This is a genomic window from Desulfobotulus mexicanus (genome assembly GCF_006175995.1).
GTDB lineage: Bacteria > Desulfobacterota > Desulfobacteria > Desulfobacterales > ASO4-4 > Desulfobotulus > Desulfobotulus mexicanus.
This window is the reverse complement of record NZ_VDMB01000005.1, coordinates 56854-172196: the sequence shown is the minus strand read 5'-3', so window position 1 is coordinate 172196 and position 115343 is coordinate 56854. Positions and strand designations below refer to the sequence as shown.

Here is a 115343-nt window from a genome sequence, read left to right as displayed (position 1 = left end):
CTCCCGCCCCCGTATATAAGGCTCCGCAATGCCTGTGGGGCCACAGGAGAGGCAAAGCTCACAGGCTTGCCTGATATCCTTTTCATTGTGAACAATACTCATGCCGAGGCTGGAACCGCCATGGGCAGGCTTGATTACCATGGGGAGACCTATTTTACCCATAAGTCCGGCCTCCACTTTTGTACTGTAAGCATCAAAGGTCATCCACGGAGGTGTTGTCAGGCCGCTGCACACAAAGGCCTGTTTGGCCGCAGGCTTGTTGCAGGCCATGGCACTGCCAAGCACACCTGAACCCTGATAGGGGATGCGGAGAAGGTCAAGGAGGCCTTGCAGTCTGCCATCTTCACCGTTCTCACCGTGTACTACAAGGAAGGCAAAATCGATTTTTTCCCTATCCTGAACAATGCGGTCTATATCCGTTGCAGCATCATAACTGCTGATATTGTAAACTGCTGGATCAAGGACGGCTTCCACGGCTGCTGCCCCGGCAAGGGCAACCTCCCTTTCGTTGGAAGAGCCGCCGGTGATAAGGGCAAGATTAAGCTTTTTCATAATACGGATACTTACCTTTCATTTTCCGGCCTTGCAGGGGAAACATCCACAATATCAGAAGAAATCTCCTTATTCCCTGAGCTCATGGATTCAGGCAATACCTTGTGATCCGTATGCCGGAAAATCTCATTTTTAGCAATTTCGTACTCTTCACGGCTGATCAGCTCGTTTTCATACATGCGACCAAGTTCCGTCAGCTCCCGAACTTTTATGCCTTCAGAGGATTCCAGCTGGAGCATGGCATTGGGATTTTTTTTCTTTTCTCCCATGCGCAGGGCAGCAAATCCACCCAAGAGGCTGATTTCCACGTTTCTTCCTGAAAATTCCGGCAGGGCCAGCATTTCCTTCAGGGATCTTTTTTCTGCCTGCATACGCTTAAGAAAATAGTAGCCCGTAGCAAATACCGCAATGATACCTGCAACAAAAATCCAGGTCATATAATGAACAATGCCGCGGAAAAAAAGAACAAGAAGTCCAATTACGGCAACAAGCATCACATTGAGGAGCACAATGCCGTAGGCCATGAAAATACTGCTGGCAATTCCTTCCGTGGGCAGGGGCTCCCGCTTAGGCCTCGGAGGCCTTTTTGATCTGGGAGGCCCCTTTGATTTGTCTTCCTTTTTCTTTCGTCTGAAGATCATATATTCTGTCTGCTTCCTAAATTTAATCTGTTATTTTTCCAGACGATTCACAAGTGCGGGCAGATAATACTCAGGTATTTCTCTGTCCGGACGTGTCGGCTGGCTCATGTTGGCTTTACGGATAAGAACATTGAGGCGGGTGAGAATTTTCTGTTTTTCCGCAAGATCTGGCGTTGCTTCCAGAAGCTCTGCAGTGGAATGAATTTCTTTGCGCATTTCCAGTTCCGGAGGCAGGCAGTCTGCTGTTTTCAGCATACGGTAGGCCATTCGCAGATCTTCGGGAATAACCATATTCTCTTCCGGCAGAGGCCTGCCTGCACCTTCAAGGTTATTGAAGGCCCCCTTTTTCTGAGCTTCTTTAATTTTTTCTTCGGCAATTTTTCCAAAAAGCATGTTGATAAGTCCTGCTGAAAAGATGTTTTCAGGAGGCACCACAGGCCATCCCGGAACAGTTTTCTACCTTATAAAATCAAAGACTCCTTGGCAAGAACTCTTGTGATAAAGGAAGTCGCATATTCAGGGGAGAAGGGCAGAGATGCTCTGTTGAAAATATGGCTGTTTCTCCGGATTGTTGACAGCTCAGCCCCCTTTGATTAGTATGCAAGCCTTTCTAGGAAGGTTTTGATTCTAACTGTATTTATCCTTATGAGGAGGACTCTATGATTAAGGAACACGTGGAAGACGGTATCATTATTGTTACCCTGAGCCATGGAAAAACCAATTCCATTACCCGGGAAACCATGGAAAAAATTTCTGTGCTCCTGGAAAAAGCCAATACCGATGATAACATTAAAGGCATCATTCTCACGGGGGAAGGCAAGTTCTTTTCCAGTGGCTTCCATCTGCCCACCTTCATCAATTTTAAAGACCATGCCGACGCGGTAAACTTCTTTGAATTTGAAGAAGAATTTCTCCTGAATTTCTTTGTCTGCAAAAAACCCGTAATATCCGCCATGAACGGCCACACCGCAGCCATGGGTATGATTATGGCCATGGCATCGGACTACCGCCTTGTAACAAACCATCCCAAGGTAAAGCTGGGTATGAGCGAAATCAAGCTGGGTCTGGCCCTGACCATCGCAGAGCTTGAAGTTATGCGCTTTGGCCTGGACACAGATAAGAAATTCCGGGATGTCATGTATTTCGGCGAGATGATCAGCCCGGAAAAAGCCCTTGAAAAAGGCATTGTGGATGAAGTGCTTGAAGCGGATCAGCTGATTCCCAGAGCAAAGGAGATTATCTGTTCCTGGATTGATAATCCCGGACGTGCCTTCATCACATTAAAGGAAACCCTCAAGTATGACAGCGCCCAGCGTATCCGCACCAAGCTTGATGAGCTTGACTGGCGTGCTTCCCTCCATGGCTTCTTTGATCCCAATGTAAAAGCCACACTGGAGTTTGTTCAGGCTACCATGGAAGGATAATTTTTATTCTTCAGACAGGTATCCGTTACGCCATCGGGTGTTGCGGGTACCTGATACCCATATTGCAGAAAGACTGGTGATGGAACTCAAGGATTGCATTGTATTTCTCCTGGCAAAAAACAGTCAGGCTGGCTATCGCTTCTGGGGGAACTATATAGCAGACCTTGAAGTGACAACGGTACAGGCCATGCTTCTTATCCTTCTCGGTCGAGAAGAAGGGCAGACTTCCCGTCAGCTAGGCGAGCAGACCCAGCTGGACAGTGCTACGGTCTCAGGGATAATAGACAGGCTGGTGGGCATGAAGCTTGTCACACGCAAGCGCAGTCCCGAAGACCGCCGGGCCATCCTTTTGTTTCTGACGGATATTGGCAGAGCAAAGGCTTTAGATCTTGACCGCCGTTTTGAAGAAGCACATCAGTCTTTTCTTGCTGATTTTTCACCCCAGGAGCAGGAAATTTTCAGGGGTTTTTTAAAACGCCTTCAGGATACCCATGGGGGTATCCGCTGAAAATAATCTGAAGATGAGACCTTTCTTTTTGCTATTGCTTTTTCTCCTGCACTTCCCCAAGGGCAGGAGAAAGTTTTTTTTAAACTACTGCAATTCGCTTATCCTCCTTCTCCCTTCCATCTTAAATCCCATCAGAAACATCATGCGAACATAGTCTTTGCAAAGCCCTTTGGATGGTGTATCGTCCATGGCATAATAAGAATGTTCAGATTTTAACAAAATAAAAGGAGAATAATATGCAGGAATGGACATGTACCATTTGCGGTTATAAAGAGAAAGATCAGAATCCACCTGAAAGCTGCCCTGCCTGTGGAGCAGGCAGTAAGCTTTTTGAGGCTGCGGCTTCTGACAAAGCAGAAGAAACATCCGAAGCCGCAAATGAAGCCGGAACTGCAGCGGGGCCATCCCGCTGGCGCTGCGTTGTCTGTGGCTATATTCATGAAGGTGAAGAGCCGCCGGAAACCTGCCCCCTGTGCGGTGCTGACCGCAGCGCCTTTGAGCTGATGGATGGGGACGGTGACAAAGCATCTGATGAACCCGCGGATCAGAAAAATCAAAACCCTTCTTCAGGTGAAGAGAAAAAGAAATTTGCGCCCCAGAGCCATCCAAGGGAATGGGCGGATGAACAGATCCTTGTCCACCATGCCCATCCCATTTCCGTTCATATTCCCAACGGTGTGCTTCCCATTGCCGTATTCTTTGTACTTATTGGAAGCCTTTTCAATGCACAGACCTTTAAGCTTGCGGCCTATCTTAATATGACCATGGTTTTTCTGGCCCTGCCTCTGGTCATGTATACCGGTTTTGTGGAATGGCGGGACCGTTACAAATCTGCCATGACTTCCCTTTTCAGAACAAAAATTCTCTGTGCTGTCATCACGGCCTTCTGTGTTACCGTTCTTGTTATCTGGAGAAGCTTCAGTGCGGATGCGGGGGGCTTTTTCTACATTCTTCTGCACTTGATCGCTCTGGGAGCTGCCGGTCTTGCCGGACATCTGGGCGGCAAGCTGGTTTTTGGCAAAAGGGCTTGATTGCCACACCCACACCTGCCTGACGGGTATGCAGCGAACAGAGGGAATGGTAACTGACAAGCTGCACATATTTTTTCTATAAAAAATCCCTGTCTTCTCCTGAAAAGAAAGAGACAGGGATTTTTTTATGTCATTTGCCCCAAAAAAAGGCCTTATAAAATCAAGTCTGGCTTGAGATCGCCCTCATGCAAAGGCCTTAGCCTGCGTCAGTCGCAACGCCACCCAGAGAGCGAATTGTGCCCTTTTTGAAGGAAGCCTGAGGACGGGCCTATGTTTTTTTGAACACCAGACTGCCCCAGCCCTTTTCCTCTCTGCTGTAAACGAATTTAAGCAGGCGACCATAGGTCTGTCTGAGGAGTGGCATTTCTTCACTTCTCATCCCGGAAAGAACAAGAACACCATTTGAAGAGAGGCTGTTTGACAGTGCTTCTGCAAGTTCCATAAGGGTAGGGGGCCTCAGATTTGCAGCCACAAGATCCCATCGGAGTTCCAAAGGCCATACCTCTTCCACCCGCACGGCATTTTCCAGCCCATTGAGCCGGACATTTTCCTTTGCCTCATGGACAGCCAGAGGATCATTATCCACGGCCAGAGCTTTCCCCATACCATGCCGCACCGCAGCAATTGCAAGAACTCCAGTTCCTGTACCCACGTCCAGCATGGTACCATTCTCTTTTGCAGATGCCTCAATGGCTTCAAGGCAGAGCCTGGTTGTGGGGTGATCTCCTCCGCCAAAACTGGCTCCCGGCAGGAGAATAACAGGTTCCCTTCCGGGAAGGGATGAAACTCCCGGAGCAAGGAGCTGGGTTTTCTTTCCAATGGCAAGGGGCTTTTGCCAGCCCCTTTGTATGCAGGTGCTGCCATGACGGATGAGATAGACAAGATCTCCTGCTGCCACAAGGGAGGCAAGGGCATCCTGAAGCATACGGCGGGACGCTCCGGTTTCCGAAGCCATCTGGCGCAAAAGCTCTACGGGACTCCATGCCTTTTCAGCATCCAGAACCCGTTGCAGCATCTGCTCTGGTAAATTGATATGATTCATACAGAAGCATCCTTTGCCGCCAATGGAGGGTTCTCCCTGTTTTTTATCCGATCTGATTATTCAGCACATTCTTTTATCTGATTACCACTGCCTTTCAGCCATACGATCCTTAATTATGGAAATTATATGACCAGATTTTATGCTTGTATGCGGGCACCCGTAAAGGGTACTCCTACACAAAACAGGCCCGTAAAAAACATTCGTAAGGACAGGCCTTGCGCCTGCCCGTATTAAGGCTAGCACCATGGGCCTGACAACAACCGGACCAGCAGGCTGTGGCTGAGTCAGGGTAGTAATATTGGTTCTAGCAAAAGACAATCGGGCTGTTTGTGAGTGACATTGCAATCGTTTCGGATCAGAGCTTCGCAGACCTGTGCGAAAGAAGCGGCAAACTGTCTGAGCCGCCACTAAGGCAGCGTGCTTAAGACTGCTATGGTAATCAAAAAGTTTATCCTGCCTGTGGCGGGGAGTTTTTGCCGCTTCCGCACAGGGCAAGAAGCTCCCGAATAAGATTGCGCACGAACAAATGGTCCGGTTGTCTATGCACCTGATTAATTGTATTGAACAGTTACTATCCGATCACAAGGAGTCCGGATTTTTCCCCTCGCTAATAAGAAGCTCCCGGTACCAGAGGGAAAACGCATACAGGCCCCGGACACGGTCATCATGGTTTACGATTCCCAGTGCCATTTCATAGGCAGCCTTACCAAAGGAGGTTGAAATACTCTCGTGGGGCTTTGTCTTCAAAAACTCATGGATCAGGTCATGGGTTGTCCTTCGGGTACCTTCGGTGCGGATATCAATGGGTTCTTTGGGCTCTGCAAAGGGATCCCATTCATCATAACCGTCTTTCAAGATTTTCTGCTGGCCCCTTTTGCCCATGGCATCGAAAATGGCTTTTTTTCTTATGGCTATTTCCTCGGGAGAAAACAATGGGGCTTCAGCCTGTGGTTTTGGACCCTGCATCAGGGGGTTTCCTCCTTTGTTTCGGTAGCTTCCGGTGTTATTCCCAGATATTCTTCATTATAATCCGTAAGAAGGGCCATGGAGAGGGGGACCAGCATTTCCGCCATGCGCGTGTAGCGTGTACCCATGGCCTCTACCATTTCTTTGGAAACCTGATACAATTTTTCGTGCAGTGTGTCCATATTCACCGTGGGATAGGGCTTACCCTGTTCGAAACCGGATTTACCACAGCTGTGACTGATGCCATTACTGGAGGTGGGGACACCGTAAAGCCTGCAGGTAATGGGCCTGCAATCATAGAGCTGGCAGGTATCATCATCTCCAAGAAAGGGGCAGCGCACACGCTCCATGGACATGCGGCCCAAAAGCTCAACTTCAGACACACCTTCATTTCTGGCCTTGGCAGCATCCTTTTTGATACGATAAATTTTCCTGTCTGCCCGGTTCGCCCGCTCCATAATGCTGTGTTTTTCTGCTCCTGAAAAACGGGCATCAAACTGCTGCTTGATATAGATGGCTTCAACAAGGCTGATATCAAAAAGAGCGTGGCAGCAGTCTGCACAACGGGTGGTGCAGCGAACAGCTTCAGGGTGCATCTCCCTTACGCGGTGAAAAGCTTTTTCTGCAGAATCAACCAGAACTTCATATTGTTTGAAAAATGGTGAAAAATCCATGGTATCCTTTCCTTAAAAGCAGCCATTTGGGCTGCCGGTCTGTTTTTTAAATGCCGTCTTCCTATAGCACCCAAAACAGAGAGCTTCAACCAAAGATCCCCGATCTTCATGCAGAGTATTTTAAGCCTCGGGGATATTTTAATGGAATCCAGGATGGCGATGACCTAACCCAGCACTCCGCCGGATGTTCCACGTGGAACCCTCACTGTTTTTCCTCCCCCTGATGTTCCACGTGGAACCTTTTTTCGGAATTTTTTATCATATGTTTCACGTGAAACATTCCTTTCAAGATCTCCTTGCACAGATTTATCTGCATCCAGAAAGGCTGATTCCGTATTTTTACCGGTAAAGGAAGCCCTTGTTTTTAGAAAATCCCTTTCATTCCATATTTCCTCATTGTCGGAAAAACCACTTTCTTCACCAAAGTCCCGGGATTCCGAACCTGAATCATCATCAGGATCTTCTCCCTTTCCATCAAGCCTTTGCCAGAAGACATGCTTGTCTCCATATCTCTGGCGCAGCAGGTCTATATAAGATGAATGTTCCGGAAGCCCCCCATGGTAAACCGCCTCCCCTTCCAAATCTTCCAGGGTTCTGCAATATGCCACAGCTTTTCCGTAAGCCCTGAAACGGGCCTCGTCCAGAATTCCTTCAATGAGGGTGCGATAGCACAGGATTTGACCAAGCACAGCTCCTGCGGATTCAAATTTCTCCTGTATGCGTAAAACAGCTGTGTAATCGTAGGCAGTCAGTGCTTCCAGCCGTTCCACCAGCAGGGTTTCTGCATCCCTTACATGGCCTATGGATAAGAGAAGATTCAGGCCTGAATAGAGACTGTTGGTGTGGCGGGCCGTTTCCGCTGCCGAAGCCAGAAATCCTTCCCGTTCATCCGCATCGCAGACATCCAGCAGGGCCAGAAGATAATCCGCCGAAGGCTGAGCTGCATAGCGCTCCCTGCGGATCTGAAAAAGCATTTCACCATCATCCATGGCGGCATAAACCTGATCCAGAAGGTCCAGCCTTTCCAGCTCCCTCTCTCCCCAGTCTCCAGCCAGCCATGAAAGGGCGGCTTCCGGCCCCTCATAGTCCAGATAGGCCTGTACTATATCTCCGATCTGGCGGGGGCTGGGCTCCGTCTGCACCAGAGTTACACTCTGTGCCATCAGTTCCGGATTTCTGAGGGCCTGGGAAAGGTAACGCAAGCCCATGGAAAGACGATACCTCTGCCATTCCCTTCCGGCATCCATGGCTTTTTCTCCGGCATCTTTAATCATCTGGTCGGCAAGACGGGAGAGATGATCAGGTCCGAGCAGCCTGTCTGCGTGACGCATGAGATTGACCCGGACACCAAAACGATCCTTGAGAAAATGGCTCAGAATTTTTTCACCCCAGTCCATGGCAAGCCCGCTTTGGGCAGCAAGACTCAGCCAGAGATCACAGGCTTCGGAAAAAACCGGCTGAAGAGGCCCGCCGCTTTCTTCCAGACCTTCCAGCAGGCTGTCCAGATCAAGGAAGCGATCCACAAGATCCAGAGCCACACCTGCATCCAAGGGAGCCATCAAAATTTTTGTATCAGATAAAAAAGCCCTGAAATCCCGTGCCAGAGGCATAAGATCCCTGAACCCCAGGTTGCCGGAAAGATCATAAAATCCGTCCAGTCGTTTTTTCAGATAATCGGATAAAGCCGATGCATCCGAAGAAAGATAAAGGGCTTCCACCCTTTCTCGTATTCTGCCATCCCTTTCCGCCAGATCCTCGAGAAAAAGGGCCATGGTTTTCAGGTTCAGACCGGACAGGCCTTTTGGCCTCTTTTTTTCGGAACCATCTTGAATATCCTTCATAAAAACCCATTCCTTCCAGTACTGTTAAAAAATGCCACGGAGAGCATTTTATATAGGCCACCAAGAATTCCAGTTTCAGATCATCAGACATGCTGCCATGGGGGAAAAGTACCTCATATTGATCCCATGTCAAAATACATCTTCAGGGGGTATTCTAAGGGAGTTTAAAAATACCGATTACCGTTTGTAACTTCTGAGTAACTTTTGAAGTTACTCAGAAGCTAAGGTTTTTCCTGTTTTGCCTTCACTGAAAAACCCAGGTCATCGATGACTTCCAGCACCAGTTTTTTTACATGGGTATAATAGGTGTCGTATCGTTCGGAGAGGGTAATGAACTGAATGGAATCATCCGTTGCATTGGAAAGCTTAGGGGTGGGGGGGAGGATATTCTCATAGATTTTACACGAAGCCACACCAGCATAATGTACAAGCTCATCTTTATGAAGCTTGTACTGCCGTGTTCTTCTGTCCGCTTTGTTCAGAACAAAACCCAGCAGCTTGAACGGTTTTTTGTTTCCCCGCCAACCCCTGATGTCATTGAGCATTTTGAGGGTCAGGGGAATGGCATTGATATTAATTCTGTTGGGTTCTATGGGGACAAGAAAATAATCCGCCAGAAAGGCACCAATCAGAGAAAAGCCGTTTCTTTTGGACAGGCTCCCCGGCAGGTCTACAAAGATGAAATCGTAGTGCTTCGAAAGGGAGGCTTTTATCCATGAAGCCATCTCCATGACATCTTCCATGGATGCGGATTCTTCAAAGGCCAGAGCCAGCTCGGCCTCGGATACAATGACATCCAGATTACCAAGTCTTGTTTTTTTTGTTTTTGACCGGAGATTTTCTTTTCTTGTGAAAATGTATTCCAGAAGATCAGTCTCGGATTGTCCTTCTCGCCTGCCCTTCAGGGCGTGGGGAAGGGTTTTCCCTGTTTCCCTGAGACCACCAACCTTTTCCGGACCAAGTATGGCATTACAGCAGGAAGCCTGAGGATCAAAATCAATAACCAGCACCCTGGATTTTTTCCCCTTAATGGTGACCGACGACAGAAAATCTGCAAGAAAGAGTGCCAGAGTTGTTTTACCGACTCCCCCTTTGTTATTGTAAATACCAATCATTTTTGCCATTGGATTTATCCTTGTATTCTGCGTCATTCAAAGGGAAGAAGTTCAGCATATAAAAGACCTCTGCCTCCGAGTCTATTCCAGAAGATTCTGCTGACCATTATCTGAACCTTCTCCCAAAGATTCTTCCTGTCGTTCCTTGTACCATGAATAAAACCGTATGAGCCCTGCGGTAGTTCCTGCGGCAACGGCCACTCCTGCAAAAAGGGGAGCAGCCGTAACAATAAAAGGCGCACTGGAAATTTTAAGGGCCACACCCAGAGCAGCCATGCCCGTAGGAGCCGCTGTTGCTGCAGCCACTCCAGCCCCAGCAGATGCCGCAGCAGCCAGACCAGCTATTGCCGTGCTGGTTTTGGCAAGGCGCTTATGCTCCAGTTCTCGTTTGATTTCCCGGGGGATTTTTGTCATTTCGACCTCCATGAAAACCGCTTTTTCAAGCAGATTGATGACTGTAATGTCAGAAATCTTTGTTAAGAAAAAAAATTATTGTCTGCTTTTTACATAAGAAAAAGTTACTTGCCAATACAAAATCCGGAAAAAATCCTGTCCAGCAAATCCGGATCTGCATTTTCCCCCAAAATATTTCCAAACTCCTGAATGGCCGCATTCAGATCCACAGATAAAAGATCCCAGAAATGACCGGCCAGTATGCCCCCATGAACCCTTTCAAGGGCCTCCATGGCCTTTTCAAAGGCTGCCCTGTGTCTCAGGTTGGGCAGGGCCGCATGCTGCACCTCAGAAAAACCAGCAAACTCTGCCAGAGCCTTTCTCAAGGAATCCATTCCTTCCCCGGTACGTGCACAAAGGGAAAGACGGGCAACAGGTCTCCATGAAGATGGAATGGCAATGGCATCACAGTCATCCACAAGATCTGATTTATTCAGTACAAGCAGATAGGGACAGGAACGAATGGTCTCTTCAAGTCCGCAGATTTCTTTATCAGCTCCCCGCAGGGCATCCATAACCAGAAGTACGCAATCCGCATTCCGGATGCTTTCCATGGCCCGCTCCACACCCATTTTTTCTATGGGATCGGAAGAATCCCGAATACCTGCAGTATCCGTCAGAACAAAGGGAAGCCCCGCAAGGTTCAGTGGTTCTTCCACAAGATCCCTTGTGGTGCCTGGAATATCCGTGACAATGGAACGGTCCATGGCCAGCAAACGGTTCATGACAGAAGATTTTCCAGCATTGGGAAGGCCGGCAATCACAATGCGCAAGCCCTCCCTGAGGCGGACTCCGTTTTCACCCATGCGGATGAAACGGCGAAGCTCCGGCAAAAAGTTTTCCTGCAGATCCCGCAGCACCTGTTCCGTATCTACAAGATCCCCCACATCTTCGGGGAAATCTATTTCCGCTGCCATGCGAGTGGCAAGCTCCAGCAGGGCTTCCCTGAGACGGGTAACCTCCATTCCCAGCTCTCCCCGGAGAAGGGCGGAACCCATTTTTCTGGCTGCTGAGGTTCTGGCCTCAATCAAATCCATCATCCCTTCGGCCTGGGTGAGATCCATGCGGCCAGAGAGGAAGGCACGGCGGGTAAATTCTCCGGGGTCAGCCAGACGGGCTCCCTGATCAAGCACCAGAGCAAGTATGCTGCGGAGTAGCCAGGGGCCTCCATGGGCCTGGATTTCAACCACGTCTTCTCCTGTAAAAGACCTGGGGGACCGCATGGCCACCACCAGCACCTCATCCAGAATTTCCCCACCGGTGGGATCGCATATATGTCCAAGGGTCAGACGGTGAGAAATAAGATCATGGGGAGCCGCAGGACCTGCAATACCTTTTCTGTGGAACAGGCTACAGGCAATGGCTATGGATGCAGGTCCGGAAATTCTTATGATGCCTATACCTCCGGTACCCGGTGGGGTAGCGATGGCGGCAATGGTTTCTGTATTGTCCAGAGGCATATCTTTTTTCCTGTCTCCATTTGTACCCGCCAATAAAAAAAGTACCGCTCCATGTGAAGAGGAGCGGTACTTTCTCAAAACTGATTTTGTACCAGCAGTGGATAACCGCTTTTCAGCTTTCTTCGCTCCCGTTTCCATCGGATCTGCGACGTCGGACTTTTTTCGGAAAAATTACCAGCCTTCGGTAGTAGCCCTCCCCCACACTCTGGGTGCGGACAGCCCGGTCATCTTTTAAGGCAAGGTGGATAATCCTGCGGTCATGGGCATTCATCTGGCCTATGGTGGCAGGCTTGCCCGTACGTCTTGCCTTTTCCGCCTGTTTCAGGGCCAGTTGCTGAAGGTGCTCTTTGCGGGTTTCAATATACCCTTCCACATCCATCTGGACACGGACCCGCCCTTCGGCGTCCCGGTTGACAATTTTATCCACCACATACTGTATGGCTTCCAGAGTCTGGCCCCGCTTGCCAATGATGATGGCGGGATTACCCCCATCAAGGTTGAAAAGAATGCGGCCCGGAGACACCTCTTCCCGTATGGTGACATCCTCACTGATATAGGGAAGTATCTTTTCGAGAATTTCACGGCCCCGGGCAATCATTTCCGGCGTCACTTCAACGGGCGCCGGGTTTTCTTCTGCAACTTCAGAAAAGCCATCTTCCTCGGATTCCGGCAGAGTGACAGATAAAGCCTCTTCTTCATCCTTACTTTTTACGGATGTGCCTGAGGATATCGCAGGTTTTCTGCCATTACCACGGCTGTTTTTTGATCTGGCAGACCGGGAGCGTGAACGGGAACTCTTTTCCATCACCGGAGGATCAAGGGGACCGCCGGAGCTTTCCTCTTCCATTGCTGATGAAGATACCATTTTTTCTTCAGGAAGCGTTTCCTGGCTCCTAATGGCCTCGGGCTCTGCCTGTACTTCTTTAACGGTTTCCCTCGAGTCCTGCTTTTTCTTTCCCTGGGGGCGCTGAGATCTGTCACCACCATTATTTTTTTTCTCCTGCGGTGCAGCACCCTTCTGCACGGAGCCAAAGGCTTCATCCACAAGGGAGGATGCACTGACCTTACGATCGGATTCTGCGGAACCGCCATCTTTTCCCTGGGAAAGGTTAACGCGGATTTTTGCTTTTTTTACCCCAACCAGCCCAAAAATACCCGTGGAACCATAGGAAATAACATCGTAGTGAATTTTATCCTTGGAAAGCTTCAGCTTCCTGCTGGCATTTTCCAGGGCGTCTTCCACGCTTTTACCTTCATATTCTACTGTGGTATTCATGCCCTCTCCCCCATTATTTCGAGGTCCTGATAATATAATACTGCTGCGCAATGGACAGGATGTTGTTCACAAGCCAGTAAAGAACAAGGCCTGCGGGGAAATTGATGAAAATTACCGTAAAGATCAACGGCAAAAACATCATAATTTTCGCCTGCAGGGGATCACCTGCAGGAGGAGCCATTTTCTGCTGCAGAAACATGGTGGCGCCCATAATGATGGTCAGGACGGGAATACCATAGGGTTCCTGCATGAAGGGAATGGAAAAACCGAAATCAAAGAGACGATCCGGTGCGGAAAGATCCTGTATCCATCCCATAAATGGCGCATGGCGCAGCTCGATGGCCTCATACAGCATACGGTAAAGGGCAATAAAGATAGGCATCTGTACCAGCAGAGGAAGGCAGCCGCTCATGGGGTTTACCTTGTAAGTCCGGTACAGATTCATGATTTCCTGATTCATCTTCTGCTTGTCATTGCCGTATTTTTCCCTGAGCTCCATCATCAGGGGCTGTAGTTTCTTCATCTCATTCATGGCCCTGTAGCTCTTGTTACCCAGGGGCCAGAATATAATTTTTATAAATACCGTAAGAAGAATAATGGCTATCCCATAATTGGGTATAACATTATAAATCTTATTTAAAAGCCAGAGACAGGGTTGGGCAAGAATGTCGAACCAGCCAAAATCCACAAGGGCCTGAAGACCGTATCCGGCATCCTTGAGCACACTCACACTCTTCGGGCCTGCGTAAAAATAGGCCTTTTTTGTCAGCAGCGCCCCTGGAGTCAGATGAAAGGTGTCCGTGAAGTAGGTAGCCCTGTAAGCCCTGTCTCCCTCAATGAGAATATTCACCGAAGAGGGTTCTTCAACGGCCGGAATAATGGCTGTGGCAAAATAACGGTCCTGAATGGCCATCCAGCGGACATCCCCGTTGTAACGACTCTTTTTGCGTATTTCCTTATTTTTCAGACGCTCCACATCCCTGTCAATAAAGACCGTGGGACCTTCAAATCCGATGGCTCTTCTGTCTGCGGTCGGAGATACCAGGGAAAAACCCATGCGATCGGCAATAATCCGGCTGCCCGTATTCCGGATACGGACGTCACAGGCTATAAGATAACTTTCCGGAGAAAAGGTATAGCGCTTTTCCACCACAAAGCCATCCGGAGAAGTCCAGGAAAATACCAGATTTCCTTCCGCGCCGGACAAAACATGCCTTTGCTGCTCCGGACCCGTAAAAATGGCATTTTCAAGGCCTGGAATGCTGTTGCTTTCCATGGAAAGTATAAAATTGGCCCCAAGGCTGTGATCCAGAATCTGTTTTTCAGGGCTTCCCTTTTCCGAACCCTCCCGGTAATTTTTAAGGGAAAGCCCTTTAAAGGCAGCACCTGTTTCGGAAATAACAGCCGTATAAAGAGGCGTTTCCACCGTGATCAAACGGGCTGCCCGTAAAGGTTCCTCTGCTGAAGACTGCGGGACAGGTGCTGGCGTTGCTGCCATGCCCGGAGCAAAGGACTCATTCTGTACAGAATGAGCGACTTCATGGGGCCTTTCCACCACAGGCGGCGGCTCAGGCATGAAAAAATAATTCCAGACAATAAATACCAGAAAAGACAAGACAATGGCTGCAAGAAAACGAAACTGCTCCATGAGTAACTCCTAATACTCCCAGGGGTGTGCGGGTGCCCGCTACCCAGACGCGGACCGGAAAATGGTTAAACCGGCACAGACCTTTCCTGTCGGTCACCAATACAAAAAGGCGGCAGGAACCTCTCCCGAATCAGGGTACAGGGTCCACACCGCCCGGATGGAACGGATGACATTTCAAAAGACGTTTGATGGCCATACAGCCACCCCGAAAAACACCATATTTCTGCACCGCTTCATAAGCATAGGCCGAACAGGTGGGGTAAAACCGGCATGAGGGACCCAGCAGGGGAGACAGAATCAGCTGATAAATACGGATCAGCAGCAGAATCAGACGTTTAAACACTTAGGTCACCCGATCTCCTCTCAATCTTTTCGAACAGATCCTGAAGGGACGAGAAAATACGGTCTGCAGTCTGGTCCACCACCTCTCGCTTGGCAATGACGTGAATATCGAGACTGCCGGTGATCTGCATTTTCCCCCGGGTCCGAAAATATTCCCGAACAAGCCGCTTGATACGATTCCTTTTCACAGCATTTCCAACTTTTCTGGAAGCCGTAATCCCCACACGGGGACGGAAAAAACCGTTTCCGGAAAACAGCGCAAGGAAATAACGGGAATGCACCTTGTTGCCTGTTTTTGAAAGCTGGACAAACATTCCCCGCTTTCGCAGGCGATCCGCCTTTGTAAAACATCCCTGCAAATCAGCTCTCCTATGACAGCCCTTTTTTACCCGTCGCTGCAAGCCTGTACCTTTCATAAGAGCAGGGTATCCGGGACCGGTTCGGAAACTGGTCTGTTTTACAGGGCCCTTTTATACTAATAAGTTCATTTTCCACTCGATACAGATAAAGACCCTGATCTTCTCAACAGACCTTAAGATCATTAGCTTTGCCGAATGTGTTGATCTATCAGTAACTCTTCAAGTCCTGTCTCCGGGAATATTCTTTAAAAAATCCCGAAGCAACCCGATGCTTTTTTTGAATGGAACAGAAAAAAACTGCGATTCAAGTTTTTTTCCGCGGCTGCCCTGAGGGCAGCGCAGAACCAGATAATACAGAAAAACCAACCTCTTCAGGCAGAAAGACGCTTACGGCCTCTGGCTCTTCTGGCCTTGACGATGCGACGGCCCGCAGTGGTGGACATTCTTTTACGGAATCCATGGTTTCTTGCCCGCTTGATGCGGCTTGGCTGAAATGTTCTTTTCATAATCTTACATCCCTTAGACCATATGGGTCTGCTGTTGTGTTACGGTTTTATAAGCTGCCTGTCCTGAAAAAACACCTTTAACCATGACAGGACCGCATGCTGATCACAAGCTTTCAAGATGGGGCAATGACCTGTATATTATGAAAAAGTACCTTTTTTACACAGGATTTCCATCACACCCCTTGCCGGAACAGGTTTCCCTGCTCTGGACAAATCGCATCAGGGAATCATATTTCCCCGAGACTGTCAACCCGATTCTCCAGAGCCGGCTCTGGTTTTCACCTTAAGATTTTCAACAATATCAAATTCCTCAGGATGGCAGGCCGGATCTGCCGTCACATATACCTGCATACCCGTTTTCTTTTCCACCATATCCACCAGAGACCTTGAACCCCGGAGCATCTCTTCTGCGGTTTCCGGGTGGCAGACAATGGTGAAGCCCTCTCCCTGGGCATCTTCCGCATGACGCAGCAGCTCTCTGTAAATCTGAAAACATAAGGTCACAGGAGAAGCCACATGGCCCCGGCCATCACAGCAGGGGCAATTGCTGCAAAGAATCCTTGAAAGGGATTTTCTTGTTCTTTTACGGGTCATCTGCACAAGCCCCAGTTCGCTCATGGGCAGGATATTGGTTTTCACCCTGTCCGCCTGAACCGCGTCCCTGAATGCCTGATAAACCCTGTCCTGATTGGCCGGACGGGCCATATCAATAAAATCAATAATGATAATACCACAGAGATTCCTAAGGCGGATCTGATGGGCAATTTCCCGGACAGCTTCAAGGTTGGTGAGGAGAATGGTTTCCTCAAAATTCTCCTTGCCCACATAGCGGCCCGTATTCACATCAATGGCCACAAGGGCTTCGGTCTGCTCTATGACAATGTAGCCGCCGGATTTCAGCCAGACCTTTTTCTTCAGCGCCCGCTGTATTTCAGCTTCTATGTTATATGCATCAAAAATCAATGCTTTGCCACTATAATGAAGCACATCCACTTCCAGATCCGGCATGGTTCTGCCAAGGAACTGACGTACCGCATCACATCCTTCCCTGGAATCAATGACCAGACGGCGGGCATCATCGTGGGTGAGCAGATCCCGGAGGGAGCGGAAGGTTACGGAAAGATCCCTGTGAATACGTGTCGATGCCTTCTGATTTTTGTATCGGGCCTGAATCATCTCCCAGAGACGGTCCAGCACATCCATTTCCCTTGAAACGGAAGGGGATTCAACGCCTTCGGCTGCCGTACGGAAAATATAGCCATGCTCAGGATTTCTGTGGGCTTCCACAAGATCCTTCAACCGCTGTCTTTCCTCATCACAGAGTATTTTCCTTGAGACTCCCACATGGGGAACCGTGGGCATAAGCACAAGGAATCTGCCGGGAAGTGATATCTGGGTGGTGATACGGGCACCCTTGGTGCCAACAGGAGCCTTGATCACCTGTACCATGAGCTCCTGACCTTCCTTCAGAAGGGCTTCTATGCGGTGGCGACTTTCCCGGTTATTCTTTCCCAAAGCGCGGGGAGGACCTTCGGTTTCATCTTCCGGATCCAGCACTTCCAGTCCGCAGGGGTCCGGCATCACGTCATCCACATAGAGAAAGGCAGCCTGCTTCAGCCCTATATCCACAAAAGCGGCCTGCATTCCCGGCAGTACCCGCTGCACCCGTCCTTTGTAGATGCTGCCCGTGATGTTCTCTTCTTCCCCCCGCTCCACAAAAAACTCTGAAAGGACACCATTTTCAAGAAGGGCAACCCGGGTTTCCCCCGGTGCCACATTCACAATCAGTTCTTTTTTCAAAACATCCCTTTCCTGAACCTTAACCGGCATATACCTTGATAATTTCAAGATTGCTTACCGCCTCCGGCGTCATATCAAAAACCGCCGTTAATACCTGTGCAGGCCGAAGGGTTCTCTCTTCCCAGGATCTCAGAGAAAGGGACAGAACCCTCTCCTCTGTGATATCCATATGAACAATAAATTTTTTGATATCCAGAAGTCTGACCTTACCCTTTTTACCGGGTTTTTCCAGAATCCATTCTTCTTTAACTGCAAAAGCTTCAAGTTTCTGAGGATCAAAGGGATCGGTGCTGCGCACTTCATAATACAGGACCGGATCTTCTTTTTCCCCTGGCCTTGCCTCTCTGCATGCAGTTATTTTAAGGCCTTGGGGAAGAAAGGGATTCACCCTGTCTTCAAGACCTTCAGCAGATATTTCAGCTCCGGCCGTCAATGTAAAATTTTCACAAAGGCTGGCCATACCAAGGGGCAGGGTATCACCGAAACGGATCTCAGGCTTTGGATTAAATCCGATGGAGAACTTAAAGGTGACACCGGCCATGCGCAGGGCCTTCAGCAGGATCTGAATCATTTCGAGATGGCCAAAAAACCGGGCAGGCCCTGTTTTTTCAAAATTGACCTTCAGACTTCTGAAATGCTGCGGCATGCGGGGCGGCGCTGCCTTTTCTGTCCTTACTTCAGAAAAAAGCTTTGGTTCAATGGTATCAAAATCGCAGATTCCGCATCCTGCACAGCTCCCCTCCCGGCAATCCGGGGTCAGGGTCATTGCAAAGGCTTTTTCCCACTCCGACTTCAGGAAATCCTTTGTTACACGGATATCCATCACATCCCATGGCAGGGGTTCATCCAGGGAGCGCTGGCGGGAAACAAAAAAGTCCACATCCAGCCCTTCCTCTGCAATGGCTTCATCCCAGAGATGCTGCTTAAAGTAGTCGGACCAGCCATCCAGCACGCAGCCCTTTTCCCAGGCCCGTACCAGAAGGGAAGCCATGCGGCGGTCGCCTCTGGAAAAGAGGGCTTCCAGATGGCTGCTGGCCGGATGCTGCCACTTGAACTGAACACCGGGCATTTTCAAGCGGCTTCTCAGAAAGCGGAATTTTTCCATGGCTTCGTCAAGGGAGATCATCCCTGCCCACTGAAAGGGAGCATGGGGCTTGGGAATGAAGGTGCCCACACTGACGGTTACCTGCCCCCATTTGCCCTGTGGGGTGCGGAAGCGGCGCAGTTTATCCGCAAGATCCACAATGGCCTGCAGGTCTTCATCTGTCTCCGTGGGAAGACCAACCATAAAGTAGAGCTTGATCTGATTCCATCCCAGAGAAACCGCATCCCTTACGGTATTGACGATTTCTTCTTCTGTAATATTCTTATTGATCACATCCCGGAGCCTTTGACTTCCCGCTTCCGGGGCAATGGTGAAACCGGTTTTACGGACCTTTTTTATCTGTTCCATCAATTCCGGGGTCAGGCGTCCGGCCCGGATGGAGGGCAGGCTGATGGCCCGCTGTTCTCCGGCATAGCGGTCCATGAGGTGTTCCATGAGATCCGCAAGGCAGCCGTAATCCCCCGTAGAAAGGGACAAAAGGGACATTTCGTCATAACCCGTAGCAGCCAGTGCCACCTCTGTAATTTGCAGAAGCCTTTCCATGGAGCGTTCACGCACCGGTCTGTACAGCATTCCTGCCTGACAGAAACGGCAGCCCCTTGTGCAGCCCCTTGCTATCTCAAGGCGCAGCCTGTCGTGAACCGGATTGGTAAAGGGCAGAACTGGTCTCAGGGGAACGGGAGCTGCTTCCAGGGAAGCCAGTACGGCTTTTTTCACGGAAGGGGGCTGGCCTTCTTCCGGCTCAAGGCGCTGCAGGCCCTTTTCATCCCATGAGGGGGTGTAAAAGGATGGAACATAAACACCGTCCATCAGGGCCAGTTTTTTGAGAAGCTCCCTGCGGGTACCGCCACCGGTCTTTTTAAATTCCTGCACGCTGCGGCAAAGCTGGAGGAGCTGTTCTTCTCCGTCGCCCATGAGCATGGCATCAAAGAAAGGGGCCATGGGTTCAGGATTGCAGACGCAGGGACCACCGGCAATAATGAGGGGATGGGTTTCATTCCTCTCATGGCTGTAAAAGGGCAGCCCCGCAAGGTTCAGGATTTCCAGCACGCCCGTATAGTTCAGCTCATAGAGCAGGCTGATGCCGAGAATATCCAGATCAGCAATGGGGGTGCGGGTTTCAAGGGTCATCAGGGAAAGATTTGCCTCCCTGAGCAGGGCGGCCATGTCCGGAGCAGGCACATAGATACGCTCTGCTGCAATGCTTTCATCCCTGTTTAAAATATCATAGAGAATCTGCAGGCCGAAGTGGGAGGCTCCGATCTCATACATATCGGGAAAGGCAAGGCCCACGCGGAAATAATTCGCGCCTTCCTTGCGGATGCTGTTGACTTCCGTACCCAGATAACGGCTGGGTTTTTCCACCCTGGAAAGGATGGATTCAAATTGATGGCTGGATAAGGACATGATATTACCGGAGGCAGAGGGTCTTGGAAAATAAGGGTCCGGTGGCAAAAAGGGGGGCGGGAAAAGGCTTGTCTGATGCGTCTCTTCCAAAAATGCACTGACCAGAACACCACAAAAAAACGTTCATATACAAAATAAAAAAGGATAGCAGAAGTCATGATCAAGGGCAAATGGATTCTGTTTTGTTTGTGCTTTCTTCTTCTTCCCTTGCAGATTCACGCCGCACTGCCGGACCGGGAAACCCCCGTTGTTATTGCCGTGCGCAATGTGGCCCCGGCAGTGGTCAATATCAGTGCGGCCTACACGGAAACCCGGCACAGAAGGGGCTTTGGAGACCCTTTTTTTGATGATTTCTTCAGGGATTTTTTTGAGGGCAGTCCGGGGATGCGCCAGCAGCGAACCAGCCTTGGCTCCGGTGTCATTATTGACGGAAAAAGAGGCTATGTACTGACCAACGCCCATGTGGTGGCAAGGGGAGAAACCATTACCGTGACCCTTGAAAACGGCAGCGAGCTTCCTGCCCTGCTTGTGGGAGCGGATACGGAAAGCGACCTTGCCGTTCTCCGCATTGAAAGCGATACTGCCCTGCCCCAGGCCCCTATGGGAGTCAGCCACGATCTCATGATAGGTGAAACGGTGATCGCCATTGGCAATCCCTTTGGATTTTCCCATACCGTCACCACAGGGGTGATCAGCGCCACCAACCGGCATGTGCGAAGCAACCGTCAGGTTTTCAAACGTTTCATACAGACCGATGCCTCCATCAACCCCGGCAACTCCGGAGGCCCCCTGCTTAATATCCGTGGAGAAGTCATTGGTATCAACACGGCCATCCATGCCAAAGCCCAGGGCATAGGCTTTGCCATTCCCATTGACAGGGCACGGCGCATTGCAAAGGACCTCATTGAGCACGGCATGGTCATTCCACTCTGGGCCGGACTAAGGATACAGGAAATGGACAGGAGCCTTGCGGACTATCTGGGCAAGGGAGAGGTGCAGGGGCTTCTGGTTCGGGACATTGAAAAGGACTCTCCTGCTTTGCGGGCCGGGATACGGGTCGGAGATGTTCTGACCGCCATGGACGGCCAGCCTGTGGCGAAAATTACGGACTACAGGGAACATCTGGAAATGCTGCTGCCGGAAACTTCTGTCCGTCTGGACCTGATGAGGAAGGGAAAATCCCTTACCCTTTCCATGAGTCCAATATCCTATCCCATGGAAAGGGCGGCAGCCCTGCCGGAAAAACTCATGGGTATTCAGGTTGTCGAACAGCCGGAAACTCCCAATTCCCTTGTCCTGACAGAGATCAGGAAAAACAGCGCACTGTACCGTGCCGGAGCCCGGCCCGGCGACCGCATCCGAAGTCTGGGCGAAAGGGAAATAACAAGTCTTTCCGACCTCCATGCAGCACTGATACGGCATCGTATGGACAGGGAAGTTTCCCTGCGCATACAGAGGGGAAACCGCATATATACCCTAACCCTGCCGCTGGAATCCTGAAAAAACAGGGGCGGGCACCTCTGCCATGATCAGGCAGGGGAGTTCAGTGAGGCCACACATACGGCCCAGCCCCTGTCCAGCTCGCTTTCCAGAGCAGAAAAACCATTGATTCTCAATGCATCCAGTACCATGGGAACTTTTTCTTCAATGATACCGGAGAGGATGACCCTGCCACCGGGCCGCAGAACCCTGCCAATATCGGGAATTAAAATCACCACCACTTCCGCAAGGATATTGGCCACCACCAGATCAAAGGGGCCTTCGGCCTGTTCCGCAAGATTTCCCACAAAAAGATCCCGTTTTTCCGGCCCGAAACCATTGAGGGAAAGATTGGCCGCAGCCACCTCAATGGCAACAGAATCGTTATCTACTCCCACAAGCCTTCCTGCTCCAAGGGTTCCTGCGGCCATGAGAAGAATGCCGGAGCCGGTGCCCACATCCAGCACCGCATCACCGGGACGGATCATGGCCTCAATTTTTTGTATGCAGAGGGAAGTTGTGGGGTGGGTTCCTGTTCCAAAGGCCATGCCGGGATCAATTTCCAGCACAATGTCATCTCCTTTGGGGTCATAACTGCGCCAGGTGGGTTTCACCACAATGCGTTTACCGATTTTTTCCGGCCAGAAAAAAGCCTTCCAGCTTTCGGCCCAGTCTTCCTCGTCAATTTCAACACTCTGACTGCGGAGGCTGAAGTTAAGGGCAAGGGCCAGCTCAGAGGCTTCTTTCACAATGGCTTCCATGCGCTCTCTGGCTTCCTCGTTTTTGGGAATATAGCCGGTTACCGCGGGAAATTCAGGCTTTGGCAGGGCATCTTCCCCCCAGCCTTCTTCGGGTTCCAGATCCGGCTGGTCAATGCTGACGCCGTTTATGCCATGGTTTGCAAAAACCGCTGCCAGAAGATCTTCCATCATGGCCGGGTTTTCACCTTCAAAAATGATTTTAAGGGCTATCCATTTCATTGATCTACTTTCACAAACGATTATCCTGTCAGCCTTTTTCAGTCAAGGCCGACAGGGAAGCAAAGCAGGCAATGCAGGCCGTTCATATGATCGGACACACCCTGCTGACAGAACGTAATTTCAGGTACGGTTTTCTATTTCCAGAGTATCTTCTCCTTGTGGAGAAGGAAAATTATCATCTATCATTCTTCGTTTAACAAAGGTCACTCCCTGCTCCTTTGCCATGGCATAAACCGCCTTGGGTCCGGTCCATAGTGAAGGCAGCAGTACAAGAGAAACTGGAATTGCGGTGATTACAATAAACTGTTGCAGAGCGCTTATCTGTCCTGCGCCCATAAAAAGAAGAAGTCCTGCCATCAGAGCCATGGCAATACCCCAGAAAGCGCGAACAAATTTATTAGGTTGGTCATGGCCTGCTCCTACAACAGAGATGGCATAGCTCATGGAGTCCCCTGTGGTCGCCACAAAGATTGTAGTCAGCACAAGAATGGCGAGGGCCATAAAGGTGCCTCCGGGAAGTGCCTGTGCCACTGTCAGGGTTGCCACATGAAACTGAAAATTGTTTAAGGCTTCCGTCAAATCAATGACACCGATAAGCTGATAATAAATACCTGATCCGCCCAAGAGGGTAAACCATACTGTTGTGGCAATGGGAGCCATTACAGCCACGGCCACAAACATTTCACGGATGGTTCTGCCACGGGAAATGCGTGCCACAAAAATTGCCATAAGGGGACCATATCCAATGAACCAGGCAAAAAAGAAAACCGTCCACCACTGCATCCACCAGGCTGGAGCCGTTTCCGCAGTCATGGTAGCCATGGCAAAAAAGGAACTGATGTATTCACCAAGTCCCTGAGTGAGGGCATTGGTCAGGAAAAGGGTAGGGCCGAAAATGAAAATTGCAGCAGCAATACCTAATGCAAGGAAAACATTAAATCGGCTAAGTATCTGTATCCCTTTATGTACTCCTGTAATGGCGGAGGTGACATAAATGCAGGCCAGAAAAAACAGAATTCCGATCTGTGTTGAAAAGCCGTCGGGAAGTCCGAAAAGTACATGCAGTCCATAGCTTACCTGTGTTGCAAGGAAGCCTATGGGGCCTACGGTTCCGGCGACAACAGCAATGACACAGCAGGCATCCACGACTCCGCCAAACCAGCCTTTCATAATGCGTTCGCCCATGACAGGATACAAAAGAGTTCTCGGCTGTAAGGGCTGGCCTTTATCATAGTGGGCATGGGCAAGTACTACGGAGCTAAGTGTGCCCAATACGGCCCAGGCGAGAAAGCCCCAGTGCATGAATGATTGTGCCAGTGCACCGGATACAGCCTCAGCCGTACCGGCTGCTGTGTCAAAAGCCGGAGGGCTGACAACGAAATGGTATACAGGCTCACCCGCAGCAAAAAAAACACCTCCGCCCGCCAGAAGTGTTGCCATAATCATGGAGAGCCACTTGAATGTACTGATTTCAGGCGTATCCAAATCACCTATTCGGGCACTGGAGGCCGGTGAAATGGCCAGGCCCATGGCAATAAAAAAAGTAAACAGTAAAAGAAGTTGAAAGTAGGAACCCAGCACCCTTGCTGTCCATGCAAAGCCGCTACCGATTATACCGGCAACACCCTCCATATTTATAAAAGAAGCAATAACAAAAAGAACAATAAAACCAGCACTTAAAACTAGAACAACAGGATCACCCAAGCGACGCTCTTCCGTACCATCCGATTCTGAACAAGACAAAATAAAGCCCTTTATAGTTGTTATTATGAGTAAATGCCCTGCTCCAGACAAAGCAAGGCCAAAATAAAACTTTTTAAATTATCATAATGAAGCTTTGTCTTCTACTAAAAATAGCAAGGAATCATTCTTAAAAAATCCGTTGTATGAAAAATACTTCTCAAGTAAACACAGGTATTCGGCCAGAAGCCGGAAAGCTTCATTTTATAAATAAAGGGGATTTATTGATGTTTTATAAAGAAAATCAAAAAAAATCTGGTGTCACAGGCTTGTGTAATACCATTGCTGAAAATTCCCGTTTCAAAAATTTTATCATAGCCATGATCATTCTCAATGCCATTGTCATCGGCGTTGAAACCTATCCATCCCTCTACCTTTCTTTTCAGAATGGCTTTTATCTCATTGAAAAGATATTCATTATTATCTTCACCATAGAAATCATCATCCGTATTGCAGGCTCGCGGCCCTGCTTGGGATTTTTTAAGGATGGCTGGAATCTCTTTGATTTTTTCATTGTGGCCAGCAGCCTTGCCCTTGCCGGAGGCCATTTTGTGTCTGTGCTGCGTATTCTGCGTATTCTAAGGGTACTGCGCACCATATCCATAATTCCCTCCCTTCAGCGCATGATAGGTGCTCTTCTTGCCACCATTCCGGCCATGGGGAACATTGCCTTTCTGCTGGGACTGCTTTTTTATGTGTTTTCCGTAATGGGAACGATTTTTTTTGGCAGCATCAGCCCTGAATACTTCGGCTCCATGCATGTGACCCTGCTTACCCTTTTTCAGGTGGTCACCCTGGAATCCTGGGCCAGCGGCGTGATGCGACCCCTGCTTGGGGAAAGCCCATGGGCATGGCTTTACTTTGTATCCTTTATTCTCATGGGAACCTTCATTGTCATCAATCTTTTTATCGGGGTAATTGTGAATAACATGCAGGAATCCCAGGCAGAAGCGCAGGAATGCGTCCGGCAGCTGGAAGCGGACGCCCTGAAAAAAGAACTTGCAGAAGTAAAGGAGCTGCTTATGGAACTGAACAGAAAAGTTTCTTCTGATTCCGGAAAGTAAGCATCCAGAGTACTATTTGTGCTGCAAATAGCACATACGGGTCTCTGTTAACGAAAAAGCCTTTACGGGTACCCGCAAAAGCAAAACCCTTCCTGCAATTTTTTTTTGATCCGGAGTATGTCTTTCCTGATAATCAGAAATCAAAAAGGTTCCGATGCATAATAAGCCAGCACCGGAACCTTAAGATTTTTTCTAAGTGAGTAAGTGCAAATTAATCTACGATAAGATGCCGCAGGGTACTGTTCAAAGCTATTACAGAAGCACCTAAAAACAGCCCGGCTGCCCTATACAGGAATCAGACATGCTGACCTCTTACTTTTCCGTAACATAGGTTCCGGGAGCGGCTCCCAGATCCCTTCCCTTGGCAGGCGGCCAGGGAAGTTTATTGGTTTCCGGCTGACTGCGTTCCTTCATCCATGCAGCCCAGTCAGGCCACCAGCTGCCTTCGTGCATGTGGGCCGTTGCCAGCCAGTGCTCCGGACCGTGACCGAGAAGACCATCGGTGTGGTAATGCCCCTTGGAACCGGGCGGAACAATAATTCCTGCGATATGACCACTGGATGCAAGCACAAATTTAATGGGTGAACTTACAAAGTGGGGAATTCTGTACACGGATTTCCAGGGTGCGATGTGGTCCTTCAGGGTTCCCACGGAGTAGAGATCCATGTCTATATTTCTCAGGTCAATGCTCCGGCCGTCATCCATGCGGAATTTGCCTTCCGTGAGCTGATCTTCCAGATAAAGCCTCTCAAGGATATCAATATGAAGGCGCATGGGCATGCGGGTGCCGTCATCGTTCCAGAACAGAAAATCCAGATTAAAGGGATCTTTGCCAAGGAAAAATTCATCAATGAGGAAATTCCAGTAAAGATCTCTGGGCCTCAGCAGGCTATAGGTCTGCATCATGTTGGATTTGGCAAGGTAACCTTTCTCTTCCATGAGGTCCTTGAGGAAGGTTATCTGGCTTTCATCTATGAAGCTTCTAAGATCCCCTGCATCGCTGAAATCCAGCTGGGAGGCAAAGCAGGAGAGGGTTTTTACTGAGGTATCTTCCTGGCTCCTCAGGAAGGCTGCCGCAATGGAGCAGAGAATGGCACCCATGCAGTAGCCCGTCAGGTGTACCCCGTCGCTGCCCGTAATCTGACGGATTTCCGCAATGGCTTCCACGAGTCCGTTTTTAACATAGGTGTCAATGCCATCATCCCTGAAACTGCCGTCCACGTTTTTCCAGCTGATGATAAAGACGGTAAAGCCCTGCTCCGTGAGATAACGCACCATACTGTTGTGGGGGCTTAAGTCCAGAATATAATACTTGTTGATCCAGGCAGGAACCAGAAGAATGGGAGTTCCGCAGACCTTGTCCGTTACCGGTGCATACTGAATCAGTTCAATTAAACGATTACGGAAAACCACCTTTCCCGGTGTGGTAGCAAGGGTTTTGCCCACCTCGTGATAATCATCCCGGCTATGGCGGACCACCAGCTCTCCCCCGTGGGTGGTCAGGGTATCAATGAGATTCTGCATGCCCTTGACAATATTCTGCCCTCCCTGCTCCAAAGTGGTACGGATAACTTCCGGGTTGGTGACGGGAAAGTTCAGGGGATTCATCATGGCGGTGATCTGATGGGTCAGAAACTGTATCAACAGGTTTGAATGTTCGGATACGCCCCTGATATCCTTAAAACGGCTTTCCATATGTTTTTCAAAACGTATAAAAAGATCTTTATACATGGAAAAGGGCCAGTCATTCCACTGGGGATCCCGAAAACGACGATCTAAGACAGGTGGAGACATTCCTGATTTTATAGCAAAAAGATCCGTAAAAAATTCCATTCTTTCCAGCATCATGCGAAACTGGGTGCCAGGACTCCATGCCAGGTGGACTATGGCGTCAAAATAGGCCCGGCTGAAAGCCGGAACATCCATGGGACCTGTAAATCGGACCATATCTTTACGGAAATTTCTGTCTATGATATGGGCAGCCTCCAGTATAGAATTTTCTTCAGCACTTTCATTTTCCTGTACGACAGGAATTTCCTTGGCAGGTTCCGTTTTTCGGATAATGGGTTTTTTCTGGGCTTTCATACATCCTCCTTGCTGAGGTAACAAAGGTGGGCGGGCTTTATCAGGATGGAACTGCATAGAAATGTTACTGCTTATAGCATGATTTATGGGTGGGTAGCAATGCAAGGTTTGTGCATTGCACTGATAGGACAGATAAGCCTGTTTTTTTAAGGGAAGACTTTCTCCGGACTTTCTGTTAGAATTTAGTTTATTCTTTTATGGAAGTGATCCGGTTCATTTCTGATGCGGTAACAGCATGCCTACTCCGTTCCCTTATTTAAAATCTGTTTATTCAGGGAATCTTTACAGCGTTATGTGAAAACCCCATCCTTTTTGTTCCATACCCGCCATTTAATCAGGGGGTGCCATGTTTTCCTGCCTTGATGCCATTTCCAGAACCCTGCTTCTGCCCCTTTATTTCCGGGCGGAAGAATGTGATGCCCCATCTCCCATTGTCCATGATCCCATGGCAAAAGAACTTATTAAAAAAATACCCTATGATTTTAACATACTGAAAAAGCATACCCTAATGAAAACGGCAACGCTGATGCGTGTGGCTACCGTGGACGGGATGGTGGAACGTTTTCTGGCAACCCACCCCGATGCCGTTGTTGTCAATGTAGGAGCAGGCCTTGATACCCGTTTCTTCCGCATGGACACAGGCCGTATGGACTGGTATGAACTGGATCTGCCGGAAGTGATGAAAATCCGGCGCTTATTTATTGGGGAAGACGAGAGATATCATATGGTGGAGGCCTCCCTTAAAGATCCGGACTGGCATAAGAACATCCCTTGCGAAAACCGCCCCCTCCTGATCATTGCCGAAGGTGTCCTCATGTACCTTGAAGAACCGTGTATCCGGAATTTCATACAGAACATTATGGAGAATTTTTCTTCTTCCTTTTTAATTTTCGATGCCGTAAGTCCTTATCAGATGATGATGAGCGCCTTTAACCCCACCCTGATGCTTACTGGGGCCCGTTTTCGGTGGGGAATGAACACTCCGGAAGAACTGGAAAGCTGGCGGAATGATATTCGCATGTGCGAAAGCCACTATTATCTTGGAGAAATGATGCCCCAGATGGGCTGGCTGAATTTTTTTACCCTTTATCCTTCCGTACGCTTTGGCTTCTCCGCCCAAAGCTATATGCTGGGGCAACCCTTCAGGACAGAACCGGATGGTGAAGACAATGAAAAAAAACCTTAGGCGGGAAAATTTTCAGGTGGAGTTTTTATGCTGACAGAAAATGAGAAAAAGGTCATCTCTGCCATTCAGGGAGATATTCCCCTGGAAGCGAATCCCTATGAAATTCTGGCCGAAGGCCTTGGCATGGAAGAAGAAACTTTTCTTGGACTTTTGAAAAGTCTGGATGAAAAAAAGCTGATACGCCGCTATGGTGCTACCCTGCGTCATCAGAAATCCGGTTTTTCTGCAAATGCCATGGTGGCATGGAAAGCTCCTGAAGAAAAGATTCAGGAAATAGGTGAAACCATGGCCACTTTTGAGGCGGTTTCCCACTGTTACCGCCGGGATCCCAAGCCCGGCTGGCCCTACAATCTCTACACCATGGTCCATGCCAGAAGTCAGGATTCCTGTAGGGATATTGTAAAACAAATGGCTGAAAAAGCAGGTATAGGGGATTATTCCATGCTTTTCAGTATACGGGAACTGAAAAAGACTTCCATGCGCTACTTTGAAACAGAATAATTTAAAGCCCCGGAGAACTGATTTTCTCTGCTCTCCGGGGCTTTAAATATGTTTTAACTGTTTTCTGGACTGACTGTTGTCAGCTCATTTCCGCATGGAATTCCTGCAGACTCTGTACAGCTTCCTTACCTTTTCTCCGCGCTGCAATACCTTTTGCCGCAGCAATGGCTGCCGCAGGGGTAGTGATATAGGGTACGCCAAAACGTATGGCAGCCTTACGGATATAGGAATCATCCGTAATACTGTGCTTGCCCGAAGGCGTGTTCAGAAGCAGGTTTACCTCATTGTTTTTGACCGCATCTCCGATATTGGGTCGGCCCTCCCTGAGCTTTTTCACATTTTCAGCAGGCACACCATTTTTTTCCAGGAAAGTATGGGTACCGCCCGTGGCAAGGATTCTGAAACCCATTTCATGGAAAAGCCTTGCCGCCACCAGAGCTTCTTCCTTATCCGGATCTGCCACAGTAATCAGAACAGTTCCTTCCAGAGGTAAAAGGGAACCCGTTGCTTCGGCAGCTTTGAAAAAAGCAAGCCCTGGAGAATGGGCCATCCCCAGAACTTCTCCGGTGGAGCGCATTTCCGGTCCCAGCACAGGATCCACCTCAGGAAACATCGGGAAGGGGAAAACCGCTTCCTTCACACCAAAATGAGAGAACTGTGGCCGCTTCAATCCAAGATCCACAAGTTTTTCCCCCAGCATGATGCGCACGGCCATACGGGCCATGGGAATGGCACAGACCTTGGAAACCAGAGGAACGGTGCGGCTGGCTCTGGGATTGGCTTCCAGAATGTACACCTTATCATCTGAAATGGCGTACTGTATGTTCATCAGGCCTTTAACACCCATTTCCACAGCAATTTTGCGGGTATATTCCTCTATGGTTTCAACATGCCGGGGCAAAATGGTGACGGGTGGAATCACGCAGGCTGAATCCCCGGAATGTACCCCTGCCATTTCAATATGTTCCATAACCGCAGGCACAAAGGCATCCTGTCCGTCACAGATGGCATCGGCTTCTGCTTCCGTGGCATTCTGGAGAAAACAGTCGATGAGAATGGGACGGTCCGGCGTAACAATTACTGCCCTTGAAAGGTAGTTTTTCAGACTTTCTTCATCATGCACAACCTCCATGGCCCTGCCACCCAGCACATACGAAGGCCGTACCATAAGGGGATAACCTATGCGGGAAGCAATGGCTATGGCTTCTTCTTCCGTGGCCGCCATACCGGATTCGGGCTGGGGAATGCCAAGGCGTTCCATCATCGCATTGAACAGAGCCCTGTCTTCGGCCATATCTATGGTTGCAGGACTGGTGCCCATGATGGGAACACCTGCAGCCTCAAGCTCCTTTGCGATGTTCAGGGGCGTCTGGCCGCCAAACTGCACCACAACCCCTTCACATTTTTCCTTCTCATATATGGCCAGAACATCTTCCACGGTCAGAGGTTCAAAATAGAGCTTATCCGAGGTGTCATAATCCGTGGAAACGGTTTCAGGATTGCAGTTCACCATAATGGTTTCATAACCAGAATCCTTCAGGGCAAAGGCTGTGTGTACACAGCAGTAGTCAAACTCTATGCCCTGACCAATGCGATTGGGACCACCGCCCAGAACCATTACTTTTTTCCCCGATGAAACAGCCACATCATCTCCGCCATGCCAGGTGGAATAATAATAGGCCGCATTTTCAACTCCACTGACGGGGACGGGCTCCCATCCGGGTTTAAGGTTCATGGATTTTCTTTTTTCACGAATACTCTCTTCACTGATGGAGAGCAGCTTTGCCAGATAGCGGTCTGCAAAACCGTCTTTTTTAGCCTGAATAAGCAGGGCATCCGGAAGCATACCGCCTTTGTGTTTTAAAATTTCTTCCTCAAAATCCACAAGCTCCTTCATCTGCTCAAGGAACCAGGTCTTTACACGGGTAACCCCGTGCAGACTTTCAATATCCGCACCTTTTCTCAAGGCTTCGTAAAGGATAAAGTGCCTTTCGCTGGAAGGCTCCGTCAGAAGACCCATGAGATCCTCAAGGCTTTTTTCATGGAAATCTTTAGCAAAACCAAGGCCGTAGCGTCCTATTTCCAGAGAGCGTATGGCTTTCTGCATAGCTTCTTTATAATTTCTGCCTATGCTCATAACCTCGCCCACGGCCCGCATCTGGGTGCCGAGGCGGTCATTGACACCCTCAAATTTTTCAAAGGCCCATCTGGCGAACTTGACCACCACATAATCCCCTGAGGGAGTGTAACGATCCAGGGTGCCGTCGCGCCAGTAGGGCATTTCACTTAAGGTAAGTCCTGCAGCCAGCCTTGCGGACACAAGGGCAATGGGGAAACCCGTGGCCTTGGATGCAAGGGCGGATGATCGGGAAGTTCTGGGGTTTATTTCAATAACCACAACCCTGCCTGAAGCAGGATCATGGGCAAACTGCACATTGGTTCCGCCTATAACCTCAATGGCATCCACAATGCGGTAGGCATAATCCTGCAGCCTTTCCTGAAGCTCTTTTGAAATGGTGAGCATGGGGGCAGTACAGAAGGAATCTCCCGTATGAACACCCATGGGATCCACGTTTTCAATGAAGCAGATGGTAATCTTGTGGCCTGTACAGTCCCTCACCACTTCCAGTTCCAGCTCTTCCCAGCCCCGCACGGATTCTTCAATGAGCACCTGCCGTACAGGGCTGGCCGCCAGCCCCCTGGCAACGATATCTTCAAATTCTTCCATATTATAGGCAAAGCCGCCGCCCGTCCCACCCATGGTATAGGCAGGCCGTACCACCACAGGAAGGCCCATCTCTTCCACGGCCACCATGGCTTCTTCCATGGTGGTGACAATTTCACTGCGGGCCGTTTCTATGCCGATCTCTGCCATGGTTTTTTTGAAGGTATCCCTGTCTTCCCCGCGCTTGATGGCATCAAGGTTAACGCCTATGACCTTCACTCCGAATTCTTCCAGAATACCGGCTTCCGCCAAAGCCGAAGAGAGATTGAGTGCCGTCTGACCTCCAAGGTTGGGCAGAAGGGCATCCGGCCTTTCCTTTTTAATGATCTCCCTTAAGCTTTCCACATTAAGGGGTTCAATGTAGGTGGCATCCGCCATGCCGGGGTCTGTCATGATGGTGGCGGGGTTGGAATTGACCAGAACAATGCTGTAACCAAGGGCCCGCAGGGCCTTGCATGCCTGGGTGCCGGAATAGTCAAACTCACAGGCCTGGCCGATGATGATGGGGCCGGATCCGATGATGAGCACCTTATGAATATCGTGCCTCTTGGGCATAGCCATGCTCCTTGTTAAAAGGGGAAAAATAAAAAAACTCATTTTTTTCGGCCGCAATATGGCAGACTTTAAAAAAATCCGCAAATGCTTCCCTTGTCCGATTTTTAAAAAACCTCCAAAAAAGGCAGCAAAACGCCGGAGCCCTTTAAAAGGGGTACCGGCGCTTTGTTTACTCACAGATCTCAGGAATTAAAAATCAGTCCTGATCCCGCATCTTATACTGACCTTTCAGGCTGTATACCTGCTCCGTCCAGATCTTGTTGAAACGCTCCGGATTGGCAGCAGGTGCCTTGATCATGGCAAGGGCCATTTCCCTCTGCTTGTCCGTATTGGAAGGCTTGGTGAAAAGGGTGGTGGCATGCCTGCTGAAATCCCTGATCATAAAATCAAAGATTTCCTCAATCAGGTCGTCATCCAGCTCCGGCCAGAATTCACGAGCTTCAAGGATGAGCTGGCCATAGGGAACAAGACAGAAAATCTCTCCCAGAACCAGCAGATAATCAATGTCTCTGGCCTGGCCTTTATCCGGTGTGGCTTCCACAAGGAATTTTTTAAAGCTTTCAATCTGCTCTTTGAAAACATTCACATTGGGCAGATCCACACCTTTGTAAGCCAGATTGTAATCATGGAACTGTACCTTGCTCAGCCCTGCCGTGGGGCCCTGATCAAAGAGGAAATCATCATTGCTCACATCATCGCGCTTGGGTATTACAGGGAATTCCGCAGGATTGAAAAGGAAGTTGTTCATGAACTTGACAATCAGTGCCATGTTGACATGAACCGTACCTTCAAGCTTGGGCAGCATGCGGATTTCGTGGGCCGCAATCTCAAAGAAGGGTTCCGCCTCAAAGCCCTTGGCCGCAATGATATCCCAGAGCATGTTAATCACCTCTTCACCCTGGGTGGTAACCTTCATTTTAACCATGGGATTATAGAGGAGGTAGCGGCGGTCATCTGCCTTGGCAGAACGCATATAGTCGATGGCACGCTCGGAGAAGACCTTCATGGCCACAAGGCGGGTATAGGAATCCGTAAAAAGCCGCTTTACATGGGGAAAATCCGTCACGTACTTGCCATAAACATTGCGGTTGGCCGCATGATCGATGGCCTCATAGAAGGAATGGGTGGCCATGCCGATGGCGCCCCAGCCGAGATTGAATTTGCACACGTTGATGGTATTGAGCATGTTGTCCCATGCCTTGGGACCCCGCTCCATGATGTCCGCATCGGTAATGGGATAATCATGGAGAACATATTCAGCCACATAGTTCTGCTCATTTACCGTATTTTTTACACACTCATACTGGGGATGTTTGGAATTGGCGGCAAAAAATACATAATCATCGCTGTCTGCAACTTTGCCGAAGGTGGAGGCAATGGCGCACTCATTTCCGTTACCAATGTAGTATTTATCACCATTTGCCTTGTAGGTGCCATCTTCCTGGGGATAAAGCATCATGTCGGAAGAATATATATCCGCCCCATGCTCTTTTTCCGAAAGACCAAAGGCGAACACTTCACCATCCTGAAGAAGTTTAGCTGTCTTGTGTTTGATTTCTTCATTGGAACCCATCCAGATGGGACCAAGGCCCAGCATGGACACCTGATAGGTGTACCAGTAAGTAATGCCATAGAAAGCTGATATTTCAGCAAATACTGAGTTTCTGTAGGTGTCCCAGCGTGAATCTTCGGCACCGTAACCCGCAGGGGTCATAAGGGTGGCCATGACCTGATTTTCCTTCATGAATTTAACAAATTCATAATTCCAGGTTTTGTCATGCCAGTCTTTCTTGATACTTTTCAAACCCTTGGTTTCAAAATAATCAATAACGGCCTGCATCATTTTCTGGGTTTTTTCATCGGCATGCTTGCGGTTGTGCAGCTTGGGATTGAATAGGATCATCTGCCTTGCTCCCTTGGAAATGAGGTGTGTGAATCAAAACCCCGGATAAGCCATTTGCAATGGACCCCTTCAGGCCCGTTCTGCTGCGGGGCTGCAGCATGGTCAACCCGGAATTTCGTAAAGATTCAGCCTGTGGAATGGATGGGCTGAAAGGATTTTCCGCCCATAATACATCTGTTACACATGCCGAATCGGATCAGATACCCGAAAGTAAAACACTCTGGCCCGGAAATGCTTGCGCACGAACTATGTCCCTCAGGAAAGGGTCCGGAACAAAGTCTTTTTTTCTATCCTATCAAAAAATAGCTTGTGTGCAAGGGATAAAAGAAAAAAATATTCTGACTATCTACAAAACAAAGCATTACCTGCCATGCCCCCCCTGTGCAGCCCGCCATCCGTCGATGTATTTTTTCACAGTACGCCTGTCCAGACCCGTCTGCCGGGCCACTTCCTCATAAGTACGGGCATCCTCATAGCGACGGGCGCAATAGGCCATGAGCAGTTCCTGGGCAGTAAGGGTTCCGGACTCAATACCTTCCAGAATATGGGCATCCAGAGAAACCGGACGGGATCGCTTTTCCCCCTCATATACCGAGGTCAGAAGAATCCTGCGGACGGCCTGCTCCACTTCACGAACATTCCCCGGCCATGGGTAGTCCGGTCCGGGTTTTCGGGCAAGGGTCTGCTTTGCCATTTCCACCAGCTCCGGCGAGGGTATGCCCACAAGACGGGTAACCGTATGATCCAGGAGGGTATCCAGCTCCTTAGGATCCTCCCGTATGCGGTGACGCAAAGGAGGAACCTCAATGATGTCCGAAGAAAGGCGATAATAAAAATCGTCCCTGAAAACCTTTTCCCGTAAATCCTGAAGACTTTTGTTGGTGGCGGCAATGACCCGACCATGGAAACGCATGGCCTCATGGCTGCCCACAGGATAAAAAATTCTTTCCTGCAGAACATTAAGAAGCTTGATCTGAACGGGAGTGGAAACCTCACCGATCTCATCAAGGAAAATAGCCCCATGGGGTGAACAGCGGGCAAAAACGCCTTTAAAATCGTCTACGGCCCCTGTGAAAGCACCTTTTTTATGGCCGAAAAGTTCAGATTCCATGAGGCTTTCGGGAAACTGGGAAAGGTTTAAGGGCACAAAGGCAAGGGTAAAGCTTTCCACAAAACGTTCTTTTTCAGGATCAAAGGGAATATAGCCAGATCTGCCTATGGCTGCAGCGGCACTGCCCTTTCCCGTCCCCGTTTCCCCCAGAATAAGGGTGGAAAAATCTTCCATGCGATTAACAAGGTAGCGTTCATAAAGATCCAGATTCTGGGTAAAGACATTGTTCCAAAGGCTCTCCCGGAATTTTTTCATGGATGGGGATCTTCCGGATAGACTGCGATCGATGAAGTGGTAAGCCCTTCTGAGCTGAAAAGCCAGCTCAAAGGTATGCCGGGTTTTCAGCCCCCGTTTCTGGAGCAGGGCCAGGGCATCTCTGGTGAAAGGAACACGTACCGGTGCTGTGCCTGCTGCCACCTGGGCTTCAATCAGGGCGTCGAATTTTCTGCGGAATGCATAGAAAAGCTCAAAGAGAAAGGTAGTACGCAGAAGAACCTTATCCCTGCCTTCATAGGCTTCCAGATTGGCCCGGCCCTCCTTTTCCAGCAGACTTATTTTTCGGGCAACCTCTTCCACCATGCGCCGTATTCGCTCCTGCCTGTCCGTTTCCGGAAAAACGCCCGCAATGGAGGCATCCAGCTGACTTCTGGCATCACTGAAGGGATTGGTCATCCCTGCCTTGAATACCAGCTCAAAAAAATTGCGTTCGGATTCACTGAGGTGTTTTCTGGGGGGCATAAAGGCTCCTTGGCTTAAAGAATAATGGCAGCTTAACGGGGCACAACATCTCTGCCTTCACCGGGATAGAGGATAAGCTCAGGAACCTCTTCCGGATCAGCGAAAAGCTGCGTCTGGGGAAAAGGGCCTTCAGCGACTTCCGGAGGTGGATCATTTTCCGCCAGTACGGGGCTGGATCGCAGATCGCTGCTGCCTGCAGGAGCAGAAAATTCCACGGCAATATTGTTGGGGTCAAAGGTGTAGATGGAGTGGATGAATCCATGATCCACAGCCTCGGAAACCCATAAGCCTGCCGCCTCAAGCCTTGCCTTCATACGGGCAAGGTCCCCATCATTTTCCACGCCTATGGATACATGGTCAAAGCCGAAAGGGCCTTTAACGGGAACACCATGATCCTTTTCGCTAAGGGCTTCAACCTCCGGCCACTCAAAAAAAGCCAGAGCACAGCTTTCTGAAATGGAAAAAAAATACTGACGATAACCTTTTCTGCCAAAACCAAGAAAAAGGGGCAACCCCACCAGATCCCGCCAGAAACGTATGGTGGCTCCCAGATCCCGGGTGGCCAGGGCCAGATGGTGAATGCCTGTAAATTTCAGGGGCTGATTCATCTTTTTTTCTCCGAATCGATACAAGAATTCATCTGATTAGCACTGATTTTCAGCCATACGAACCTTCATTACAGGTCACTGTTCAGCACAGTTTTCCAAACACCATACATGCAAGACAGATGCACAGGCCCCAGGCTATTTGCCCGTGACGCAATCTTATTCGGGAGCTTCTTGCCCTGTGCGGAAGCGGCAAAAACTCCCCGCCACAGGCAGGATAAGCTTTTTGATTACAATGGCAGACTTAAGCACGCTGCCTTTGTGTCGGCTCAGACAGTTTGCCGCTTCTTTCGCACAGGCCTACAAAGCTCTGATCCGAAACGATTGCAATGTCACTTACAAATAGCCACGGAGCCTTACAGCAGTACGAAGCTGCTGCAATTACAGCATTGGCAGTTCGGAATAAACTGTGCTGAACAGCAACCCACGCCGTGTTACGGCGTTTTGTCATAAAGTAACTTTTGAAGTTACTCAGAAGTTACAGAAAAGTTAAATCTCATTTTGCAAGACTCTTAATACAGCCACAGTCTTGCTTTTGGTTGGGTAACGAACATAAACCCTGTCTGCATTTATGAAAAATGGTTTTTATTTCGTTTGAGCATGGGCAAATATCCTTAAAAATCAAGGCCGCTTACCATTTTTATGAACCTTTATTCATTTTTTTAATTATCGTTATTGAACTATGTCAGAAAAAATGTTTTTAGGGTTAGATACATAGCCTGAGGTTTTTTTACTGCCACAGGCACCAGAAAACCAGACAGCAGCTTAAGGTCTGCCGGATTTCAAATCAATCTGATTTTTAACCAGTCTGATATTTAATCACTGACTTTAATGCCAATGAAAAAGGAGATTTCAGGATGGCCCAAGTTATTGCCGACCGCCGTGATGTGGATTTTGTGCTCCATGAACAGCTTGAGGTGGCCGAGCTTGCCAAAAGCAGCACCTTCACGGAATTCAACCGTAAAACCATCGACCTCATTGTGAATGAAGCCAGAAACCTTGCCATCAAGGAAATTCTTCCTTTACAGAAAATCAGTGATGCAGGCTGCGAGTTTGATGCCGGAACCGTTCGGGTACCCGAAGCCTATCATAAGGTGTACAAAAACTATCTGGACGGTCAGTGGCTGGCCATGGGAGATACGCCGGAGTGGGGAGGGCAGGGAATGCCCAAGCCAGTATGCCTTGCGGCCAGTGAGTATTTCCATGGCGCCTGCAACTCCTTCATGCTCTTTCACATGGCCACCCATGGTGCGGCCCGGCTGATAGAGAATTTTGGTACGGATGAGCAGAAAAATCAGGTACTGAAAAACATGTATGCTGGCAAATGGTCCGGCACCATGCTCCTCACCGAACCGGATGCAGGCTCCGACGTGGGTGCCCTGAGTACTGTGGCCAGGCGCAACCCCGACGGCACCTATTCCCTTTCTGGCTCCAAGATCTTCATCTCCGGTGGTGAGCAGGATATGGTGGAAAATATCATCCATCCAACCCTTGCCCGCATTGAAGGAGCCCCCGAAGGCACCCGTGGCATCTCCCTTTTCATGGTGCCCAAATACCGCATCAAGGCAGATGGCTCCTTAGGAGAATTTAATGATGTAATCTGCACGGGCATTGAGCATAAGATGGGCCTGCACGGCAATTCCACCTGCTCTTTGACTTTGGGAGGAAAGGGTGAGTGCATAGGCACCCTCATCGGAGAAGAGAACAAAGGCATGGCCGCCATGTTCCACATGATGAATGAAGCCCGTCAGATGACAGGCCTTCAGGGTTTTGCCAACGCAACCACGGCCTATATGTATGCCCTGGATTACGCACGCCAGCGTATTCAGACCAAGCATATGACCGATCCCGCCGATGCAGGTCCTGCGGCCATTATCCGTCACCCGGATGTGCGTCGCCAGCTCATGATCATGAAGAGCTTTGTGGACGGCATGCGCAGCCTCATTTACTACAATGGTATGATCCAGAACCGCTGCCAGCTTTCCGACAGCCCGGAAGAAAAGGAAAGACTGAAAAACATTGAAGAGGTTCTGACTCCCATCATCAAGGCCTACATCACGGACAAGGCCTTTGAGGTCTGCTCCCATGCGGTTCAGGTCTATGGCGGCTACGGCTATGTGGAGGAGTATCCCGTGGCCCAGCTGCTTCGTGATGCCCGTGTTTTTCAGATCTACGAAGGTACCAACGGCATCCAGTCCATGGACCTTGTGGGCCGCAAGATGGGCATGAAAAAAGGGGCCGCTTTCATGGCTTATCTGGAGGAAATCCGCAGCACCATAGAAAAGGCTCGGAACATTGAATCCATCCGGCCTCTGGCGGAAAATTTGGAAAAACTGCTGGAAACCTACACGGAAACCGCCATGGTACTGGGTAAGGCCGCAGCCAGCGACAAGGTGCTTAACGCCTTTGCCTTTACCCATCCCTTCCTGGAGGCCACGGGTGATCTGACCATGGCATGGATGCTTTTGTGGCGGGCCCTTGTGGCCGAACCCAAAATCGGTCTGAAGAAAAAGGATGATGCCTTTTACAAAGGCCAGATCACCACGGCCCGTTTCTTCATCAATACCCAGCTTCCTGTTACCGCAGGTAGGCTTGCCTCCATCCGGGTCATGGATGGCGCAGCCATCGACATGGAAGATGCGGGTTTCGGAGGCTGATGATATTCAGGTTTCAGCTTGAAAAGTCTTTGATTTAAGAACTAAAAAACAAACCGGGGGCCTTGGGCCTCCGGTTTGTTTATAATATTATCATTTTCAAACTCTGCAAATGCATATGTACTGTATGCCGTACAGACTTTTTTTCATAAAATATCGCTGAAACAGAGATCACAGCAGACAATCCAGCTTTCTGATCCTGAAGTCACATAACAGGAAAGGGTCTGGCACATTCCGTCTCCGGTGATGGAGCGGTAGGGCTGGGTGACCCGAACCCGGCCGGGAGTACGAAGAGCCCTTTTGAAATAGGGTCGGCGGAACCAGTCTCCGCTGCGTCCCTCCTGCAAAGGAGCAAAGCAGGCGTCGGACCTTCTTTCCGGAGCTGTACCCGTAAGGGTGGACCCCACCTGCAGCCCAGTGGGAGTAAGCAGATAACATCGCAGGGTTCTCTTATCCTCCAGCATGCCCCTTAAGGCCTCCTCCGGCTTAAGTCCGGAACAGAGCTTCTCAAGGGCAAGGGAGAAAAGATCCAGAACCGGCTTGTTCCGCCTTCGCCACAGATGCTCCTTTTCTCCCAGCTCAGCCTTGCATCGCTCCATCAGACCATCAAAATCAGGAGAGGCCGGAGACGGATTCTTTTCCGGTCTGCCAAAATAATACCCCTGTACCATGTCGGCATCCGATTCCATGGCAATACGGGCTTCCTCCTCCCTTTCAATGCCTTCCACAAGAACAAGGGAGCCTGCCTGATGCAAAAGGGAAATAATGCCGGGAAGCATGCGCCGGGTACGGGCTTCGCGACCTGCACGGGCAATGATGGTTCGGTCCAGCTTCACAATGTGGGGGGAAAAACGCCAGATCCGTTCAAAATTGGAACTTCCTGCGCCAAAATCATCCATGGCAATGAGGCAGCCCAGATCCCTGAAAAAGGATATACCCCTGTCCATACGTTCCGGATCTTCTGTGGCCTGTTCCACCACCTCAATCACTACGGATTCCGGAGAAAGTTTGTAATAATCCAGAAGCTCAGAAAAAAATGAGCCATATTGCCTGGCATGAACGGCAACATCAGTGGCCACATTGAGAAAAAGCCAGCTGTCTTTATTGCCAAGCTTTAGAAAATTAGCCACATGGAGGGCACGGCAGAGGCGGTCTGCCAGCATGAGTTTTTCCGTGGAAAGTCCTCTGAAAAAATCCGGAGGAGCCAGGGGCTGGCCGTTTCTCGTTGGCCGTATCAAAGCTTCAAATCCCACAATCCTCTTATGGGCGAGGCTGTACACCGGTTGAAAAACCGAGGCCAGCCTGTGGTCTGTCCAGTAGCCTTCCCAGCAGTCCCCGCAGTTACCCATGAGGGAAGACACCTTATTAAATGAACATGCAGATGTTTTTTTTATCATGGCCATGGATCCCGGCCCTTTGTCTTCCTGAAACAAGGAGTCCTCCTTTTAATGTCTTTCCCCCATAAAATAGAATCACAATTCATGCCAGAGAAGGCACAAAAAATATAAATGCTTAATATGACAGTATTTATATGAAATCCATAATTCATATTAATTTATTTTTTATACAAAAATGTTCAAAATCCTAGCCACGCAATACCATTTTTGTGATTATCAGCTCCGGTCCCCATTGCCAAAGGGAGCCTTAAAAATCGGGAAAGGAGGCAGCAGGCATAACACTCAACATCTTCCTTGAGTTCCCTTATAAGCCCTGACGATCCATGGAATTCTTCCTGCTGCATACTGGCTCCTGCTTCCACCTTTTTACAAGCTGGCAAAATTTTTAACAGGCCAGTAGCCAGACATCCCTGCCTGCAACTAACTCAGCAATACGGATAAGCAGACCGGACTTCTTTAATCCCAGCAAAAAACCAGCTTTATCAAACCCTGATTACAAAAAAATACTTTCAGCATCTTTACGGCACGCAGCCTGCAAGTAGAGGAAGGGGGAAGTTTTAATAAAAAGAGATCATTTCTGACGGAGAAGGAGAAACTATGGATCTAAAGTATCTGATTGCCCTTGATGGCTCAACGGCATCCATGGCCGTCGTCCATTATGCCGCAGCCATGCTGCCCAAAGACCGGTCAGAAATAGTCCTTTTTCTTGTTGAGCTGGATATGCCGGAATCCTTTTGGGATATCTACCCGGACCCTGAAAATCGCATACACAAAGAAGAGATGGTTGAATGGGCTACAAGACAGCATAAATGCTTTGCCAGTGTCCTTGAGACGGCACGCAGCATATTAGTGGAAGCGGGATTCCCCCGAAAATGCGTTAACATTAAAATGTACCGGCGAAATACCGGTATTACACGGGATATTATTTCCGAAAGCATGGACGGATATGCAGCTGTTTTTGCGGGGCGCAAGGGATGCTCCAACCTTGCCCGCCTGCCCATCGGCAATGTTGCCCGGAAGCTTGTATCCCGCATCCTGCATATTCCCCTCGTCATCGTTGGCGAAAATGCGGAAACAAATCATATTCTCATCGGCTTTGATGATTCCAGGGATTCCAGAAGCTGTCTTCGATTTTCTGCATCCCTTTTTGCCGGTACAGATAAACAGTTCCACATTCTTCACATTGCCCGCTCTTTCAATCTTTTTAATGGTGAATTTCAGAATCCGGGCACTGTGACTGTCAGGCAGACCATAGATGATCAGGAAAAAAACCGGCGGATGAAAATAGAACCTGCCATGGAAAAAGCCCTTCAGATTCTTAAAGAGCATTCCGTGGAAAAAACAAACATGGAAAGCCTTATTATCACAGGCTATATGAACCGTTCCCTCGGACTTCTGGATATGGCTGAAAAGGAAGGCTGGGGAACAATCTTCGTTGGACGCAGGGGAGTCTCCAGAATACAGGATTTTCTGATGGGAAGGGTAGGGGAAAAACTTGTGGAAATGGCCAGAGATCAGGCCATATGGATTGTAAACTGATATGAGACAGGGCAAAGTTCTTTTTCTGCAATATTTTTCAGATAATTATTCAAAGGATCAATGCCGCAGTCAAATCGGTTCCGGTTGTGCAGGGATTTATCCAGAAGAACCGTTTTGATCATTATGCCTTGCTTTCATAGCGTTCAACAGCCGCTTTGAGTCCGGAATTTCAGGTCAGCCGACAGATCTTCATCCGCTGACCAGTCTCCTTTCAGCCTGTCCCCGCCTGCGGGATGACTCGCAAACTATCCCACAGACCTTTTTTTATGGACCCATCCCCCCGAAGCATGCTCTAATAAAGTTGCAGAGCATGCCTGCCTCAAGTATCAAAATCCAGCCCACCCTATTATAACAAGGATGCAAGATGAGTAATTTCAAGACCATATTGTTTTTTGTCCTTGCTGTCCTCCTTTGTTCATCAATGGTTTCTGCATCGGAAATTTATCAGTTCACCGACGAAAAAGGGGTCATACATTTTACGGACAATCCCATGAAGGTTCCCGGTGCAGAGTACAAGGAAATAGCTAGCCAGGGCAACTCCCACCCCAGGGGAAGTGATCTTATTGAAATCCTTGAAAAAAAACTAAACCCCAGGACTGCTGTGGAACAGGCTGCCATGGCAACTGTCCGCGTGGAATCCGTTCTTGGCATAGGTACGGGTTTTTTTATCAGTGAAAGGGGCCATATCCTCACCAACCGCCATGTGCTGCAACAGGACAAAGCTGAAGCACAAAAACAGAGAGAACACTACAGAAAGACGGAACAGAAGCTTCGCACCTATGGAGAACAGATCCGGCAGGAAGAACAGCGCCTTGAGGATGCACGAAAAAGAGCCGATGACTACGGGTTGAGGATTCCAGAAATGCATTCCAGCCAGCAGGAAAGGGCCAGAAAAAATCTTCAGGATGAACAGCGCAATATCCGGGAGCGGGAAAGCTACCTCAGGGGTATAAGGCAGGAATACCGGCAGGCAAAGGACGAGCTGGACAAACACCGGAGGGATTTTGAATGGCAGAACAATCTGGCCGGGACTCAGAGACAGGTCCGTATCGGACTTGCGGACGGATCATCCTTACAGGCATCCATTATCAAAATCAGTGAGCAGCACGATCTGGCCCTTCTTCATCTGAGAGGATACTCCCGCACACCCAAAATGGAAACAGCCAACCCGAGACTCCTTCCCAGGGGCGCACCCCTCTATGCCATTGGCAACCCGGCAGGACTCAACCACTCCGTTGTGAACGGAATTCTCTCCGGCATGGAAGGGGTATGGGTCAAGACCAATGCCAAAATATATCCCGGTAATTCCGGCGGTCCCCTCATCACCCAAAAGGGAGAGGTGGTAGGAATCAATACCTTCAAGGAACTCACCCACAAATTTGAAGGGCTGGGTTTTGCCCTTGATATCAGCGTGGCCCTGTCGGATATGGCGGGCAGTTTCTAAAACAACGCCCCCATGCTTTTCTTTACATGGAGGAACCCTGCCTATGGAATTTTGGTAATGCAAAGAGGAATTAATGCTTAGGGGTGATGAAGGTGCCGTCATCCAGCTCTTTGTATGCCAGCTCCACTTCTTCTCTTGTATTCATAACAATGGGACCTCCGCAGGCAAGGGGTTCATTAAGCGGAGGAGCGGACAGGAGGATGAAACGCAAAGACGCATCCCCGGCCTCCACGCGTATTCTGCTGCCGGAACCAAACAGCAGAACATTTTTTTCACCCATGGGCGGATGCTCAGGATCAAAGCGGCCTTCTCCGTAAAAGATGTAAGTATACAGAGTGTCCCCGGCATTCGTCGGGAGTTCCCAGAGAGCATGAGGCGCAAGGCTGACATCCATAAAAAGGGGCTTAATATACCGGCCTTCAAAAGCACCCTGAACACCCCGGTATCTGCCTGCTATCAGACGGATTTCACATCCCTCTTCCCGGATGAGGGGAATTGCATCTGAACGGATATCGCCATAGGCAGGTGGAGCCATTTTTTTGTCTGCCGGCAGATTCAGCCAGATCTGTACACCCAGCATCCTGCCCGGCGGCTGGGGCATTTCCTGATGAATGATACCGCTGCCTGCGGTCATCCACTGGCAGTCCCCATCCAGAATGCGGCCTTTATTCCCAAGGCTGTCACCATGATCCACCTTGCCTTCTATAAGGTAGGTGATGGTTTCTATACCCCGGTGCGGGTGCCAGGGAAATCCTTTGATGTAATCTTCAGGCCTTTTGTTATCAAAGGCGTCCATCATGAGAAAGGGATCAAAGAGTTCCGCCGTGCGGCAGTTGAAAAGCCTCACCAGTCGCACTCCTGCACCGTCTCTGGTTTCTTCTCCTTTTACCACTTCTTTAATCCTGCGATATGTTTCCATGCCTGCTTCCTTTCTTAAGGCTTAGGAGCTGCTTTCCGCATATTTCTGAAGCTGACTTCCTGCGGTCTTGGGATTAGTCAGCACCAGAGGGCCATTGATGCATCCCCCGGCACATGCCATTACCTCCACAAGGTTGGCATCTGCCTCTTTGTTCTCCGATGCAGCTCTGCCATAGGATTTGAGGGCTTTCATGCCAGCCTTGTCCAGGCCGTTTATCACCCTTACTTTCAGTTTTTCCGGGTGTGTAAGCCTGCTTTGAACGGCCTGGGCAACACCGCCGGAACGGGCAAAGTATCTCGCACTGCTGGTGGGCTGATTCTGGGAAAGGACAGGCTCACATGCGGCAACATCGATTTCTCTGGCGACAAACAGAGCACCGATTTCCTCGGCGGAAAGCACATAATCCACATTGGGATCATCAAAACCCTCCTTACGTTTGGCAAGGCAGGGGCCGACAAATACGCTGATGCAGTCCGGGAACGCCTCTTTCACCCGTTCTGCTGAATAATGCATGGGAGACCGGGTTTCCGAGATGAAGGGCAGGAGTTCCGGCACATAGATTTCAATGGCGCGTACATAGGCCGGGCAGCAGGAAGTAGTCATCAGGATGTCTCCCTGTTCCATTCTTTCTTCAAACTCAAGGGCTTCCTTTGCTGCCGTTATGTCCGCACCAAGGGCAACCTCAAAGGTCTGATGAAATCCGGCCCGGATGAAGGCCGCATCCAGCTGCCCCGGAGCAGCACGGAACTGGGCGGCAATGGCAGGAGCATAAAGGGCCACCACTTTTTTACCTTCTATTATATGCCGGATCACATCCACAAGCTGTCCCTTGTCCACCATGGCACCAAAGGGACAGCTCCTTATACATGCACCGCAGAAAATACATTTATTGTAATCAATGGTTTCCTTGCCGTCTTCATCCTTGGTGATGGCATTTACCGGGCAGGCTTCCTCACAGGGAACGGGGATTTTAATGATGGCATGGAAGGGGCAGTTTTTCTGACAGATACCGCAGTTGATGCATTGGGCATCGTCAATCAGGGCACGGCCTTTCTGGATATGGATACTTTTTTTAGGGCAGTTGGTCATGCAGGGTCGGGCGATACAGGCCTGACAGGCACTGGTAACCATATAACAGGCACGGATACAGGCATTACAGGCCTCATCAATGACCGTGAGCATGGGTCCCGTTGGTTTTTCCCTTTTCAGGGCTTCCGCAGCATAATCGGAAAGCTGCTTTTCCTCATCATAGTCTTCTATGCTGTGACCCAGCCGTGCAATGATACGCTGACTGAGTATTTCCCTGTCATGGTGAACGCAGCAGCGAAAGGGTGTACCATGCAGGGGAAGCATTTTTCTGGGGAGGGCGTACAGTTTTTTTTCCAATATACCCTCAAGCTGATACCTGGCTATATGAATCAGGATTTCACGCTTGATCTCTGTGGCCTTGTTATTGATGTTGAGCACTGTCTGATTTCCTCCGGTTCTGTTTCCGGTCATGCACCATTTCCCGGGAACCTTATTTTTATCCTTTTATTGAAACGGCTATTTCCTGTGCTTTTGTTTTAGCCTTTTCCACCTCATCAAAAACCAGAGCCACGGCCATGCGACGACCCACATGGCTGACGGGCTTGCCGAAGATACGGATAAAGGCATTTTTGTCAAAAGCCCCATCCGGTACATCCAGCACAGGCACAGAAGCCTCGCTGCTGCTTTTGAATGCCGCACTTGCTCCCGGACCGTAAAAAACAAAATCAAGGGGCAAACCTAAAACGGCCCTTACGTGCAGGGCGAACTCGCTCTGGCTCTGGGTAATCAGGGTGACCATACCCGTATCATGGGGACGGGGACTCACTTCACTGAAATAAACGTCCTCGCCTTTTATAAAGCATTCCACGCCAAAAATGCCCCGACCTCCAAGTCCGTCTGTGATGGTTCTTGCCATCATCCGGGCTTTTTCAAGAACATTTCCCGGCATATCCATGGGCTGCCAGCTGAGAACATAGTCCCCGTCTTCCTGATGGTGCCCGATGGGTTCACAAAAAACCGTCTCCTTTTCCGTGCGTGCCGTAAGAAGGGTGATTTCATAATCAAAGGGAATGAATTCTTCCACAATCAGCTCGCTGGCATCTCCCCTGGCCTCTTTTGCATGTTCCCATGCCCGGACCAGTTCCGCTTCGGACCGGATGATACTCTGCCCGTGGCCGGAAGAGCTCATGACGGGTTTGACCACGCAGGGGATACCGATTTCTCCGACTGCTGCCTGCAGTTCCCCAAAGCTTTTCACAAAGCGGTAGGCGCTGGTAAGAAGCCCCAGTTCCTTTGCTGCAAATTCCCGGATATTCTTCCGGTTCATGGTTTTTTTCACGGCTTCGGCATTGGGAATGACATGAAACCCTTCTTTTTCCGCATCTTCAAGGGCTTCAATGCTCAAGGCTTCAATTTCCGGAAGAATAAAGGTGGGCTTCTCCCGACGGATGATTTCCAGAAGGGCATCCCTGTCTTTCATATTCACCACATGGGCGGCATTGGCCACGAGATGGGCCGGAGCATTGGGGTAGCTGTCCACGGCGATGGTTTCAATGCCAAGGCGTGCTGCCTCTATTACCACTTCCTTGCCAAGCTCGCCGCTGCCAAGGAGCATGATTCTGATGCTGTTACTTTTTAAAGGGCTTGTGAATAACATAGGATTCCTTCATATTTTTTCAGGTTGACCGGAGATTGCCTGAAAAGGTTTTTCCGGTTTAAAACCGGAAGCCTTTGCCAGAAAAAGGTCCGGAAAAGACTGGATACGGATATTGTAAATTTCCACACTGTCCGAGTATCCCTGACGCAGCAGGGCAAGATAATTCTCTGTTTTTCGGATTTCCTCGCTGAACTGCTGCACCAGCGCCTGTGTTTTCAGCTCAGGATATGCTTCCACACGGGCAAGGAACTGCCGGGTAACTACCTGTTCTTCCCTGATGATACGGTCTGCGCTGTCCGGATCGCCTTCTTCCGGGGCCGTCCGGGTTCGCAGGGAGGAAACCGCAGTTAGAAGCTCCCTTTCATGCTGCAGGCTTGCCTGAACAATGCTCTGGAGCTGGGGCCAGAGATCAAAACGCTTCTGCAGAATGGTGTCTATGTCGCTCCAGGTTTTTCTGACACGGTTTTTCAGAAAAACAAGGTCATTGTAATGCAGGATAATGGTGTAGACAAGAAGCGTTAAGGGAACGGAGAGGGAAATTTTAAAAAGGGCTCCCGGCGTCAGCCAGCCCAGTCCGGCCCAGAGAATTGTGCATGCAAAGAGAACTGAACCAAGGCCGAAGGATGAAAGAAGAAAGCTCCGTGAAGACATGGAAAGAAGAAGGGCCTCTTCCTTTCTGTGGGTAATGAAAAAGAAATTACTGCTGTCACCCTTCTGCAGGGCAAGGCTGTCACTGCATTTTTCATCCAGACCGGCAAAACCAATGCAATATACGGAAGTCTCCGCTGGCATCCAGCTTTCCCTGTAGCGTCGATTTCCCTCATGCCATGTAGTGTTTTCAGGAAACTCCAGTTCTGCATCCTTTAGCTGAATTTTTACCCGTCCTTCTTCATCCTCCAGCCAGAAATCCGTACAGTCACTGCCGCTGGCAATGGTTTCCCATCTGCTTTTATTGTCGCTGTCCTTTCTTTTTTCTTCAATGCTGTAACTCCAGGCCACGCAATCCATTTTTTTCAGATGACTTTGTATGCAGGGAAGCTCTTCATCCGTCCGGATCAGACCTTTAAGCTCGGCAAGACCGTAGCTGAGACCTTTGGTTTTAGCCGTAGGAATATGCTCTATCAGACGCTTTCTGCGTATGGCTTTAAAGCTTGTGAAAAAAAAGATACCACCCAGAACAATTCCCAGAAAGGTTAAGCCTGAAACCAGCCAGAAGGAATGGAGATAACTGCTGTCCGTGGCTTCCACAAGAGTTTCGGCCCTTTTCTTCTCTTCGGGAAGCAGGCCCACGGGCATGGGAAACATGGTATCTGCCATGGCAAGGAAAAGCCCTCTGTCCGGCCACTGCATGCTGTTTTTTTCCATGAGAAGACGCATGGCATAAAGGTCTGTGCGGGACGCTGGGTCTGGGGCTTTTTCCACAACCCTGTAACGCATCTGATAGAGGGCGGCAGCCTCACTCCAGTCCCGTTTCAACTGATTCATTCCCATGGAGGTGAGTATGGACACAACACCAAGAGACATAAAAAAAACAAAGACCCAGAAACGGTGTACATGCAAAGCAGAAAGCAAAAGGGCAATGGCAAGGGCCACAAGCCCCGAGGCAAGGGAGGTAAGAATGGAGGCCAGCAAAAGATTCTGTCCACCTTCGGCCTGCAGGGAGCTGTCCGTTAAAATGGGCGGTATGCCGGACTGCTTCATGGAAAAGTGGAAGCTGTTTTTATCCCCTGCGTATTCCCCAAGAAGACTTAAAGTCTGCCCTTCTCTGATGGCCCATTCCTTGTAAGTAAGTTTCCCATCCTTTCTGTTCATGCTCATGGAAAGGGAAAAAACCATGCTGCCCGGCCGGTTATTCCAGTCTATCTTCACCTGCCCGGTTTCATCACCAAGGAAAAAATCCGTCCCCCGCTCTCCGCTTTCAAGCACCCGGATTCTGGTTTTATCATCACTGTCCTTGTATTCTTCCTCAAGGCGATACCGGACATAAACCACCTCGCTGCCGGAATATGGGGCCTTTATCAGATGATTATCGGCAAGCACTCTGCCCTGAATGGCATAGGGCCCGTCTGCCAGTGCTTCTACGGGTGTCATGGGAAAGCGGTCGATCTGCCTTGCCTCCCGCATCTGGCCAAAACCCCATTGAAAAAGAAAAAAAGCCACAGCAAAACAGATGGCTGCACCGGAAATTTTCAGTATAAACTTAAAAAAAACCGAGATTGACGACGGATTTCCTGTGTTTTTTTTCATAGGGGAAAAAGCCTTCCTTAAAAAAAGATTATTATTGATATGAAACTTGCTTCTCTTTTCTCCCTAAGCCCTGATGTTCAGGCCGACATCCTCTTTATTCCCTGTATTGATCTTTGGTGTTTCTCCAGTTTTGTCAGAAATAATCCGGAGCCTGAGCTGATAATCTCCCGTTTCCAGATCCACGGGTAAACGGCTGCCGTCAGGAACCATAAGAACCAGAACTTTTCCCCTCATGGGATCTGTCTCCACATTCTCATCCCTGCGATCCTTCCCTTCAAGCAGGGCATTTCTTCTGGATCTTGCCGGACGGACCTTGAGTACTTTTACAGGTACGTCTCCCTGCTGATACCGTGGATGCCCCCTATGACCGGCAGAACTGCTTTCTGCAATTTTTCCAATAATAATTTCCATAATGATTTCCTCCTTTTTTCTTATCTTATCGGTAAAAGAAAGAAAACCTGAATATGTGCACCTTATGGGCGATACAGATCACAGGAATTTAAAAAATTACATTTCTGTACCCAAAATCACAAAAATATCATTTTTTGAAAATAAACGGATGCCAGCGGATTCGAAAAAAAAGATAGCCATTGAATAATAAATCAATTTAACATATCCTTTTTATATAAAAAACAAAAAACACAACAATCAATTAGAAGTCATGGCATACTTTCTGCAAAAAGACCCTTGTTGCAGGCGGATTCTTCCACTTCAGTAAAAAGGCCCCATGGAAAGCCGTGTGAAAAAAAGCGTTTTAAAGCCCTTTTTTAAAGGAGACATATAAATGTGCCGTTTATTTGCAGTAACCAGCGACACCCCCCTTTCCCCCATGAAGGCACTGGAAGCACTGGATGCCATGCGGGAAGGCCATGACGGTTCCGGAGTGGGGCTGTTTATGAGGGATCTGGGTGGCCCCTTTGCCGCCATCAAGGGAGCGCCCATACTTTCAGGGATATTTACGGATGCGGGTCTAAAAAAGCTTGATACCCTGATGATGGACATAGGCTTTATGACCAAATACCGCATGGGCATACAGCTTCCTGAAACACCACCTGCGGGAACGCCGTCAAGGGACATCTACCTGATCCGGGCCTACGATTATCCCAGAGCCTGGGAAAATCTGGCGGAAGAAGAAAAACACCGCCGTCTCCTCAAGGTCAGACTAGAGCTCCGTGAAATGGGTGAAGCCGACGGCGATATGATTGTCTTCTCCTTCTGGCCGGATGTGATCATGATCAAGGAAATAGGAGATCCCCTTACGGTTGGCCGCTATATGGATCTCGACCGCCATGGCATCACAGCCCGCATCATCATGGCCCAGGGCAGACAGAACACCAATTATGCCATCAATCTCTATGCCTGCCATCCCTTTTTTCTGGAAGGCTTTGCCACCATGACCAACGGAGAGAACACCGCCTTCATACCCGTAAAGGAATTTCTGGAATCCCGGGGCTTTGACGGCTATATCGGATTTCAGTCCGACTCCGAGGTCTTTGTGCATATTCTTCACTATATCAGCACCTTTCTGGATCTTCCCTTGGATGCCTACAAACACATTATCACCCCCCTTCCGGATGAGGCGCTAAATTCCCATCCTGACGCATCCGTACTGAGGATACTCAAGCAGAGCTGCAGAAGGCTTATCATTGACGGACCCAACTGCATCATCGGTAATCTTCCGGACGGCACCCTTTTCATGGGTCAGGACAGCAAAAAACTCCGGCCCGGCATTGTGGGTGGCAAGCCCGGCATATGGGCCTTTTCATCGGAAGTCTGTGGTCTGGACACGGTGATCCCGGACAGGGATAAGAGCAAAGATTTTCAACCCATGCACCTCGATATGGCCATGGTGGGCCCGGATCGCAAGGAGGTTAAAGTATGTCGGCAAACGGACAGATTATCCCGTCAAGCTTAAGCATCAGCGATCTGCCCTGGCAGATCCGCTGGAATCAGGACAAATGCACCCTCTGCGGCAGCTGCACCGCCGTATGTCCGGTGAACTCCATAGAGCTGGGTGTATTCCGCAAGCGGGAAATCAAAGCAGGCACAGGATTTGCGGAAAAACCATCCTCCTCCCAGACTATCCGCTACGGCATCCGCCAGAGAACAAGCCCGGCCTATGCCTGCGTGGGCTGTGCCATGTGTTCTTTGGTCTGTCCCAATGACGCCATTGCTCCTGTCCGCAATGATGGCAGTGACAAACTTCGCTATCACATAAATCAGGGGGGACAGCCAAAAAGCAGGGGAGGGCGGCGGAACGACCCGTCAGGCCTTCTGGATCAGATTAAATTCATCCGAATTTCCATGCTCACGGACCCGGCACTTGATGCCGGTCGCCACACCTTTGATGTGAATACCCTGCTGGGCCGGGTGCTGGAACCAAGAGATGCCCTGAAGCACCAGCGGGAGCACGGATGGATGCCGCCTGTGCGGGAAATTTATCCTCTGGTCATCGGTGGCATGAGCTTCGGCGCCCTTTCACCTACCATGTGGGAAGGCCTTCAGATGGGAGTGGCCTACCTCAATGAGGAAATGGGCATGCCCGTGCGGATCTGTACGGGAGAGGGCGGATGCCCGCCAAGGCTTCTGCGCTCCCGTTTCCTCAAATATGTAATTCTCCAGATTGCCTCCGGTTATTTCGGCTGGGATGAGATCATCCACGCCATTCCTGAAATGAAGGAAGACCCCTGCGCCATAGAGATTAAATACGGACAGGGAGCCAAGCCCGGAGATGGAGGACTGCTCATGTGGCACAAGGTCAATAAGCTGATTGCCGCCATCCGCGGTGTGCCGGAAAGGGTCAGCCTGCCAAGCCCTCCCACCCATCAGACCCAGTATTCCATAGAGGAATCCGTGGCCAAGATGATCCAGAGCATGAGCATGGCCTGGGGATTCCGGGTTCCGGTCTATCCCAAGATATCCGCCACATCCACAAGCCTTGCGGTGCTCAACAACCTCACCAGAAATCCCTACGCCGCAGGACTTGCCATTGACGGAGAAGACGGAGGAACCGGGGCCGCCTATAATGTGTCCATGAATCACATGGGACATCCCATCGCTTCCAACCTGCGGGACTGCTACTTAAACCTTGTGAAGGTGGGTAAGCAGAATGAAATTCCCCTTTTTGCAGGGGGCGGTGTAGGCAAAAACGGCAACCTCGCAGCCAATGCCGCAGCCCTCATCATGATGGGCGCTTCCGGAGTGCAGACGGGTAAATATATCATGCAGGCCGCAGCAGGCTGCCTCGGCTCCGAGCAGGACCGTTGCAACATCTGCAACATCGGGCTTTGTCCCAAGGGCATAGCCTCCCAGGACCCGAGAATCTATCGCAGGCTGGATGCGGAGAAGGTGGCGGAACGCGTGGTGGATCTTTATCTGGCCTTTGACATGGAGCTTAGAAAAATTCTTGCCCCCCTGGGCCGCTCCACCTCCCTGCCCATCGGCATGTCCGATGCCCTGGGAATCAATGACTACCATGCCGCCGAACGCCTCGGCATCCGCTATGTGGTGTAGGAGGAAACCATGCATAACTCTAAAACGCTTATCATAGAAGGCAGGGACAGTGAGGGCATCCGCCTGGAATCCCGTCTTCTGGAAGAACACATTCAGGAGGCTGTCAACAAAGGCTTCCGCAATCTGGAAATCCGGGCTGCTGGTCAGCACGGCATAGGCGGAAGACTCTGGAAGGCAGAAGAACCCGTAAGCATACGCATCGAAGGTACTGCGGGCCAGCGCCTTGGGAGCTTTGGCTATCCCAACACAGAAATAGAAGTCATGGGTTCCGCCTCCGAAGACACGGGCTGGCTCAATGCCGGAGCAAACATACTCGTCCATGGCAACGCAGGCAACGGAACCTGCAACGGCATGGCCCAGGGCAAGGTCTGGGTGGCCGGGTCCGTAGGCTCCCGCAGCATGACCATGACCAAACGCAACCCCCGTTTTGAACCGCCCGAACTCTGGGTGCTTGGTTCCGCCGGAGATTTTTTCGGTGAATTCATGGCAGGCGGAAAAGCTGTCATCTGCGGATGGCAGCCCCAGAATCCTGACAATGTTCTGGGACACCGGCCCATGGTCGGCATGGTGGGCGGTCAGGTCTTTTTCCGGGGGCCCATGGACGGGTTCAGTCAGGCCGATGCCCGCATGGTTCCCATTGAAGAAGAAGACTGGATCTGGCTGAAAAAGGGCCTTTCGGATTTTCTTCTTAAAATTCAAAAACCCGAACTCTACGACACCCTAAGCGTACGGGAAGACTGGCAGTGCCTTGTAGCCCGCTCTCCCATGGAAAAACGGGAGACGGAGCGTGGCTCCATGAGGGATTTCCGCAAAGGCATCTGGGATAAAGAGCTGGGAAAGGGCGGGCTCATCGGTGATCTGACAGATCTGGACATGAGTCCCATCCCCCTGATTACCAGGGGAGAACTGCGGCGATTTGTGCCCGTATGGGAGAACCGGAAATACAAAGCCCCCTGTGAAGGAACCTGCCCCACGGGTATTCCAGTGCAGCAGCGCTGGCAGCTGATAAGAGAAGGACGCATGGACGAGGCCGTGGATATGGCCTTAAGCTACACGCCCTTTCCCGCAACGGTCTGTGGCTACCTCTGTCCCAATCCCTGCATGGAAGCCTGCACCCGAAACAGTGCCTTTATGGCCCCTGTGGATATCAAGCCACTGGGAAAAGCTTCCCTTGCCGCTTTCACCCCGGTATTCCCTGCCATAAAGGGCAGAAAGGTGGCCGTTGTCGGTGGCGGACCTGCGGGTATTTCCGTGGCCTGGCAGCTCCGCTCCAAAGGGCATGAGGTGGTGATTCTGGACAAAAGCGAGGTGCTGGGCGGAAAAATGCGCTCTGTGATTCCGGAATCCCGCATTCCACAGGAAGTGCTGACAAAGGAGCTGGAAAGGGTTGCTGAAGTAATACCCCACATACACCTCAAACAGTCCCTTACCCGAAAGGATGTGGAGCGGCTGAAAAGCGACCACGACCACATCATTATAGCCACCGGCGCATCCAGCCCCAGACGCCTTATGGTGGATGGCGGGGAGCGGCAGGTCACTTCCCTTGATTTTCTGGAACAGGCCAAAGCCAATGCCATAAAACCCGGAAAAAATGTGGTGATTATCGGCGCGGGCAATGTGGGCTGCGATGTGGCAACAGAAGCAAAGCGCCTCGGTGCGGAAAACATCACCCTCATAGACATACAAAAACCCGCCGCCTTTGGTGTGGAAAAGGAAGATGCGGAAAAAGCCGGTGCCGTCTTCCGCTGGCCCTGCTTCACCAAAGCCCTCACTAAAGAAGGCGTGCTGCTTGAAAACGGTGAGCTGATTCCGGCGGACACCATTGTAACCTCCATAGGGGACATGGCTGTTCTGGATTTTCTGCCGGAAAGTGTGGTGGTAGAAAAGGGTCGGATCCGGGTCAATGAATACGGCCAGACCACGGATGCTCAAATCTTTGCCATAGGCGACATGGTGGGGCAGGGCCTGATCACCGATGCCATCGGTGCTGGACGCAGAACGGCCCAGGCCATCTGCGACATGGCCGAAGGCAGGCTTCCGGAAATGGATGCAAGGGAAATACTGAAGCTGGAAAGGGTGCATCTGGAATATTTTGATCCCCGCATTCCACCCAAGGAAGATCTGGGCGGCTGCGGTTCCCAGTGCGCTTCCTGCGGCAACTGCAGGGACTGCGGTATCTGTGTGGAGCTGTGCCCCGGAGGAGCCATTTCCAGAAAAGACCTTGGAAAAAACAGCTTTTCCTATGAAGTGGACGCAGAGCGCTGCATTGCCTGCGGATTCTGCGCCGGTGCCTGCCCCTGCGGCATCTGGGACCTGCATCCGGCCGTACCCGTTGGATAGGAGTGGGAAGTGGGATTTTTTTCCTTCCTAGATAAAAAGGTTCTTTATGGAACCCTCACCCAAGGGCAGGCACAGGGGCCTGCCCCTACAAAACAGGGGCTGCACAATTCATTCGCAGGTGCACCTACCTCTTTATGGTGTTGAGGCCGGTCGTGGGTATTGTCGTTAAGGACTTTAAGGTCATTAAGGACTTTAAAGAGCATTTGAACACCCTCAAAACTACATTTTTGCAACTCAACAGGCTTGATAAAAATTGTGGGTAAAGCCCAGCCCAGAGGAAGAGAGGCCGGGGTCTTGCCCGGCACACAGGCCAAAAACGGGTTTTGTCCAATGTGCTGAAAGCCTGTTGGCCTGAGTGCCGGGGGTGAGGAGGCTCATAAACAAACCAGAACTCAAAAAAACAGTGCTAAGGGACACGAAAGTTGTCAATATACCTTTTTAAATTTGGTGTTTCACTTCAAAGAGGGAGTTTGAACTCCATAAACGGTATATCGATGTTTTTCAACGCCCTAAGCAAATAAGGTTTTTCATTATGGTATCAATCACTCTGCCTGTATTTTTATTTTGTGAAAAATGGCGCATTTTTCCTTCGGGGATCACTTCGCCGTTTCCATGCAAGGGGGTTCAATGAAAGCGATTCTGGCCCTGGAAGACGGCCGCATTTTTCCCTGCACAAGCTTTACCGGAGCAGGAGAAACAGGCGGCGAAGTTGTGTTCAACACCAGCATGACCGGCTATCAGGAAGTTCTCACCGATCCATCCTACAGGGGACAGATGGTCACCATGACCTGTCCCCTCATGGGCAACTACGGTGTCAACCCTGAAGATGTGGAATCCGACCGCATTCAGGTGGCGGCCTTCATTGTCAGGGAATATCAGGATTTTTACAGCAACCACAGGGCCACATCATCCCTTGCGGCATATCTGAAATCCCAGGATGTCATGGGCATAGAAGGTCTGGACACCCGTGCCCTTACCCGGCACCTCCGGGAAAAAGGTGCCATGCGTGCCGTCATTTCCACTCTGGAAACGGATACTGCTAAACTTGTGGAAAAGGCAAAAGCCCTGCCATCCATGGCTGGCCGGGATCTGGTAAGGGAGGTTTCCACAGAAATACCCTACTTCTGGCGGGACGGACGGCGCATTTCCCTGGGGCCTTCGGCAGAACTCAATGAAAACATATGGAAGAAAAACAAAAACCATACGGTGGCAGCCTTTGACTTCGGAATAAAATACAATATTCTCCGTTCTCTGGAAACGGCAGGCTTTGAGGTGCTGGTTCTTCCCGCCACCACATCCGCCTCCACGGTCAAGGCCCTGAATCCCGACGGTATTTTCCTTTCCAACGGCCCCGGAGACCCCGAACCCGTAAGCTATGCAGTCAGCACCATCAGGGAGCTGACCGGCTTTAAACCCATCTTTGGTATCTGCCTTGGCAACCAGCTTTTAGGCCTTGCCATGGGGGGCAAAACCTTCAAACTTAAATTCGGGCACAGGGGTGGCAATCAGGCCGTGCGCAACGAGGCCACAAAGCGTGTGGAAATCACCAGCCAGAACCATGGCTTTGCCGTGGACCTGAGCACACTGGACCCTTCCCTTGTCACCGTCACCCACGTTAATCTCAATGACGGTACTTTGGAAGGCTTCCGGCACAACACCCTTCCCATATTCACGGTGCAGTACCATCCCGAAGCCTCACCCGGTCCCCATGACGCCCATTATCTGTTTAATGATTTTTCTGAAATGGTGGCGGAGAACAAAAACAAAAGGGGTCAGACCCCTTTTGTGGGTATAAAAGGGGTCTGACCCCTTTTGTGGGTATAAAAGGGGTCTGACCCCTTTTGTTTGTTGCTTTTGTTGCTTTTTTCTTTATACGGAGAAGACACTTCCATGCCAAAACGGACGGATATCCATAAAATAATGATTATCGGTGCAGGCCCCATCATCATCAGCCAGGCCTGCGAATTTGACTACTCCGGAACCCAGGCCTGCAAAGCCCTGAGGGAAGAGGGCTATGAAGTGGTGCTGGTCAATTCCAACCCAGCCACCATCATGACGGACCCGGAAACCGCAGACCGCACCTACATTGAGCCAGTAACACCTGAATCCGTGGCCCGCATCATTGAAAGGGAAAGGCCGGATGCCCTTCTGCCCACCCTTGGAGGCCAGACCGGACTCAACACAGCCATAAGCCTTGCCCGCATGGGCGTTCTCGAAAAGTACAAGGTAGAGATGATAGGTGCCTCCATAGATGCCATTGAAAAGGCCGAAGACAGGGAGCGATTCCGGGATGCCATGAATAAAATCGGCCTTCGCATTCCAAAGAGCGGCTTTGCCCATAACATGGATGAGGTCCGGATCATCGGAGAAGAAATCGGCTTTCCCATCATCGTACGCCCCAGCTTCACCCTTGGCGGCACTGGCGGCGGTGTTGCCTACCACATGGAGGAGCTGGAGCTGATGGCAAGGGTAGGACTGGATGCCAGCCACATCACCCAGGTCATGCTGGAAGAATCCGTTCTCGGATGGAAGGAATACGAGCTGGAGGTGGTGCGGGACAGGGCCGACAATGTGGTAATTATATGCTCCATAGAAAATATTGATCCCATGGGGATTCATACGGGGGATTCCATTACCGTTGCCCCGGCCCAGACCCTTTCCGACCGGGAATATCAGGTGATGCGGGATGCGGCCATTGCCATTATCCGTGAAATCGGCGTGGATACGGGCGGCTCCAATGTTCAGTTTGCCGTGAATCCTGAAAACGGGGAAATGATCATCGTAGAGATGAACCCCAGGGTTTCCCGAAGCTCGGCTCTGGCATCCAAGGCCACGGGCTACCCCATTGCCAAAATCGCCGCCAAGCTGGCCGTGGGCTATACCCTGGATGAGCTGAAAAACGATATCACCGGTGAAACACTGGCCGCCTTTGAGCCAAGCCTTGATTATTGTGTGGTGAAAATTCCCCGCTGGACCTTTGAAAAATTTCCGGAAAGCCCGGATGTGCTCACAACGGCCATGAAAAGCGTTGGGGAAACCATGGCCATAGGCCGTACCTTCAGAGAAGCCCTGCAAAAAGCCCTGCGTAGCCTTGAGATTGGTCGCTTTGGCCTTGGTGCCGACGGTCGGGATATCGAGGATCTCGAAGGAAGAAAACCCGGTCAGGCGGAAATATATCACAAACTTGCCACCCCCAACTCCCGCCGTCTTTTCTATATCCGGGAAGCTTTCCGCCAGAAAATGAGCGTGGAAGCCATCCATGAGCTGACCTCCATAGACCCATGGTTTCTCCACCAGATCCGTGTGCTTGTTTCCTTTGAGGATACCATCCGCAGGGCCGGAGAAAAAATGGACAAAGACCTTCTTCTGCAGGCCAAGCAAATGGGTTTTTCCGATGTGCAGATCGCATGGCTTACGGGAAGTACTGAAAAAAAGATCTCGGAAAAACGCAAAGAACTTGGCCTTGCTCCGGTCTTCAAGCTTGTGGACACCTGTGCTGCGGAGTTCAGGGCAGCCACACCCTATTACTATTCCACTTGGGAAGAAGAATGCGAGGCCAGGGTATCGGACAAAAAAAAGGTGATGATTCTGGGCGGCGGACCCAACCGCATCGGGCAGGGCATTGAGTTCGACTACTGCTGTGTGCATGCGGCCTTTGCCCTGCGGGAGATGGGTGTTGAATCCATAATGGTGAACTCCAACCCGGAAACCGTTTCCACGGATTATGATACCTCGGATAAACTCTACTTCGAGCCCCTGACCAGAGAAGATGTGCTGCACATCATTGAAAAGGAAAAGCCCGACGGAGTTATCGTGCAGTTCGGCGGGCAGACCCCCCTCAACCTCTCCGAAGCCCTCCATGCCGAAGGCGTTCCCATTCTGGGAACCCAGCCCGAAAGCATAGACATGGCCGAAGACCGGGAGCTTTTTCAGGCCATGTTGCATAAACTGGGCCTGCGTCAGCCCGCCAACGGGACGGCCAGCTCCGTGGAAGCTGCCCTGAAGGTGGCACAGAAGATAGGCTATCCCGTGGTGGTACGGCCTTCCTATGTACTGGGGGGAAGGGCCATGAAGATAGTCTATGACGATGATTCCCTGCTTTCCTTTACCCGGCTTGCCATGGAAGCCTCACCGGGTCATCCTGTGCTGATAGATAAATTTGTTTCCGATGCCGTGGAGCTGGATGTGGATGCCATCAGCGACGGAGAAACCACCATCATCGGTGGCATCATGGAGCATATCGAGGAAGCAGGTGTCCACTCCGGAGACTCCGCTTGCGTGCTGCCGCCCTACAGTATCGGCGAAAAGATGCTGGAAGAGGTGAGTGCCGCAACCAAGGCCATGGCAAAGGAGCTGAAGGTGGTGGGGCTTATGAACGTTCAGTACGCCATACAGGGCCAAGAACTCTTCGTGCTGGAGGTAAACCCCAGAGCTTCCCGCACCATTCCCTTTGTGAGTAAGGCCACGGGTGTTCCTCTGGCAAAACTTGCCACAAGGGTTATGATGGGTGAAAAGCTTTCCGGTATGGGGCTGACGGAAAAACTTACTCCAGGGCATTACTCCGTCAAGGAAGTGGTACTGCCCTTTGACCGCTTCCCCGAATCCGATACCCTGCTGGGGCCTGAAATGAAATCCACGGGCGAAGTTATGGGCATTGATATGGATCTGGGTATGGCCTTTGCTAAGGCCATGCACGGTGTGGGTCAGAAAATCCCCTTATCCGGCTGTGTTTTCATCAGTGTTAAAGATGCTGACAAAGCAGCAGCCCTGAGGCTTGCCAAGGAATTTGCCGCCTTAGGCTTTTCCATTGCCGCAACCAGAGGCACATCCACCTGGTTTAAGGAAAATGGCGTTGAAAACCGCATGATCAAAAAGGTTTCCATCGGCAGACCCCATGTGGTGGATGCCATCAAAAACGGAGAAATCCAGCTCATTGTGAACACAGCCAGCAACGATACCCGTATTCAGGAAGACGGATACCGCATCCGAAGGGCAGCCCTGCAGTACCGTGTTCCCTATACCACCACCATGGCAGGGGCAAGGTCCATCCGCCATGCTGTATCCGTTCTGCAGCAAGGTGCGCCGGATGTACGCAGTCTGCAGGAGTACCATTCCTGATACCCCTCTCCCCCAGAAACAATGACCGGGCTGAGGGCATAATATCGTAGGGGCAGGCCCCTGTGCCTGCCCTTCACCCTCTCCCCCTGGGTGGTGGCTGAGGCTCTCGAAGCCAGAGGGCCGGGGTGAGGGTATAGTTTCAGAAAAATTCAAACAAGAAATACGGCCACAATATAAGGAAATACACCATGACCAGCCAGCGCCCCAGAGAAGCCTGCGGAATCTTCGGTGTCCATCAGCATCCCGATGCCGCCCAGCTCTGTTATTTCGGACTCTACGCCCTGCAGCACAGGGGCCAGGAAAGCGGCGGTATTGCCGTCAGCCGTGACAAAACCATCCTCTGCCACAAGGGCATGGGGCTGGTTCCGGATATCTTCAAAAAACAGGAAATCCTCTCTCTGGGCGGTGGCACGGGCATCGGCCATGTGCGCTATTCCACCACAGGCGGCTCCAACATCCTCAATGCACAGCCCTTTGTGGTGCAGCACAAGGGCAGGCACTACGCCCTTGCCCACAACGGTAACCTCGTCAATGCCCATATTCTCAAACGGGAACTGGAGGATGAAGGCTCCATCTTCCAGACCACCATGGATTCGGAAATAGCCATCCATCTTTTCATCAAGAACCTGAAAAACGCCACTTTGGAAGAAGCACTGTCCCGCACGGCTCTGCGCCTCGAAGGGGCCTACTCCTTTGTGGCCTCCACCAGCCACGGGGAGCTCATCGGCATGAAAGACCCCAACGGCTTCAGACCCTTATGTCTTGGAAAACTCAACGGCCGCTATGTGCTGGCCTCGGAAACCTGCGCTCTGGATCTCGTGCAGGCGGAGTTCATCCGGGAGCTGGACCCCGGCGAGATTGTCATCATACATGAGGACGGCATCCGCTCCTTTAATCCCCATCCGGCACCCAAAAGGCATTTCTGCATTTTCGAGTACATTTATTTCGCCCGGCCGGATTCCACCATCTTTGAAAAAAATGTCTACGAAACCCGCAAGGCCCACGGCAAAGCTTTGGCACTTGAGGCACCGGTAAGGGCGGATCTGGTCATGCCCTTTCCCGACTCCGGCATGTATGCGGCCATCGGCTACGCCGAAGCCTCGGGCATTCCCTTTGAAATGGGCATGATCCGCAACCACTATGTGGGCCGTACCTTTATTCAGCCCACTCAGGAGATGCGGGATTTCAGCGTTCGGGTGAAGCTCAATCCCGTAAAGGAAGTGCTCCGGGGAAAGGACATCATTATTATTGAAGATTCCATCATCCGGGGTACTACGGCCAAAACCCGCGTCAAAGCCCTGCGGGAGCTTGGGGTCAACAAGGTGCACATGCGCATCAGTTGCCCGCCCCACCGCTTTCCCTGTGTCTATGGCATTGATTTTTCCAGCAAGGGCGAGCTGATAGCAGCCAGCAAAACCGTAGAAGAGTTAAGGGATTATCTGGGGTTGGATTCCCTGCATTACCTTTCCATTGAGGGCCTTGTGAAGGCCACGGGGATTGAAAAAAAGGGGGATGGGTTCTGCATGGCCTGCTTTGACGGGAAGTATCCTGTGAGTTTTGATTCAAGTCTTACCAAGGGGTGTCTGGAGGGGTAGGGGGAGTATGTGAAAATCTGTTCTTTTCAAATTTCAATATAAGGTGCCTTTTAAATCCGGTTTCTAACTTTGTAAAAAATAGTGCCCTTGATAAGTGTCTTGTTCTTTTGTAGGTTTTGAATTAGTGATCCCCGGCAAAGCCGGGGATTTGGAAGTTTACAGGACGAGTATTATTTAAAAAAAAGATATATGATATCCCAAAGAGATAATAAAATTGCATTCCAAAATAAATCTAAAAGAGAATAAAGCAAGTGGGTTTGATAACCTCCATCTAAGCTAATTAAAAGATTAGCTAATGATTGAAAAGGATGACATATAAAACCTATTATTGCTCCAATAAATATCATAAAAAAAGCAATAAAACCAGAAAAAAGCAGTAATACAATAGTTTTCATCCATTCAATGGGTCCTTCAGCCACTCTTGTTGAATGAATAATTTTTGCAGGAACGGAAAATATATATGAAACATTATATAAAACATTAGATACAGCATCAAATTTCATAGCAATTAAAAACTCTGGCTTGACATAAGGCTTGCCCGGGACACAAAAAAAGCTATAACATTTTTCCTTTTTTTCAGTATAATTAAAATTAGCAAACTGATATGAAATTACACCTCTACCTAAAAAAATGGCAGCTTTTCTTTTTGTAAAAGCATTATGTTCATTAAGAGGTGCTCCTTTATTACTAAGCTTTGCCCACTCATTTAAATCTTTAAAAATTGCGTGATTGTAACCACCTCTATTAAAATGATCTATTTTTTTCAATGCTACACTGTCTTGATTATTTTGACCGCTACCGAAAAATGATTGTGGAAAATAATGGTGGTATTGTATGTTTTCATAAAGATCTGAGTGGTATTCTTTGGGAGCATTATGGCTGCATCCAACAACAAAAAAAAGAGTAACGATAGCTAAGACAAAAGCATTCTTATTAAAAGTAATATTTTTCATTTTGCATTCCTCCTTAAAAATAACAAGCTAGATATATTTATAAAAGTTAAAAGCATCTTATTTTTCAACTAAAAAATACTTTATAAAAAACTCTTTTCCCACTCGGAGCAGATGAAAATAGCTGGTCTTTGCGATCAAATCTGAATGAATAGATACTTTGCCGCGTACGCTTCGGTTTTATTTGGTAAATAAATTAAGCTCTGTTGCATTTGACCAGTTCTCTGTAATTTGTCCATTCTTTTTACTGATTGATAACGAGGATAACGGTGTTGGAAAATAGAAAGCCAATAGATAAAACCCTTGGAAACCTTGTTTTTTCAACAAATAAAGACAGATTAAATGAGAATATATCACTATATATCCTTATCTATAAGCTTCCTCACCGAACACCCTTATTGGTCGATCAAACTCTTCTGGATTTATACGAGAAGGATGAAGAAAACCACCACCTTTGTTAATTCGAAGACAGAAAAGCTTTTCCTTCGAGATACCCTCGATGAGTTTGCTTGTTCTTATTTTATGCCCATTCCCACAGGCTAAAACAAAAATACTTACTCTTTCAGAAATTTTTTTTATATAGTGCGAATTTTTTATGTCTGTATCAAGAGTTTGCTTCTTTTTTTTTGGATCAGTTGAGTAGTGCGGATAGAGATTGAGGATATAGAAGCCGCCCCAGTTCCACTGTACCGCAAGATTATTACATTTAAACACTGTTTCATCATATAAAAGGTGGTCTGCTTTGGATGGGTTTGCGCACAGAAACGCTCCTACTTCTAATTCTGTATTCCAGATACGCTTGAGGACATAGCGATACTGACCACAATTAGATTTAATGGCTATAGAGATAACTCTGGACCGATCATGCTTCGGATTAGTCACGGGCTTCTCCAAGAGCTTATAGTTATTATTTTGTTCCATATAACTACCATTTCTTTGTATGTTAACCAGAAAATCAACCCTAATTAATAAAAATTAAACATATCAAACTTTTTAAAAAATGCTATCCTTTTTTAACCCTTTTTGGTGAAAGAGATTACTGCTTGATACCTTTTAGAAACGGCGGCCTTGTATTTCTTCCGGCAACAAATCCAGCATCGTACCCGCTTGAGTATCCTTTTTCATAGGCCGTAATAATATTCTGTAATTTTTCATCTTTTTTAATTTCTGCCTTAAATTTTTCCAAACAGGTATAGCAAATTCGGTCTTTATTGAAATTCAGTTTGTCCAGGCGTTCAAGTATGAAAGAATCTTTGGTGCAGGTTCTGTGCATTATTCCATGGCACATGGCACAGGTAACGGGCAGAGACAGGAGGTCAAAATCCTTTTTACAATTGGGGCAGACCTCTCCAAGATGCTTAATGGTCATTCTGAGTCCTCCCTTTTTTTGATGGTTGTTATTCTGTCATGTCCATTTCATAAGGCTTCATGTCTTTTAAAGCCCATAGCTTTCAGGCATACATGGAGTGCATTTTTTTAACCCTGCTGCCAAACGCCTCCCTCAGCTTTTCCGGCTTCATCACCTGAACAAACTCACCAAAACCCAGCAGCCACCAGCGAATCTGGGCCGTATCCAGCACCGTGGCTTCAACCTTCACCCTCAATTCATCATGGGGCGTGATGCGCTGATCTTCGGAAAGGGGGGTTTCAAAGAGATGGGTTGCCACGGATTTTTCCATCAGAAATTCAAGGGCCATGGGCTGGTTTCCCTGAAGATAGGTGAAGGCTCCGCTGTCAATGTAGCCCTGCATGGAAAAACCTTCGGGAACAAGACCCGGCTTCTCCAGAAGGGTTGCAGAAAGAAAGCGGTGCAGGGCAAGCTGGCGCACGTCCTCCATGCGCTGGTAGTCCCGCATGGTACAGACAAGGTAAATCACCGAATCCAGCAGCACGATACCCAGAGGGTTGATGGTGTAATCTGTGGAGGCTTCTTCGCCCCGTTTTCTATAGCTGGCCTGAATGCGTTTTCCATCCATAAGGCCTTCATAGACCGTATTCAGAATGGCGGCATCAATGTGGGGCGGTTTCAGGGGCTGGGTGCGGCTTAATATTTTCACCTTGTCCGGCCAGGAACGGAAGGATTCGGCCCGGACAGCATCCAGAATATTGGAAGCTTCACTGAAATGGGGCTCCAGAGTCTTCAGGGCCGCAGGAGGCATAACCGAATGGAGAAAAGCCTCTATCATGCGAAAAGAAAAGGCTGTGATCGGATTCATCTGGGGCAAATGGATGGCCTCTGCATTTATGCTCCAGAACCAGCCGTAGGGCTTTTCGTTGTCATTGCAGGCGATTGGAAAAACCCGCGAAAGCTCTTCCAGATCCCTCTGAATGGTTCTTCGATGAACCTCAATCCCTTTTTCCCGAAGTCTGCGTTCAAGGCTTGCCGTGTCTGTACATAGTGGCTCCCTTGGAAGCATCTGCAGAATAAGGCACTGGCGGTAGGTATTACCCATGAAATTCCCCTCAATGTGCACATGGACAGCGCAAGACCGCCTTTATGCAGGTGTGATGATTCTTCCTTGTAAACAAAAGCACCAAAAATGCCAAGGATGAAAACTCAGGCATTTTTTCTTAAAAAGAAGCATACACCAGACCTGCGACAGTTTCCGTCAGATCAATTCTTTTTTCTTTATTTTTTTTTGGGGGGGGGAGGGGGGCACAAAACCATGGCTGCAAAAATCAGCAGGAAACCCTTGCTCTTAACACATATCTTCTCATTTCAGGCCAGGCCATCCTCGGTTCCATGCTTCCTTGCTTTTGTAACTCCTGTTCCTCCGCTTTTTGGAGGTGTAGGGGGAGTATGTGAAAATCTGTGCTTCTCAAACCCTCAACACATGATGTTTTTCTAAAATCACTAAGAATATCTGCCAGCTTATCTGTTCAAAAATATTCTCACTGCCCTGCCTATGATGATCAGTACGACAACAGCAACAACAAGCTTGATCAACTGGCTGGCAGTCCAGAATAAGGCCTGAAAAATGATCACTCCCAAAGGAACAAGGATTGCCAGAGCTATTAAAACAAGGCATCCCAGAGAAAAATCCTTGAACATGCAGCCTCCTTCATTCAGCCACAGCTTACAGGTCTGATTGTTGTCAGGCCATGGTGCGAGCGGATATTTTAATGCGGGCAGACGCAAGACCTGCCCCTACGAATGCTTTTTACTTACCCTGTTTTGTAGGGGCACCCTTTACGGGTGCCCACCTGCCCTGAAGCCTGTTTACACCATCGACATGGTCAAACAGGGGTGTCGAAATTTTTGGATTCTATCGACACATAACACCATAGCACACGACAGGCTTCGTTCACACAGCCAGGCAACCTTGGGAGGCTGCGGATTCAGAATTGGATCTGTATATAAAAAAGCTGATACCTGCCAAAAATCTAAAATTCCAGAATCCCCTTTTTTAAAATTAAGGCCCGAATCAGCTGACAATTAGAATTGACAGGAGATCTTCTTGTGGTCACATTGCAATTATGTCAACAGCATCTGGAGGCTGAAATGGCAACTTTAATCAGAATCGGGAATTCAATGGAAAAATGGTGAATAAAAAAGTAGCCTGTCAGGAAGTATGCCCTTCCTGATAGGCTGTTTGCATATGCTGGTCCAGCGGGCAGGGAAAGTATAAAAAAGCTTGAAAGATTGAAATATCCTGACCGTTTCGGCCGGGTTGATTTTATCTGGAGGAACAATGAAGATTCAGAGTCTTGTATTGGAGGGTTTTCTTGGACAGGACAAAGCCATCCGTATAAATTTTAACGAGGATATCAATATCTTCACAGGAAGAAACGGCTCTGGAAAAACCACCCTTCTCAAGCTTTTATGGTATGTCCTGAGCGGCAATCTTTCACTTGCCATGAACGAAATTCCCTTTAAAAGAGCAGAACTGAAAACCTCTGAATATACATGCACCTTAGACCGGAAACGTCCCACCGGCAGGGTCGAAGTGCTTCACCATGGCAGCGGCGCCCGCTATCTCTCCGAGTTCTTGCATGATGGTGAAAGATATCTCCTTTCTGAAAAAGATCAGGCAGATACAGCCCTTTTCAATATAGGATCTTCCCTGTTTCTTCCCACATTCAGAAGAATTGAAGGGGGCTTTTCCATTGGCAGACACAGACCCGGTTCCAAAGAGCACCTGACGGACGATATCGGCAAATCCCTGTCTGCTTTTTCCAGACGACTGTCCAACGATAAGCATTCTCTGGTTTTATCCATAGGCACCCATGACATCGAAAAGTTACTGATCAAGGAGTATGCCTCCCGTTCCGAGGAGCTCAATTCCCTTAAGATGGGATATTCAGACAATTTTAAAAAAGCCATCAAAGACCTTGAAAACTATATGGTCGAGTTTAAAAAAGAATTCCACAAAACACAGAAGCGTAAAAAAAAGAATAGCAGCAATCCCCTGGCAGAAGAACCATCCATATCGCCGGTTGAAATGAAGCTGCTTGAAGCCGCCAAAAAAGAAATGGAAGAACTGGAAACATTCACAGAAAAAATCATGCAACCCTTTAATGTTATCAAAGAAATTGTTTCCAGCATCATGCAGCACAGCGGCATCAGATTAGACAGCACACTCACCATCGGTGAGGCGGCAAAGGCCATCCATTCGGAGTTTCTTTCTGCCGGAGAAAAACAGCTTTTCAGCTTTATCGCCTATAATTCCTTTTTTCAAAATGCCGTTATCCTCATTGATGAGCCTGAACTGAGCCTGCATGTGGACTGGCAGCGCCAGCTTTTTTCCATTCTCGTAAAACAGCAGTCTTCCAATCAGTTCATCGTTGCAACCCATTCTCCCTTCATCTACGCCAAGTACCCGGACAAGGAAACGCTGCTGGGCATGGATCATGGCAATGAAGGAGACCAGTAACATGCGCATTGCAGGAAGTCCCTATCCCGCATCTGTGGATGAAATCATGGCAACGCTCCGGCACTCCTCACTTCCCACCCTCATTGTTGAAGGGGGAGACGATGTGATTGTATACAGAGAAATCGAAAACCGTTTATCCCATATGGGAATATCGGTTTTTCCCGCCCATGGGAGGCCCAATGTGCTTGAGCTTTTCAGGCGCAGAAACGAACTTTCGGCCACGCTGAAGCTTGCCTTTGTCGCAGACAGAGACACTTGGGTGCATACGGGCATCCCGCGGGAATATTCCCAAAACTGCCTGATATTCACCCACGGCTATTCCATTGAAAATGATGTGTATGTGGATGGCCGCCTCTGGAAACTCTTGGGGAAAAAAGAGCGGTTCTGCCATGAACTTGCAGAAATCCTTGACTGGTACGCCCTTGCCTTATCCCGCCACCTTTCCGATCAGACGCTTTCCATCTCTGACCATGTAAACGCTATCCTTGATTGCAGCCATGAAAAGAAAGAAGAACGGCTTCGTCTGACGGAGGGTGAAGCCTGGCCCCATGCACTAAGGACGCTTCTTTGGAAAAAATACTTTTTCCTGCTTCGGGGTAAAACCCTGATGGCTTTGCTGATCCGGAACCTCAAGGGCCAGAAAATTCCTTACAACGATAAAGCATTGCTGCATAGCGTCTCCATCAGACCTGGCAAGTTTCTGAAAAAAATATCTTCCGATGTTGAACGCTGCTTTGAGACCATGGGGGTTGAAAGATAGCTCAAAACCTATTTTCTGCTCACATCATCGACACGGCCAAACAGAGATGTCGATATTTCTGGATTACATCGACACAGAAACATCTCCATAGCACACGCCAGGTATAGTTCACACAGCCAGGCAACCCTGGGGGCTGCGGATTCAGGATTGGGCCTGTGCATAAAAAGGCTGATACCTGCCAAAAGACGAAAGTTCCAGAATCCCCTTTTTTAAGACTGAGAGCCTGAATCAACAGACAATTACAATTGGCAAGGGGTCTTTTGTAGTCATATTGTAATTACATCAACCGCATCTGGAGGCTGAAATGGCAACTTTAATAAAAATAGGGAATTCACAAGGTATCCGCATTCCAAAGGCGCTCATTGAGCAGGCAGGGTTGGAAGAAAGGCAACTGGAGTTCAAAATCACAGACAACGGTCTCTTAATAAAGCCTGTCAAGGAAAACAGAGAAGGCTGGAAAGAGGCTTTTGATAAAGCCATTACATCAAAAGAAATGTTCGAATCGGACCAAGACTGGCTGGATGCTCCTTCGGTAGATAAAGGTCACTGGGAAATGGTGACCTGCAAAAACTCCTTATAAGATCCCTGCCTCCCGAACCCATGCGACACAGCTCTGGGCTATACATACCTGTCCTGCACTGTTGGGATGAACATCCAGTGCCAGATTGTCATAAAAACGGCCACCTCTGGCGTTCCACGAGGGATCTTTCAGCATGTCCTCAATGAAATAGCGGGTGTCCCCTGCCACATGGGAACAAAAGGATGCGATCTTTTCGGAAAGATCCAGGGGAATTTTCTGATCCGCACCGCAGGCCTCAAAGGGCGGAAGACCCAGCCAGACAACCCGGACACCTGCCCCCTTAAGGTCAGAAAACAGTCTTTTATAAAGAACAAAAAGCTCTTTTTCTCCCATGCCATAGGGCCAGCTCAGGGTTCCGTCACCATCATAATGATTGGCTCCGGCACAGACAAAAACCAGATCCGGCCGGTAGCGTTCCACAAGCCGGGGTGTCCGGGTAACCAGATCCGGCAGAGTGCCGCCGGGCAGGGCCATGGGATTAAAACCTCCTTCCGATACCACATCAAAACCGGTGAGGGCCTGAAAAACCTGCCAACAGGCAGCCTCCGGTGCCACGGCCCAGCCGTACAGAATGGAATCTCCCACAAAAGCCGTCCGTATTTTCCTGTCCTGCTGCATATTTTCTCCCAATAATCTTCTGCCATAAGGTCTTTTTCCACAAACAGACAATTTTCTATAAAGCCATCAATACAAAGAGTCACTTTATCTCAGAGACCTTCCTCTGGCAATAAAGCCCTGTTTTTTCTTTCCTGCATCGCTTTTGCCTGTTATCTTTCCGGCGGAGATCTTTTCATAAGGACGCTTATTGTGTATGCAGTCCTTGTTTTTCTGACATTTTCTCTAAAAAACATAACTTAAGTTAAATACAGCAAAAGGTATGCTTACTATACGATATACCCAAGGCTGAATGGTTTCACAGGTCTTTTAAGGATGGAATAAAAATGGATCGTTACGGAATCGGCATGGATACAGGCGGAACCTTTACGGATGCCGCTTTGATGGATCTGGATACAGGCAAGGTGCTGGCCACGGCTAAAACGCCAACCACGCATCAGGATCTTCAGCTATGTCTGGACAGGGTGCTGCAGCTTCTCAGCCAGAACGCAGACTTTGATGCAAAAAAAGTAACATTGGTTGCGGTTTCCTCCACCCTTGCCACCAACAGTATAGTGGAAGGTCAGGGAGCGGATGTGGGGCTTTTTGTCATTGGGCTGGACAAGCATCTGGAGCTGCCCGTTGCAGGTATCCGTCAGGTGACGGGCGGACATACTGTTACAGGAGAAGAGGAAACACCGCTGGATGTGGAAGGGCTGCTGGAGGGTGTTCTTTTTTTCCGGGGTAATGTGGATGCCTATGCAGTGATCTCCGCCATGAGTTTTGCCAATCCCACCCACGAAAAAGTGGCTGCCAAAGCCATTCAGCTGGTGGATGCCAAACCCGTATTCTGCTCCCACGAAGTCAGCGCCCGCCCCGGTTTTGATGCCCGTGCCGCCACCACCGTTCTGAATGCCCGCCTGATGCCGAAAATGCAGGCTTTTCTTGAAGGTGTTTCCCTTACCCTTTCAAAACACGGGCTGGAAAAAGGACTGCGTGTGGTATGCGGAGATGGCAGGTGCATGGATGCGAAAGAGGCTGTGCATCAGGCTGCCAGCACCGTGGCCAGCGGGCCTGCGGCTACGGCCTGGTTTGGTGCAGGTTTTTCGAAAAAAGGTCAGGCCCTGGTGGTGGACGTGGGAGGAACCACAACGGACATTACCCGCATCCGCAATGGCAGCCCCCTTGTCAATACCGAAGGCAGCCGCATTGGAAACTGGGAAACCCATGTGCCTGCCGTTTCCATGTATACGGTGGGTGCAGGTGGAGATTCCTTTGTGCGGACAGACAGAAAAGGTATGCTGATTGGCCCGGAAAGGGCTGTTCCCCTCTGCATGGCAGGGGATATCCCTCCGCCTTCGAAGTGGATGGATGGAAAAGAAAATGCTTCCTGCCTCCGGGCTGTGGCAGGAAGCGGTGAAGAAGATGTCATTTATAAACTTCTTCTCAGTCATGGTCCCATGGGGCGGGGAAGACTGGCAGAGCTTACGGGACTTCCGGATATGGTTTTAAAAGACCGTATGGCTGCAGGGCTTCAGAAGGGATACATAGAAAGCGTGGGCTTTACGCCTACGGATGCACTCCATGTGCTGGGGCTTCTGGATTTTGGCCTGAAAGAGGCCTCCCTTGAGGGTGCCAGCATCCTTGCCCGTGTTCTGAATATGAATGTGGAAGATTTCTGCAGGGAAGTGCTGGACCGGGTGGCGGCAGATATTGAAGATGCCATAATTGATTTTCTTGTGCGTCTGGAAACGGGGAAAAGTTTTTCAGCTTTCTGGCCTGACCGGAGAAAGCATGAAATCCTTGAGGCAGGCTTCCGGCTGAAGGGCCCTCTGGTGGGAATCGGGGCTGCGGCATCTTTCCTTTTACCGGAAGTAGCCCGGTCTCTGGGAACGGAGCTGATTCTGCCGGAACACCATGGTGTAGGAAATGCCATTGGTGCCCTTCGCATCGCCCTTGCGGCTGGGGAAGTGCAGGAAAATCCCACAGCCTGAAAAACAGCCAATTTTTGTAGAAAAATCAGGAAGGCCATGATGAGCCATCTATCTATGGATGATGTTTTATATTCAAAGGAAAATCTCTCCCGTGTTCTCGATAACCTGGACACGGGGATTGTCGCCCATGATACCGAACGCAGAATTTTTGTGTTCAACCGGGAGGCGGAGCGGATGACGGGCTTTCTGCGGGATGAAGTCATTGGAAAAGACTGTCATGAGGTTTTTGGCGCTCCCCTCTGCGGCAGCCGCTGCTCCTTTTGTGACGGCAGTTCCTTTGAAGGTGATCACAAGGCCTATCCCCTGAATCTGGTATCCCGCTCCGGTGAGGTTCTGCAGGTGGAAATGAGTGTTACTGCCATGAAGCGGTCAGACGGCTCCCTCTGGGGAGTTATGGCAGCCATGCGGGATGTGACGGATCTTTTCAATTTGCGTCTCCGGGCTGAGGATATGGGACGATTTTCCGGTATTATAGGAAATGATCCCAAAATGCTTCAGATTTTCCAGCAGATCCGGGACGTGTCCCAGTACGATTTTCCCGTACATATCACAGGGGATACGGGAACGGGAAAGGAGCTTGTGGCTGCGGCCATACACAATGAAAGCCCCAGATCCGCAAAACCCTTTGTTCCCATCAATTGTGGAGCCCTGCCAGAGGGTCTCATTGAGTCCGAGCTGTTCGGCCATGTGAAAGGCTCCTTTACCGGAGCTGTCCGGGATAAAAAAGGGCGTTTTGAACTGGCCGACGGGGGAACTGTTTTTCTGGATGAAGTGGCTGAGCTTTCCAAATACATGCAGGTAAAACTTCTGCGTTTTCTGCAGGAAGGCACCTTTGAGCGGGTGGGTGGAGAACAGACCCTGCAGGTGAACACCCGGATAGTATCCGCAACCAACAGGGATCTGAAAAAAGAGGTGGCAAAGGGAGATTTCAGGGACGATCTTTACTATCGCCTGAATGTGGTGCCAATAAAGCTGCCCCCCCTTAAGGAAAGGCGCAATGACATTGCCCTTCTGGCCCACCACTTCATGGAGGAGGCTGCCCGGCAGTATCCCCACACCTCGCCTAGAATTTCCAGGGAAGCCTTAGGCATGTTCATGGATTATTCCTGGCCCGGCAATGTCCGTGAGTTGCAGAATGCGGTACGCTTTGCCATAGTAAAATCCGGCGGAGGCGAAATAGGACCTGTGGATCTGCCCCATGAGATCCGGGGTGAAGTGGAGCTGAAATCCCGAAGAGGCCCCGCCCGCAAGCTGGAACCGGATACTGTGGCCCAGGTGCTTCTACGTACCGATGGAAACAAGGCCAAAGCTGCCAAGCTCCTTGGGGTAGGCAGGGCAACCCTTTACCGCTTTCTTAGGGATTATCCGGATCTGTATACAGGCTCATAACAAAAAAGCCTGCTTGAAAGGAGATGTCCATGGGATTTATTTCAGGATGGATAAAAAAACTTTCCGGAAAAAACGCTGCTGAACCGGGTCTTTCGGGCAGCAGCCGGGGCAATAAAACATCCGCTGCGTTTTCTGCTGCGCCTTCTTCAGACACCCGGACAAAAGGAGCTTACACCATGAAGGAACCGGATCAGAACAAGCCAGATAATGTAACCCTGTACTCCCTCAGTACCTGCAGCCACTGCAAGTCCACCAAGCAGCTTCTCAGTGAATGCAGTGTGGCATATTCCTTTACGGACGTGGATACGCTGGATCAGGAAGAACGGGCACTGATTCTGAAGGAGCTTCGTGAACTCAATCCCCGATGCTCCTTTCCGACTGTTGTGATAAATGACAAGGTTATTGTGGGATTCCGTGAAAATGAAATCAGGGAGGCGCTGGGATTCTGATGACAATGACATCTGAAAAACTCTATGAAATGCTGAAAAAAAACCAGGAAGCAAAGGGCTATTTCTTTTCAAAACATAAAGAGCGGGTCATGGAGCTTCTGGAGGCTTTGCTGCATAACAAGGAGCGTTATGGCTATATGGCCTGCCCCTGCAGGCTGGCTTCCGGAGACAGGGAAAAGGATGCCGATATTCTCTGCCCCTGTGTTTACAGAGAGCCGGATGTGACGGAGTTTGGCAGCTGCTACTGCAACCTTTATGTTTCTGAGGACTGGAATCAGGCTAAGATTCCCGAAACTTATGTCCCCGAACGCAGGCCTGTGGAAAAAATGTTCTGATCCTTTTACCTTTTTGAAATTATCAAAACCCATCCTGTACCGTACACCTTTCCTGCCATTGGAGGTGTGCGGTTTTTTTTGCCTTGCTTCCGGGAAAAAGGGAGCGTACAATTATTCCATCTGAAAACAATACCCTCTGACCTGAACTGACATCACAGAAAAAACAGCCTTTTTTCTGTAACTAAATTCAAAACATAAAGTAACTTCAAAAGTTACTTTATGACAAAACGTCGTAGCAGGGCGTTATACTCCAAGCGGTCAACCGTGAAACATTAATGGGTTTTCTGTAGGGGCAACCCCCTATGGTTGCCCAAAACCAGGGCAGGCACGGGGGCCTGCCCCTACAATATCGTTTCAAGATTGCCCCATGTATCAAGAATGACCATGCGGAGTATAGCTGCTACTCAGTACATTTTTTTAAGTGTCATACCTGTAAGACAGATGCGCAGGCAACGATACAAAGCTGCTGCATTTTACAGAAGAAACCCTCTGTGCCAGAGGCGGTACGGAAGGCCTCAATCATGAGCCAATATTTTTTTATATCTTTTTTGGGAGGAGGTGGCCTTATGCTAAAATCTTTGAAAGTATTGAGTGTTCTGGGTCTGACTTTTTTTCTTACCATAGCTGTATCTTCAGCAAACGATGAAGTATGGCAGTCCATCTTCAACAATATTCCTGCTGAAAAAGAAATAAAGCAGGGAGTCTGGCAGAAGGGGTCCCTTTACAATGCCAGTGTGGATTATAGAATCAGTGGCGGTGTGGATGGTAAGCTAAGCGACACAGACACCATCAATATGACTGTGGAAGGCAGGGGAATTTCTCCCATCTCTTTTATCGGTAACAAGACGCAACTTACTGAATGGGCGGAGGAAAACAAAACAACACTTTTCAAGGCTGTTTTCGGCAATGCCCCGGATTTGGCCACCAGCGGCAGAACCAGCTCCCAGTCCTTGGCCCAGTCAGCTTTTATGTCCTCCATTTACATGGCACCCAATGTCAGTTCCCATCATAGCGAAACAGGTGTCGGGGATTCAGGAACCGTTTCTTTTATTCCCATATCCAACAAGGATATCATCATTTCCGGCCAGCATGACCGCATGGAGATAGGTTCAGACAGTGCTACGGGCAAGAGCGGAATCATGGCCTATGAATGGCGCTTCGGAGAATCCCTGGCCCATTCCGGCGGCATCACCATTCCCTACAGGCAGCTTGAAATCGATGACAATATGAATACGGAATACCACCATGCGGCCTTCATGCCCTTTTTCAAAAAACGCTGGTACCAGCCCAGTGGTGTTGTGGAATGGATGGTAAATGCCACCCTTGGAGTGACCTACCTGAAATCCAGCGTGTTCACCGACGGTGGCGGATATTTAGAGTATGGATGGGGAACCGGGGTGCGTTATTCCCATGCCCTTACACCCAATGCCATTGTCAATGCAGGACTCATGTATCAGGGGCTGAAAAAAGAAATTCCCAACGATTTTGTACCAGAGGAGGTTCGCTGGATTTCCGATGCCCTGAATGATCTGCCATGGGAACACAACATCACTCCCTCGGTGGGTGCCATCATGAATTTCATGGATGGCAGGCTGACCCTGAAGGGTGAGATTTTCCGGGTGCATCAGGTACAAGATGATGTGATGGATGGGTATGAGAACCAGACCGTTGTATTTGGTATGGGGACATATCAGGCAACATCCTGGTTCAGTTTTTCACTGGGATATAAGGAATCCTTTGAGCTGAAGGATATTACGGACAAATCCTATCTGATCGACTTCAAAATAAGCTGGTAAGAAAAGGGGCTGATCAAGGGAAAAAACAGCCATACGCTGTTTCTTCTATTAATATCAGCCCCGAAATTTTTATAGGGTATCAATAAAAACAGAAACCAGCTCAAAACGATCCACATCCACAAGGCCCCTGTCCGTGAGTTTCAGGGAAGGAATCACGGGCAGGGAAAGAAAACCCAGGGTCATGAAGGGATCGGCAAGGGGGCAGCCCAGAACCTTTGCCTCACGGATAAGGGCATTCATCTCCGTCTCAATGGTTTCCATGGGGGCTGTCGACATCAGTCCTGCAATGGCAAGGGGAAGGGATGCCATGACACGGCCTCTGCTGACAACAGCCATGCCTCCTTTCATTTCAATAACAACCTCTGCCACTGCCTTCATATCCTCATCATTGTCCCCGGCCACAATAAGGTTGTGGGAGTCATGCCCCACACTGGAGGCCAGCGCCCCGTCCCTTATACCCAGCCCACGGACAAAGGCAATACCGCACCCTGCCTTTCCCGTATACCGCTCCACAACGGCCAGCTTGACAATATCCCTGTCCGCATCTGCCACAGCCATACCCTTTTCAATGGCAGCAGCCATAACAAGACTGCCCGTAACCACCTGCCCGGGAACCACATCAATGACACGAATGTTTTCTGCTTCTGCCTTCAGGGAAAAATCCAGCTGTTCGGGTCTTATCTTCATGGATTCCGGAGGAGGCGGTGTGTCTGGTAAAACCAGATCCGAAACCAGTCTGCCCTTTTCTGCCACACACTTTCCCTGAACGTACACGGCTTCAATGTGAAATGCTTCCAGATCCCCTATGATTACAAAATCCGCCCGTTTTCCCGGTGCTATGGCTCCCCTGTCCTTAAGTGAAAAATATTCCGCAGGATTAAGGGTTCCCATCTGTATGGCCATCACAGGATCAATGCCTTCGGCAATGGCTCTGCGGATAATGTCATCTATGTGACCTTCATGGACAAGATCGTGGGGATGGCGATCATCGGTACACCACATCATTCTCCGGGCCGTCTGCTCATTCAGGGCTGGCAGCAGGGCATCAAGGTTCTGGGCGCAGGTGCCCTCCCGTACCATGATGTGCATACCGCCCCGCATTTTTTCCAGAGCTTCTTCCGCTGTGGTGCACTCATGATCCGAAGAAATACCCGCAGAAAGGTAGGCGTTCAGAGCTTTACCGGAAAGTCCCGGAGCATGACCATCCACAGGCTTTGATCTCCTGTGAGCATCTCTGATTTTGTCATGCACTCCTTTATCCCCTAAAATAACACCGGGGAAATTCATCATTTCAGCCAGAGCCAGGATACGGGGATGATAAAAAAAAGGAGCCAGATCAGATGCCTGCAAACTGGCCCCTGCAGTTTCCATATGGGTGGCAGGAACACAGGATGGCAGGGTGAAAAACAGGTCCATGGGCTGATTTTCACTGGCTTTCAGCATGTACTGTATACCTTCACTTCCCAGCACATTGGCAATTTCATGGGGATCTGCGGCCACCGTTGTGGTGCCTCTGGGGAGTACTGCTTTCACAAATTCCGAAGGTGAGGCCATGCTGCTTTCAAGGTGAACGTGGGCATCTATAAAGCCGGGGGCTATATGGCGTCCCCCCAGTTCAATGGTGTTGATGGCCTCATAATCCCCGAATCCAACAAAACGCCCCTGATGAATGGCAAGGGATGTTTCAAGGATCTCTCCCGTATAAACATTGATGATCCTGGCCCCTGTAAAAAGAAGATCCGCCGGGACATCTCCCCGGGCCACACTCATCCATTCCTTATATTTTTCCATAAATTCCGCCTTTTTATAATTCTTTCTGCCTTATCCATTTTTCCACCATGGCCTGAAGAGCCTCAGGCCTGGCCGGCTTGGTCAGTACATCATCCATTCCGGCATCCAGACAGGCCTGCCTGTCCTGGGGAGAAGCGTGGGCGGTAAAGGCCACAATGGGAGTAAGGGCCGCCTCTTTTCCGCAAAGACCTTCCCGGATTTTGCGGGTGGCTGTGAGTCCGTCCATCTCCGGCATCTGTACATCCATCAGAATCAGATCATAGCTCTGCTTTTTAAGTTTTTCCAGCGCTTCAATGCCATTTTCGGCAAGATCAGGAGTATATTCGTTTATTTCAAGAAGTTTCATGGTTATCTTCTGATTGATGATATTGTCTTCCACCAGAAGAATGAGGGGCTGCTTTCTTTTATTCTGTTCTGCCTGAAACTGCCTTTGCCCCTTGTTTTTTTCTTCCACAGGCCTGACCTCTCTGACGGGAATTTCACAGATGATCCGTGTTCCTTTTTCCGGAAGACTCCGGATACGCAGATTTCCTTCCAGTTGTTCCGTCATCAGATGGATAAAGGCCAGCCCCAGCCCCATGGTACTCTGATTCTCTTCTCCACCCTTCATGCTGTGGGGGGCTTCAAAGGCATGTGCTATTTTTACTTCATCCATACCGCAGCCCGTATCCGCTACCTCCATGACAAGCCAGAGCATGTCTGCTATGTTTCTGCATCCCAGAAAAACATCTATGGAGCCTTTTTCTGTAAACCTAAGGGCATTATCCAGAAATTTATTGAGAATCCGCTTAAAAAAACGGACATCCCCCTGTAGAAAATCCGGCAGGTTGCGTGTTTCAAAATGAAATTCAAGGCCCCGGTTTTCTGCCCAGACACTGTAGGATGCACAAATTTCAGAACCTGCTTCCTTAGGTGAAAAAATATCCTCCTGGGAAACCCACTGCCCTTCGGCCAGCTGTATATAGTCTTGAATATCCTCCAGAACGCCCTGCATACGCCCCGATGCTTCCCCAAGAGTTACGGATGCCTCTGTCTTTTCAGTAAGCAGGTGCAGTCCACCCAGTATGGCATTCATAGGGGTTCTAAGGCTGTGGGTCATATGACGAAGGAACTTTAAGTGGTGACTGTCCGAAAGATTCTGGTTCTGACGGGCTGTATTCAATTCCGTTTTAAGCCTGACCTCACGACTTGTATCTCTGGCCACACAGCGGAATCCTGAAATACGGCTCTGTCCGTCTTCTCTGGGAGAAAGGCTCAGTCGCACAGACACAATATCCTCATCGGGTTTTTGCAGGTCCAGGGAAAGAATGGCTGTACCGCCAACATGGGCTTTGCTTTCCATCTGTTTTCTGAGAAGTGTGGCATCATCCACATTCAGCCAGCAGAAAAAACGATTGGCCCTGATTTCAGAAGGGTGCCTTCCGGTAATACGGCATAGAGCCGTGTTAAAATACTGGATCCGGCCTTCAAGATCCAGTTCAAAGCAGGCATCCTCAACTATCTCCAAAAGGTCCCTGTGCTGTTTTTCAGTCATGCGCAGGGTTCTTTCGATTAGCTGCTGCTGCTCCAGAAGCCTCTCGGCTTCTCTGGCTTTTTCATTATAAATTCTGGTTCTTTCCTCTACCCGTAATTCCAGATCCGCATTCAGGCCATCCACTTTTTTCCGCTGTGCTTCCATCTCCATGTTGGAAAGATAATCCCTGTAGGATGCCGTCTCCATGACATAGGCACCGATCATGCTGCCAACATACCCGCAGAAAAGTTGAAGGGCATAGGCAATCACCAGGGTCTTTTCCATGGGCAGCCATGGCGTGGAAAGCAAAAAAGCAATAATAATAAGAGCACCCGTAATGCCTGCCCAGAAGAAAAATAGCCGGAACAGGCTGTATCCCACAAAAATGACCAGCAGAACACCGAACATATAATGGGATAAGCCATGGGCATCATGGGCAAGGGTTACCATTAGGATCATGCTCAGGGAGCAAAGAAAAATAAGGAAAGCAACGATGGGTTCAAAATGACGCTGCACCCATTTTACTCTGAAACTGCAGCCAAGAACCAGAAAAGCCAGAGGAAGAATAAGAAGATAACGGATGGAAAGGATAATGAAGAGTTCTTTTTTTTCCAGAAGTGCAACATCAAGGAGACCGAAGATTCCGTAAAAAAAGATGCCAAAGGCAATACCCATGCGCCGGGCAGGCAGAACCTTTTCATTGAAAAAGGATAAAAAAGCCCTTGCTTCAAGGCATTTATCCTGCTGGCTTACGTTTTTTGAAGTCAGGGAGGGGATCACAAAAAACCTCCGGAATCTTTAGGGGCAGGGCTGTTTTGGCCAGAGAAAAATGGAGGTTTCTTTTTGACCACAGCAGCAGAGCGTGAGCAGGGAGAAGTTTCTTGTATTTCAGTACAACATTATAAATTTATCTTGAAAGGGTAAAAAAATCAAGGAATTCTGAAGATAAATCAGGATGATCGCTTATAAGAATAAGATCTCTCTTGGCATCTCCCCAGGTCACAAGCATCCATTTCTGATATTTACCTTAGATTCCTTAATTTTATGATTCTTTCCGCCTTAGCCATTTTTCCACCATGCTCTGCAGACCCTCGGGCCTGGCCGGCTTAGTCAGCACATCATCCATTCCGGCATCCAGACAGGCCTGTCTGTCCTGGGAAGAAGCGTGGGCGGTAAAGGCCACAATGGGAGTAAGGGCTGCCTCTTTTCCGCAAAGGCCTTCCCGGATTTTGCGGGTGGCTGTGAGTCCGTCCATTTCCGGCATCTGTACATCCATCAAGACCAAATTATAGCTCTGCTTTTCAAGTTTTTCCAGCGCCTGAAAGCCATTCTCCGCAAGGTCAGGGGTATATTTCTTTATTTCAAGAAGTTTCATGGTGATTTTCTGGTTGATGATATTATCTTCCACCAGAAGAATAAGGGGATACATTTTTTCATTCCGCTCTTCCTGAGAGAGCCTTTGGACCTTGCTTTTTTCTTCCACAGGTCTGGCTTGCCCCTGTCCTTCGGCCAGCTGTATATAGTCCTGAATATCCTCAAGAACTCCCTGCATATGTTCTGATGCTTCTCCCAGGACCAGGGAAGCTCCGTTCTCTTTAAGCAGGTGCAGGCCACCCAGTATGGCATTCATGGGAGTTCTCAGGCTGTGGGCCATGTGACGAAGAAATTTTAAGTGCTGATTTTCCGAAAGATTCTGATTCTGCCGGGCCGTATTCAGTTCTGTTTTAAGCCTGACCTCACGACTGGTATCCCTGGCCACACAGCGAAATCCTGAAATACGGCTCTGCCCATCTTCTATGGGAGAAAGGCTCAGCCGCACAGACACAATATCCTCATCGGGTTTCTGCAGGTCCAGTGAAAGAATGGCTGTACCGCCAACATGGGCTTTGCTTTCCATCTGTTTTCTGAGAAGTGTTGCATCATCTACATTCAGCCAGAAGAAAAACCGGTTGGCCCTGATTTCAGAAGAGGGTCTTCCGGTAATGCGGCAGAGGGCCGTGTTGAAATACTGAATCCGGCCTTCAAGATCCAGTTCAAAGCAGGCATCTTCAACTATTTCCAAAAGATCTCTGTGCTGTTTTTCCGTCATGCGCAGGGTTCTTTCCACCACCTGCTGCTGCTCCAGAAGCCTTTCGGCTTCTTTGGCTTTTTCATTATAAATTCTGGTTCTTTCCTCTACCCGTAATTCAAGACCCGCATTCAGCTCATCCACCTTTATCCGCTGTGCTTCCGTTTCTTTCCGGGAAAGATACTCACTGTAAGATACAGATTCCATGAAATAGGCACCAATGATGCTGGCCACATACCCGCAGAAAAGCTGAAGGGCATAGGTCGTCACATGGTTTTTTTCCATGGACATCCAGGGCGTGGCAGCAACAAAGGAAATAAGAATCAGAGCACCCGTAATACTCGCCCAGAAAAAAAAGAGCCGTTGCAAGCTGTATCCCACAAAAATAACCAGCAGAATACCAAACATGTACAGGGACAAGACATGGACATTCTCCACAAAGACCACCATGAGAATCATACTCAGGGCACAGAGATAAAGAAGAAATGAAACAATGGGTTCAAAATGACGCTGCACCCATTTTACTTTAAAACTTAAACCGAGGGCCAGAAAAGCCAGAGGAATAACGACAAGGTATCGGATGGAAAGGATAATATACAATTCTCTTTTTTCCAGAAGGGCCGCATCCAGAAAACCGGAAATCCCATAAAAAAAGATGCTGAAGGCCACGGCCATACGCCGGCTTGGCAGAATCTTCTCATTGAAAAAGGATAAAAAAGCCTTTGCTTCAAGGCTTCTTTCCCGCTGGTTTATATTTTTTGATGTCAGGGAGGGTAACATAAAAAACCTCCGGAATCTTTAGGGGGCGAGGCTGGTTTGGTCAGAGAAAAATGGAGGGCTCTTTTTGACCACAGCAGCAGAAAATTGAGCAGGGAGAAGTTTCTTGTATTTTAGCGTAACCAAATAAAATTATCTTGGGAGGATAAAAAAATCAAGGAATTCTGAGGACAAGCCGGATATGAATAGTTACGACTGTTATTTTATAATCGTTCAGTGCATTTTGTGGCGAATATCAAACATTTCATTTTTTATCAATTTATTCAAGCCCTTGATCCCTTGCAGGTGGAGCATAAGGTACACAGGCTGTTTGTAAGTGACATTTCAATCGTTTTCGTCACGATCAAACGACCTGTGTGCCTATAGATATTCTTAACGAAATGTCAGAACCGCCTCCCGCACTCTGCGGCAGATGGCATCCGCATCCAGAGTGGTATGGCAGCGGTTTCTGTAGATTCCTTTTCCCGCCACAAAAACATCCCGGATATCATTGCGGCCTGCCGCATATACCACCTGAGAAAATGGATTATAAAGGGGGGTCATGTGGGGCTTATCCGTATCCATCAGAATAATATCCGCCTGCTTTCCCTCTTCAAGGGAGCCTGTTATCTCATCAAGACCCAGGCATTTTGCCCCGTCTATGGTGGCCATACGCAGAATGGTACCGGCATCCATAAGGGTTGGATCTGCCGAAGTCACCTTGTGTATCAGGGCGGCACTGCGCATTTCCGAAAGCATGTTCAGATCATTGTTGGATGCAGCTCCGTCTGTGCCAATGCCTACGGTAATTCCTGCCTTCAAAAAAGCAGGCACAGGGGCAATGCCCGATGCCAGTTTCATATTACTCTGGGGATTGTGCGCTACAGAGCTTCCCTTCATGGCAAAAAGCTCAATATCCGCTTCATCCATCTTCACACAATGGGCAGCAAGGGTCCTTTGGGACAAAAGGCCAAGATCTGCCAGATGGGCAACAGGACTTTTGCCATACGTCTTTTTAATGGTTTCTGTTTCAGCAGCAGTTTCAGCCAGATGGATGACAAAGGGCAGATTGTGGGTTTCGGCCATGTCAAAGGCACGGGAAAGCAGCTCCGGCGCACAAAGGTATGGAGAATGGGGTTTAAGGGCAATGGTAATGCGGGGGTGATACTTCCATCGGCCTATCATTTCCTCGACATGAAGAAAGCCCTTTTCTATGGGACCATAGCAGGGAGAGGGAAAATCATAGAGAACCTCGCCCACCACGGCCCGCATACCTGCCGTATCTGCGGCTTCTGCCACGGCATTTTCAAAGAGATACATGTCACAGAAGGTGGTGGTGCCGGAAGCCATCATTTCAAGGCAGGCCAGTTCGGCACCCAGACGGACAAGCTCAGGAGTCAGCCTGGCCTCAGCAGGAAAAATATGATCCTCCAGCCAGCGCATCAGGGGAAGGTCATCGGCCAGACCTCTAAAAAGGGTCATGGAAGCATGGGTATGCACATTGACAAAACCCGGAAGGATGACCCCTCCCCTGGCATCCACTTTTTCCCGAGCCTCTATATGGGAAAGATCTTCAGCTTTTCCAACGGCCAGGATGCTTTCACCACTGATGGCAAGGGAGCCTTTTTCAAAAACCGTATTTTCCGGGTCCATGGTAAGAATCCAGCCATTTTCAATGAGTATATCCGCCTGCATCAGAGGGCCTCCACCAGAAGGGTCAGGAGTTTTTCCAAGCGCAGAGATGCCCTGTCCGCTTCCTCCATGATGGATTCAAGGGTGGCAATCTGAGGCCTGTCCGGGTCATTTATGTTGGTGATGGTGGAAATACCGGCAACCCTCATGCCCAGATGCCTTGCGCTAATTACTTCCATTACCGTGGACATGCCCACGGCATGACCGCCTATGGTTTTTAAAAAACGAATTTCCGCAGGGGTTTCAAAGCTGGGCCCTTTCAGGCCCACGTAAACACCCTCCCGCAGGGTAAATCCCGAAGCAGAGGCAAGCTTTTTTATAAGCTCTGCCATGGCCGGATCATAGGCTGCGGACATATCCGGAAAACGGGGGCCCCAGGCATTGTTATTTTCACCCACAAGGGGATTTTCTCCGGTGAGATTGATGTGATCCCGGATGCTCATGAGATCCCCCACCTCAAAATCAGGACCAATGCCTCCGGCGGCATTGGTGAGAATAAGGGTTTTGACCCTCATTTCATGGAAAACCCTTATGGGAAAGGCAATTTCCTCAGGGCTGTATCCCTCATAAAGATGAAAACGCCCCCGCATCACCGCCACATTTTTTCCGCCAAGGCGTCCCAGAACCAGCTCTCCTGCGTGGCCGCTGACCGTGGATATGGGAAATTCAGGAATAAGCCCATAGGGAATCCTTATTTCATCTTCAAGGGTTCCCGTACTTTTACCAAGCCCCGTACCTGTCATTATAAGAATTTCAGGCCGGATATCGCAGCGTTCTTTAATGTACGCCACTGCCTTATCTGTTTTATCGTAAAAACCCATTATGACCTGCCTGTATATTCGATTGAAGCAATATGGCTTTTATCGAGCCAAAAAGGTTATAGACAGCAACTTCGTAACTGTTCAGCACTATTTATTCTGAAATTCCAATGCTGCAATTGCAGCAGCTTCGTACTGTTGCAAGGCACCCTGACTGTTTGCATGTGACGTTGCAATCGTTTCGGATCAGAGCTTTGCAGGCCTGTGCGAAAGAAGCGGCAAACTGTCTGAGCCGCCACAAAGGCAGCGTACTAAGGCCTGCTATGGTAATAAAAAAGCGCATTCTGCCTGTGGCGGGGAGTTTTTGCCGCTTCCGCAGAGGGCAAGAAGCTCCCGAAAAAGATTGCGTCACAGGCAAATAGCCTGGGTACCTGTGCATCTGTCTGGCAGCTATGGTACTTGGAAAATTGTGCTGAACAATTACGCAACTTCTTTTATTGAGGAAACAGATTTTAATTTTAAAAAAGTTTGATTTTAGTTTCAAAAACCCATTCCGCTGGGCCTCTTTTATGTAAATGGCCGGAACGCTCATCCCATTCCACCGCAAGGCTGCCTCCGGGAAGGATTATTTCAGCCTTTCTTTCGCTTCTGCCGGTGAGTACCCCCGCCACAAGAACGGCACAGGCTCCGGTACCGCAGGCCAGGGTGACTCCGGCTCCCCGCTCCCAAACCCGGACCCGCATTTTTTCCCTTGAGAGAACCTCAACAAATTCCACATTGGTTTTTTCAGGAAAAGCAGGGTGCTTTTCCACCAGAGGCCCCCATACTTCCAGGGGAATATCATCTATTTTATCCATAAAAATAACGGCATGGGGATTTCCCATGGATACAGGCGTTACCTGAAAAGCCTGATCCAGAACCTTGAGGGGTACTTCAATGGCTTCACTTGTTGGCCATATAAAAGGAATTTCTTCAGGCATAAGCCTTGGAGGCCCCATATCCACACGAACACTTGTGACCAGATCTTCCCCGTCATTTTCCAGAAGACAGACCACAGGTCCGGAAGCCGTTTCAATGGTCATTATTTTCTGACGAAGAATAGTCTTTTCATAAACGTAGCGTGCAAAGCAGCGGATGCCATTTCCACACATTCCAGCCTCTGATCCATCGGAGTTATAGATGGCAAAGCCCAGATCACAGGAGGTGGAAGGAAGAATAAGTATCAACCCGTCAGCACCAATGCCAAAATGCCGGTCACAGATTTTTACTGCCAGCTCTCCGTAGGATAATTTTTCGGCAATGCTGCCATTTCTGTCATCTGCCAGAAGAAAATCATTCCCCAGACCATGCATTTTGGTAAGGGCTATCTCCATGGTTTCTCCTTATTTACCGGGATAATGGGGGGACCGATGGGGCAGGCCAAAGCCGGATAATCATAAATTCTTCCTTCAAAATTGGCTACCCGTATCCATCCATTTCCATCCATATCACAGAAAGTGTCCGGATGCAGCCCTACTTTGCCTCCGCCTCCGGGCAGATCAATCATATAGGGTGGAACAGCCATGCCCGAAACATGTCCCTTGATTCTGCGATAAATTTCAAGACCCTTCTGCACATCCATGCGGAAGGGAAGGATGCCTGCCACAGGATCGGGATGATGAAGATAATAGGGACGTACCCGGATGGACATGAGTTTTCTGAAAAGAGAAGTCAAAATATTTTTATCATCATTGACACCTTTAAGCAAAACGGACTGGCAGCCCACAGGAATACCCGCATCCACAAGAAGACCACAGGCCTTAGTGCTTTCTTCCGTAATCTCAGATGGATGATTGAAGTGGGTATTAACAAAAAGGGGCGCATGGGAACGAAGCATTTTTACCAGTTCAGGCGTGATGCGGCAGGGCAGGGTGCAGGGCATGCGGGTATGGATGCGAAGGGTTTCCACATGGGGGATGCGCCGCAGTGCCGTTAGAAGATCGTCAAGTCCTGCATCGGAAAGCATGAGGGGATCTCCCCCGGAAAGGATCACATCTTTAATTTCAGGATGCCCTTCCAGATAGGCAAGGGCTGCTTTTTTATCGAAAATATTTTTTTCCCCCAGATCCCGTTTGCGCATGCAGTGCCTGCAGAAAAGGGCACATTCCGAAGATACGGCCAGAATCACCCGGTCCGGGTAGCGGTGAAAAACACCGGGAACAGGAGACTGGATTTCTTCGCAGAGTCCGTCGGGGAGAAGCCAGGGCAGATCCTCCAGCTCCTCCTTCCGGGGGACGGCCTGCAGAAAAAGCGGAAGACCGTTTTTCTTTATCAGATCCATATAATAGGGATTGATGCGTGCAGGATAGCGCCTTGTCACAGATGCAAGCTCTTCTGCATCCAGATTCAGGGCAAAGGCAATTTCTTCCGGTGTTTCTGCGCTGTCCCGCAGGATGTTTTTCCAGTCTGTATGGGAAAAAAAGCTCACTTATTTCTGCCTGAAATGAAAGAGGTGATTTTAAGAATGCACCATAAAAATCCGGTTCCGGGACTTTCCCGGATGGCATGGCTGTTGTAGCCATTTGCGGTCAAAAAGAAAAGGCCCTGTTCTTAAGGGCCTTTTCATATGGGCAGATTTTTATGGGGGAGATATCTGCCTTTTTAGAAATTATTCAGTATCGTTTTACAAATACCATAGCTGTAAGACATATGCGCAGGCCCCAAGCTATTTGCCCGTGACGCAATCTTATTCGGGAGCTTCTTGCCCTGTGCGGAAGCGGCAAAAACTCGCCGCCACAGTCAGGATAAACTTTTTGATTACCATGGCAGGCTTTAAGCACGCTGACTCTGTGGCGGCTCAGACAGTTTGCCGCTTCTTTCGCACAGGCCTTCAAAGCTCTGATCCGAAACGATTGCAACGTCACTTGCAAATAGCCACGGAGCCTTGCAGCATACGAAGCTGCTGCAATTACAGCATTGGCAGTTCGGAATAAACTGTGCTGAATAATTACTCTTTTTAAGGAATAAAAAACTGATTTCTACCGGAGTGGAGGGCGACTCCGGCAGAAGGGAGCATCAGTTTTCTACCTGAATGGCAATCTTTTTGGGTTTTTTCTCCTCAGGCTTGGGGACCTCAAGGCGCAGAATGCCGTTTTGGAAATTCGCCTTGATCTGTTCATGGTTCACATCCACGGGCAGGGTGAAGGCTCTGTGAAAGCGACCTATAATTCTTTCTCTCCGATAATAATGGTCTTCTTCCACTTCCCGGATTTCCTTGCGCTCACCCTTAAGGGAAAGGACATTGTTTTCCACTTCCACAGTGATGTCGTCACGGGTCACACCGGGAAGTTCTGCTTCAAGCACAATGGCTGTTTCCGTTTCAAAGATGTCCACGGAAGGACGCCACGCACCCATGGCATTTTCATCTATATCCCTGGCCTTGTTAAAGGCATCATCAAACATGCGGTTAATGCGGTCCTGCAGAGAAGCAACATTGCGGAAGGGTTCCCATCTTACCAGTGTCATAATGCCACCTCCTTTAAGATATTGATTAAGGCTTTTTTTATCTTTATTGTTTCACTCAATATAAACTTTAATCCTATCATGCCTTGCATGATTTTTGTTTTTAATAATTTTAATTACAAGATGTTTTGTCAAGATACCTGCAATAAAATTTTTAATACTTCTTTTATCTATCTTATATGAAAGAGCCTTTTTTTTACCATGGCAAGATCTTTTTATGGCTCATAATTTAAGCACAGTGAAAAAGGTGTCAAGGGGACTTTTTTGCAAAATTTTCTTCAAAAGCCTATGGTGAAGATGTGAAACAGGCATATTGAGATCCATCGCCAGCCTGGGTGTCTGTACATCTGCCTGGCAGACATGGTCCCTGGCAGAGCGGTACTGATTTATGACAGGAGCTGATATGGAAACCTTTTTTACCTCCCCCTGCCTTGTGGTGGTGGATGTGCAGCAGCGCCTTCTTGCAGCCATGGATGATACCCAAAATCTTGTGGATCGTTGTTCAAGGCTCATCCGGGGTGCAAAGCTTCTCCATATGCCCCTTTGTTTTTTTGATCAGAACCCTCAGGGGCTGGGTCCTGTGCTGCCGGAGCTGCGGCTTCTGGCCAGTGATGCCCCCCTGTTCACCAAACAGCATTTTGGCGGGCACAGACATACTGAATTCCGGAACTGGCTTGCGGAGAATCATATCATGGATATTCTGATCTGTGGTATTGAAGCCCATGTATGTGTGGCCCAGACCGCCATGGGGCTTGCGGGCGATGGCTTCCGGGTCCATGTGGCCATGGACGGAGTCTCTTCCCGAAAACCGGCAGATAAAGAGGCAGGACTGCTGCGCATGCAGGCCTTCGGGGTTTTTCCAGCCTGCGTGGAAGGCCTGCTTTTTGAAGCCATGGGCCGGGCAGATGTGCCGGAATTTAAAGATTTCCTTGAGATTGTGAAGTGAAGTTTATAAGATAAGATATTTTTTGTTCCAAAGGGGCGTTTTTAATACCATCCCGCTTGGCGGGAGTTACTTTTTTAAAAACGCATAATCCGTTGTATCCATTTGCAAAAAAGGTAAGCATTTGATCCGAGCCATTTTCGTTAAACTGACAGACCGTATTTTTGGAAAGGGTAAAGCCAAGGGCCGTCCGGAAACCACAGCCGAACCGCTGGTATCTTTATCTCCGGATAAGGCGGCAAGGGACCGCCTGCCCTCTGAACCCATCAGGGAAAAAACAAAAAAAAGCAAAAGCCCTGAAGATGCAAGGCAAAACCGGGATGAGACTGCTTCAGGAAAGGTAAAAAAGCCCCAGAAGCAGGAAGGGGCCATGGCGGAAGAAATTCCTCCTTGGTTGCTTGAGAATTTTGATATTTCCGAAAGTGAAGGCAAAACCCGTTTCCATGATCTCGGGCTTCCGGCCAAACTGATGCGGGGCATCCATGAGCTTGGGTTTCAGTACTGTACCCCCATTCAGGCGGATATTCTCCCCGGAACCCTGGAAGGCAGAGACGCCACAGGCAAAGCCCAGACCGGTACAGGCAAAAGTGCGGCCTTTCTTCTGGCCATCTATGCCCAGCTCTTGAAAAACCCTAAGGACAACCGCAGACCCGGTGTACCCAGAGCCCTCATACTGGCCCCCACCCGGGAGCTGGCCCTTCAGATTGAGCAGGATGCAAAGGATCTGGGTAAATACACACCCATTAAAATTGCCGCCATCTTCGGTGGCATGGGCTACGAGCATCAAAAACGTATTCTTGCGGAAAAGGTTATAGATATTGTTGTGGCAACACCGGGCCGTCTGCTGGACTTTAAAAAGCAGGGCCTGATACGCCTTTACAAGGTGGAAATCCTTGTCATTGACGAGGCAGACCGTATGCTGGACATGGGTTTTATTCCCGATGTCAAACAGATTGTCTATGAAACCCCCCGTAAGGAGCAGCGACAGACCCTGTTTTTCAGTGCCACCCTTTCCGATGATGTCATGCGCCTTTCCCGGCAGTGGACCCTGGATCCGGTGAATGTGGAAATCGAACCCGATGTCATTGCCACGGAAAATGTGGACCGTAAAAATTACATTGTCACCGCAGATCAGAAATTCGCCCTTCTCTGGAACATCATCACCCGCCAGAATCTGGAAAGGGTCATGGTTTTCACCAACAGAAAAAGCGAAGCCCGTACCCTGAGTGAACGCCTGCAACGCTACAACATTTCCTGCTCCATGATCACAGGGGACGTTCCCCAGAACAAGCGCATCCGTGCCCTTGATGACTTTAAAAAGGGTGCTTTCCGGGTGCTGGTGGCAACGGATGTGGCGGCAAGGGGAATTCACATAGACGGCATCAGCCATGTGGTGAACTACAATCTTTCCCAGGATCCGGAACAGTTTGTCCACCGCATCGGCCGCACGGGCCGTGCCGGAGCTTCTGGCATATCCATCAGCTTTGCCGATGAGGATGATTCCTTTTATATTCCTGCCATAGAGGAATATATAGGCGAACCCTTTGAATGCCACTATCCCGAAGATGCGGACCTTGAGCTTCCTCCGCCGCCACCGAAAAAAACACTCCCCCGCAGAGAGTCCGGAGCAGAGGGCAAAGAGCCATCTTCCAGACCTCAGCGCAAGCGGCGTCCTACACGCAGAAACACGGCCACGGCAGGGGAGGAAGGTACTTCGTCCCCAAAGCCTCCTGAAGCCAAAAAGTCAGAACCTTTGGATAATGCAGAAGCTCCTGCCCCGAAAAAAAGGCGCAGACGCCGGAGAAAGCCTGCGGGCTCCCGTCCGGAAGGAGCTCTACCCGAAGGTCGCAGTTCCAGAGGCCCGGAAAGCACAGAATAAATGAATCTGACTACCAATATCTTTGAGCCATACGATGTTTATGGACTGGCAAGAACTGCAACAGCAGGCTGTGGCTGAGTCATGGTAGAAATCAATTAAAAAAATGCCATTCACCGGGCCGGAATCCAGATGGGGCTCCGGCCCTTTTGTATCAGCAAGGAAAGGAGATGCCATGCATTTTGTCATCATAGGGGGCGATGCCGCAGGCATGAGTGCTGCCAGCCGCGCCCGTCGCAATGCACCGGACATGAAAATCACCGTACTCGAAATGACGCAAGACATCTCCTACAGCGCCTGCTCCATGCCCTATGTCCTTGCCGATGAAGAGGGAGACATGGATGCCCTCATTATTCGGGCTCCTGCCGTATTCCGGGAAAAACACGGTATTGATCTGCGTCTGGGCCATAAAGTGGAAGACATTGACCCCGAAGCCCGCAGGGTTTCAGGGAGGGATTCCGAAGGCAGAAATTTTGAAGTATTTTTTGACAAATTGCTCATTGCCACAGGATCTGCGGCCAACATGCCCCTCATCCCCGGTCATAACCTGCCCCATGTTTTTGTACTGAAAAGTCTCGATGACGGGCGAAGGGTGCAGGCTTATATTGCGGAAAAAAAAATCAAAAAGGCCGCCATCATAGGAGCAGGCTATATAGGACTTGAAATGTGCGAGGCCCTTACGGAAAGGGGAATCACCGTACAATTGATCCGCAATGCTCCTGAAATGCTTCCCTGGCTGGCTCCGGAGCTTTCCCTTGTTGTGGAAAAGGCCCTCGGAGAAAAGGGTGTTCTCATAAATAATGGCTGTACCACGGAGCGCATTGAGGCCCATGGCAGCAGGCTGGATATCTGCTGCAAAGAAGCCTGTTTTGATGCGGAGATGGTACTCATGGCCATTGGAGTGCGTCCCTCAAGCTTACTTGCAAAAAATGCCGGTCTGGAACTGGGTGCCGCTGGTGCCATTGCCGTGAACCGCAGCCTACAGACCAGCCATCCGGATATTTATGCAGCCGGTGACTGTGCCGATGCCTATCATGTGGTAACCGGGGAAAAGGCTTGGATACCCATGGCCCTGACCGCTAACCGGGCCGGATGGGCCGTGGCCGACCACATCACCGGAAAACCCGTGCGCATGGAAGGGGTGGCCGGAACCGGTGTTTTCAAAATTTTTGATGTGGAAGTGGCCCGAACCGGCCTGACGGTTCAGGATGCAGAAAAAGCAGGATTTGATCCTGTGGAGGTTGTGGTAAAATCCTACTCCAGAGCCAAAACCGTTGCAGGCTCCATGCCCGTCTGGGTGCAGATGGTGGGGGACAGGCAGAGCGGCAGACTCCTTGGGGTTTCCATGGTGGGCAAAGACAATGAGGCCCGCCGCATCAATGCGGCAGCCGTGGCCCTCCATGCCAGAATGCGGGTGGTGGACTTCAGTACTGCAGATCTGGCCTATGCACCACCCTTCAGTCCGGTCTGGGATCCTTTGCTGGTGGCGGCCAATCAGCTGCTGAAAAAACTGTAGGTGCTGAATAAAATACGAAGGTAATTATTCAGCACAGTTTAATCTGAACTGTCAATGCTGTAATTGCAGCAGCTTCGTACTGTTGCAAGGCTCCGTGGCTATTTGCAAGTGACATTGCAATCGTTTCGGATCAGAGCTTTGCAGACCTGTGCGAAAGAAGCGGCAAACTGTCTGAGCCGCCACAAAGGCAGCGTGCTGAAGCCTGCCATGGTAATCAAAAAGCGCCTCCTGCCTGTGGCGGCGAGTTTTTGCCGGTTCCGCACAGGGCAAAAAGCTTCCGAATAAGATTGCGTCACAGGCAAATAGCCTGGGTGCCTATGCAACTGCGTGACAGATGTGGTCTTTAGAAAATAGTGATGAATAATTACGGAACCAGAAAAAAAGCAGGAGGAACATGTTCAGGGAAGGTCAGGAAGTTTTCTGGGTAAAAAGTCTCACTTCAATGCGTAACGCCGCCAAAACAGGGCCTACGGTCATCATAAAAATTGAGGACCGCTGGCTGTATCTGGAAAATGGTCACAGGGTGAACATGGAAACCGGAGAGGCAGAATACAAAAGGGGGTTGACACCGGGCCGCTGCTACCTTTCCGAAGAAAGCTACAGAAAGGAGCAGCAGACACTGGAAGCCTGGCAGAAACTCAAAAAAGATTTGCAGGCCAGCGGACTTGTCCCCATGGGTGTTACCCTTGAAGGCATTGAAAAGGCAAGGGAGCTTCTGGGGCTTGGACCAAAATCTTCATGGACAGATAACTCTCTATAAATTCTGCTTAAAGCAGCCTACTCCTTTTCATCAACAAAGGATTTTTCCGGATATTTTCCAGTAATACCACTGTAAAAGGCACGGATGGCTTCCATATCCGCTGCCATATCCCCGGAAGGATGCAGCAGCATGCCCATGCCTCCTTTTTTTCTTGCATAATCCAGATATCCAAGACCTATGGGCACATTTGCCCCGGCTGCAATATGATAAAATCCCGTTTTCCATTGGGATACCCTGCTGCGGGTTCCGGATGGCGGGATAATCAGCACCATTTTTTCCGATTTTGCAAAAATTTCCACGGCCTGCTCCACGGTGTTGCCCCTCTGACTCCGATCCACGGGAACCAGCCCCATCCATTTCAGAATAAAACCCATGGGTTTTTCCGTAATCTCCTTTTTCCCCATCATATACACCTTCAGCCTCAATTTCAGGGCCAGAAGAAGGGTCCAGAAATAATCCCAGTTGGAGGTATGGGGAGCGGCTATCATCACCAGTTTTTTTTCTTCTTCGGGTACATCACCCTCTATTTTCCAACCGAAAACCCAGAGTGTAAAACTGGCCATAAGCCATAAAATCGTATTGATAACAGGCATGTCAAAGACGGTAGTTTTTTGTACTTTCATGTTTTTAATGGCTTTCATTGCGGGTCATTATGAGTGAAAAAAAGATCTCCTGCAAAAATGCAGGTCTGCTTGTCCTGTCCAAACGTGGGTAACATAGGGAAAGGCGGAAGGGAAAACAAGTCGCATGCAAGGAAATATGGCCGCATTGATAAGTGAGAAATGGCCTGCACTTATCTTTGTAGAAAGTATCTTATGTGTTTGAATTCCATTTTTTTACATGCTATCCCATGCAGGCTTTTCATTTGCAGAGGCTTATCCCTGCCTTTTTTTATGGATAGCATTTTTTTTCAGACAGCCTGTGTGCCTTCTTCTGTCAATAGAAACTAAGCCTGATCTGGCCTCTGCCACAGGATTTTCCAAGGAGTTTTTAATGATTCATCTGAATCGGATTTCACGCCATCATGGTAATCAGGTATTGTTTGACAATGCCAGCCTGCAGATTCTTCCCGGAACCCGTACCGGCCTTGTAGGGCCTAACGGTGCCGGAAAAACCACCATCTTCCGCCTGATCATGGGGGAAGAAATGCCCGATGGCGGAGACATTTCCCGGAGCCTTAAAATCCGCATCGGCTATTTTTCCCAGGATGTGGGAGACATGGCAGGACGCAGCGCACTGGAAGAAGTGATGGCAGCGGTGGGGGATGTGGTTTCCTTAGGAGAAAATATCAGAAAAATGGAAGCATCCATGGCGGAACCCATGGATGAGAATGCTCTGGCTGAACTTCTGGAACGCTACGGCGAGGCGGTGGAAAGCTTTGAACATCAGGGCGGTTATGAACTGGAATCCCGCGCCCAGAGTGTGCTCACTGGCCTTGGCATAGGTCCCGATGCCTATCACCGGCCCGTGGAAGCCTTCAGTGGCGGGTGGAAGATGCGCATAGCCTTAGCAAAAATACTCACCACCAACCCGGATGTGCTGCTTCTGGACGAACCCACCAACCATCTGGATCTGGAATCCATTCTCTGGCTTGAAAACTGGCTGGCTTCCACCTTTAAGGGTGCCCTGCTCATGACCTGCCATGATCAGGAATTCATGAACAGCATTGTCTCCCGCATCATTGAAGTCGGCAACGGCGGGGCCACCACCTACACCGGCAATTATGATTTTTTTATAAAGGAAAGGGAAATCCGGCGGGAACAGCTGGAATCCAGCTTCAAGCGTCAGCAGGACATGCTGGCCAAGGAAGAGGAGTTCATAGCCAAATTTGCAGCCAGAGCCTCCCATGCGGCACAGGTGCAGTCCAGGGTGAAAAAACTGGAAAAAATCGAACGCATTGTACTTCCGCCGGACCAGAAAAAAATCCGTTTTACCTTTGAGACACCGCCCCGGTCCGGAGACGATGTGGTTACCATGGAAAACCTCGGCAAAACCTGGCAGACGCCCGAAGGGGGAGAGCACTCGGTTTTTGGCGGTATATCCGGGATGATACACAGGGGAGACAAAGTAGCTGTGGTTGGGGTGAACGGTGCGGGCAAATCCACCTTTTTACAGGTACTGGCCCAAAGGACCGAGCCCAGCGCGGGAAGGGTTACCATAGGAGCCAATGTGCACGCAGGCTATTTCAGCCAGCATTCCATGGACATTCTCAACCCTGAAAAAAGCGTGCTGGATACGGTTCAGGACGTTCTTCCCACCGCAGGACTGGGGGTGATCCGCAACCTCTGCGCTGCCTTTCTCTTTCAGGGGGATGATGTTTACAAAAGGATAGACAAGCTCTCCGGTGGAGAAAAAAGCCGGGTGGTTCTGGCTACCCTGCTGGCCCGGCCCTTAAATTTCCTCATCCTCGATGAGCCAACCAACCATCTGGACATTCAGTCACGGGAGGTACTGCTGGACGCCCTGCAGGCCTTTGAGGGAACGGTGCTCATTGTCAGCCATGACCGCCACTTTCTCCGCTCCCTTGTGAGCCGGGTTTTTGAAATCGACCATGGCCGCATGATTCCCTACGAAGGCAGCTATGACTATTATCTGAGAAAGCAGATGGCGCTGCAGGCGGGGAGTGTTTAAGCTTCTTGCCGTGCTCTGGCCTTTGCCTGGCCTTCAGGACAGACGGAGGCCAGGTCCAGAAGACAGATCCGTTCCGGATAATCAAAAAGCTTCTTTTTACATTTACCATGATGGCATTCTATAACTCCATTTTACATACAAACAGCGGGGCACCTGTCCGACAGGGCGAGCTCAGGAAAGGCCAAAGTCGAGTCACTGAGTTCATGCAGCGGTCCTTCCTCCCATCGCCCCAAGGAAGAAGGGAATGGCTAGCACAAGCACAGCCGCCATGATGCCAAAGGCCCAGCCATATCCCAGCATCCCCACAAGAATTCCACTGACGATGGGGCCTGAGGCATGGCCCACATCATACAGGGTTCCGAATACGCCCATGGCTGTTCCATAGTGTTTTTCCCTGCAAAGATCCGCCACCAGAGCAGCGGATGAGGATGTGACCAGAGCCTCACCCAGACCGAAGACCAGACAGGCTGCCATCAATGACCAGAAACTGGTCAGAGTGGGAATCAGGGCAAAGGGTGCGGCGCAGCACAGCATGCCTGTAACTATAATGCCATTTCGCCCATGTCCATCGGAAAAACGTCCCATGAGAGGTTTGGCCAGCATGGTCGTGATCATCTGCCCTGCCCAGAGAAGCCCTGCCTCAAATGCGGAAAGTCCTACCACCGTAACGGCGTAAATGGGCAGAAATGCCTCCAGGGCCCCCATGGCCATGTTCTGCACCCCTTCCATGCCTGAAGCTGCGATAACCCTGCGATCCCTGCTCACCTCCCGGATACCTGAGATGAACTTCCTGAACCATGGCTCAGTACTCTGATCCTGTGATTTTTTTTCATCCTTAAGAAGAAAGGCCATGCCAAGCAACAGCGCCAGAACCCCTGTGGCTGCCACAATGCCGTAAATCACATGAAAGGTGGTATCTGATGCTCCATGTGCGCCTCCCATAAGGGACAGGAGCAGGCCACCGACAGGGGCTCCGGCAAGGGTTCCCATGATGGTGACAGATGAAAACCAGGAGAGCATCTCCCCCTTTTTGGGTCCTGCCACATCCGCAACCACAGCCATGGCCACAGGGCCATAAATGGCCGTGGCAAAGCCGTGGAGGAAGCGAACCACCACCAGCATGGTATAGCTTGAAATGAAAAAGTACGCGAAGGGGATGAGAGCAAAGAAACACAGTCCAGCCAGCATGGTCTTTCTGCGGCCAATGATATCTGAAAGCGCTCCGGCAGGCATTTTGAAAAGGATGCCTGTCACAGTTGAAATACCAACGGCAAGACCAATGGCCTCCGGCCCTGCTCCAAGATAGAGGGCAAAAAGCGGAAGAACCGGATTGCGTGCCAGTGCATAGGAAAATCTGGCCATAAAACCAACGGAAAACAGTGCGGTCATAAACGATGCATTCATTGAAACCTCGTACCGTGGAGAGTCCTGTTGTTGCAGCCCTGAAAAAGCCACAATCGCAATTGTGATATACCCCCACCCAAAAAATGTCAATTGACATACTTTTGTATCATGATAAATTACAACTGTGATAAAGAAAAATCTGTTCCCGGTCCTTCAATAAAAAACAATCCTCCCCCCCTGAACTAAGGAGAAAAAAATGCCTGAACTGAACGAACACATTGCCGCAAGCCTGGCCCGAACCGGCAAAGAGTACCGCGAGGTCCACGAATGGATTGACAGTCCGGAGACCAAATATGAGCGTCATGATTTTTCCAGGGTGCTCATCAACGCTGCCATGTTCCGGGAAAAATATGGTGAGGAAGGGGCTCAGGAATATGTCTATCATCTGGTGGATGACCTGAAATGCCGCTTCGGCAAGCAGATTGACAGCCATGTCGCGAATATGAAAGACTGCCTCAGCTATTTCGGTGGGTAAGAGATTCAGGCGGGCCGGGTTGCTTCCGGCCTGCCTTTTACGTCTGAAAAAAGTATAATGATAATTTGAGTTTCGTCGGGTGGGAGGTATCTCATGGTATGGTTCCAAAAAAATGAAGACGGAAATGTCTGTCGTCTGCTGCCCGATGCGGAATCGGAGTATCTTGTCCGCTATCATCACTTCAGGTCATTTCTCGATCATCACCGTATTGCGCTCAGTCATATGGCTGATCTTGATCGGACTTACTATGGCAGCCAGCCATTTACCATGCAGATGGTGGCACATAAATGTAACGATCTCTTCTCCGAAGTCGAATCAATGGTACAGATATTGTCCATGCTATCAACGGAGCAATATGAGTACTTATCCGCTATTTTTCGAAGTCTTTACCGCAGTGTAAAAGATGAGCTGCACTTTGCTTCCCCGACTTCCACAGATCCCCTCACCCTGGAAATCTCCCAGATTGGGGCAGTTCAGTCCCGCATTGTGGGAGCCAAAGCGGCCAACCTTGCCCGCATACAACGCGAGCTGGCTCTTACGGTACCTACAGGTTTTGCCATCACCACCTCCGCTTTTCACTTTTTTTTACAGGAAAACGGCCTCCTGGATAAAATCGACAATGCCTTACGGCATCTTGCCGCAGATGACCCGGCATCCATAGAATCCGTCGGGAAAAAAATTCAGGCCCTTATTATTGAAAGCCCCCTGCCAGCAAAGATTCTCAAGGCTATGGAAGCTGCAACATCCACGTTAAGCAGTGACACAGCAGGCAATATACATCTGGCAGTACGCAGCAGTGCCATCGGAGAGGATGGAGAAATTTCCTTTGCCGGACAATACACATCGGTCTTAAACGTACCCATTGAAAAATTATCCGAGGCTTACAAACAGGTGCTGGCAAGCAAGTACTCGGCATCAGCACTTTCCTATCGCCTGCATCACGGACTGGACGAGCACGAAACCCCTATGGCCGTCCTGGTTTTGAAAATGGTTCAGCCACTTTTCAGCGGTGTGCTGTACAGCGCCGACCCCGTCGGTGAAGATCGTCAATCCATCCGGATCAGTGCCGTCCATGGCCTTGGAGATACCCTGGTCGCCGGAAACATCTCCCCGCAACGTACGTACCGAATCAAAAAATCCACCTTTAACGTCCTGGAGACGGGTGGAACTGATACAAGCGCTCCTTTCCCATCTGAAACACTCTTTCTTCGTGAGCTGTGGGAATCCGCCAAAGTTCTGGAAGATTCTTTCCAGCGGCCTCTGGATATAGAATGGGCACTGGATCATGATCATCGTCTGTTTATTTTACAGGTCCGGCCCCTGATCATAGCTGATGGGACACATGAAAGAGAATATGGAACTGCTACTGAGTATGCAGACCATCCCCTGCTCATCGAAGGCGGGAAGTGTGCTGCAGGTGGTGTCGTGTCCGGACGGGTACTGGTGATGACGAATACGGAAGCCGAAGGTGGTTTACTGAATCCTTATCCGGACACCATTCTGGTGGCCCGCACAGCGTCCACTTCCATCACCCCATGGATGAGCAAAATACGAGGTATCATCACCGATACGGGCAGTGTTGCCAGCCATCTGGCCTCAGTGGCCCGGGAATTTAGTGTACCCGCCCTTTTTGATACAGAGACGGCCACCACCATCCTTGCAGACGGCCAGGAAATCACTCTGTGGGCCAGTCAAATGCGGGTTTATGATGGTGTGGTGGAGGAATTAGCGAAAGGCATGAGACCGGTGAAGCGGCCCATCTTCGCAAGCCCAATTCACCTGAGACTGCAACGCCTGCTGGATTTGATTTCGCCTCTTAATCTGCCAGAGCCTGACTTTCCGCAATTCACCCAGGAAGAGTGCCGAACCGTTCATGACATTATCTGCTACTGTAATGAAATGGTCATACGTGAGATGTTCCATTTCAGGGAGTCCGTGGAACATCTTCAGGGTGCGGTACACCTCAGAACAAGCATCCCCATAGATCTTCACGCTCTTAATCTAGGTAATGGACTGCGCCAGGGTTTAACAACATGTGATGACCTCAATGTGCATGATGTCGTCAGCCGCCCTTTCCGCGCCCTATGGCGGGGACTTTCCCATCCCCGTCTCAACTGGACAAAGACCATCACAACCTCTGCCCGTAACTTCATACCCCGCATAGTGAGTCAGGCCATACCCCAAAAGAACCCTCAGGGTGGAGCCAGCTATGTTCTTGTCTCTGCCGATTATATGAATCTTGGTACCCGCTTCAACTACCACTCCGTTACAGTGGATACACTGTGCGGAACAGATCCGGCCTACAATTATATCAACCTGCAATTTTCCGGCGGAGCGGATGCCTATTACAGCCGCTGTCTGCGAATTCAATACATGGCTGCCGTGCTTGACCGGCTTGGATTTGAAACCAGCACCAAAGGGGATTTCATTGAAGCAAGCCTCACGCGGCTGGATCAAAACCGCATGGAAGAGTCCCTTGAAAAACTCGGGTACCTGCTGGGTACAAGCCAGATGCTTGACCTTACACAGAACACTCTCGAACAGGTGGCTGCATTGGCGGATTCTTTTTTCCAGGATGACGATAAGCTCCTGAACAGTCAAAACGAGAATGCGCCAAAGGGTTTTTATCTGATCACCGGAAACTGGAAAACTGCTGAGCTGAATCTGGAAACAGGAATACTCCAGAACGGTTCCGCCTTCGGTTCACGGATCTCAACCGGTGTTTCACAGGCCATGACAAACCTTATGGGCAAACGTTATCAGGAAATGCTGGACAACATTGGTGCTTACTATTACTTCCCGCTGGTTGCCGCCATGGACAGTAAGATGAACGATGGCAGAGCACGGGTCAGGGTTAAGCCACTGTCTGGAGTCATCGATCAGGCTGGCGGACTGGCCTTTGCCATCCGGGACTGGGACAATTATTTTGTTTTTCGCATCAACGCACTGGAAGACAATGCTATTCTTTTTGAATTCAAAAATGGCAGGCGCATAGAACGGGCAAGTACTTGTACCCCCATTGCTGGAAATCAATGGCACAAGCTGCAGGTGGAAATATCCGGCCACCGGGTTCTGGCATTCCTTGAGGATCATCCCATTCTTGAATACAGCGGAAGTACCAATCTTTACGGTTATGTGGGGCTTTGGACCAAAGCGGATTCGGTAACTTTTTTCAATGAATTCGTCCAGGAAAGACCAGACACAATGCCACAGATTTTTCATATCACCTCCTGAAAGGAAACCGTCGTCATGCCTTATTTCATTTCTCCCCTTGAACTTGAACAGCAGATTTCCGCTGACACTATCACCGTGCTTGATGTGAGACGCATCGAAGACCAGCAAGCCTCACCTTCAGGGATAAAAAATGCGGACTGGTATCCGCCCGAAGATGTCAACTTGTGGGCCGACGGGCTTTCCAAAGAAAAACCTGTAGCCATCTACTGTGTGCGGGGAGGTTCGGTCAGCAGCTCTGTTTACACCGCACTCACAGCCAGAGGGCTGAAGGTTCGTATCCTTGAGGGTGGATTGGCAGCATGGGAGACCCATGCAAAACGATAAGCCTACGGGCAACATGACTCAGCCCTGGCTGCTGTGCATCCACAACATTCCGCCCAAACCGCCTTACCTGCGTGCAAAAGTTTCACGCAGACTGGCGGCTCTCGGGGCTGTTGCCCTCAAAAATTCCGTTTATATCCTGCCCGATGCCGAACCCCAGCGGGAGAACCTGATCTGGCTTGCAAAAGAAATTGTTCAGGGAGGAGGCAAAGCCTACGTCTGCCGGGCCATGTTCGACGGCATTGATGGGGGGGAATATTCCGATGCGGACATCCGCAAGCTCTTTGTCGAAGCCCGCGAAACCGACTACAGAAATCTTGCAGCTGAGTTTCAGGCTGCCTTCAAAAGTCTGAATGCTCCTGCAGAAACCCTGTGCACAGAAGGTGTGATGGGGTGGAATCAGGATCTGAAAACCCGCTATGAAAACATTCTCCGCATCGACTACTTCGGCACTCCGGGAAGGGGCACCATAGAGGGTATGCTTGCCGCCTTTGAGGAATGGCTTGCGGCTGGAACCCGGAAGAGCAGACCGGAAGAAAAAGTCCTTTCTCCCAAGGACTACAGGGGGAGAACATGGGTGACACGCTCCGGTGTCCATGTCGATCGCATTGCCTCGGCATGGCTTATCAGGCGCTTCATCGATCCGGAAGCAGCATTTCGTTTTGATGCCCGGAAAAAAACAGAAAAGGATATCCTCTTTGATATGGTCGAAGGGGACTTTACCCATGAAGGCCCCATGTGCACTTTCGAGGTAATGCTGAAACGCTTTCATCTCGATTCAGATGCAGCCCTTGCCGTACTCGGTGAGATCATACATGACATGGATCTTGACGCTGACGCTCCTTCACGGCCCGAATCCCCAGGGATTCTTGCCTTGCTGAACGGCATATGCCTTGAAACGGATATGGATGAAAAACGGGTTGAAGACGGAAGCAGGGTTCTCGATACCCTGTATGCCCATTTCCAGCGTTCAGGAAGAAATGCCTGAGAGATTCTCTTCCTGCACAGAAAAAAAAGCCGGGTGGTTCTGGCTACCCTGCTGGCCCGGCCCTTAAATTTCCTCATTCTCGATGAGCCAACCAACCATCTGGACATTCAGTCACGGGAGGTACTGCTGGACGCCCTGCAGGCCTTTGAGGGAACGGTGCTCATTGTCAGCCATGACCGCCACTTTCTCCGCTCCCTTGTGGGCCGGGTTTTTGAAATTGACCATGGCCGTATGATTCCCTACGAAGGCAGCTATGACTATTATCTGAGAAAGCAGATGGCGCTGCAGGCGGGCTGAACCTTACCCTGAAATCAGTTTCTGGCATTATAGATAACCCCGCCTTTGCTGCTGTAGCTTTCCAGCACCTCCCGGCCTTCTTCAGCCATGAAATGGCGGATCACCCTGATACCGGCATTTTCCAGATAGGCATAGGAGGCATCAAAAACCGGGCCTTCATCAAAACCGATGGCCCGGGCATCTTCCGCAGCGGCAGCACAGACCACACGGCTGACACCGCTCCAGAGAATGGCACCTAGACACATGGCGCAGGGTTCACAGGAGGTAAACAGCTCCCGCGTTTTGCCCGGCCCATGGAGAGTAAAGGAAGCAAGGGCTTTCTGGGCCATCATGATGGCCACCATCTCGCCATGCAGGGTGGCATTGTTCAGGGGGAAAACCCTGTTGACACCAACCCCCAGAAGCCTGCCGCTTTCCTGATCAAAAATGGCCGATCCAAAGGGACCTCCCGTATCCTGACGCACATTTTCTGCGGCAAGCCAGAGAGCAAGGGCCATTTTCTCTTCATCGGAATCATATTTTTTTTTGGCATCCACCGCCGCTTCCACCCATGGGGGAAGTTCCACAACCACCTGCTGCACAGGACCTTTTTTTTCTTCTGTATGCATAAAAACTTCCTTTATTTTATAGCTTCAGCAAAATTTTCCTTTGGCAAATAGAATACTTTCAATCAGATGCATAGACAACCAGGCCATTTGTCTTATGCTGGAGCGATGACTCTGAAATTATATTATTTCAAGGATTTTCTTTTTTGGAAATCCCAAGTTTACGCATCTTCCCCCTCAGGGTACTGGGATGAAGACCCAAAAGCGCTGCAGCTCCGTCTTCGCCCATGATTTTTCCATGGGTTTTTTCCAGTGCCCTGCGAATATGGCTGCCTGCGGCATCATCAAAGGAAAGAAAAGACTCATCGCTGGTGTTCAGGTGTTTCTCTGTCTGTGTCAGGGCGGGAATCCGGGGCATATCCAACACAAGAAGGCCTGAGTGGAAACCCTTGGCCTGACTCTGAATCAGGCCCCGCTCCACAAGGTTCTGCAACTCGCGGATATTGCCCGGCCAGCTGTGCTCACGCAGAAATTCCATGGTACCCGCAGGGATGTGCACCTTCCTTGTAATTTTCATCTCCTTGCATTTCCTTGCCACCAGATATTCCAGAAGGGCGGGAATATCCTGACTTCTCTGACGCAGAGGCGGAATCATGATGGGAAAGACATTGAGACGAAACCAGAGATCTTCCCTGAAACTGCCCTCTTTGACCATCTGCTCCAGATTTCTGTGGGTAGCACTGATGATACGAACATTGACAGCTATGGTTTCCGTACCACCCACCCGTTCAATTTCCCTGTTCTGCAGTACCCTGAGCAGGCGAACCTGGGCACTCAGGGGAAGTTCTGCCACTTCATCCAGAAAAAGGGTGCCGCCGTCGGCCCTTTCAAAGCGCCCTCTTTTCAGGGCAAGGGCACCGGTGAAGGCTCCTTTTTCATGGCCGAAAAGCTCGCTGTCGATGAGGCCTTCGGGAAGCCCGCCGCAGTTAACCTTCACAAAAGGACCTGCATTTCGGGGAGAAGCCGTATGCAGGGCATTGGCCAGCAGTTCCTTGCCTGTGCCGGTTTCTCCCAGAAGAAGAACAGGGCTTTCCAGGGGAGCCACCTGACGCACCATCTGCATCACCTCTTTAAGACCAAAGTCGGCACCGATGATTCTGTCTCCGGAAATATGCCTCAATTCTTTATGGAGATAGCGGTTGTCCTCTTCCAGCATTTCCTTCAGACGGACAATTTCCTCATATTGCAGGGCATTGGTGAGGGCAATGGAAAAGGGTTCATTGAGCATGCCCATCAGCTCCGCATGGCTTTCGTCATAGCGGTTACAGCCTTCGGCAGCCAAAAGCAGCATACCGATCATGCGGGATTCCATAATCAGTCTGGTCCGCAGCACAGAAACTTCTTCGGGCCAGAAAATCCGTATCAGCTCCTGAATACAGGGGTCCTCTTCCCTTGCATCATTGAGAATGCCAAAGGAAAAATCCGTTCGCCACTCTTCCGCAACCCTCGGAACGGCGGCCTCGGGTATGGGAAAAGACAGGGGAACCTTTGGCCAGTGATCCGGGCAGATGCGCACAATGGTGCGGCTCATGGATGTTGCCGGATCAAAAAGCCCGATGTGGAGGGCATCCGCAGGAATGACCTTCTTTATATAGGCAAGGGTATTCTCCATGGCCTTATTAAGATCCAGCCTACCGCAGATTCTCAAGGTGGCTTCCCGAAAAAAAATATTTTTATTCACTGCCACGAAGCATCCCTTCCATGTCCCAAAGTGTCAAATATGAAACATTTACCATAAAAAGCCAAATATGACATGCCAAAAAATCATATATGACATATTATTAAATAGCCATTGCATATTTCCCCCGGAAATTCAGCATGTTTTTTTTGGCACACAATATGCTTAGTGCAATAAAGCCTTATGCTACCGACCCGAAAACCCGTTTTCATTCAGATGTAAAAAAATTCGGGAGTGGAAAAAATCATGCAGAATATAGAGATCATACGCATATGCGCCTTTAATGAAGCGTCCAGAGAGGAGGCCGTCATCAAGGCAAGGGAGGTCATCGAAACCTGTCACAATGGCGGCGAAGGCGTTGCCATATGGACCAGCACGGATCAGAGTACGGATATGCTGATTCTCCTGAAACGTAAAGGAGATATCCCCATAAAATCCTATTCCATGGAAGGTCTTCAGATAGCCGATTATTTTTCCCGCTTTGGCTGGATCAGCCACTCCCTGTGGCAGGATATCGCTCCCATGGAAGAAAAAACCAGCGGCTGATGCCTGCCCGGCAGAGGCATTCTGACTGTTTGTAAGTAACACTGAAATCGTTATGAAAAACCCCATTTTCATATCCCGTATCACCTATGTTTTTCTGGAGGGAAACATGTCTGTTCTCAAAAACCTGCAAAATATGCGGGGCCATCTCATCCTTTTTATTATCCTTCTTTTTACCCTTACAGCCTGCAGCCAGTCTGAAGAATCGCCACAGGAAGCAAAGAGCGCATTTCGTCCGCCTCCCCCCGCAGTTACCACGCTGACGGTAAAGGAAAGGGATGTAAAGGTTTTCAATGAATATCCCGCCCGCATCCATGGTGCCCGTCAGGTACAGGTAAGAACCCGTGTGGAAGGAATTCTTCAAAAACGCCTTTACGTGGAAGGCCAGCTTGTCCGGGAAGGAGATGTCCTCTTCCGGATTGATCCGGAACGCTATGAAATTGCCCTGCGCCGTGCGGAAGCGGAGCTGGCCAATGCCGAAGCCAGCCATGCCGATGCCAGCCGTGAATGGCAACGATCCATCACCCTGTATGAAGCGGATGCGGTGAGTGAACGCACAAGGGATCAGGCCATGACGGCACTGGATCTGGCAAAAGCCCGGCTGGATCTGTCAAAGGCTGCCATGGACGAAGCCCGCCGCAATCTGGGTTATACGGAAGTCCGGGCTCCTTTATCCGGCGTAACGGGTATGGAAACCCTTTCCGAAGGTAATCTTCTGGAGTGGGGCGCTCTTCTCACAACCATCACCCAGCAGGACCCGGTACATGTACGCTTCTCCCTTCCCGAAGACGACGCCGCAATTCAGGCTGCCGCCCGCAGGGCCATGGGAAAGACCGAGAGCGATATGCACCGCTACGAAGCCACCCTTATTTTTTCCGATGGCGCAGAATATGCCCGAAAAGGGGAGCTGGATTTCACGGCCAGCATCATAGACTCAAGAACCGGCACGGTCACGGCAAGGGCCGTTTTCCCCAACCCGGAAAACCAGCTCATGCCCGGTCAGTTTGTCCGCATCCGGGCACAGCTTCAGAGCTTCAAAGATATTTTCATGATACCCGAAGGTGCCGTCACCCAGGGTCCTGCAGGACCAAGGGTCTTTGTGGTGACAGATGATAATAAAGCCCTTTCCCGTAATGTAACCATGGGTTCTGCGGTAAATGGAGAACAGATCATACTGAAAGGCCTTGAAAGGGGCGACCGTGTTGTGATTATGGGGCAGGTTTCCCTCAGGGAAGGCATGGATGTTTCCGCCACGGAAAAAAGATCTGAGGAGGCACTCTGATGTTCCGATTCTTCATTGACAGACCAATTTTTGCATCGGTTATATCCATTATTATTGTACTCTCCGGTGCCGTTGCCCTGAGTATGCTGCCCGTGGAGCAGTATCCCGATGTGGTACCGCCCCAGGTTGTGGTCACCGCCATCTATCCCGGTGCCAGTGCGGAGGTAATGGCCCAATCCGTGGCTGCCCCCCTGGAGCAGGAGATCAACGGCGTTGACAACATGATCTACATGGAGTCAACGGCCATGGATGACGGATATCTCCGCATCGTCATTTCCTTTGAATTCGGAACAGATCCGGATCAGGCCACCATCAATGTCAACAACAGGGTTCAGGCAGGCCTTGCCAAGCTGCCCCAGCAGGTGAGAAATCAGGGTGTTCGGGTAGAAGCCCAGTCCACCAACATTCTCATGGTGCCGGTTCTTTATTCTCCGGACAAAAGCCTGAACACCCTGTTCATGGCCAATTATGCCCTGCTCAATGTGCTGGATGAACTTGTCCGTCTGCCCGGCGTGGGGGACGCCTCCCTCTTCGGGCGGGATGATTATTCCATGCGCATCTGGCTGAGGCCGGACAAGCTGGCCCAGTTTGAGCTGACTCCTTCCGATGTGGCAGCCAGCATCCGGGAACAAAATGCCCAGTTTGCCGCAGGCCGTCTCGGTGCGGAGCCTTCCCCCGCAGGTCAGGCCTTCACCTTTACGGTGAGTACCCGCGGTCAGCTTACAACGCCGGAGGAATTTTCCAGAATAATTCTCAGGGCCGATGAAGACGGCGGTACCCTGCGCCTTGGGGATGTGGCCCGTGTGGAGCTGGGCGCCCAGAGCTATGCGGCATCTGCTTCCTTCAACGGAGATCCTGCCGTGCCCATGGGGGTTTACCTCCAGCCCGGTGCCAATGCCCTGGATACGGCCACAGCGGTTCATGATACATTGAAAAGACTTTCAGGATCTTTTCCGGAAGGCCTTTCCTATGTGGTACCCTATGACACCACGGAATTTGTTGAAATATCCATTAAGGAAGTCTTCATCACCCTGATTGTGGCTGTTTTGCTGGTTATTCTTGTCACCTTTCTTTTTCTGCAGAGGCTGCGTGCCACCCTCATTCCCGTAGTGGCCATCCCAGTATCCCTCATCGGTACCTTCACCGGTATGCTTCTGCTGGGTTTTTCCGTCAATCTTCTCACCCTTTTCGGTCTGGTTCTGGCCATAGGTATTGTGGTGGACAACGCCATCATAGTCCTTGAAAATGTGGACCGGCTTATCCGTGTGGAAAGAATGAACGCCAGAGATGCCTCCGTAGAAACCATGAAACAGGTGGCAGGTGCCGTTGTTTCCTCCACACTGGTTCTTGTGGCTGTTTTTGCCCCTGTGGCTTTTCTGGGGGGCATGACGGGCGAGCTGTACCGGCAGTTTGCCGTTACCATTGCCGTTTCTGTAGTGGTTTCCGGTGTGGTGGCCCTTACCCTGACCCCTGCCATGTGCGCCATTCTTCTGGACAGACCGGCACGCAAGGTTTCACTTCCCTTTGTGATCTTCAATAAAGCCTTTGACCGCCTGACTCTGGGCTTTACCCGGATGGTGGCCCTTTTACTCCGTAACACTGTCATCGGTGTTCTTCTTTTTGCCGGCATCATTGCTGCCACCCTTTATTATCTCGATCGTATGGCCTCAGGCCTTGTGCCCCAGGAAGATCAGGGCGTTGCCATGCTGGCCTATTACCTGCCCCCTGCATCGGCACTGCCAAAAACCGTCGCCGTCAGGGAGGATCTCTCCCAGAGGATTACGGGCCTTGAAGAAGTAAAGGAAATTACGGCCATTGCCGGTTATGACATGTTCGCAGGCTCCCTGCGCACCAATGCAGGCATTGCCTTTGCCAACCTGACGGACTGGCGGGATCGCGGGGAGCCGGGTCAGCATGCCCAGTCCGTGGCCGGTAAAATCATGGGCATAGGCATGGGAGTTCCCGAAGCAAACGTCTTTGCCTTTACACCTCCCCCCATACAGGGGCTTTCCCTGACGGGTGGTGTGGAAGGTTACCTCGCAGTGCGGGGAGATATTACAGCCAAAGAAATTGAAGCACTGGGACAAAAACTCATGGCTGCAGCCAATGCCCGGCCCGAACTGATGAATGCCCGCATCACCCTTGATACAGGCATTCCCCGCTTCCATGCGGAAGTGGACAGGGAAAAGGCCAGAGCCATGGGTGTACCCATCAACCATATCTTTGAAACCATGCAGAGCACCTTCGGCTCCCTTTATGTGAACGACTTTATCTTTGCCGGCAGAAACTGGCAGGTAAACATGCAGTCGGAAAAGGATTTCCGGAGCCAGCCCGAAGACCTCAGCAAGGTTTTTGTCCGGTCCAGCCACGGAGAAATGCTGCCCCTAAGCTCCCTTGTGACACTGGAGCGCACCTCCGGTGCGGACATCATCAACCGCTTCAACCTCAATACCGCAGCCCGTTTTATGGCTGATCCTTCCCCCGGATACACCTCGGGTCAGGCCAAGGAGACCATGGAAGAACTGGCCTCCGAACTTTTCAATGATGGGAATATCCTCATCGGATGGATAGGAGAAGCCTATCAGCTGGATGCCGGCGCAGGGTCGGGAATGCTGGCCTTTGGCATGGGTATTTTGATGGTCTTTCTGATTCTGGCAGCCCAGTATGAACGCTGGAGCCTTCCCATTGCGGTTCTTTCCGCAGTTCCCTTTGCCGTTCTGGGTGCAGCTCTGGCTTCTCTGCTCAGGGGTTTTCCCAATGACATCTACTTTCAGGTGGGGCTTCTGGTGCTCATAGGTCTTGCGGCCAAAAACGCCATCCTCATCGTGGAGTTTGCCGCCCAGAACAGAAAAGCTGGCATGACTTCCATGGAGGCAGCCGTTGCAGCGGCCCAGCAGCGTTTCCGGGCCATCATCATGACAGCCCTGACCTTTATCATCGGAACCCTGCCTCTGGTTTTTGCAAGCGGTGCAGGTGCCGCCAGCCGTCAGGAAATCGGAACCGTTGTTGTGGGTGGCATGGTTCTGGCCAGCTCCCTGGCCCTGATCTTTGTGCCTCTGGTCTACAAGCTGGTGGACGACTGTGCTGGCTGGTTGAAAAAAGGAAAAAAAGGGCAGGGTGTATGAAAACGAAGACCCTGAAAGGAAATGGAATGAAAACCATACCATCAAAAATACTACTGCTTTTTATGGTGATGTTTCTGCCAGTGGCGGCTTCTGCCAGTCCCTACTGCCTTGAGCGCCTCATGGATGAAGCCCTCAACAACCGGGATATTCTCCGCATGTATGAAATCTCCCGCAAACAGGCAGAAAAGGGCGTTCAGGAACGCCGTGCCGCCTTTATGCCCGGTGTGGATGCCAGTTACACCGCCCATCGCTTAGAAGACAGCACCCTCTTTGAAAATGATGAAAACGCTTCCTGGAAGATTGCCGCACGATTAAACCTCTTTGCCGGTTTCGGAGACCGGAGTGCGCTGGATACGGCCAGACGCCAGGTGGAAGTACAGGAAGCCCTCATGGACGGTCTGCGTCAGGACATCCGCCTTGAAACGGCCCTTGCCTTTCTTGGTGTACATCAGGCTTTGGCCGAAAGGGAAGTGGCGGACAGCACCCGAAGGCTCTACGCCAAGGAATACGAACAGGCCGGAACCCGCCATGAAGTGGGTGTAATCCGCAGGGCCGACTATCTTAAAATTAAAGTGGTTCTGGATGATGCGCAGCAGGCGTGGACAAGGGCCGATGCCGCTGTAAACAAAGCCATCAACCAGCTTTCCCGCACAACGGGCATGGCCCTCAGCCCTTTGGATCTGGATTTTTCCGACTTTCAGGAGCTCCCCCTGCTGAAGGATTACAACCTTCTTTCAGAAAAAATGCAGGAAAGGCGGAGTGAGCTGAAAATTCTGGATCTCTCCAGCGCCATGGCAGAAGACAGCGTCGCCATGGCAAAAAGCGCCTATATGCCCAGAGCGGACCTCTCCCTCTCCCATGGTCAGTCCGCCGACAACTACAGCATTTCCGACAATGTGAAGGATGAAACCCGGCTCACCCTCTCTTTATCCGTCAATCTTTTTGACGGCATGAAAAAACCGGCTGTGCTCCAGAAAAGCCGCCTTGAAATCCGCCGCATTGCGCATGAAAGAAGGGAAACCCTGGACAGCCTGAATGTTCAGCTTAAAAATCTTCTGCTGGATGCGGAAGTTGCCGGAAAGAATCTTCAGGTAGCGGAAGCGGGTATGGATGAAGCCAGAGAGCACCTCAGGGTAACGGAATACAGCTACAGGGAAGGGGTGGCCACCACCACGGATCTTCTGGATGCCATTGCCTACCTTTCCAGAGCCTCGGCAAACCGCATCACAGCCCGCAGCACCTATCTGCAAACCACCTTCAGGATACGCCATCTGGTGGCGGAGCTTGGGGAATAAAAGCAGGGGTATTACATAAAAAAGCCCGGTAAAAGGAAAGACCTTTGCCGGGCTTTTTTTGCATGACATGCTAAAAAATCATACAGCTTTACCATCACGAAACAGCGAAGTTTTAAATGATAAAAAATCAGATCGATATAAAAATCATCTCCACCGACTTTCATGGCCACCTGCCGCCCGACAAAAGCAGCTGGTTGTTAAGCCTTATATTTGTGCAGCGGTGCGCTGCACGATTTCTCTATCGGGCCAGCAAGGGAAGAACTGACAGAGTACTTCCACGGAGACGATACTCTGGATCTTTCAGCAATATTCTTTTATCGTGGCAAAGGATGCACTGAGTACAAATATAAAGACTACGATGGGAGGCTTATCATCCATGAGGTTTTTGTGATGACGGAAGCTGTGCGCACGTTTTTTTCTCTTTTAGTCCGTAAAAGGGATACCTGGTGGTGCCAAAGGATTGCTGCTGCTTTGTATGGACTTAAATTTATGGCTTATCCAGATTGCACTGTAGAAAATACCTTAGATTTGAATATCTTACCGGGTTTTAGCATGCCTGAATTGCTCTGCTGCTACCTTGAAAAAAATCATTAAAACACAAGAGGGCTTTATGACGGAAAAGAAAAAACTCAAGGTTCTGATTGCCGATGATGAGGCCCATCTTCGGCTCATGTTCAAATCCATGGCCCTTTCCATGGGGGCCGAGGTGGCGGGTGAGGCCAAAAACGGGGCAGAAGCCATAGATCTGTTTCAGACCCACAGGCCCCATATCACACTCTTAGACATCAACATGCCCGTAAAAACAGGGGTTGATGCCTTAAAGGAGATTATGGAAGTCTCTCCGGACGCTCTGATCATCATGCTGACCTCCGTTGCAGACGTGAAAACCGTTGAAAAATGTCTGGAACTGGGTGCTTCAAACTATCTTTTAAAGGATACGCCCCTTGAAGAAATGAAAAAGCTGATCAAAGAAACCTGGGACGAGTACAAAAAAGCATGAGAAGGAGGGCTCTGTGACCGAAAAAAGCATTCAGAGAAATACCTATGATCTGAAGCAGATGATGGCCGAACTGGAAGAAGACCGCAGTTTTTTCAAGCCATCGGGAAATGTGAAGGTGAATCAGGATGATATCCGGAGTATGCTGCTTTTAAAAAAGAAAAAAGGAGCCCGCCGTGACACAGAAAACAAGGTTTCTGGACAGCCTGACAGCTGAAGGCATTCTCTCATCCGATGCAGCTGAGGAATATTCCAAAGCCCATGCACAGGCCTCTTTGGATCTTCTTGAGGCCCTGATGCAAAAAAATGTTGCCAAAAGGGATGTGCTGGCCAAACTCTGGGGAGACTCCATGAGAGTTTCCTATGTGAATCTTTCAAAAACCCTTTTTCAGAGCACAGCCGTCGAAAAACTCCCCGAGGCCTTTGCGAGAAAGCATCTTATTCTTCCCCTCTACGAGGGCCATGGCGTGGTGACGGTGGCCACGGCTTCGCCTCTCAACATCCATATCCTTGACGAGGCCACCCGGCTTGCGGGTTGTCAGCTCAGCCCGGTCTTTGCCCTTCCCGATGAAATTGTAAGCGCCATTGATGTGCAGTATCAGTCCGATGCTGCCCTAAACACGCAGCTTGCGGCCCTGTCGGAAAGCCCCCTTTTCAAAAACAGGGAAAGACTCAGCCTTGAGCAGGTGGAGGCTTTTTCCAAGGATCAGGCCATTGTCGCTTTTTCGAGAAATCTGCTGCTGCTTGCCTTAAAGGAAAGGGCCAGCGATATCCATCTGGACCCGCAGGAGCAGGAACTGTGCATCCGCTTCCGCATTGACGGGGTTCTTCAGGACAGGCTGAAACTGGACAAAACCCTTGCGGCCCCCTTAAGCTCGCGCCTCAAAATCATGGGCGGGCTGGATATCACGGAAAAACGCAGACCCCAGGATGGCAGGATCAGTCTTCCTTTAAGCAAACGGTCCGTGGATTTCAGAATGTCTTCCGTTCCTGCCATTTACGGGGAAAAAATCGTTCTCAGGGCCTTGGGCCAGCTTCAGGATGCGGAGGTTCCGGATCTTGAAAGTTTAAATTTCTCAAAGGCCAATTATCTGGGGCTAAAAAAAACCGCCGATGCACCCAACGGTATCTTTTTTGTAACAGGCCCCACGGGATCTGGAAAATCCACCACCCTTTTTTCCGTACTCAAATACCTGAACAGACCCGGCATCAATATCATGACCATAGAAGATCCCGTGGAATACCGGCTTCCCGGTCTGAATCAGGTGCAGGTGAACCATGCCATTGATTTTAGTTTTGCCTCTGCCCTGCGGGCCTTTCTCCGTCAGGATCCCGATGTCATTCTGGTGGGGGAAGTCCGCGATCTGGAGACGGCGAAAATTGCTTCCCAGGCGGCCCTGACAGGGCATCTGGTGCTGGCCACCCTGCATACCAACACGGCTCTGCAGGCCGTGACCCGGCTCATGGAAATCGGGGTGGAACCCTACCTTGTGGCCCCTTCCATTGTGGGTGTCATGGCCCAGCGTCTGGTACGGAAAATCTGCACCCACTGCAAGGAAGCCTACAGCCTTGAAAGGGAGGTGCTGGCAAGGTACTTCCACTGGGACGATACTCTGGATATTTCCGAAGTATTCTTTTATCGTGGCAAAGGATGCACGGAATGCAATGATACGGGCTACGGCGGGAGGCTTGCCATCCATGAGGTTTTTGTGATGACGGAAGCTGTGCGTGCCCTCATTGCCAAAGGGGCGTCCACCCTTGAAATCGATGAAGTGGCAAGGCAGGCGGGTTTTCAACCCATGCGCCATGATGGCATGAAAAAGGTGCTGGCGGGTCTAACCAGCCTTGATGAACTGGAACGGGTCACCATGGGAGATGTTTAACATGAAAACGGAATTTGCCCCGCCTGAAAGGGCCTCAGAGAAAAGTGTGGAAGAGCAGGTCGTTTCACTTCTGCATCATCCGTATATTGAAAAACTTTATGACAGTATCTCAGAAGGGCTTTTGATTCTGAACCCGGAACGGCAGATCGTCTATGCCAACGGGAGTTTTCTTAGCGCCTTAGGAGTAGATTTCAAAGCCATCAAAGGCCTGCGTCCCGGTGAGGCCATGGGCTGTATACATGCTTTTGAAACGGAAGGAGGCTGCGGCACAACGGAATTCTGCCGGGAATGTGGGGTTGCACAGGCCATTTTGTCTTCCCAGAAGGATATGCCGGATCTCAAGGAATGCCGGATTCTCCAGAAGGACTCCGGCGATGCCATGGATCTTCAGGTAAAAACCTCGCAGTTGCAGGTGGCTGGTATTGACTATACGGTTTATGCCGTAAGGGACATAAGCTCAGACAAACGCAGGCGTATTCTGGAAAAAATTTTCTTCCATGACATCATGAACACCGCCGTTGGGGTGCGGGGGCTTTCCGAGCTTCTTTCCGTATCCTCGCCGGAAACCCTGGATGAGTTCAGGAACATGATCTACAGCGGTGCGGCCAAGCTTGTGGATGAAATCCGCTCCCAACGGGATCTTGCCAATGCGGAAAACAATGATCTTCAGGTACAGCATGTAAAGATCCATTCTCTGGCTTTTTTAAATGAAGTTATTGATCTTTATCGGAGCCATGATGTGGGGCATGGAAAAGCTCTGCATCTTGATGATGAGTCGGAGGAATGGATGCTGGAAAGTGACAAGGGTCTGCTTTTCCGGGTGCTGGGCAATATGACAAAAAATGCCCTGGAAGCCTCACAGCCCGGTGATACAGTAACCTTGGGTTGCCGCAGGGAAGGGGACAAAATCCGTTTTTCTGTTCACAATCCTGCCTTCATGCCAAGGAACGTCCAGCTCCAGGTTTTCCAGCGTTCCTTCTCCACCAAGGGCGCAGGCAGGGGCCTTGGCACCTACAGCATCAAGCTCTTGTCTGAGCGCTATCTTGGGGGTGAGGTCTTTTTTACCTCATCGGAAAAAGATGGAACCTTTTTCTACGTTGCCTATCCACTTTTAAAGGATGCAGAAACTGCTAAAGCTGCCGTATAACAGACATATTCAGGTATTATAATTTCTGCAGCTTTGCTCCTTGGCCTTTGAAAATGCTGCTGAGCTGTTACCTCTTATGGCTGTATTTCAGCACAAGGAGATACATCGTTGAAATCATTCAATCCCTTTCAGGGCTTCCGGTATTTCCTGGAAAGACTTTTTGTGCGGGGCACCTTTTACCAGTTTCTGGTGATGGCTGCTGTGATTGGCATGGTATCCCTTGCCGGAGGTCTTCTGGTTTACGGATCAGGGGATCAGGATACAGGCCT

The 115343-nt window shown here is 49.9% G+C and carries 93 protein-coding genes and 1 pseudogene (2 of these 94 only partly in view); 43 read left to right on the top strand and 51 right to left on the bottom strand.

Annotated elements, in window-relative coordinates; genetic code table 11:
- The 3 genes in view from FIM25_RS06085 to FIM25_RS06075 are tightly spaced (at most 30 nt apart) and all read right to left on the bottom strand, a layout consistent with a single transcriptional unit that may run on beyond the window.
- Positions 1 to 552: the 5' portion of a D-alanine--D-alanine ligase family protein gene (locus FIM25_RS06085; protein WP_139447342.1), read on the bottom strand. It extends 393 nt beyond the left edge of the window; only the first 552 of its 945 coding nucleotides appear in the window; its start codon is at positions 550 to 552; the stop codon falls past the left edge of the window.
- An 11-nt stretch (positions 553 to 563) separates the two neighbouring features.
- A complete protein-coding gene (locus FIM25_RS06080) occupies positions 564 to 1193 on the bottom strand; it encodes a hypothetical protein (protein ID WP_139447340.1) in 630 nt (209 codons plus the stop codon).
- Positions 1194 to 1223: 30 nt separating this feature from the next.
- Positions 1224 to 1586, bottom strand: coding sequence for a DnaJ family domain-containing protein (locus FIM25_RS06075; protein ID WP_139447337.1), 363 nt, complete (start codon positions 1584 to 1586; stop codon positions 1224 to 1226).
- 266 nt (positions 1587 to 1852) lie between these two features.
- On the opposite strand from FIM25_RS06075, the gene FIM25_RS06070 reads away from it, so the two are divergent.
- From FIM25_RS06070 to FIM25_RS06060, 3 genes are all read left to right on the top strand, one after another.
- A complete protein-coding gene (locus tag FIM25_RS06070) occupies positions 1853 to 2617 on the top strand; it encodes an enoyl-CoA hydratase/isomerase family protein (protein WP_139447335.1) in 765 nt (254 codons plus the stop codon).
- Positions 2618 to 2696: 79 nt separating this feature from the next.
- Positions 2697 to 3125: a MarR family winged helix-turn-helix transcriptional regulator gene (locus FIM25_RS06065; protein ID WP_139447333.1), complete on the top strand. Its 429-nt coding sequence runs from the start codon at positions 2697 to 2699 to the stop codon at positions 3123 to 3125.
- 236 nt (positions 3126 to 3361) lie between these two features.
- Positions 3362 to 4156, top strand: coding sequence for a DUF7130 family rubredoxin-like protein (locus tag FIM25_RS06060; RefSeq protein WP_139447331.1), 795 nt, complete (start codon positions 3362 to 3364; stop codon positions 4154 to 4156).
- Positions 4157 to 4424: 268 nt separating this feature from the next.
- On the opposite strand, the gene FIM25_RS06055 is transcribed toward FIM25_RS06060, so the two are convergent.
- The 14 genes from FIM25_RS06055 to FIM25_RS05990 all read right to left on the bottom strand — a co-directional run bounded on the left by FIM25_RS06055 (position 4425) and on the right by FIM25_RS05990 (position 20150).
- A complete protein-coding gene (locus tag FIM25_RS06055) occupies positions 4425 to 5198 on the bottom strand; it encodes a 50S ribosomal protein L11 methyltransferase (protein ID WP_139447329.1) in 774 nt (257 codons plus the stop codon).
- Between the two features lie 579 nt (positions 5199 to 5777).
- Entirely contained in the window at positions 5778 to 6164 is a 387-nt protein-coding gene (locus FIM25_RS06050) for a hypothetical protein (protein ID WP_139447327.1), read from the bottom strand.
- Positions 6164 to 6838, bottom strand: coding sequence for a YkgJ family cysteine cluster protein (locus tag FIM25_RS06045; RefSeq protein ID WP_139447325.1), 675 nt, complete (start codon positions 6836 to 6838; stop codon positions 6164 to 6166). Before FIM25_RS06045 ends, FIM25_RS06050 begins: the two co-directional genes overlap by 1 nt.
- Before the next feature lie 164 nt (positions 6839 to 7002).
- Positions 7003 to 8679, bottom strand: coding sequence for a DUF6880 family protein (locus FIM25_RS06040; RefSeq protein ID WP_139447323.1), 1677 nt, complete (start codon positions 8677 to 8679; stop codon positions 7003 to 7005).
- 221 nt (positions 8680 to 8900) lie between these two features.
- Complete coding sequence (locus FIM25_RS06035) at positions 8901 to 9803, bottom strand: ParA family protein (protein ID WP_179953196.1); 903 nt, start codon at positions 9801 to 9803, stop codon at positions 8901 to 8903.
- 72 nt (positions 9804 to 9875) lie between these two features.
- A complete protein-coding gene (locus FIM25_RS06030; protein ID WP_139447319.1) occupies positions 9876 to 10208 on the bottom strand; it encodes a hypothetical protein in 333 nt (110 codons plus the stop codon).
- Between the two features lie 104 nt (positions 10209 to 10312).
- Complete coding sequence (mnmE, locus tag FIM25_RS06025) at positions 10313 to 11707, bottom strand: tRNA uridine-5-carboxymethylaminomethyl(34) synthesis GTPase MnmE (protein WP_179953195.1); 1395 nt, start codon at positions 11705 to 11707, stop codon at positions 10313 to 10315.
- A 112-nt stretch (positions 11708 to 11819) separates the two neighbouring features.
- Positions 11820 to 12983 carry a Jag family protein gene (locus tag FIM25_RS06020; RefSeq protein WP_139447315.1) on the bottom strand — a complete coding sequence of 388 codons (1164 nt, stop codon included), beginning with the start codon at positions 12981 to 12983 and terminating at the stop codon, positions 11820 to 11822.
- Positions 12984 to 12996: 13 nt separating this feature from the next.
- Positions 12997 to 14631 (bottom strand): membrane protein insertase YidC, encoded by a 1635-nt coding sequence (gene yidC / locus FIM25_RS06015; protein ID WP_139447314.1) that lies wholly within the window; start codon positions 14629 to 14631, stop codon positions 12997 to 12999.
- Positions 14632 to 14761: 130 nt separating this feature from the next.
- Positions 14762 to 14974 (bottom strand): membrane protein insertion efficiency factor YidD, encoded by a 213-nt coding sequence (gene yidD, locus FIM25_RS06010; protein WP_139447312.1) that lies wholly within the window; start codon positions 14972 to 14974, stop codon positions 14762 to 14764.
- On the bottom strand, positions 14967 to 15332 hold the full coding sequence (gene rnpA / locus FIM25_RS06005; RefSeq protein WP_179953194.1) for a ribonuclease P protein component: 366 nt from the start codon (positions 15330 to 15332) through the stop codon (positions 14967 to 14969). Before rnpA ends, yidD begins: the two co-directional genes overlap by 8 nt.
- A gap of 371 nt (positions 15333 to 15703) precedes the next feature.
- The gene (gene rpmH / locus FIM25_RS06000; RefSeq protein WP_139447307.1) at positions 15704 to 15838 is read right to left on the bottom strand and encodes a 50S ribosomal protein L34; all 135 of its coding nucleotides are present in this window, start codon (positions 15836 to 15838) and stop codon (positions 15704 to 15706) included.
- A 246-nt stretch (positions 15839 to 16084) separates the two neighbouring features.
- Positions 16085 to 17638: an Rne/Rng family ribonuclease gene (locus FIM25_RS05995; RefSeq protein WP_139447441.1), complete on the bottom strand. Its 1554-nt coding sequence runs from the start codon at positions 17636 to 17638 to the stop codon at positions 16085 to 16087.
- Positions 17639 to 17657: 19 nt separating this feature from the next.
- Entirely contained in the window at positions 17658 to 20150 is a 2493-nt protein-coding gene (locus FIM25_RS05990) for a TIGR03960 family B12-binding radical SAM protein (protein ID WP_139447305.1), read from the bottom strand.
- A gap of 156 nt (positions 20151 to 20306) precedes the next feature.
- Here FIM25_RS05990 and FIM25_RS05985 point away from each other — a divergent pair, with 156 nt between their 5' ends.
- Entirely contained in the window at positions 20307 to 21650 is a 1344-nt protein-coding gene (locus FIM25_RS05985; RefSeq protein WP_139447303.1) for a trypsin-like peptidase domain-containing protein, read from the top strand.
- Positions 21651 to 21679: 29 nt separating this feature from the next.
- Here the strand turns inward: FIM25_RS05985 and prmA are convergent, their stop codons facing one another.
- Both prmA and FIM25_RS05975 read right to left on the bottom strand, forming a co-directional pair.
- Positions 21680 to 22609, bottom strand: a complete 930-nt coding sequence (gene prmA / locus FIM25_RS05980) for a 50S ribosomal protein L11 methyltransferase (protein ID WP_139447301.1) — start codon at positions 22607 to 22609, stop codon at positions 21680 to 21682.
- A gap of 120 nt (positions 22610 to 22729) precedes the next feature.
- The gene (locus FIM25_RS05975; RefSeq protein ID WP_218961307.1) at positions 22730 to 24352 is read right to left on the bottom strand and encodes a BCCT family transporter; all 1623 of its coding nucleotides are present in this window, start codon (positions 24350 to 24352) and stop codon (positions 22730 to 22732) included.
- 224 nt (positions 24353 to 24576) lie between these two features.
- Here FIM25_RS05975 and FIM25_RS05970 point away from each other — a divergent pair, with 224 nt between their 5' ends.
- Positions 24577 to 25413 carry an ion transporter gene (locus FIM25_RS05970; protein WP_139447299.1) on the top strand — a complete coding sequence of 279 codons (837 nt, stop codon included), beginning with the start codon at positions 24577 to 24579 and terminating at the stop codon, positions 25411 to 25413.
- 312 nt (positions 25414 to 25725) lie between these two features.
- On the opposite strand, the gene FIM25_RS05965 is transcribed toward FIM25_RS05970, so the two are convergent.
- The gene (locus tag FIM25_RS05965; protein ID WP_179953193.1) at positions 25726 to 27498 is read right to left on the bottom strand and encodes a PHA/PHB synthase family protein; all 1773 of its coding nucleotides are present in this window, start codon (positions 27496 to 27498) and stop codon (positions 25726 to 25728) included.
- 346 nt (positions 27499 to 27844) lie between these two features.
- On the opposite strand from FIM25_RS05965, the gene FIM25_RS05960 reads away from it, so the two are divergent.
- Both FIM25_RS05960 and ahbB read left to right on the top strand, forming a co-directional pair.
- Positions 27845 to 28684, top strand: coding sequence for a class I SAM-dependent methyltransferase (locus tag FIM25_RS05960; RefSeq protein ID WP_139447295.1), 840 nt, complete (start codon positions 27845 to 27847; stop codon positions 28682 to 28684).
- A gap of 27 nt (positions 28685 to 28711) precedes the next feature.
- Positions 28712 to 29185, top strand: a complete 474-nt coding sequence (gene ahbB, locus FIM25_RS05955) for a siroheme decarboxylase subunit beta (protein WP_139447293.1) — start codon at positions 28712 to 28714, stop codon at positions 29183 to 29185.
- 79 nt (positions 29186 to 29264) lie between these two features.
- On the opposite strand, the gene carB (FIM25_RS05950) is transcribed toward ahbB, so the two are convergent.
- From carB (FIM25_RS05950) to FIM25_RS05935, 4 genes are all read right to left on the bottom strand, one after another.
- Entirely contained in the window at positions 29265 to 32465 is a 3201-nt protein-coding gene (gene carB, locus FIM25_RS05950; RefSeq protein ID WP_139447291.1) for a carbamoyl-phosphate synthase large subunit, read from the bottom strand.
- A gap of 196 nt (positions 32466 to 32661) precedes the next feature.
- A complete protein-coding gene (locus tag FIM25_RS05945) occupies positions 32662 to 34368 on the bottom strand; it encodes an acyl-CoA dehydrogenase family protein (RefSeq protein WP_139447289.1) in 1707 nt (568 codons plus the stop codon).
- Positions 34369 to 34729: 361 nt separating this feature from the next.
- A complete protein-coding gene (locus FIM25_RS05940) occupies positions 34730 to 36217 on the bottom strand; it encodes a sigma-54-dependent transcriptional regulator (protein WP_139447287.1) in 1488 nt (495 codons plus the stop codon).
- Positions 36218 to 36249: 32 nt separating this feature from the next.
- The gene (locus FIM25_RS05935) at positions 36250 to 36825 is read right to left on the bottom strand and encodes a VOC family protein (RefSeq protein WP_218961305.1); all 576 of its coding nucleotides are present in this window, start codon (positions 36823 to 36825) and stop codon (positions 36250 to 36252) included.
- An 854-nt stretch (positions 36826 to 37679) separates the two neighbouring features.
- Here FIM25_RS05935 and FIM25_RS05930 point away from each other — a divergent pair.
- Positions 37680 to 39479: an acyl-CoA dehydrogenase gene (locus FIM25_RS05930; RefSeq protein WP_139447285.1), complete on the top strand. Its 1800-nt coding sequence runs from the start codon at positions 37680 to 37682 to the stop codon at positions 39477 to 39479.
- 143 nt (positions 39480 to 39622) lie between these two features.
- On the opposite strand, the gene FIM25_RS05925 is transcribed toward FIM25_RS05930, so the two are convergent.
- Positions 39623 to 40909, bottom strand: a complete 1287-nt coding sequence (locus FIM25_RS05925; RefSeq protein ID WP_139447283.1) for an EAL domain-containing protein — start codon at positions 40907 to 40909, stop codon at positions 39623 to 39625.
- Positions 40910 to 41052: 143 nt separating this feature from the next.
- A complete protein-coding gene (locus FIM25_RS17040; RefSeq protein ID WP_179953192.1) occupies positions 41053 to 41217 on the bottom strand; it encodes a hypothetical protein in 165 nt (54 codons plus the stop codon).
- A gap of 253 nt (positions 41218 to 41470) precedes the next feature.
- Between FIM25_RS17040 and FIM25_RS05920 the strand changes: the two genes are divergently transcribed.
- Positions 41471 to 42412, top strand: coding sequence for a universal stress protein (locus tag FIM25_RS05920; RefSeq protein ID WP_139447281.1), 942 nt, complete (start codon positions 41471 to 41473; stop codon positions 42410 to 42412).
- Here the strand turns inward: FIM25_RS05920 and FIM25_RS17035 are convergent.
- Entirely contained in the window at positions 42388 to 42534 is a 147-nt protein-coding gene (locus tag FIM25_RS17035) for a hypothetical protein (RefSeq protein ID WP_179953191.1), read from the bottom strand. The two genes, FIM25_RS05920 and FIM25_RS17035, sit on opposite strands and share 25 nt — an antisense overlap.
- Before the next feature lie 242 nt (positions 42535 to 42776).
- Between FIM25_RS17035 and FIM25_RS05915 the strand changes: the two genes are divergently transcribed.
- Positions 42777 to 43856 (top strand): trypsin-like peptidase domain-containing protein, encoded by a 1080-nt coding sequence (locus FIM25_RS05915; protein WP_139447279.1) that lies wholly within the window; start codon positions 42777 to 42779, stop codon positions 43854 to 43856.
- 70 nt (positions 43857 to 43926) lie between these two features.
- Here FIM25_RS05915 and FIM25_RS05910 read toward each other — a convergent pair whose 3' ends face one another.
- The 5 genes from FIM25_RS05910 to FIM25_RS05890 form a co-directional block, all read right to left on the bottom strand.
- A complete protein-coding gene (locus FIM25_RS05910) occupies positions 43927 to 44775 on the bottom strand; it encodes a pirin family protein (RefSeq protein ID WP_139447277.1) in 849 nt (282 codons plus the stop codon).
- Between the two features lie 21 nt (positions 44776 to 44796).
- Positions 44797 to 46275, bottom strand: coding sequence for a monomeric [FeFe] hydrogenase (locus tag FIM25_RS05905; RefSeq protein WP_218961303.1), 1479 nt, complete (start codon positions 46273 to 46275; stop codon positions 44797 to 44799).
- Between the two features lie 25 nt (positions 46276 to 46300).
- Positions 46301 to 47461 (bottom strand): formate-dependent phosphoribosylglycinamide formyltransferase, encoded by a 1161-nt coding sequence (gene purT, locus FIM25_RS05900; RefSeq protein WP_139447275.1) that lies wholly within the window; start codon positions 47459 to 47461, stop codon positions 46301 to 46303.
- A gap of 9 nt (positions 47462 to 47470) precedes the next feature.
- Complete coding sequence (locus tag FIM25_RS05895) at positions 47471 to 49708, bottom strand: LemA family protein (protein WP_139447273.1); 2238 nt, start codon at positions 49706 to 49708, stop codon at positions 47471 to 47473.
- A 63-nt stretch (positions 49709 to 49771) separates the two neighbouring features.
- Complete coding sequence (locus FIM25_RS05890; RefSeq protein WP_139447271.1) at positions 49772 to 50119, bottom strand: hypothetical protein; 348 nt, start codon at positions 50117 to 50119, stop codon at positions 49772 to 49774.
- Between the two features lie 373 nt (positions 50120 to 50492).
- Here FIM25_RS05890 and FIM25_RS05885 point away from each other — a divergent pair, with 373 nt between their 5' ends.
- The 6 genes from FIM25_RS05885 (at position 50493) to purF (ending at position 62274) form a co-directional block, all read left to right on the top strand.
- Positions 50493 to 51623, top strand: coding sequence for a class II glutamine amidotransferase domain-containing protein (locus FIM25_RS05885; protein ID WP_139447269.1), 1131 nt, complete (start codon positions 50493 to 50495; stop codon positions 51621 to 51623).
- The gene (locus FIM25_RS05880; protein WP_139447267.1) at positions 51587 to 53221 is read left to right on the top strand and encodes a glutamate synthase-related protein; all 1635 of its coding nucleotides are present in this window, start codon (positions 51587 to 51589) and stop codon (positions 53219 to 53221) included. The genes FIM25_RS05885 and FIM25_RS05880 overlap by 37 nt, the downstream gene beginning before the upstream one ends.
- A 9-nt stretch (positions 53222 to 53230) precedes the next feature.
- On the top strand, positions 53231 to 55561 hold the full coding sequence (locus FIM25_RS05875) for an FAD-dependent oxidoreductase (protein WP_139447265.1): 2331 nt from the start codon (positions 53231 to 53233) through the stop codon (positions 55559 to 55561).
- 627 nt (positions 55562 to 56188) lie between these two features.
- Positions 56189 to 57367, top strand: coding sequence for a glutamine-hydrolyzing carbamoyl-phosphate synthase small subunit (gene carA, locus FIM25_RS05870; RefSeq protein WP_139447263.1), 1179 nt, complete (start codon positions 56189 to 56191; stop codon positions 57365 to 57367).
- Positions 57368 to 57451: 84 nt separating this feature from the next.
- A complete protein-coding gene (gene carB, locus FIM25_RS05865; RefSeq protein WP_139447261.1) occupies positions 57452 to 60679 on the top strand; it encodes a carbamoyl-phosphate synthase large subunit in 3228 nt (1075 codons plus the stop codon).
- A gap of 188 nt (positions 60680 to 60867) precedes the next feature.
- Positions 60868 to 62274 carry an amidophosphoribosyltransferase gene (gene purF / locus FIM25_RS05860; RefSeq protein ID WP_139447259.1) on the top strand — a complete coding sequence of 469 codons (1407 nt, stop codon included), beginning with the start codon at positions 60868 to 60870 and terminating at the stop codon, positions 62272 to 62274.
- 170 nt (positions 62275 to 62444) lie between these two features.
- Here the strand turns inward: purF and FIM25_RS05855 are convergent, their stop codons facing one another.
- The 5 genes from FIM25_RS05855 to FIM25_RS05835 form a co-directional block, all read right to left on the bottom strand.
- Positions 62445 to 63227 carry a hypothetical protein gene (locus FIM25_RS05855; RefSeq protein WP_139447257.1) on the bottom strand — a complete coding sequence of 261 codons (783 nt, stop codon included), beginning with the start codon at positions 63225 to 63227 and terminating at the stop codon, positions 62445 to 62447.
- A 363-nt stretch (positions 63228 to 63590) separates the two neighbouring features.
- Positions 63591 to 64145 carry a DUF1643 domain-containing protein gene (locus tag FIM25_RS05850; protein WP_139447255.1) on the bottom strand — a complete coding sequence of 185 codons (555 nt, stop codon included), beginning with the start codon at positions 64143 to 64145 and terminating at the stop codon, positions 63591 to 63593.
- Between the two features lie 115 nt (positions 64146 to 64260).
- Positions 64261 to 64593, bottom strand: a complete 333-nt coding sequence (locus FIM25_RS05845; protein WP_139447253.1) for an FYVE zinc finger domain-containing protein — start codon at positions 64591 to 64593, stop codon at positions 64261 to 64263.
- Between the two features lie 82 nt (positions 64594 to 64675).
- Positions 64676 to 65677: a helix-turn-helix transcriptional regulator gene (locus FIM25_RS05840; RefSeq protein ID WP_139447251.1), complete on the bottom strand. Its 1002-nt coding sequence runs from the start codon at positions 65675 to 65677 to the stop codon at positions 64676 to 64678.
- Between the two features lie 419 nt (positions 65678 to 66096).
- Positions 66097 to 66276 carry a hypothetical protein gene (locus FIM25_RS05835; protein WP_139447249.1) on the bottom strand — a complete coding sequence of 60 codons (180 nt, stop codon included), beginning with the start codon at positions 66274 to 66276 and terminating at the stop codon, positions 66097 to 66099.
- 640 nt (positions 66277 to 66916) lie between these two features.
- Here FIM25_RS05835 and FIM25_RS05830 point away from each other — a divergent pair.
- The 3 genes from FIM25_RS05830 (at position 66917) to FIM25_RS05820 (ending at position 69438) form a co-directional block, all read left to right on the top strand.
- On the top strand, positions 66917 to 68098 hold the full coding sequence (locus FIM25_RS05830; protein WP_139447247.1) for an AAA family ATPase: 1182 nt from the start codon (positions 66917 to 66919) through the stop codon (positions 68096 to 68098).
- A complete protein-coding gene (locus FIM25_RS05825; RefSeq protein ID WP_179953190.1) occupies positions 68082 to 68858 on the top strand; it encodes a DUF4435 domain-containing protein in 777 nt (258 codons plus the stop codon). The genes FIM25_RS05830 and FIM25_RS05825 overlap by 17 nt, the downstream gene beginning before the upstream one ends.
- Before the next feature lie 304 nt (positions 68859 to 69162).
- On the top strand, positions 69163 to 69438 hold the full coding sequence (locus tag FIM25_RS05820) for an AbrB/MazE/SpoVT family DNA-binding domain-containing protein (protein ID WP_139447243.1): 276 nt from the start codon (positions 69163 to 69165) through the stop codon (positions 69436 to 69438).
- Here the strand turns inward: FIM25_RS05820 and FIM25_RS05815 are convergent.
- Complete coding sequence (locus FIM25_RS05815) at positions 69433 to 70056, bottom strand: SGNH/GDSL hydrolase family protein (RefSeq protein ID WP_139447241.1); 624 nt, start codon at positions 70054 to 70056, stop codon at positions 69433 to 69435. The two genes, FIM25_RS05820 and FIM25_RS05815, sit on opposite strands and share 6 nt — an antisense overlap.
- Positions 70057 to 70379: 323 nt before the next feature.
- On the opposite strand from FIM25_RS05815, the gene FIM25_RS05810 reads away from it, so the two are divergent.
- The 5 genes from FIM25_RS05810 (at position 70380) to FIM25_RS05790 (ending at position 75995) form a co-directional block, all read left to right on the top strand.
- Positions 70380 to 72026 carry a hydantoinase/oxoprolinase family protein gene (locus tag FIM25_RS05810; protein ID WP_139447239.1) on the top strand — a complete coding sequence of 549 codons (1647 nt, stop codon included), beginning with the start codon at positions 70380 to 70382 and terminating at the stop codon, positions 72024 to 72026.
- A 36-nt stretch (positions 72027 to 72062) separates the two neighbouring features.
- Complete coding sequence (locus FIM25_RS05805) at positions 72063 to 73415, top strand: sigma-54 interaction domain-containing protein (RefSeq protein ID WP_246052033.1); 1353 nt, start codon at positions 72063 to 72065, stop codon at positions 73413 to 73415.
- Positions 73416 to 73444: 29 nt separating this feature from the next.
- Complete coding sequence (locus FIM25_RS05800; protein WP_342774328.1) at positions 73445 to 73864, top strand: glutaredoxin family protein; 420 nt, start codon at positions 73445 to 73447, stop codon at positions 73862 to 73864.
- Between the two features lie 5 nt (positions 73865 to 73869).
- Entirely contained in the window at positions 73870 to 74199 is a 330-nt protein-coding gene (locus FIM25_RS05795) for a ferredoxin-thioredoxin reductase catalytic domain-containing protein (RefSeq protein ID WP_139447431.1), read from the top strand.
- Between the two features lie 566 nt (positions 74200 to 74765).
- On the top strand, positions 74766 to 75995 hold the full coding sequence (locus FIM25_RS05790; protein WP_139447235.1) for a hypothetical protein: 1230 nt from the start codon (positions 74766 to 74768) through the stop codon (positions 75993 to 75995).
- Positions 75996 to 76064: 69 nt separating this feature from the next.
- Here FIM25_RS05790 and ade read toward each other — a convergent pair whose 3' ends face one another.
- The 8 genes from ade to FIM25_RS05750 form a co-directional block, all read right to left on the bottom strand.
- Positions 76065 to 77786, bottom strand: a complete 1722-nt coding sequence (gene ade / locus FIM25_RS05785) for an adenine deaminase (protein ID WP_139447233.1) — start codon at positions 77784 to 77786, stop codon at positions 76065 to 76067.
- Between the two features lie 13 nt (positions 77787 to 77799).
- On the bottom strand, positions 77800 to 80079 hold the full coding sequence (locus FIM25_RS05780; protein ID WP_139447230.1) for a response regulator: 2280 nt from the start codon (positions 80077 to 80079) through the stop codon (positions 77800 to 77802).
- Between the two features lie 262 nt (positions 80080 to 80341).
- Positions 80342 to 82147: a response regulator gene (locus FIM25_RS05775; protein WP_139447228.1), complete on the bottom strand. Its 1806-nt coding sequence runs from the start codon at positions 82145 to 82147 to the stop codon at positions 80342 to 80344.
- Positions 82148 to 82516: 369 nt separating this feature from the next.
- Positions 82517 to 83818: an amidohydrolase family protein gene (locus FIM25_RS05770; RefSeq protein ID WP_139447226.1), complete on the bottom strand. Its 1302-nt coding sequence runs from the start codon at positions 83816 to 83818 to the stop codon at positions 82517 to 82519.
- Entirely contained in the window at positions 83818 to 84636 is an 819-nt protein-coding gene (locus FIM25_RS05765; RefSeq protein ID WP_139447224.1) for a purine-nucleoside phosphorylase, read from the bottom strand. Before FIM25_RS05765 ends, FIM25_RS05770 begins: the two co-directional genes overlap by 1 nt.
- A 455-nt stretch (positions 84637 to 85091) precedes the next feature.
- Positions 85092 to 85946, bottom strand: coding sequence for a diaminopimelate epimerase (dapF, locus tag FIM25_RS05760; RefSeq protein ID WP_139447222.1), 855 nt, complete (start codon positions 85944 to 85946; stop codon positions 85092 to 85094).
- A complete protein-coding gene (locus FIM25_RS05755; protein ID WP_139447220.1) occupies positions 85937 to 87040 on the bottom strand; it encodes a KamA family radical SAM protein in 1104 nt (367 codons plus the stop codon). The genes dapF and FIM25_RS05755 overlap by 10 nt, the downstream gene beginning before the upstream one ends.
- 587 nt (positions 87041 to 87627) lie before the next feature.
- Positions 87628 to 88077: an Hsp20/alpha crystallin family protein gene (locus tag FIM25_RS05750; protein WP_139447218.1), complete on the bottom strand. Its 450-nt coding sequence runs from the start codon at positions 88075 to 88077 to the stop codon at positions 87628 to 87630.
- A gap of 400 nt (positions 88078 to 88477) precedes the next feature.
- On the opposite strand from FIM25_RS05750, the gene FIM25_RS05745 reads away from it, so the two are divergent.
- From FIM25_RS05745 to FIM25_RS05730, 4 genes are all read left to right on the top strand, one after another.
- A complete protein-coding gene (locus tag FIM25_RS05745; RefSeq protein ID WP_179953189.1) occupies positions 88478 to 89020 on the top strand; it encodes an isochorismatase family protein in 543 nt (180 codons plus the stop codon).
- Positions 89021 to 89141: 121 nt separating this feature from the next.
- Positions 89142 to 90896 (top strand): DEAD/DEAH box helicase, encoded by a 1755-nt coding sequence (locus FIM25_RS05740; RefSeq protein ID WP_218961301.1) that lies wholly within the window; start codon positions 89142 to 89144, stop codon positions 90894 to 90896.
- Between the two features lie 172 nt (positions 90897 to 91068).
- Entirely contained in the window at positions 91069 to 92409 is a 1341-nt protein-coding gene (locus FIM25_RS05735) for an FAD-dependent oxidoreductase (protein WP_139447214.1), read from the top strand.
- 394 nt (positions 92410 to 92803) lie between these two features.
- Positions 92804 to 93169, top strand: coding sequence for a beta barrel domain-containing protein (locus tag FIM25_RS05730; protein WP_139447212.1), 366 nt, complete (start codon positions 92804 to 92806; stop codon positions 93167 to 93169).
- A 17-nt stretch (positions 93170 to 93186) separates the two neighbouring features.
- Here the strand turns inward: FIM25_RS05730 and FIM25_RS05725 are convergent, their stop codons facing one another.
- Positions 93187 to 93810 carry a 1-acyl-sn-glycerol-3-phosphate acyltransferase gene (locus FIM25_RS05725; protein ID WP_218961300.1) on the bottom strand — a complete coding sequence of 208 codons (624 nt, stop codon included), beginning with the start codon at positions 93808 to 93810 and terminating at the stop codon, positions 93187 to 93189.
- Positions 93811 to 94162: 352 nt separating this feature from the next.
- On the opposite strand from FIM25_RS05725, the gene FIM25_RS05720 reads away from it, so the two are divergent.
- Positions 94163 to 95800, top strand: a complete 1638-nt coding sequence (locus tag FIM25_RS05720; RefSeq protein WP_139447208.1) for an ABC-F family ATP-binding cassette domain-containing protein — start codon at positions 94163 to 94165, stop codon at positions 95798 to 95800.
- A 201-nt stretch (positions 95801 to 96001) separates the two neighbouring features.
- On the opposite strand, the gene FIM25_RS05715 is transcribed toward FIM25_RS05720, so the two are convergent.
- Positions 96002 to 97204 carry an MFS transporter gene (locus FIM25_RS05715; RefSeq protein ID WP_139447206.1) on the bottom strand — a complete coding sequence of 401 codons (1203 nt, stop codon included), beginning with the start codon at positions 97202 to 97204 and terminating at the stop codon, positions 96002 to 96004.
- Between the two features lie 196 nt (positions 97205 to 97400).
- Here FIM25_RS05715 and FIM25_RS05710 point away from each other — a divergent pair, with 196 nt between their 5' ends.
- From FIM25_RS05710 to FIM25_RS05690, 5 genes are all read left to right on the top strand, one after another.
- On the top strand, positions 97401 to 97679 hold the full coding sequence (locus tag FIM25_RS05710; protein ID WP_139447204.1) for a hypothetical protein: 279 nt from the start codon (positions 97401 to 97403) through the stop codon (positions 97677 to 97679).
- A 93-nt stretch (positions 97680 to 97772) separates the two neighbouring features.
- Positions 97773 to 100913 (top strand): PEP/pyruvate-binding domain-containing protein, encoded by a 3141-nt coding sequence (locus FIM25_RS05705; RefSeq protein WP_139447202.1) that lies wholly within the window; start codon positions 97773 to 97775, stop codon positions 100911 to 100913.
- Between the two features lie 15 nt (positions 100914 to 100928).
- Positions 100929 to 101237, top strand: coding sequence for a rhodanese-like domain-containing protein (locus tag FIM25_RS05700; RefSeq protein ID WP_139447200.1), 309 nt, complete (start codon positions 100929 to 100931; stop codon positions 101235 to 101237).
- Complete coding sequence (locus tag FIM25_RS05695) at positions 101224 to 102222, top strand: chromate resistance protein ChrB domain-containing protein (protein ID WP_218961298.1); 999 nt, start codon at positions 101224 to 101226, stop codon at positions 102220 to 102222. The genes FIM25_RS05700 and FIM25_RS05695 overlap by 14 nt, the downstream gene beginning before the upstream one ends.
- A gap of 33 nt (positions 102223 to 102255) precedes the next feature.
- Positions 102256 to 102519, top strand: a complete 264-nt coding sequence (locus FIM25_RS05690) for a hypothetical protein (RefSeq protein ID WP_246052031.1) — start codon at positions 102256 to 102258, stop codon at positions 102517 to 102519.
- 14 nt (positions 102520 to 102533) lie between these two features.
- Here FIM25_RS05690 and FIM25_RS05685 read toward each other — a convergent pair whose 3' ends face one another.
- Together FIM25_RS05685 and FIM25_RS05680 are read right to left on the bottom strand one after the other, a co-directional pair.
- Positions 102534 to 103127 (bottom strand): nucleoside deaminase, encoded by a 594-nt coding sequence (locus FIM25_RS05685; protein WP_139447198.1) that lies wholly within the window; start codon positions 103125 to 103127, stop codon positions 102534 to 102536.
- 127 nt (positions 103128 to 103254) lie between these two features.
- The gene (locus FIM25_RS05680) at positions 103255 to 104811 is read right to left on the bottom strand and encodes a sigma 54-interacting transcriptional regulator (RefSeq protein WP_218961296.1); all 1557 of its coding nucleotides are present in this window, start codon (positions 104809 to 104811) and stop codon (positions 103255 to 103257) included.
- Positions 104812 to 105048: 237 nt separating this feature from the next.
- Between FIM25_RS05680 and FIM25_RS05675 the strand changes: the two genes are divergently transcribed.
- From FIM25_RS05675 to FIM25_RS05660, 4 genes are read left to right on the top strand one after another with little or no spacing between them, the layout of a single operon-like run.
- A complete protein-coding gene (locus tag FIM25_RS05675; RefSeq protein ID WP_139447196.1) occupies positions 105049 to 105348 on the top strand; it encodes a hypothetical protein in 300 nt (99 codons plus the stop codon).
- Positions 105349 to 105400: 52 nt separating this feature from the next.
- Positions 105401 to 106627 carry an efflux RND transporter periplasmic adaptor subunit gene (locus FIM25_RS05670; RefSeq protein WP_218961294.1) on the top strand — a complete coding sequence of 409 codons (1227 nt, stop codon included), beginning with the start codon at positions 105401 to 105403 and terminating at the stop codon, positions 106625 to 106627.
- Entirely contained in the window at positions 106627 to 109752 is a 3126-nt protein-coding gene (locus FIM25_RS05665) for an efflux RND transporter permease subunit (protein WP_139447192.1), read from the top strand. The genes FIM25_RS05670 and FIM25_RS05665 overlap by 1 nt, the downstream gene beginning before the upstream one ends.
- Positions 109753 to 109778: 26 nt before the next feature.
- Positions 109779 to 111047: a TolC family protein gene (locus FIM25_RS05660; RefSeq protein ID WP_179953188.1), complete on the top strand. Its 1269-nt coding sequence runs from the start codon at positions 109779 to 109781 to the stop codon at positions 111045 to 111047.
- An 11-nt stretch (positions 111048 to 111058) separates the two neighbouring features.
- On the opposite strand, the pseudogene FIM25_RS05655 reads toward FIM25_RS05660, so the two are convergent.
- Positions 111059 to 111223: pseudogene (locus FIM25_RS05655) on the bottom strand (PDDEXK nuclease domain-containing protein); the annotation flags it as partial.
- A gap of 434 nt (positions 111224 to 111657) precedes the next feature.
- Between FIM25_RS05655 and FIM25_RS05645 the strand changes: the two are divergent.
- The 5 genes from FIM25_RS05645 to FIM25_RS05625 form a co-directional block, all read left to right on the top strand.
- Positions 111658 to 112047 (top strand): response regulator transcription factor, encoded by a 390-nt coding sequence (locus FIM25_RS05645; RefSeq protein WP_139447186.1) that lies wholly within the window; start codon positions 111658 to 111660, stop codon positions 112045 to 112047.
- A gap of 13 nt (positions 112048 to 112060) precedes the next feature.
- Positions 112061 to 112261, top strand: coding sequence for a hypothetical protein (locus tag FIM25_RS05640; protein ID WP_139447184.1), 201 nt, complete (start codon positions 112061 to 112063; stop codon positions 112259 to 112261).
- Entirely contained in the window at positions 112221 to 113927 is a 1707-nt protein-coding gene (locus tag FIM25_RS05635) for a GspE/PulE family protein (protein ID WP_139447182.1), read from the top strand. The genes FIM25_RS05640 and FIM25_RS05635 overlap by 41 nt, the downstream gene beginning before the upstream one ends.
- 1 nt (position 113928) lies before the next feature.
- Complete coding sequence (locus FIM25_RS05630; protein WP_179953187.1) at positions 113929 to 115074, top strand: PAS domain-containing sensor histidine kinase; 1146 nt, start codon at positions 113929 to 113931, stop codon at positions 115072 to 115074.
- Between the two features lie 108 nt (positions 115075 to 115182).
- Positions 115183 to 115343: the start of a CASTOR/POLLUX-related putative ion channel gene (locus tag FIM25_RS05625; RefSeq protein ID WP_139447178.1), read on the top strand. The gene runs 1825 nt beyond the window's last position; 161 of the gene's 1986 nt are visible here — the first part of the coding sequence; the start codon lies at positions 115183 to 115185; its stop codon lies beyond the right edge, outside the window.

Excerpts from the sequence above, each read along its gene's own strand:
- FIM25_RS05985 (WP_139447303.1), top strand. The coding sequence starts at position 20,307 with ATGATCAAGGGCAAATGGATTCTGTTTTGTTTGTGCTTTCTTCTTCTT.
- FIM25_RS05810 (WP_139447239.1), top strand. The coding sequence starts at position 70,380 with ATGGATCGTTACGGAATCGGCATGGATACAGGCGGAACCTTTACGGAT.
- yidC (WP_139447314.1), bottom strand. The coding sequence starts at position 14,631 with ATGGAGCAGTTTCGTTTTCTTGCAGCCATTGTCTTGTCTTTTCTGGTA.
- FIM25_RS05790 (WP_139447235.1), top strand. The coding sequence starts at position 74,766 with ATGCTAAAATCTTTGAAAGTATTGAGTGTTCTGGGTCTGACTTTTTTT.
- FIM25_RS05850 (WP_139447255.1), bottom strand. The coding sequence starts at position 64,145 with ATGGAACAAAATAATAACTATAAGCTCTTGGAGAAGCCCGTGACTAAT.
- FIM25_RS05820 (WP_139447243.1), top strand. The coding sequence starts at position 69,163 with ATGGCAACTTTAATAAAAATAGGGAATTCACAAGGTATCCGCATTCCA.
- FIM25_RS17040 (WP_179953192.1), bottom strand. The coding sequence starts at position 41,217 with ATGCAGCAGGAAGAATTCCATGGATCGTCAGGGCTTATAAGGGAACTC.
- prmA (WP_139447301.1), bottom strand. The coding sequence starts at position 22,609 with ATGAAATGGATAGCCCTTAAAATCATTTTTGAAGGTGAAAACCCGGCC.
- FIM25_RS05915 (WP_139447279.1), top strand. The coding sequence starts at position 42,777 with ATGAGTAATTTCAAGACCATATTGTTTTTTGTCCTTGCTGTCCTCCTT.
- FIM25_RS05715 (WP_139447206.1), bottom strand. The coding sequence starts at position 97,204 with ATGAATGCATCGTTTATGACCGCACTGTTTTCCGTTGGTTTTATGGCC.
- carA (WP_139447263.1), top strand. The coding sequence starts at position 56,189 with ATGAAAGCGATTCTGGCCCTGGAAGACGGCCGCATTTTTCCCTGCACA.
- FIM25_RS05825 (WP_179953190.1), top strand. The coding sequence starts at position 68,082 with ATGAAGGAGACCAGTAACATGCGCATTGCAGGAAGTCCCTATCCCGCA.
- FIM25_RS05815 (WP_139447241.1), bottom strand. The coding sequence starts at position 70,056 with ATGCAGCAGGACAGGAAAATACGGACGGCTTTTGTGGGAGATTCCATT.
- FIM25_RS05735 (WP_139447214.1), top strand. The coding sequence starts at position 91,069 with ATGCATTTTGTCATCATAGGGGGCGATGCCGCAGGCATGAGTGCTGCC.
- FIM25_RS05665 (WP_139447192.1), top strand. The coding sequence starts at position 106,627 with ATGTTCCGATTCTTCATTGACAGACCAATTTTTGCATCGGTTATATCC.
- FIM25_RS05855 (WP_139447257.1), bottom strand. The coding sequence starts at position 63,227 with ATGAAAAATATTACTTTTAATAAGAATGCTTTTGTCTTAGCTATCGTT.
- FIM25_RS05960 (WP_139447295.1), top strand. The coding sequence starts at position 27,845 with ATGTTTTCCTGCCTTGATGCCATTTCCAGAACCCTGCTTCTGCCCCTT.
- FIM25_RS06065 (WP_139447333.1), top strand. The coding sequence starts at position 2,697 with ATGGAACTCAAGGATTGCATTGTATTTCTCCTGGCAAAAAACAGTCAG.
- purT (WP_139447275.1), bottom strand. The coding sequence starts at position 47,461 with ATGTTATTCACAAGCCCTTTAAAAAGTAACAGCATCAGAATCATGCTC.
- FIM25_RS05770 (WP_139447226.1), bottom strand. The coding sequence starts at position 83,818 with ATGCAGGCGGATATACTCATTGAAAATGGCTGGATTCTTACCATGGAC.
- dapF (WP_139447222.1), bottom strand. The coding sequence starts at position 85,946 with ATGGAGATAGCCCTTACCAAAATGCATGGTCTGGGGAATGATTTTCTT.
- FIM25_RS05905 (WP_218961303.1), bottom strand. The coding sequence starts at position 46,275 with ATGACCGGAAACAGAACCGGAGGAAATCAGACAGTGCTCAACATCAAT.
- ahbB (WP_139447293.1), top strand. The coding sequence starts at position 28,712 with ATGCTGACAGAAAATGAGAAAAAGGTCATCTCTGCCATTCAGGGAGAT.
- purF (WP_139447259.1), top strand. The coding sequence starts at position 60,868 with ATGACCAGCCAGCGCCCCAGAGAAGCCTGCGGAATCTTCGGTGTCCAT.
- FIM25_RS05840 (WP_139447251.1), bottom strand. The coding sequence starts at position 65,677 with ATGGGTAATACCTACCGCCAGTGCCTTATTCTGCAGATGCTTCCAAGG.
- FIM25_RS05675 (WP_139447196.1), top strand. The coding sequence starts at position 105,049 with ATGCAGAATATAGAGATCATACGCATATGCGCCTTTAATGAAGCGTCC.
- FIM25_RS05885 (WP_139447269.1), top strand. The coding sequence starts at position 50,493 with ATGTGCCGTTTATTTGCAGTAACCAGCGACACCCCCCTTTCCCCCATG.
- FIM25_RS05945 (WP_139447289.1), bottom strand. The coding sequence starts at position 34,368 with ATGATCCTATTCAATCCCAAGCTGCACAACCGCAAGCATGCCGATGAA.
- FIM25_RS05700 (WP_139447200.1), top strand. The coding sequence starts at position 100,929 with ATGCCTTATTTCATTTCTCCCCTTGAACTTGAACAGCAGATTTCCGCT.
- FIM25_RS05730 (WP_139447212.1), top strand. The coding sequence starts at position 92,804 with ATGTTCAGGGAAGGTCAGGAAGTTTTCTGGGTAAAAAGTCTCACTTCA.
- FIM25_RS05890 (WP_139447271.1), bottom strand. The coding sequence starts at position 50,119 with ATGGAAATTATTATTGGAAAAATTGCAGAAAGCAGTTCTGCCGGTCAT.
- FIM25_RS06040 (WP_139447323.1), bottom strand. The coding sequence starts at position 8,679 with ATGAAGGATATTCAAGATGGTTCCGAAAAAAAGAGGCCAAAAGGCCTG.
- FIM25_RS05930 (WP_139447285.1), top strand. The coding sequence starts at position 37,680 with ATGGCCCAAGTTATTGCCGACCGCCGTGATGTGGATTTTGTGCTCCAT.
- FIM25_RS05935 (WP_218961305.1), bottom strand. The coding sequence starts at position 36,825 with ATGAATCAGCCCCTGAAATTTACAGGCATTCACCATCTGGCCCTGGCC.
- FIM25_RS06045 (WP_139447325.1), bottom strand. The coding sequence starts at position 6,838 with ATGGATTTTTCACCATTTTTCAAACAATATGAAGTTCTGGTTGATTCT.
- FIM25_RS05920 (WP_139447281.1), top strand. The coding sequence starts at position 41,471 with ATGGATCTAAAGTATCTGATTGCCCTTGATGGCTCAACGGCATCCATG.
- FIM25_RS06080 (WP_139447340.1), bottom strand. The coding sequence starts at position 1,193 with ATGATCTTCAGACGAAAGAAAAAGGAAGACAAATCAAAGGGGCCTCCC.
- FIM25_RS05990 (WP_139447305.1), bottom strand. The coding sequence starts at position 20,150 with ATGTCCTTATCCAGCCATCAATTTGAATCCATCCTTTCCAGGGTGGAA.
- FIM25_RS06060 (WP_139447331.1), top strand. The coding sequence starts at position 3,362 with ATGCAGGAATGGACATGTACCATTTGCGGTTATAAAGAGAAAGATCAG.
- FIM25_RS05845 (WP_139447253.1), bottom strand. The coding sequence starts at position 64,593 with ATGACCATTAAGCATCTTGGAGAGGTCTGCCCCAATTGTAAAAAGGAT.
- FIM25_RS05705 (WP_139447202.1), top strand. The coding sequence starts at position 97,773 with ATGGTATGGTTCCAAAAAAATGAAGACGGAAATGTCTGTCGTCTGCTG.
- FIM25_RS06035 (WP_179953196.1), bottom strand. The coding sequence starts at position 9,803 with ATGGCAAAAATGATTGGTATTTACAATAACAAAGGGGGAGTCGGTAAA.
- rpmH (WP_139447307.1), bottom strand. The coding sequence starts at position 15,838 with ATGAAAAGAACATTTCAGCCAAGCCGCATCAAGCGGGCAAGAAACCAT.
- ade (WP_139447233.1), bottom strand. The coding sequence starts at position 77,786 with ATGGAAAAATATAAGGAATGGATGAGTGTGGCCCGGGGAGATGTCCCG.
- FIM25_RS05805 (WP_246052033.1), top strand. The coding sequence starts at position 72,063 with ATGATGAGCCATCTATCTATGGATGATGTTTTATATTCAAAGGAAAAT.
- mnmE (WP_179953195.1), bottom strand. The coding sequence starts at position 11,707 with ATGCCTCTGGACAATACAGAAACCATTGCCGCCATCGCTACCCCACCG.
- FIM25_RS05875 (WP_139447265.1), top strand. The coding sequence starts at position 53,231 with ATGCATAACTCTAAAACGCTTATCATAGAAGGCAGGGACAGTGAGGGC.
- FIM25_RS06055 (WP_139447329.1), bottom strand. The coding sequence starts at position 5,198 with ATGAATCATATCAATTTACCAGAGCAGATGCTGCAACGGGTTCTGGAT.
- FIM25_RS05670 (WP_218961294.1), top strand. The coding sequence starts at position 105,401 with ATGAAAAACCCCATTTTCATATCCCGTATCACCTATGTTTTTCTGGAG.
- FIM25_RS06030 (WP_139447319.1), bottom strand. The coding sequence starts at position 10,208 with ATGACAAAAATCCCCCGGGAAATCAAACGAGAACTGGAGCATAAGCGC.
- FIM25_RS06020 (WP_139447315.1), bottom strand. The coding sequence starts at position 12,983 with ATGAATACCACAGTAGAATATGAAGGTAAAAGCGTGGAAGACGCCCTG.
- carB (WP_139447261.1), top strand. The coding sequence starts at position 57,452 with ATGCCAAAACGGACGGATATCCATAAAATAATGATTATCGGTGCAGGC.
- FIM25_RS05965 (WP_179953193.1), bottom strand. The coding sequence starts at position 27,498 with ATGAAAGCCCAGAAAAAACCCATTATCCGAAAAACGGAACCTGCCAAG.
- FIM25_RS05645 (WP_139447186.1), top strand. The coding sequence starts at position 111,658 with ATGACGGAAAAGAAAAAACTCAAGGTTCTGATTGCCGATGATGAGGCC.
- FIM25_RS05795 (WP_139447431.1), top strand. The coding sequence starts at position 73,870 with ATGACATCTGAAAAACTCTATGAAATGCTGAAAAAAAACCAGGAAGCA.
- FIM25_RS05630 (WP_179953187.1), top strand. The coding sequence starts at position 113,929 with ATGAAAACGGAATTTGCCCCGCCTGAAAGGGCCTCAGAGAAAAGTGTG.
- FIM25_RS05895 (WP_139447273.1), bottom strand. The coding sequence starts at position 49,708 with ATGAAAAAAAACACAGGAAATCCGTCGTCAATCTCGGTTTTTTTTAAG.
- FIM25_RS17035 (WP_179953191.1), bottom strand. The coding sequence starts at position 42,534 with ATGATCAAAACGGTTCTTCTGGATAAATCCCTGCACAACCGGAACCGA.
- FIM25_RS05695 (WP_218961298.1), top strand. The coding sequence starts at position 101,224 with ATGCAAAACGATAAGCCTACGGGCAACATGACTCAGCCCTGGCTGCTG.
- FIM25_RS05940 (WP_139447287.1), bottom strand. The coding sequence starts at position 36,217 with ATGCCCCCCAGAAAACACCTCAGTGAATCCGAACGCAATTTTTTTGAG.
- FIM25_RS05830 (WP_139447247.1), top strand. The coding sequence starts at position 66,917 with ATGAAGATTCAGAGTCTTGTATTGGAGGGTTTTCTTGGACAGGACAAA.
- FIM25_RS05835 (WP_139447249.1), bottom strand. The coding sequence starts at position 66,276 with ATGTTCAAGGATTTTTCTCTGGGATGCCTTGTTTTAATAGCTCTGGCA.
- FIM25_RS05710 (WP_139447204.1), top strand. The coding sequence starts at position 97,401 with ATGCCTGAACTGAACGAACACATTGCCGCAAGCCTGGCCCGAACCGGC.
- FIM25_RS05745 (WP_179953189.1), top strand. The coding sequence starts at position 88,478 with ATGGAAACCTTTTTTACCTCCCCCTGCCTTGTGGTGGTGGATGTGCAG.
- FIM25_RS05765 (WP_139447224.1), bottom strand. The coding sequence starts at position 84,636 with ATGGGTTTTTACGATAAAACAGATAAGGCAGTGGCGTACATTAAAGAA.
- carB (WP_139447291.1), bottom strand. The coding sequence starts at position 32,465 with ATGCCCAAGAGGCACGATATTCATAAGGTGCTCATCATCGGATCCGGC.
- FIM25_RS05720 (WP_139447208.1), top strand. The coding sequence starts at position 94,163 with ATGATTCATCTGAATCGGATTTCACGCCATCATGGTAATCAGGTATTG.
- FIM25_RS05800 (WP_342774328.1), top strand. The coding sequence starts at position 73,445 with ATGGGATTTATTTCAGGATGGATAAAAAAACTTTCCGGAAAAAACGCT.
- FIM25_RS06070 (WP_139447335.1), top strand. The coding sequence starts at position 1,853 with ATGATTAAGGAACACGTGGAAGACGGTATCATTATTGTTACCCTGAGC.
- FIM25_RS05725 (WP_218961300.1), bottom strand. The coding sequence starts at position 93,810 with ATGAAAGCCATTAAAAACATGAAAGTACAAAAAACTACCGTCTTTGAC.
- FIM25_RS05880 (WP_139447267.1), top strand. The coding sequence starts at position 51,587 with ATGTCGGCAAACGGACAGATTATCCCGTCAAGCTTAAGCATCAGCGAT.
- FIM25_RS06075 (WP_139447337.1), bottom strand. The coding sequence starts at position 1,586 with ATGCTTTTTGGAAAAATTGCCGAAGAAAAAATTAAAGAAGCTCAGAAA.
- FIM25_RS05775 (WP_139447228.1), bottom strand. The coding sequence starts at position 82,147 with ATGTTACCCTCCCTGACATCAAAAAATATAAACCAGCGGGAAAGAAGC.
- FIM25_RS05660 (WP_179953188.1), top strand. The coding sequence starts at position 109,779 with ATGAAAACCATACCATCAAAAATACTACTGCTTTTTATGGTGATGTTT.
- FIM25_RS05685 (WP_139447198.1), bottom strand. The coding sequence starts at position 103,127 with ATGCATACAGAAGAAAAAAAAGGTCCTGTGCAGCAGGTGGTTGTGGAA.
- FIM25_RS05910 (WP_139447277.1), bottom strand. The coding sequence starts at position 44,775 with ATGGAAACATATCGCAGGATTAAAGAAGTGGTAAAAGGAGAAGAAACC.
- FIM25_RS05750 (WP_139447218.1), bottom strand. The coding sequence starts at position 88,077 with ATGACACTGGTAAGATGGGAACCCTTCCGCAATGTTGCTTCTCTGCAG.
- FIM25_RS06050 (WP_139447327.1), bottom strand. The coding sequence starts at position 6,164 with ATGCAGGGTCCAAAACCACAGGCTGAAGCCCCATTGTTTTCTCCCGAG.
- FIM25_RS05970 (WP_139447299.1), top strand. The coding sequence starts at position 24,577 with ATGTTTTATAAAGAAAATCAAAAAAAATCTGGTGTCACAGGCTTGTGT.